This is a genomic window from Snodgrassella sp. ESL0253, from assembly GCF_013344965.1.
GTDB classification, from domain to species: domain Bacteria; phylum Pseudomonadota; class Gammaproteobacteria; order Burkholderiales; family Neisseriaceae; genus Snodgrassella; species Snodgrassella alvi_B.
The window spans coordinates 115,344-230,686 of sequence record NZ_JAAEDQ010000003.1; the positions used below are offsets into that span (position 1 = coordinate 115,344).

103 protein-coding genes, 9 tRNA genes, 1 other RNA gene and 2 pseudogenes (1 of these 115 only partly in view) are annotated in these 115,343 nt (G+C 45.8%); 46 read left to right on the forward strand and 69 right to left on the reverse strand.

Annotation, left to right across the window (positions count from 1 at the left end):
- The 7 genes from GYX26_RS03645 to efeB form a co-directional block, all read left to right on the forward strand.
- On the forward strand, positions 1 to 14 hold the 3' end of the coding sequence (locus tag GYX26_RS03645) for a hypothetical protein (protein ID WP_174828144.1). It extends 124 nt beyond the left edge of the window; the window shows 14 of its 138 coding nt (coding positions 125-138); its start codon lies beyond the left edge, outside the window; its stop codon occupies positions 12 to 14.
- 1,008 nt (positions 15 to 1,022) lie between these two features.
- Complete coding sequence (locus tag GYX26_RS03650) at positions 1,023 to 1,379, forward strand: hypothetical protein (RefSeq protein ID WP_174828146.1); 357 nt, start codon at positions 1,023 to 1,025, stop codon at positions 1,377 to 1,379.
- Positions 1,380 to 1,945: 566 nt separating this feature from the next.
- Positions 1,946 to 2,491 (forward strand): iron transporter, encoded by a 546-nt coding sequence (locus GYX26_RS03655; protein WP_202984277.1) that lies wholly within the window; start codon positions 1,946 to 1,948, stop codon positions 2,489 to 2,491.
- A 101-nt stretch (positions 2,492 to 2,592) separates the two neighbouring features.
- A complete protein-coding gene (locus GYX26_RS03660; protein WP_370520836.1) occupies positions 2,593 to 2,928 on the forward strand; it encodes a cupredoxin domain-containing protein in 336 nt (111 codons plus the stop codon).
- Positions 2,929 to 2,941: 13 nt separating this feature from the next.
- Complete coding sequence (locus tag GYX26_RS03665) at positions 2,942 to 3,772, forward strand: FTR1 family protein (protein ID WP_174828150.1); 831 nt, start codon at positions 2,942 to 2,944, stop codon at positions 3,770 to 3,772.
- Positions 3,769 to 4,659, forward strand: a complete 891-nt coding sequence (locus tag GYX26_RS03670) for an EfeM/EfeO family lipoprotein (protein WP_174828152.1) — start codon at positions 3,769 to 3,771, stop codon at positions 4,657 to 4,659. The genes GYX26_RS03665 and GYX26_RS03670 overlap by 4 nt, the downstream gene beginning before the upstream one ends.
- Positions 4,660 to 4,669: 10 nt before the next feature.
- Entirely contained in the window at positions 4,670 to 5,959 is a 1,290-nt protein-coding gene (gene efeB / locus GYX26_RS03675) for an iron uptake transporter deferrochelatase/peroxidase subunit (RefSeq protein ID WP_174828153.1), read from the forward strand.
- Between the two features lie 138 nt (positions 5,960 to 6,097).
- Here the strand turns inward: efeB and pepN are convergent, their stop codons facing one another.
- Positions 6,098 to 8,743: an aminopeptidase N gene (gene pepN, locus GYX26_RS03680; protein WP_174828155.1), complete on the reverse strand. Its 2,646-nt coding sequence runs from the start codon at positions 8,741 to 8,743 to the stop codon at positions 6,098 to 6,100.
- A gap of 131 nt (positions 8,744 to 8,874) precedes the next feature.
- The gene (locus GYX26_RS03685) at positions 8,875 to 9,066 is read right to left on the reverse strand and encodes a hypothetical protein (RefSeq protein ID WP_100113996.1); all 192 of its coding nucleotides are present in this window, start codon (positions 9,064 to 9,066) and stop codon (positions 8,875 to 8,877) included.
- A gap of 471 nt (positions 9,067 to 9,537) precedes the next feature.
- On the opposite strand from GYX26_RS03685, the gene GYX26_RS03690 reads away from it, so the two are divergent.
- Entirely contained in the window at positions 9,538 to 10,938 is a 1,401-nt protein-coding gene (locus GYX26_RS03690) for an amino acid permease (RefSeq protein ID WP_174828157.1), read from the forward strand.
- A 99-nt stretch (positions 10,939 to 11,037) separates the two neighbouring features.
- Here GYX26_RS03690 and GYX26_RS03695 read toward each other — a convergent pair whose 3' ends face one another.
- The 4 genes from GYX26_RS03695 to GYX26_RS03710 all read right to left on the reverse strand — a co-directional run bounded on the left by GYX26_RS03695 (position 11,038) and on the right by GYX26_RS03710 (position 14,362).
- Positions 11,038 to 11,832: a thiazole synthase gene (locus GYX26_RS03695; protein ID WP_174828159.1), complete on the reverse strand. Its 795-nt coding sequence runs from the start codon at positions 11,830 to 11,832 to the stop codon at positions 11,038 to 11,040.
- 231 nt (positions 11,833 to 12,063) lie between these two features.
- On the reverse strand, positions 12,064 to 12,591 hold the full coding sequence (locus GYX26_RS03700; protein WP_174828161.1) for a DUF1440 domain-containing protein: 528 nt from the start codon (positions 12,589 to 12,591) through the stop codon (positions 12,064 to 12,066).
- A gap of 461 nt (positions 12,592 to 13,052) precedes the next feature.
- On the reverse strand, positions 13,053 to 13,247 hold the full coding sequence (gene thiS, locus GYX26_RS03705) for a sulfur carrier protein ThiS (protein WP_174828163.1): 195 nt from the start codon (positions 13,245 to 13,247) through the stop codon (positions 13,053 to 13,055).
- Positions 13,247 to 14,362: an FAD-dependent oxidoreductase gene (locus GYX26_RS03710; protein ID WP_174828164.1), complete on the reverse strand. Its 1,116-nt coding sequence runs from the start codon at positions 14,360 to 14,362 to the stop codon at positions 13,247 to 13,249. The genes thiS and GYX26_RS03710 overlap by 1 nt, the downstream gene beginning before the upstream one ends.
- 174 nt (positions 14,363 to 14,536) lie before the next feature.
- On the opposite strand from GYX26_RS03710, the gene GYX26_RS03715 reads away from it, so the two are divergent.
- Positions 14,537 to 14,809, forward strand: a complete 273-nt coding sequence (locus GYX26_RS03715; RefSeq protein ID WP_100114002.1) for a DUF3079 domain-containing protein — start codon at positions 14,537 to 14,539, stop codon at positions 14,807 to 14,809.
- 797 nt (positions 14,810 to 15,606) lie between these two features.
- On the opposite strand, the gene pta is transcribed toward GYX26_RS03715, so the two are convergent.
- The 3 genes from pta to GYX26_RS03730 form a co-directional block, all read right to left on the reverse strand.
- On the reverse strand, positions 15,607 to 17,304 hold the full coding sequence (gene pta, locus GYX26_RS03720; RefSeq protein ID WP_174828165.1) for a phosphate acetyltransferase: 1,698 nt from the start codon (positions 17,302 to 17,304) through the stop codon (positions 15,607 to 15,609).
- A gap of 886 nt (positions 17,305 to 18,190) precedes the next feature.
- The gene (locus GYX26_RS03725) at positions 18,191 to 18,520 is read right to left on the reverse strand and encodes a zinc ABC transporter substrate-binding protein (protein WP_174828166.1); all 330 of its coding nucleotides are present in this window, start codon (positions 18,518 to 18,520) and stop codon (positions 18,191 to 18,193) included.
- 728 nt (positions 18,521 to 19,248) lie between these two features.
- Positions 19,249 to 20,616 carry a hypothetical protein gene (locus GYX26_RS03730; protein ID WP_174828167.1) on the reverse strand — a complete coding sequence of 456 codons (1,368 nt, stop codon included), beginning with the start codon at positions 20,614 to 20,616 and terminating at the stop codon, positions 19,249 to 19,251.
- Positions 20,617 to 21,011: 395 nt separating this feature from the next.
- Here GYX26_RS03730 and GYX26_RS03735 point away from each other — a divergent pair, with 395 nt between their 5' ends.
- The gene (locus GYX26_RS03735; protein ID WP_174828168.1) at positions 21,012 to 22,016 is read left to right on the forward strand and encodes an MBL fold metallo-hydrolase; all 1,005 of its coding nucleotides are present in this window, start codon (positions 21,012 to 21,014) and stop codon (positions 22,014 to 22,016) included.
- A 280-nt stretch (positions 22,017 to 22,296) separates the two neighbouring features.
- Here the strand turns inward: GYX26_RS03735 and GYX26_RS03740 are convergent, their stop codons facing one another.
- The 5 genes from GYX26_RS03740 to earP all read right to left on the reverse strand — a co-directional run bounded on the left by GYX26_RS03740 (position 22,297) and on the right by earP (position 27,395).
- Positions 22,297 to 22,950, reverse strand: coding sequence for a TetR/AcrR family transcriptional regulator (locus GYX26_RS03740; protein ID WP_174828257.1), 654 nt, complete (start codon positions 22,948 to 22,950; stop codon positions 22,297 to 22,299).
- Between the two features lie 69 nt (positions 22,951 to 23,019).
- Positions 23,020 to 24,069: a UDP-N-acetylmuramate dehydrogenase gene (murB, locus tag GYX26_RS03745; RefSeq protein ID WP_174828169.1), complete on the reverse strand. Its 1,050-nt coding sequence runs from the start codon at positions 24,067 to 24,069 to the stop codon at positions 23,020 to 23,022.
- Complete coding sequence (locus GYX26_RS03750) at positions 24,066 to 25,451, reverse strand: MATE family efflux transporter (protein ID WP_100114006.1); 1,386 nt, start codon at positions 25,449 to 25,451, stop codon at positions 24,066 to 24,068. Before GYX26_RS03750 ends, murB begins: the two co-directional genes overlap by 4 nt.
- Positions 25,452 to 25,590: 139 nt before the next feature.
- Positions 25,591 to 26,151 (reverse strand): elongation factor P, encoded by a 561-nt coding sequence (efp, locus tag GYX26_RS03755; protein WP_100090392.1) that lies wholly within the window; start codon positions 26,149 to 26,151, stop codon positions 25,591 to 25,593.
- A 44-nt stretch (positions 26,152 to 26,195) separates the two neighbouring features.
- Positions 26,196 to 27,395, reverse strand: a complete 1,200-nt coding sequence (gene earP / locus GYX26_RS03760; RefSeq protein ID WP_174828170.1) for an elongation factor P maturation arginine rhamnosyltransferase EarP — start codon at positions 27,393 to 27,395, stop codon at positions 26,196 to 26,198.
- Positions 27,396 to 27,815: 420 nt separating this feature from the next.
- Between earP and gyrA the strand changes: the two genes are divergently transcribed.
- Both gyrA and GYX26_RS03770 read left to right on the forward strand, forming a co-directional pair.
- Entirely contained in the window at positions 27,816 to 30,419 is a 2,604-nt protein-coding gene (gene gyrA / locus GYX26_RS03765) for a DNA gyrase subunit A (RefSeq protein WP_174828172.1), read from the forward strand.
- A 153-nt stretch (positions 30,420 to 30,572) separates the two neighbouring features.
- Entirely contained in the window at positions 30,573 to 30,770 is a 198-nt protein-coding gene (locus tag GYX26_RS03770; protein WP_100090395.1) for a (2Fe-2S)-binding protein, read from the forward strand.
- Positions 30,771 to 31,094: 324 nt separating this feature from the next.
- Here the strand turns inward: GYX26_RS03770 and trpE are convergent, their stop codons facing one another.
- On the reverse strand, positions 31,095 to 32,570 hold the full coding sequence (gene trpE / locus GYX26_RS03775) for an anthranilate synthase component I (protein WP_174828174.1): 1,476 nt from the start codon (positions 32,568 to 32,570) through the stop codon (positions 31,095 to 31,097).
- A 344-nt stretch (positions 32,571 to 32,914) separates the two neighbouring features.
- Positions 32,915 to 33,964 carry a recombinase RecA gene (gene recA / locus GYX26_RS03780; RefSeq protein WP_100090189.1) on the reverse strand — a complete coding sequence of 350 codons (1,050 nt, stop codon included), beginning with the start codon at positions 33,962 to 33,964 and terminating at the stop codon, positions 32,915 to 32,917.
- Positions 33,965 to 34,395: 431 nt separating this feature from the next.
- Here recA and GYX26_RS03785 point away from each other — a divergent pair.
- The 3 genes and pseudogenes from GYX26_RS03785 to GYX26_RS03795 all read left to right on the forward strand — a co-directional run.
- A pseudogene (locus tag GYX26_RS03785) lies at positions 34,396 to 35,628 on the forward strand (DEAD/DEAH box helicase); the annotation flags it as partial.
- Between the two features lie 287 nt (positions 35,629 to 35,915).
- Positions 35,916 to 36,013, forward strand: an RNA gene (gene ffs, locus GYX26_RS03790) — signal recognition particle sRNA small type.
- Positions 36,014 to 36,141: 128 nt separating this feature from the next.
- Positions 36,142 to 36,858 (forward strand): SIMPL domain-containing protein, encoded by a 717-nt coding sequence (locus tag GYX26_RS03795; RefSeq protein ID WP_174828178.1) that lies wholly within the window; start codon positions 36,142 to 36,144, stop codon positions 36,856 to 36,858.
- 98 nt (positions 36,859 to 36,956) lie between these two features.
- On the opposite strand, the gene GYX26_RS03800 is transcribed toward GYX26_RS03795, so the two are convergent.
- Both GYX26_RS03800 and GYX26_RS03805 read right to left on the reverse strand, forming a co-directional pair.
- A tRNA-Glu gene (locus tag GYX26_RS03800) sits at positions 36,957 to 37,031 on the reverse strand.
- A gap of 7 nt (positions 37,032 to 37,038) precedes the next feature.
- Positions 37,039 to 37,115 (reverse strand) — tRNA-Arg (locus GYX26_RS03805).
- Between the two features lie 225 nt (positions 37,116 to 37,340).
- On the opposite strand from GYX26_RS03805, the gene GYX26_RS03810 reads away from it, so the two are divergent.
- Positions 37,341 to 38,762 (forward strand): PolC-type DNA polymerase III, encoded by a 1,422-nt coding sequence (locus GYX26_RS03810; RefSeq protein ID WP_174828180.1) that lies wholly within the window; start codon positions 37,341 to 37,343, stop codon positions 38,760 to 38,762.
- 77 nt (positions 38,763 to 38,839) lie between these two features.
- Here GYX26_RS03810 and GYX26_RS03815 read toward each other — a convergent pair whose 3' ends face one another.
- The 3 genes from GYX26_RS03815 to thiL form a co-directional block, all read right to left on the reverse strand.
- Positions 38,840 to 39,382 (reverse strand): ZapG family protein, encoded by a 543-nt coding sequence (locus GYX26_RS03815; RefSeq protein ID WP_174828181.1) that lies wholly within the window; start codon positions 39,380 to 39,382, stop codon positions 38,840 to 38,842.
- A 148-nt stretch (positions 39,383 to 39,530) separates the two neighbouring features.
- Complete coding sequence (locus GYX26_RS03820) at positions 39,531 to 40,022, reverse strand: phosphatidylglycerophosphatase A (protein ID WP_174828258.1); 492 nt, start codon at positions 40,020 to 40,022, stop codon at positions 39,531 to 39,533.
- Between the two features lie 13 nt (positions 40,023 to 40,035).
- Positions 40,036 to 41,001 (reverse strand): thiamine-phosphate kinase, encoded by a 966-nt coding sequence (gene thiL, locus GYX26_RS03825; protein WP_174828182.1) that lies wholly within the window; start codon positions 40,999 to 41,001, stop codon positions 40,036 to 40,038.
- Positions 41,002 to 41,196: 195 nt separating this feature from the next.
- Between thiL and GYX26_RS03830 the strand changes: the two genes are divergently transcribed.
- Positions 41,197 to 42,612, forward strand: coding sequence for a pyridoxal-dependent decarboxylase (locus GYX26_RS03830; protein ID WP_174828183.1), 1,416 nt, complete (start codon positions 41,197 to 41,199; stop codon positions 42,610 to 42,612).
- 146 nt (positions 42,613 to 42,758) lie between these two features.
- Positions 42,759 to 43,046, forward strand: coding sequence for a hypothetical protein (locus GYX26_RS03835; RefSeq protein WP_174828184.1), 288 nt, complete (start codon positions 42,759 to 42,761; stop codon positions 43,044 to 43,046).
- A gap of 147 nt (positions 43,047 to 43,193) precedes the next feature.
- Here the strand turns inward: GYX26_RS03835 and GYX26_RS03840 are convergent, their stop codons facing one another.
- Positions 43,194 to 43,478, reverse strand: coding sequence for a hypothetical protein (locus GYX26_RS03840; RefSeq protein ID WP_174828185.1), 285 nt, complete (start codon positions 43,476 to 43,478; stop codon positions 43,194 to 43,196).
- Positions 43,479 to 43,749: 271 nt separating this feature from the next.
- Here GYX26_RS03840 and GYX26_RS03845 point away from each other — a divergent pair, with 271 nt between their 5' ends.
- Positions 43,750 to 44,040, forward strand: coding sequence for a hypothetical protein (locus tag GYX26_RS03845; protein WP_174828186.1), 291 nt, complete (start codon positions 43,750 to 43,752; stop codon positions 44,038 to 44,040).
- Positions 44,041 to 44,171: 131 nt separating this feature from the next.
- Here the strand turns inward: GYX26_RS03845 and GYX26_RS03850 are convergent, their stop codons facing one another.
- Positions 44,172 to 45,071 (reverse strand): LysR family transcriptional regulator, encoded by a 900-nt coding sequence (locus tag GYX26_RS03850; RefSeq protein ID WP_100090179.1) that lies wholly within the window; start codon positions 45,069 to 45,071, stop codon positions 44,172 to 44,174.
- A 19-nt stretch (positions 45,072 to 45,090) separates the two neighbouring features.
- Entirely contained in the window at positions 45,091 to 45,414 is a 324-nt protein-coding gene (cyaY, locus tag GYX26_RS03855; RefSeq protein WP_174828187.1) for an iron donor protein CyaY, read from the reverse strand.
- 131 nt (positions 45,415 to 45,545) lie between these two features.
- Here cyaY and GYX26_RS03860 point away from each other — a divergent pair, with 131 nt between their 5' ends.
- From GYX26_RS03860 to GYX26_RS03870, 3 genes are all read left to right on the forward strand, one after another.
- Positions 45,546 to 45,716 (forward strand): lipoprotein, encoded by a 171-nt coding sequence (locus tag GYX26_RS03860; protein ID WP_100090177.1) that lies wholly within the window; start codon positions 45,546 to 45,548, stop codon positions 45,714 to 45,716.
- On the forward strand, positions 45,709 to 46,935 hold the full coding sequence (lysA, locus tag GYX26_RS03865) for a diaminopimelate decarboxylase (RefSeq protein ID WP_174828188.1): 1,227 nt from the start codon (positions 45,709 to 45,711) through the stop codon (positions 46,933 to 46,935). The genes GYX26_RS03860 and lysA overlap by 8 nt, the downstream gene beginning before the upstream one ends.
- 268 nt (positions 46,936 to 47,203) lie before the next feature.
- Positions 47,204 to 48,406, forward strand: a complete 1,203-nt coding sequence (locus tag GYX26_RS03870; protein WP_174828189.1) for a PLP-dependent aminotransferase family protein — start codon at positions 47,204 to 47,206, stop codon at positions 48,404 to 48,406.
- Between the two features lie 348 nt (positions 48,407 to 48,754).
- On the opposite strand, the gene rpsJ is transcribed toward GYX26_RS03870, so the two are convergent.
- From rpsJ to dprA, 23 genes are all read right to left on the reverse strand, one after another.
- Positions 48,755 to 49,066 carry a 30S ribosomal protein S10 gene (rpsJ, locus tag GYX26_RS03875; protein ID WP_025329903.1) on the reverse strand — a complete coding sequence of 104 codons (312 nt, stop codon included), beginning with the start codon at positions 49,064 to 49,066 and terminating at the stop codon, positions 48,755 to 48,757.
- A 17-nt stretch (positions 49,067 to 49,083) separates the two neighbouring features.
- Entirely contained in the window at positions 49,084 to 50,274 is a 1,191-nt protein-coding gene (tuf, locus tag GYX26_RS03880; RefSeq protein WP_100090166.1) for an elongation factor Tu, read from the reverse strand.
- Between the two features lie 84 nt (positions 50,275 to 50,358).
- Entirely contained in the window at positions 50,359 to 52,461 is a 2,103-nt protein-coding gene (fusA, locus tag GYX26_RS03885) for an elongation factor G (RefSeq protein WP_100113099.1), read from the reverse strand.
- An 18-nt stretch (positions 52,462 to 52,479) separates the two neighbouring features.
- On the reverse strand, positions 52,480 to 52,950 hold the full coding sequence (gene rpsG, locus GYX26_RS03890) for a 30S ribosomal protein S7 (protein ID WP_100090173.1): 471 nt from the start codon (positions 52,948 to 52,950) through the stop codon (positions 52,480 to 52,482).
- 92 nt (positions 52,951 to 53,042) lie between these two features.
- Positions 53,043 to 53,414, reverse strand: a complete 372-nt coding sequence (gene rpsL / locus GYX26_RS03895) for a 30S ribosomal protein S12 (protein ID WP_025329900.1) — start codon at positions 53,412 to 53,414, stop codon at positions 53,043 to 53,045.
- Between the two features lie 211 nt (positions 53,415 to 53,625).
- A complete protein-coding gene (gene rpoC, locus GYX26_RS03900; protein WP_100090172.1) occupies positions 53,626 to 57,801 on the reverse strand; it encodes a DNA-directed RNA polymerase subunit beta' in 4,176 nt (1,391 codons plus the stop codon).
- Positions 57,802 to 57,858: 57 nt separating this feature from the next.
- Positions 57,859 to 62,040: a DNA-directed RNA polymerase subunit beta gene (rpoB, locus tag GYX26_RS03905; protein ID WP_100090171.1), complete on the reverse strand. Its 4,182-nt coding sequence runs from the start codon at positions 62,038 to 62,040 to the stop codon at positions 57,859 to 57,861.
- Positions 62,041 to 62,227: 187 nt separating this feature from the next.
- Positions 62,228 to 62,599 (reverse strand): 50S ribosomal protein L7/L12, encoded by a 372-nt coding sequence (gene rplL, locus GYX26_RS03910; RefSeq protein WP_174828190.1) that lies wholly within the window; start codon positions 62,597 to 62,599, stop codon positions 62,228 to 62,230.
- A 54-nt stretch (positions 62,600 to 62,653) separates the two neighbouring features.
- Positions 62,654 to 63,154 carry a 50S ribosomal protein L10 gene (gene rplJ, locus GYX26_RS03915; protein WP_174828191.1) on the reverse strand — a complete coding sequence of 167 codons (501 nt, stop codon included), beginning with the start codon at positions 63,152 to 63,154 and terminating at the stop codon, positions 62,654 to 62,656.
- A 274-nt stretch (positions 63,155 to 63,428) separates the two neighbouring features.
- Positions 63,429 to 64,124 (reverse strand): 50S ribosomal protein L1, encoded by a 696-nt coding sequence (gene rplA, locus GYX26_RS03920; protein WP_100090168.1) that lies wholly within the window; start codon positions 64,122 to 64,124, stop codon positions 63,429 to 63,431.
- A complete protein-coding gene (rplK, locus tag GYX26_RS03925; RefSeq protein ID WP_037406890.1) occupies positions 64,125 to 64,556 on the reverse strand; it encodes a 50S ribosomal protein L11 in 432 nt (143 codons plus the stop codon).
- 126 nt (positions 64,557 to 64,682) lie between these two features.
- Positions 64,683 to 65,216 (reverse strand): transcription termination/antitermination protein NusG, encoded by a 534-nt coding sequence (gene nusG, locus GYX26_RS03930; protein WP_025329893.1) that lies wholly within the window; start codon positions 65,214 to 65,216, stop codon positions 64,683 to 64,685.
- A 2-nt stretch (positions 65,217 to 65,218) separates the two neighbouring features.
- Positions 65,219 to 65,671: a preprotein translocase subunit SecE gene (secE, locus tag GYX26_RS03935; protein WP_100090167.1), complete on the reverse strand. Its 453-nt coding sequence runs from the start codon at positions 65,669 to 65,671 to the stop codon at positions 65,219 to 65,221.
- 62 nt (positions 65,672 to 65,733) lie between these two features.
- Positions 65,734 to 65,809 (reverse strand) — tRNA-Trp (locus tag GYX26_RS03940).
- 8 nt (positions 65,810 to 65,817) lie between these two features.
- Positions 65,818 to 67,008: an elongation factor Tu gene (gene tuf / locus GYX26_RS03945; RefSeq protein WP_100090166.1), complete on the reverse strand. Its 1,191-nt coding sequence runs from the start codon at positions 67,006 to 67,008 to the stop codon at positions 65,818 to 65,820.
- 38 nt (positions 67,009 to 67,046) lie between these two features.
- Positions 67,047 to 67,121, reverse strand: a tRNA-Thr gene (locus GYX26_RS03950).
- 21 nt (positions 67,122 to 67,142) lie between these two features.
- Positions 67,143 to 67,216 (reverse strand) — tRNA-Gly (locus GYX26_RS03955).
- 39 nt (positions 67,217 to 67,255) lie between these two features.
- Positions 67,256 to 67,339, reverse strand: a tRNA-Tyr gene (locus tag GYX26_RS03960).
- 112 nt (positions 67,340 to 67,451) lie between these two features.
- Positions 67,452 to 67,706 (reverse strand): YfhL family 4Fe-4S dicluster ferredoxin, encoded by a 255-nt coding sequence (locus tag GYX26_RS03965; protein ID WP_100090165.1) that lies wholly within the window; start codon positions 67,704 to 67,706, stop codon positions 67,452 to 67,454.
- 98 nt (positions 67,707 to 67,804) lie between these two features.
- Positions 67,805 to 68,368 carry a 16S rRNA (guanine(966)-N(2))-methyltransferase RsmD gene (gene rsmD / locus GYX26_RS03970; RefSeq protein WP_174828192.1) on the reverse strand — a complete coding sequence of 188 codons (564 nt, stop codon included), beginning with the start codon at positions 68,366 to 68,368 and terminating at the stop codon, positions 67,805 to 67,807.
- Between the two features lie 77 nt (positions 68,369 to 68,445).
- Complete coding sequence (gene topA, locus GYX26_RS03975) at positions 68,446 to 70,740, reverse strand: type I DNA topoisomerase (RefSeq protein ID WP_174828193.1); 2,295 nt, start codon at positions 70,738 to 70,740, stop codon at positions 68,446 to 68,448.
- Between the two features lie 142 nt (positions 70,741 to 70,882).
- Entirely contained in the window at positions 70,883 to 71,341 is a 459-nt protein-coding gene (locus tag GYX26_RS03980) for a DUF494 family protein (RefSeq protein ID WP_100090162.1), read from the reverse strand.
- Positions 71,342 to 71,352: 11 nt separating this feature from the next.
- The gene (gene dprA, locus GYX26_RS03985) at positions 71,353 to 72,534 is read right to left on the reverse strand and encodes a DNA-processing protein DprA (RefSeq protein WP_174828194.1); all 1,182 of its coding nucleotides are present in this window, start codon (positions 72,532 to 72,534) and stop codon (positions 71,353 to 71,355) included.
- A gap of 354 nt (positions 72,535 to 72,888) precedes the next feature.
- Between dprA and GYX26_RS03990 the strand changes: the two genes are divergently transcribed.
- On the forward strand, positions 72,889 to 73,674 hold the full coding sequence (locus GYX26_RS03990; RefSeq protein WP_174828195.1) for a DUF2071 domain-containing protein: 786 nt from the start codon (positions 72,889 to 72,891) through the stop codon (positions 73,672 to 73,674).
- 134 nt (positions 73,675 to 73,808) lie between these two features.
- Here the strand turns inward: GYX26_RS03990 and ruvC are convergent, their stop codons facing one another.
- From ruvC to GYX26_RS04010, 4 genes are all read right to left on the reverse strand, one after another.
- Complete coding sequence (gene ruvC, locus GYX26_RS03995) at positions 73,809 to 74,360, reverse strand: crossover junction endodeoxyribonuclease RuvC (RefSeq protein ID WP_100090159.1); 552 nt, start codon at positions 74,358 to 74,360, stop codon at positions 73,809 to 73,811.
- Positions 74,361 to 74,486: 126 nt separating this feature from the next.
- The gene (murU, locus tag GYX26_RS04000; RefSeq protein WP_174828196.1) at positions 74,487 to 75,191 is read right to left on the reverse strand and encodes an N-acetylmuramate alpha-1-phosphate uridylyltransferase MurU; all 705 of its coding nucleotides are present in this window, start codon (positions 75,189 to 75,191) and stop codon (positions 74,487 to 74,489) included.
- A gap of 131 nt (positions 75,192 to 75,322) precedes the next feature.
- A complete protein-coding gene (locus GYX26_RS04005; RefSeq protein ID WP_238791225.1) occupies positions 75,323 to 76,774 on the reverse strand; it encodes a PilT/PilU family type 4a pilus ATPase in 1,452 nt (483 codons plus the stop codon).
- Positions 76,775 to 76,810: 36 nt separating this feature from the next.
- The gene (locus tag GYX26_RS04010) at positions 76,811 to 77,854 is read right to left on the reverse strand and encodes a type IV pilus twitching motility protein PilT (protein ID WP_174828197.1); all 1,044 of its coding nucleotides are present in this window, start codon (positions 77,852 to 77,854) and stop codon (positions 76,811 to 76,813) included.
- A 162-nt stretch (positions 77,855 to 78,016) separates the two neighbouring features.
- Between GYX26_RS04010 and GYX26_RS04015 the strand changes: the two genes are divergently transcribed.
- On the forward strand, positions 78,017 to 78,733 hold the full coding sequence (locus GYX26_RS04015; RefSeq protein WP_174828198.1) for a YggS family pyridoxal phosphate-dependent enzyme: 717 nt from the start codon (positions 78,017 to 78,019) through the stop codon (positions 78,731 to 78,733).
- A gap of 96 nt (positions 78,734 to 78,829) precedes the next feature.
- Here GYX26_RS04015 and pdxY read toward each other — a convergent pair whose 3' ends face one another.
- From pdxY to GYX26_RS11650, 3 genes and pseudogenes are all read right to left on the reverse strand, one after another.
- The gene (gene pdxY / locus GYX26_RS04020) at positions 78,830 to 79,696 is read right to left on the reverse strand and encodes a pyridoxal kinase PdxY (protein ID WP_174828199.1); all 867 of its coding nucleotides are present in this window, start codon (positions 79,694 to 79,696) and stop codon (positions 78,830 to 78,832) included.
- A 428-nt stretch (positions 79,697 to 80,124) separates the two neighbouring features.
- The gene (locus GYX26_RS04025; RefSeq protein WP_174828200.1) at positions 80,125 to 80,730 is read right to left on the reverse strand and encodes an endonuclease/exonuclease/phosphatase family protein; all 606 of its coding nucleotides are present in this window, start codon (positions 80,728 to 80,730) and stop codon (positions 80,125 to 80,127) included.
- A gap of 570 nt (positions 80,731 to 81,300) precedes the next feature.
- Positions 81,301 to 81,587 (reverse strand): annotated as a pseudogene (locus tag GYX26_RS11650) (von Willebrand factor type A domain-containing protein).
- A gap of 512 nt (positions 81,588 to 82,099) precedes the next feature.
- Between GYX26_RS11650 and proC the strand changes: the two are divergent.
- The 3 genes from proC (at position 82,100) to dksA (ending at position 84,045) form a co-directional block, all read left to right on the forward strand.
- On the forward strand, positions 82,100 to 82,894 hold the full coding sequence (gene proC / locus GYX26_RS04040; RefSeq protein WP_174828202.1) for a pyrroline-5-carboxylate reductase: 795 nt from the start codon (positions 82,100 to 82,102) through the stop codon (positions 82,892 to 82,894).
- Between the two features lie 8 nt (positions 82,895 to 82,902).
- Positions 82,903 to 83,466: a YggT family protein gene (locus GYX26_RS04045; protein ID WP_100090150.1), complete on the forward strand. Its 564-nt coding sequence runs from the start codon at positions 82,903 to 82,905 to the stop codon at positions 83,464 to 83,466.
- 162 nt (positions 83,467 to 83,628) lie between these two features.
- A complete protein-coding gene (dksA, locus tag GYX26_RS04050; RefSeq protein WP_037407116.1) occupies positions 83,629 to 84,045 on the forward strand; it encodes an RNA polymerase-binding protein DksA in 417 nt (138 codons plus the stop codon).
- A 194-nt stretch (positions 84,046 to 84,239) separates the two neighbouring features.
- On the opposite strand, the gene rnhB is transcribed toward dksA, so the two are convergent.
- From rnhB to GYX26_RS04075, 5 genes are all read right to left on the reverse strand, one after another.
- A complete protein-coding gene (gene rnhB / locus GYX26_RS04055) occupies positions 84,240 to 84,845 on the reverse strand; it encodes a ribonuclease HII (protein ID WP_174828203.1) in 606 nt (201 codons plus the stop codon).
- A complete protein-coding gene (gene lpxB, locus GYX26_RS04060) occupies positions 84,842 to 86,014 on the reverse strand; it encodes a lipid-A-disaccharide synthase (RefSeq protein WP_174828204.1) in 1,173 nt (390 codons plus the stop codon). The genes rnhB and lpxB overlap by 4 nt, the downstream gene beginning before the upstream one ends.
- A gap of 133 nt (positions 86,015 to 86,147) precedes the next feature.
- A tRNA-His gene (locus tag GYX26_RS04065) sits at positions 86,148 to 86,223 on the reverse strand.
- 21 nt (positions 86,224 to 86,244) lie between these two features.
- A tRNA-Arg gene (locus tag GYX26_RS04070) sits at positions 86,245 to 86,321 on the reverse strand.
- 38 nt (positions 86,322 to 86,359) lie between these two features.
- A tRNA-Pro gene (locus GYX26_RS04075) sits at positions 86,360 to 86,437 on the reverse strand.
- Positions 86,438 to 86,661: 224 nt separating this feature from the next.
- Between GYX26_RS04075 and folD the strand changes: the two genes are divergently transcribed.
- The 16 genes from folD to murA all read left to right on the forward strand — a co-directional run bounded on the left by folD (position 86,662) and on the right by murA (position 103,107).
- Positions 86,662 to 87,525, forward strand: a complete 864-nt coding sequence (gene folD, locus GYX26_RS04080; protein WP_174828205.1) for a bifunctional methylenetetrahydrofolate dehydrogenase/methenyltetrahydrofolate cyclohydrolase FolD — start codon at positions 86,662 to 86,664, stop codon at positions 87,523 to 87,525.
- A gap of 253 nt (positions 87,526 to 87,778) precedes the next feature.
- Positions 87,779 to 88,357, forward strand: a complete 579-nt coding sequence (locus tag GYX26_RS04085) for a hypothetical protein (RefSeq protein WP_174828206.1) — start codon at positions 87,779 to 87,781, stop codon at positions 88,355 to 88,357.
- Positions 88,358 to 88,483: 126 nt separating this feature from the next.
- Positions 88,484 to 89,512, forward strand: coding sequence for a type I glyceraldehyde-3-phosphate dehydrogenase (gene gap, locus GYX26_RS04090; protein ID WP_174828207.1), 1,029 nt, complete (start codon positions 88,484 to 88,486; stop codon positions 89,510 to 89,512).
- A 210-nt stretch (positions 89,513 to 89,722) separates the two neighbouring features.
- Entirely contained in the window at positions 89,723 to 91,489 is a 1,767-nt protein-coding gene (locus GYX26_RS04095; RefSeq protein ID WP_174828208.1) for a M61 family metallopeptidase, read from the forward strand.
- Positions 91,490 to 91,536: 47 nt separating this feature from the next.
- Positions 91,537 to 92,505: a hypothetical protein gene (locus tag GYX26_RS04100; RefSeq protein ID WP_174828209.1), complete on the forward strand. Its 969-nt coding sequence runs from the start codon at positions 91,537 to 91,539 to the stop codon at positions 92,503 to 92,505.
- Positions 92,502 to 94,199 carry a single-stranded-DNA-specific exonuclease RecJ gene (recJ, locus tag GYX26_RS04105; protein ID WP_174828210.1) on the forward strand — a complete coding sequence of 566 codons (1,698 nt, stop codon included), beginning with the start codon at positions 92,502 to 92,504 and terminating at the stop codon, positions 94,197 to 94,199. Before GYX26_RS04100 ends, recJ begins: the two co-directional genes overlap by 4 nt.
- A gap of 201 nt (positions 94,200 to 94,400) precedes the next feature.
- A complete protein-coding gene (gene pilB / locus GYX26_RS04110) occupies positions 94,401 to 96,080 on the forward strand; it encodes a type IV-A pilus assembly ATPase PilB (RefSeq protein WP_174828211.1) in 1,680 nt (559 codons plus the stop codon).
- A gap of 48 nt (positions 96,081 to 96,128) precedes the next feature.
- Positions 96,129 to 97,361, forward strand: coding sequence for a type II secretion system F family protein (locus GYX26_RS04115; RefSeq protein WP_174828212.1), 1,233 nt, complete (start codon positions 96,129 to 96,131; stop codon positions 97,359 to 97,361).
- A 6-nt stretch (positions 97,362 to 97,367) separates the two neighbouring features.
- Positions 97,368 to 98,219, forward strand: a complete 852-nt coding sequence (locus GYX26_RS04120; protein WP_174828213.1) for an A24 family peptidase — start codon at positions 97,368 to 97,370, stop codon at positions 98,217 to 98,219.
- Positions 98,216 to 98,824, forward strand: a complete 609-nt coding sequence (gene coaE, locus GYX26_RS04125; RefSeq protein WP_174828214.1) for a dephospho-CoA kinase — start codon at positions 98,216 to 98,218, stop codon at positions 98,822 to 98,824. The genes GYX26_RS04120 and coaE overlap by 4 nt, the downstream gene beginning before the upstream one ends.
- An 11-nt stretch (positions 98,825 to 98,835) precedes the next feature.
- Positions 98,836 to 99,588: a cell division protein ZapD gene (gene zapD / locus GYX26_RS04130; RefSeq protein ID WP_174828261.1), complete on the forward strand. Its 753-nt coding sequence runs from the start codon at positions 98,836 to 98,838 to the stop codon at positions 99,586 to 99,588.
- On the forward strand, positions 99,588 to 99,785 hold the full coding sequence (gene yacG, locus GYX26_RS04135; protein ID WP_174828215.1) for a DNA gyrase inhibitor YacG: 198 nt from the start codon (positions 99,588 to 99,590) through the stop codon (positions 99,783 to 99,785). Before zapD ends, yacG begins: the two co-directional genes overlap by 1 nt.
- 48 nt (positions 99,786 to 99,833) lie before the next feature.
- Positions 99,834 to 100,751 carry an ABC transporter ATP-binding protein gene (locus tag GYX26_RS04140; RefSeq protein WP_174828216.1) on the forward strand — a complete coding sequence of 306 codons (918 nt, stop codon included), beginning with the start codon at positions 99,834 to 99,836 and terminating at the stop codon, positions 100,749 to 100,751.
- Positions 100,748 to 101,509, forward strand: coding sequence for an ABC transporter permease (locus GYX26_RS04145; RefSeq protein ID WP_174828217.1), 762 nt, complete (start codon positions 100,748 to 100,750; stop codon positions 101,507 to 101,509). The genes GYX26_RS04140 and GYX26_RS04145 overlap by 4 nt, the downstream gene beginning before the upstream one ends.
- Positions 101,510 to 101,563: 54 nt before the next feature.
- Entirely contained in the window at positions 101,564 to 101,812 is a 249-nt protein-coding gene (locus GYX26_RS04150; protein WP_100090133.1) for a BolA family protein, read from the forward strand.
- 38 nt (positions 101,813 to 101,850) lie between these two features.
- Entirely contained in the window at positions 101,851 to 103,107 is a 1,257-nt protein-coding gene (murA, locus tag GYX26_RS04155) for a UDP-N-acetylglucosamine 1-carboxyvinyltransferase (protein WP_174828218.1), read from the forward strand.
- A 267-nt stretch (positions 103,108 to 103,374) separates the two neighbouring features.
- Here the strand turns inward: murA and GYX26_RS04160 are convergent, their stop codons facing one another.
- Genes GYX26_RS04160 through cysT form a run of 3 tightly spaced genes read right to left on the reverse strand, consistent with a single transcriptional unit; the run spans position 103,375 to position 106,195 of the window.
- Positions 103,375 to 104,457, reverse strand: a complete 1,083-nt coding sequence (locus tag GYX26_RS04160; protein ID WP_174828219.1) for a sulfate/molybdate ABC transporter ATP-binding protein — start codon at positions 104,455 to 104,457, stop codon at positions 103,375 to 103,377.
- A gap of 29 nt (positions 104,458 to 104,486) precedes the next feature.
- The gene (gene cysW / locus GYX26_RS04165; RefSeq protein WP_174828220.1) at positions 104,487 to 105,359 is read right to left on the reverse strand and encodes a sulfate ABC transporter permease subunit CysW; all 873 of its coding nucleotides are present in this window, start codon (positions 105,357 to 105,359) and stop codon (positions 104,487 to 104,489) included.
- Complete coding sequence (gene cysT / locus GYX26_RS04170; protein WP_174828262.1) at positions 105,359 to 106,195, reverse strand: sulfate ABC transporter permease subunit CysT; 837 nt, start codon at positions 106,193 to 106,195, stop codon at positions 105,359 to 105,361. Before cysT ends, cysW begins: the two co-directional genes overlap by 1 nt.
- A gap of 352 nt (positions 106,196 to 106,547) precedes the next feature.
- Between cysT and ppc the strand changes: the two genes are divergently transcribed.
- Both ppc and grpE read left to right on the forward strand, forming a co-directional pair.
- Positions 106,548 to 109,250: a phosphoenolpyruvate carboxylase gene (gene ppc / locus GYX26_RS04175; RefSeq protein WP_174828221.1), complete on the forward strand. Its 2,703-nt coding sequence runs from the start codon at positions 106,548 to 106,550 to the stop codon at positions 109,248 to 109,250.
- 267 nt (positions 109,251 to 109,517) lie between these two features.
- Positions 109,518 to 110,066, forward strand: a complete 549-nt coding sequence (gene grpE, locus GYX26_RS04180) for a nucleotide exchange factor GrpE (RefSeq protein ID WP_174828222.1) — start codon at positions 109,518 to 109,520, stop codon at positions 110,064 to 110,066.
- Positions 110,067 to 110,216: 150 nt separating this feature from the next.
- On the opposite strand, the gene GYX26_RS04185 is transcribed toward grpE, so the two are convergent.
- Entirely contained in the window at positions 110,217 to 110,606 is a 390-nt protein-coding gene (locus GYX26_RS04185) for a cupin domain-containing protein (protein WP_238791231.1), read from the reverse strand.
- A gap of 49 nt (positions 110,607 to 110,655) precedes the next feature.
- A complete protein-coding gene (locus GYX26_RS04190; protein WP_174828224.1) occupies positions 110,656 to 111,246 on the reverse strand; it encodes a hypothetical protein in 591 nt (196 codons plus the stop codon).
- A 362-nt stretch (positions 111,247 to 111,608) separates the two neighbouring features.
- Here GYX26_RS04190 and GYX26_RS04195 point away from each other — a divergent pair, with 362 nt between their 5' ends.
- The gene (locus tag GYX26_RS04195) at positions 111,609 to 112,517 is read left to right on the forward strand and encodes a hypothetical protein (protein WP_174828225.1); all 909 of its coding nucleotides are present in this window, start codon (positions 111,609 to 111,611) and stop codon (positions 112,515 to 112,517) included.
- A gap of 406 nt (positions 112,518 to 112,923) precedes the next feature.
- Here GYX26_RS04195 and GYX26_RS11655 read toward each other — a convergent pair whose 3' ends face one another.
- The 5 genes from GYX26_RS11655 to GYX26_RS04210 form a co-directional block, all read right to left on the reverse strand.
- Entirely contained in the window at positions 112,924 to 113,241 is a 318-nt protein-coding gene (locus tag GYX26_RS11655) for a DUF3800 domain-containing protein (protein WP_370520842.1), read from the reverse strand.
- Positions 113,238 to 113,546 (reverse strand): hypothetical protein, encoded by a 309-nt coding sequence (locus GYX26_RS11265; RefSeq protein ID WP_202984278.1) that lies wholly within the window; start codon positions 113,544 to 113,546, stop codon positions 113,238 to 113,240. Before GYX26_RS11265 ends, GYX26_RS11655 begins: the two co-directional genes overlap by 4 nt.
- Positions 113,537 to 113,728, reverse strand: coding sequence for a hypothetical protein (locus GYX26_RS11270; RefSeq protein WP_202984279.1), 192 nt, complete (start codon positions 113,726 to 113,728; stop codon positions 113,537 to 113,539). The genes GYX26_RS11265 and GYX26_RS11270 overlap by 10 nt, the downstream gene beginning before the upstream one ends.
- A gap of 184 nt (positions 113,729 to 113,912) precedes the next feature.
- Entirely contained in the window at positions 113,913 to 114,668 is a 756-nt protein-coding gene (locus tag GYX26_RS04205; protein ID WP_174828263.1) for an amino acid ABC transporter ATP-binding protein, read from the reverse strand.
- A 4-nt stretch (positions 114,669 to 114,672) separates the two neighbouring features.
- A complete protein-coding gene (locus GYX26_RS04210; protein ID WP_100090123.1) occupies positions 114,673 to 115,317 on the reverse strand; it encodes an amino acid ABC transporter permease in 645 nt (214 codons plus the stop codon).
- Positions 115,318 to 115,343 lie beyond the last annotated feature (26 nt).

Consider the following 115,343-nt stretch of genomic DNA (forward strand, 5'->3'; position numbering starts at 1 on the left):
AAGAATCATGTTAACCGCATGCCACACAGCCTGCCAGAATTACTGACTCCTGATTTCATGCAGATATTCGTGAAATGGGTCAATAAGCAGGGACATGCAAGCTGGCACAACAGTTGATACTCAACTATACGCTTAACATCCTTGCCATTTATAGCCAATAAAACAACACCATAAATGTAAAATAGCTTACCATTACCCACAAAAATTATGCAAGATAATTAAAATTAGATTACTTATTTCTGACTGAATCAGACATACAGCGCAGCCACTATCCAGCGCGTAGTGTGCCGATCAATATTATTGCCGTCATCAATAGCCAGCCAAATTTATATAGCGAAACGCACCGATATTTTGTAGTACACGCTATCATCAATACAAAATCATATGGCCGGAAACTGGCCGTTTCCCGTTACAACCTGTCACCAGAACGGCAACAGACTCATCATGCTATATACATAAAAATTTATCCGAAATTAATTTTTCTGAGATAAAACAAGCACAACAAAATCAGCAGACAGATAGCTTTTACCTAGAATGAAAATACACAGCAAACAACCGATACATCAGGTGTGAGGCAATAATTGACAGTATCAAGCTTTAACGGCAAGATAAAGACGTTGTGTTCAATAGCGCAGCCAGCTTTGACAGGCTGATTAAAGAGGCAGACATCCTGCTACTCATCAATGGAGTAGCTTTTTTGTCTGTGAATGTTCATTGCCTCACCTGACTCATGGTGGACAGTGGCAGGGAGGCTTCGCGCCTGCCGGTTCTCTTTGTCGGTCTGTCAACCCTGCCATTTGTCTGCCGCCTTCTGTGTTTGACAGCACGATTGCGGCTTTATGACCAAAAGAGAAAGGCAATAACATGGATATCTACAAAGCGAACCTCCCCCATCACCTACTGCAATCTAGCCTGTTTGTACAACAAATGTTTACAATCAGGTGCCATCAGTACACACAGATATACTACATGACAAATACAAATAATGTATTTAGCATGAATTGTGCACAGGGGGACAGACAATGAAACGTCTTGCACCTGACAAGAATGCACTGTCCAGTGCACTGCACGACAACTTACAGTTACAGCAACCCTTTGCACTTTATTACCTACAACAAACTACCCCCATCGGCAGCTCATGGCCAAACAATCCAGAGGAAACTACCGAATATACTGCCTATATCCTGTCACCTTATATCATCAGAGTTGACTCAGACTGGCAGGACAGCGGCTTACTGGTTTTCAAACCCTGCAACGACATTATCAGAGCCGAAACTCTGGTGTTTTCATTTTGCAAAAAGCGCAATTGGCAACCCTTGCTGTGGCATGGCATAGAACCCTTAGCGCAACAAATATGGCAGGCGATACATAAGTCCTAGTTACATTTTGCCTATGGTGATATCACCATAGGCAGCAGCCTTATTGCCGCCATCAAAACAGCCTGAACAGTCTCCTGCACCACACACCCAGATACAGGTAATATGTTCAGTCTGTTCCGGCCAGCAACACCTTTAACCAGTATCAATTGCAACCGCAACTATAATTTAACATTACTTAACTTATATATCAATAGCTTGCCCTAACCAAATTATCAATAATTTGAATCTTTGCCAGCCAGAATTCCAGTTTATGACCATCAAAGTGATATCAGCCGTGGCTGAAACCATTGTTAGCCGTAACTTTTAGCTCCATCAATCCAGTTATCAATTAATATTGAATATATTTATTTATCATTATCCATTTTACTCAAGGTATAAGTTATTCAAACAGCCTGAGAAAACAGAATTTCTTACATAGCAATAAATAACATTAAATATTAATAAAAAACATAATTTAATTGTTTTCTAACATTTTCAAAAGGGGTATATTGATAATCCTTATCAATTGTTATCCAGTCATCACCTGATTCATATTGATTTACATGACTAAAATAGGAAAATCAAGCATGCTGTTACAAAAAATTGCCATCGCCAGTGCTGCCCTCGTATCCATGGCAGCCTTTGCTCAGGAATACCCTATGGGTAAACCCATCATCAAAAACGGAATGGAAATTTCTGGCGTATATCTGCCGCCCATCACCATGGATACCGATGGTATGGATCACAGCAACATGCATCTGCCAGCCAGCAAATCCGACGTACACATGGAAGCCGATATCCATGCTACAGAAGGCAATCCAAACGGTTTTGCTGAAGGTGACTGGATTCCCAATCTGAATATTGAGTACACCATCACCAAACTGAACAAAGGCAAATTCGAACACTCCGGTAAATTTATGTCCATGGTTGCCAACGACGGCCCTCACTATGGTGACAACGTCAAGTTGAATGGTCTGGGCAAATACCGCGTTACCTACCGTATTTCTCCACCAACGGCCAATCAAATGGCACGTCATATTGACAAGGAAACTGGTGTAGCCCCGTGGTTCAAACCGTTTGAAGTGAGCTGGGACTTTGATTACACCGGTGTAGGCCGTAAAGGCAGCTACTAACAGCACCGGGCAGTACAGGGATTATTCTGGTTTTAACCGGCCGAATAATCCCTTGATACGTTGTTACTGCCACAATACCTTTTTCTGTGAGTGTATCCATCGTGAAAAAATTTTTTCTTACTGTCTTGAGTTTATGCAGCTTCATGCTTTCATATTCCGCGATTGCTGATGACAAAGTCACTTTGGAGCTGAAAATGAAAGATGGTGACATGATACCGTTAACCCTCAATGCACCGGCCAACAAAATCATTCGCATCAAAGTCACCAATATTGGCAAGGGGCCAGTTGAGTTTGAAAGCACCCAGCTGGTAAAAGAAAAAGTACTGGCACCAGGAGCATCATCAGTAGTGGTGATCGCCCCGAAAAAACCCGGCACCTATATCTTTTTTGATGATTTCCATCTGGATAAGCCCAAAGGGCAGTTAATCGTAAAATAAGAACAGGATATAAATGGGACAAGTCATCTTTGTTGTCTGGCGTGAATGCTTCGAAGCGTTGCTCGTTGTTGGCATTATATATTCATGGATTAAACGCAATCCCGACAACAGTAACGGCATGCGTTACCTGTTTGGCGGTGTAGGACTCGGTATACTGATATCAGTCATACTGGCTCTCCTTATCAACGGCATATTTAAAGAGCTTACCGATGACCATCAAACAATATTTATGATGGGTATGTCTGCAATGGCCTGCGTGCTGATTGTGCAGATGGTGTACTGGATGAACAAACACGCCCGCAGCATGAAATCCACACTAGAGCTGGAAATGGCGCAGCAGGTAGCCCGCAACTCATGGTGGGGAGCACTATTCATTATTGCGATTGCCATTGCCCGCGAAGGCAGTGAAATCGTCGTATTCCTGTCTGGGCAAATCATGCAGCTCAACAGCCATAATTACTTCAGCTTCTGCATCGCCGTACTTATCGGTATCGCCGTATCAGCCCTAACCTTCTATACCTTTATTCAGACCAGCCGCTTCATTCAGTGGAAAAAATTTTTTACCATAACCGGCATCATATTATTATTTCTGGCCATTTCATTGCTTATGAAAGCAATTGAAGATGGCACCAATATATTACTGGAACATGACATATCCATCCCCGATTTCCTGATTAGCCCCGCATGGGATACCTCACCCTTTATTGACGATAGCGGTTTAATTGGCAGCTTCGCGTCTTCACTCTTTGCCTACCGTTCCCAGCCAATGTGGATTAGCGTCATTACCTTTGGCGTATTCTGGCTGTTAATGGGCATACTGTTTTTAAGGAAGAAATCCACATGAAGCTGTACAGGTTCCTCGCCCTATTCCTGTGTTCGCAACTACTGCCGGCAATTTCGGTAGCGCATGGCTTACGGGCGCCAATCATCAACGACACCAATGCAGTCACAGCCAAAGGCGATATTCCCACTCCGGAAAAATACCATTCAGCTATTCAGGCTTATCAGCAGCAGGTTGTCCAGCAACTGAAAACCACCCAGCAATATCTTGAAGCCATCGTCAATGCCAGCCGGAACGGGCAATTATTACCGGCACAGCAAAACTATATCCGCGCGCATCAAAGCTACGAACAGGTAAGAGTTATTGTCAAACTGTTCGGCAATGCCGACCAGAATATCAACTCACGTGCAGATTACTATCTGCAAGGCATTAACGACCCCGGTTTCAGCGGTTTTCACCGGTTGGAATATGAGCTGTTTGTACGCAAAGACCTGCAACAGGCACAGGCAGAAGCCAGTAATCTGCAATATGGAATCATTGATTTACAAAAGCGGGTTGCTGCTGATGAACTGGACATAGCCAAAGTCGTCCAGGCCGCATCCGATTTTCTGGAAATGATTCTGCAAACCAAGCTTGCTGGCAAGGAAAATCAGTACAGCCATAGCGATTTAGCCGATATCCACGCTAATGTCACCGGTTCTGCCCAAATTGTGCAGCAGCTTACTGACTTTATTCCAGCCGAGCAACGCGTAGCGCTCGACAGCGGTTATCAGCAGATTTTTGCTGTTCTCCGGCGCTATCAGTTACCACAAAATCAGTTTCAGAATTTCAACCAACTCAACCAAGCTGACCATGACCAACTGTATTCCCTGCTAAGCATACAGACCAGTCGTCTGGCACAACTGCGGGCACAACTGGGCATTCGCGTTTATTACAAGTACCCTCATTAAGGTTCAAGTTATGCAAAAAAACACCTTCAGACACCAGCCAGACTCAGCGGCCACGCCTGAAGACAATCCCGCCAGCCCCGGCCGCCGCCACGGCATGAAAATGCTGCTGGCCGGAGGACTGGGTATAGCCAGTATCGGCGTCAGCAAATCAGCCAGCGCAGCCAGCAACTGTACTCACGATTACAATCAGGCAGTCGATTACTGGGGCAGTCATCAGGCCGGTGTGATCACACCTGATACCAAAGAAGCCATTTTTGTTGCCTTTAACGTGACCACGCGAGATAAAGCCCAACTACAACAGCTATTACAGCTTATTTCCCAACGCATCGCCCATCTCACCCGGCCAAAGACACTGGCAGCAGGAAAAAATGACCAGCTGCCTCCGGTGGAATCCGGGCTACTCGGTCACAACCTGTCACCTGACTCGCTTACCATTACCGTAGCCGTGGGCGCCAGCCTATTTGACCAGCGCTTCGGTCTGGCCAAACACAAACCAAAAAAACTGATACCCATGCCGCGCTTTCCCAACGACCGGCTGGAAAAAGACTGGTGTGGCGGAGATTTATCTATTCAGTTTTGTGCCAACAGCCGCGAAAGCGTGATTTATGCCCTGCGCGACCTGATTAGCCACTGCAACCAGTTCATGGTACCCGTTTGGAAAATGGACGGGTTCCTGCCGGCACGAGATATCGACCATCACAGCACCGCCATCAACCTGTTTGGCTTTAAAGATGGTACCGGCAATGCCCCCATTACCGATAGCAAACTGATGGATGAGCTGGTATGGGTAACTGCCGATAACCATGAACCTGCATGGTGTCTGGGCGGCAGCTATCAGGCTATCCGCCTGATTCGCTTTAATCTGGAATTCTGGGACAGAACGCCACTGGAAGATCAGGAAAACGATTTTGGCCGTTACAAAACCAGCGGTGCACCCATCGGCATGCAGCACGAAATGGATGACCCGCAGATGAATCGCGACCCACATGGCGACCGCATCCTGTTTGATTCCCACATGCGCCGTGCCGAGCCGCGTATTCCGGAACGGCATGTAGCCAAGCTGCGCCGGCGCAGCTTCAGTTACTCACTGGGCATCTTACCCAGTGGCCAGCTTGATATGGGGCTGATTTTCGTTGCCTACCAGAATGACCTCAAAAAAGGCTTTATCGACACCCAGAACCGCCTCAACGGCGAGCCACTGGAACGCTATATCAAACCATTTGGTGGTGGCTTCTTCTTTGTTTTACCGGGAATGGCCAGAGAAAACGATTATCTGGGCAAGCAGCTTCTTGAAGGATAAACAGCAAGCAATAAGAACATACCGCCTTCCGGCCTAAGCCTGAATAGCCCAAAGCATATCCATATTAAAAGAGCACTTCGGCATAATCCGTAGTGCTCTGTTTTATTTTATTCAGGCTGAAACTCACCAGCCATCATCTCAGTCACGCAAAATCTTATCCACAATCTCACGGCTGTCTTTAGATAAACTTTCATGCTGCTGAATCCGCTGCAACTGTTCAGCCATTAACGCCTTGCGCTGCGGTTCCAGCCGGCCATACAGATTAAATGCCTGTACCAGACGCGACGCCACCTGCGGATTAAATCCATCAATACGCAATATATGCTCAGCAATAAAGCGGTAGCCACTACCATCGGCAGCATGAAAATGCTCAATATTACGGCTAAAGCTGCCCAGTAATGAGCGTACCTTATTTGGATTTTCCAGACTGAAAGCCGGGTGCTGCAAGGCTGCCTGTACCTGTTGCAGGGTATCGGCACGCTGGCTACTGCCAATCAGAATAAAATACTTGTCCATCACCAGATCATCGTGCGCATAACGCTGGGCAAACTGATTTAATAACTCATTGCGTTTGTCATCGGGCAAATGATTAATGGCCGACAGCATTCCAAATTCATGAGTCATATTGGTGGCGCGCTGCGTATATTCACTTGCAATAGTTTGCAGTAATTGCACTCTGGCCTGTACACCCCATTGCAATAAAGTATTGCGCAAGCTGCGAACGCCGGCCAGATCAGGGTGATACTCCTGTGGTGCAGCGTGCTTACTGTTCTGCTCCTGTGTATCAGCCCATGTACGCCAGTGCGTCAGCGTGTCTTCCATGCTGGCAGCCAAATCATGCAACAGCGCCTGCCGTGCACGTACATACAGCTCAGGATTAATGCTTTGCGCATCCTCCCACAATTCCGCTTCAGTTGGCACCTGTAGTAATACTGCTTTATAAGCCGGGTCAATATCGGCATTCAACGCCGCAGTAATTGCCGCAGCTAGCTCAGCATGATGGGGAGCCGGCTGATTTGCGGCCAGCGCCGCCAGATTGGCCGCAACAGCGCGCCGGTACAGAGTTTGTGCAGCTTCCCAGCGGGCAAAGGAATCACTGTCATGTGCCAGCAGCAACATCAGATCAGCATCACCATACGGATAATCCAGTCTTACCGGCGCACTGAAACCGCGCAATAATGATGGCACCACCTCCTGTGCAACATCGTAAAACACGAATGTCTGTTGTGCCTGATTAAATACCAGTACTGTTTCATCTACCGGTGCATCCGTATCGGCCAGTCTGAATGCCACAGGTGTGCCATCGCGGCCAAGCAGCCCAACTTTTACCGGAATCACCATCGGCTGCTTATCCGCCATATCAGGCGTGGGTGGAATGTACTGCTGCAAATGCAGGCTAAACGTATGATTGCCTGCATCATATTCACCATGCGCTTTAATCTGTGGTGTACCAGCCTGACTGTACCATAAAGCAAACTGCTCCAGATTAACACCATTGGCATCAGCCATAGCCGCGCGGAAATCATCACAGGTCACTGCCTGACCATCATGGCGCTGGAAGTAAAGCTGCATACCTTTCTGAAAACCGGCTTCGCCCAGAAGTGTATGGTACATGCGTACCACTTCGGCACCTTTTTCATACACAGTCAACGTATAGAAATTATTCATTTCCTCATATGAAGCAGGCCGTACCGGATGTGCCATCGGGCCAGCATCTTCGGCAAACTGCATACTGCGCAATACCCTAACATTATGAATGCGGCGTACTGCCCTGCTGGCTCGATCGGCTGAAAATTCCTGATCACGGAATACCGTCAGGCCTTCTTTCAGCGACAACTGAAACCAGTCACGACAGGTTACCCGGTTACCCGTCCAGTTATGGAAATACTCATGACCAATCACACCCTCAATTGCTTCAAAATCGGCATCGGTAGCCGTATCACTGCTGGCGAGTACATATTTAGTATTGAAAATATTCAGGCCTTTATTTTCCATGGCGCCCATATTGAAATCGCTCACAGCCACGACCATAAAAATATTCAAATCGTATTCCAGATTAAAACGCTCTTCATCCCACTGCATCGCATGCTTCAGTGACTCCAGCGCAAAACCTGCCTTGGCACGGTCTTCCGGACGGGTATAAAACTTCAGCGCCACCTCTTTACCGCTGCGAGTTGTAAAACTGCCCTCCAGCACCGCCAGTTGTCCCGCCACCAGAGCAAACAGATAGCTTGGCTTGGCAAACGGGTCACGCCAGCATACCCAGTGGCGACCATTGTCCAGTTCACCGCTATCAATCAGATTACCATTAGACAACATAACCGGATAACGCCGCTTATCACCAATAATAGTGGTGGTAAACTGACTCATCACATCTGGTCGGTCAAAATAATAGGTAATCTTGCGAAAACCTTCTGGCTCATTCTGGGTATACAGATTATCACCAGACTCATACAGCCCCATCAGCGTTTTATTTTGCGCCGGATACAATCTGGTGGTGATTTCCAGCACAAATTCACTGTCTGGCACAGCATGAATAAGCAGCTTTTCATCTGTAACTGCATATTCATGCGGACACAAAGACTTACCATTTAAAACAATCTGCAATAGCTCAGCGCTGCCATCCAGTACACAAGGTTTGCCTGTCTGCCGCGGCACCACAGTCATGCGATTGAGGACAGTGGTATAAGCATCCTCCAGAGAAAAAGTCAGATTAATATCAGCTACCGCAAAATCCGGTGCCTGATAATCTTTTAAGTAATGAACGACTTTATTTTCACTCATATCTAACACTCTTAAATATCCAAATCTGTTCTGTCTATTGTACGGCTACCATGCACACAATCAACCCCATCACCGCCGTGTACAGTAGCAACAACATTTCCGCCTTAAAATGCAGCCATTATTACCCAGACTCAATCCCTGCCATACATAATCTGTACCACCTGCATCAAGCGGGTATAGTCATATCTAACCTGATAACCGCCACTCCCACCAATACCACTACCGGTTTTCATAATCGATAACACCATCACAGCAGACTGAACAACCACATCATTAGCAAGCCACTCATCTGATGAATCAGAAAAAAATACCGAAAATAGCATCAGCCACAACCAGCATTCCCAATGCTTACGCCATAATATATCAGATTAGTAAAATAAATCGGATAAACGCCTTTTATCGTCGTGCTGATAAACATTCCAATACAACCATAGCCCATCACTAATCCGGTCTCAGTCCGGCGCAGGAACACATTCTCCCCTCTATAATCATTATTCCTTAACCAGCCCAACCTTGCGTAGAAGTTAGCCGAAAAAATCATCACCTTAATACACACCACCCCACTCACAACATCTGCATTCAGATATTGCCAGCAACAGCAATAAACTGTGATACAGTATTATGACTTCAGGCTGGCTATGCAGCTAATAACATGCACTATATTAAATACATGAATATAGGTCTGCCAGCACCAGAAAGTCATTTAGCATAAACAACCTTATACCCACGTATAATTTCCTAAAAAATAAAACCATGTTTTCGATTCCTGTTTTCCAGTCTCTAAAGGATATATCATGAGCCGGCCGCCCGAGTTAAAACGTACATTGAAAAACCGACATTTACAGCTAATTGCCATCGGCGGTGCAATCGGTACCGGCCTTTTTATGGGTTCAGGCCGCACCATCAGCCTGGCAGGGCCATCCGTACTGTTTACCTACATCATCATCGGCGCATTCCTGTTTTTCGTTATGCGTGCCATGGGTGAACTGCTGTTGCACAATCTGCATTACAAATCCTTTGTCGACTTCACCACCGATATTCTTAATCCTACTGTCGGCTATTATGTTGGCTGGTCATACTGGTTTTGCTGGGTAGTAATTGGCATGGCCGATATCGTAGCCATTACCGGTTATACCCAGTTCTGGTGGCCAGATGTACCACTCTGGCTGCCCGGTATCATATGCATTATTGTCCTGCTGGTACTGAATTTATTATCCGTCAAACTGTTTGGTGAGCTGGAATTCTGGTTTGCGCTAATCAAGATTCTGGCTATTCTGGCGCTGATTGGCTGTGGCAGCTATCTGTTACTCACTGGCTTTGTCAGCTCCAGCGGCATTCAGGCACGAATCAGCAACTTATGGTCTTACGGTGGCTGGATGCCACATGGCTGGTCCGGCTTTTTTGCTGCCTTTCAGATTGCCATCTTTGCTTTTGTTGGTATCGAACTGGTTGGTACAGCATCGGCCGAAACAAACGACCCCAATACCACCCTGCCTGCCGCCATCAATAAAATACCGGTGCGCGTGATTGTCTTTTATGTACTGGCCTTAACTATTATCATGACAGTTACCCCGTGGAGCATGGTTGCGCCAGACCGTAGCCCGTTCGTCAACATGTTCACCCTGATTGGCATTAGCGCCGCAGCCACCATTATTAATTTTGTTGTGCTGACTTCGGCCATGTCCTCTGCCAATAGCGGCATGTATTCCACCGGCCGCATGCTATACGGCCTGTCAAGAAACGGCGTTGGCCCGAAGGCCTTCGCGCGGCTATCAGCTACAGGCGTGCCACAAAACGGCCTGATCTATTCCTGCGCCCTGCTGCTGATTGGTGTTGGCCTGCTCTATGCCGAAGGTGATGTCATGAAAGTATTTACCATCGTCACCACCGTATCCAGTATCTGCTTTATCTTTGTCTGGGCAGTTATCCTGATTGCCTACCTGCGTTATCGCAAGCTCTATCCTGAGGCACACGCACACTCAGTCTACAAAATGCCTTTTGGCATACCGATGTGCTATGTCTGCCTGATATTCTTTGTATTTGTGCTGTATCTGTTCAGTCAGGATAAGGATACCCTTACTGGCCTGCTGGCTACCCCTGTCTGGTTTATTCTGCTGACCATGCTCCTGCCCATGTATCGCCAGCAACTGAAAAAACGCATCACCTATTCAGATACCACCGGCACCAAGCAGTAACATTCAGAAAGGCTGTCCTGTTTAACCATCATCGGTGCAGTTAAATAGGACAAAATAACCGCCAATATTAAATAAAGCGCTTACGCGCTTTATTTTTTACTACTCATAATCAGGATAGTGCCAGAACGGCTGTCCAACCTGCGGCGTAGAAGCCTGCGCATTATGGCGCGGTACCACCGGTTCCGCTTCATAAGCCAGCCGCCCGGCATTAACCGCCAGCGCAAATGCCTCTGCCATCATTACCGGATCGCCACTGCGCGAAACCGCCGTATTAAGCAATACACCATCAAAACCCCACTCCATGACTTTTGCCGCATGCGAAGGTAAACCCAGCCCCGCATCTACAAGCAGCGGGATATCTGGCAAGCGTTCACGCAATACATGCAGCGCGTATTCATGTACCGGCCCCAGACCTGTACCGATTGGCGCAGCCCAAGGCATCAGTGCCTGACAGCCAACATCCAGCAAACGGCGGCAGGCAATCAAATCTTCCGTACAATATGGCAATACTTTGAAACCATCCTTAATCAGTATATCCGCAGCCCGTACCAACTGAAATACATCCGGCTGTAAAGTATCATCATCGCCAATCAGTTCCAGCTTGATCCAGTCAGTGTCAAATACCTCGCGCGCCATCTGAGCCGTAGTCACCGCCTCTTCCACACTCAGGCAACCGGCAGTATTGGGAAGAATAGGCAAAGCCAGCTCCTGTAACAAGCCCCATAAACCCCGACCATGCTCAGCCGAGGTAGCGCCCTGCCGGCGCAAGGCTACAGTAATCATGGCTGGTTGCGCTTTTCTTACTGCTGTACGCAGCACTTCCAGAGTAGGATAAGCAGCAGTGCCCAACAGCAAACGACTATCAAACTGCTCATCATAAAGTTGCAAAGCCATAAGCCATCCCCCTCTTCACATAAAATTAACCAATATTCCCAAATAGCCGCACTAAAAACCATCCGCAGTAAAGAATGTTAGATTTTATAACCAGAACAATAACTTTGCACCTATTTCACCTGACAGAACCACATCAGCTATTGTCACCATGCTTCGGCATACACCGAAACAGCCAGAATACTGCTTATTCCGGATACAAAAGCGTGAGCACAGGCAAGAATCAGACAAAGCTTACTGAAATTCCGCGTCAGATTTCTTGGTCAGGCGGCTACGCAAATCATGGCGGAAAACTTCAATCGTCCACATCCATAGTAGCGTACCCACCAGCTCAGAGAACAGCTCATCAAACGGCAGATTCCATAGTGCCGGTGACAGATTCAGTACCGGCAACATCATACCGTGAAACAGAATAGTTACCCCGATCCCAAACGCCAGCCCCTGCCCTAGCTTAACTTTAGGAAAAATCTCAGCAGCCATACAGTAAATCACCGCCCACACAATTGAAAACAGAATATGCACCGCACTACCGCCCCAGTTCACCACCTGATCAGAATAGGTGTAAACCATATTGTGCATATCAATGCCCATATCCTGAATTATCTGAATCGTAGGAGCCACACGGTCTGGCATACGTGGAGGCATCACCCCTTCCGTACCCGATTTCACAAAAGCTGCAATCAGGCCACCCATAATACCGGCCAAAAAAGCCACCGCATAATTGCGGTTCGCAGGTTGTGTGCGAGTAAACAGATTAAGCATAAATTCAATTCCTCTTAATGTAATAATGATTGTTATAATTTTTTATTAACTAATTAACAAAATAGACTCAAGTGTAAATGTAGACTAGAGACAAATTCAAGCAGATTTACCCTTTAAAGTCGAATATAGCGGCTGAATATAGTACCGGCAAAAATCTGGCTGGCTATCTTACTCATTAGCACATTAATTTTATTTATAAACAAACCAGCATTATTTCAGAAAATATTTTCAGAAGAAAATATCATTTCATTAAAAAATAAACAGATTAAATTGATTTAACAGCAGGTACACTATCGTTCCCTTACCTGTAGACAAAATATATTCCTGTTTTTACCGGAATGACTGCAACAGAAATACCCGCAAAATCCCATTACACAGGCAAAGACTGCCACCAGCCAAACAGCAAAAAACCCTGTATTCAAACAGGGTTTGCAGAAACAAATCAGCACAGCAGCCAAATACTAGCCACCCACTACCGGACTAACAATATCTACCTTGTCCTGCGGTTGCAAATGGTAGCTTGAATAGTGCTTTCTGGCGACAAAAGCCGTATTTACCGCAACAGCAAATGGCGCTTCTAGCATCAGATACTCAACCAGATCAGCGACCGTACTGCCATCAAAAATAATCACATCATCATTAACACAAATATCCATCAATCTGCCTCCCCATTCTGATTTACCGGCAAAACATCAATGTGATAGCACGCCTGAGCATCCGGCAATGACTGCTGTTGCATTAAATTCTGCAATACACGCACCGTAGCAATACTCACCGTAGGCGAAATCATAAAACCATGCCGAAACAAGCCATTAACCGTTACAACACGATTCTGTATATCATAGCGAATTTCCGGGCTTTCATGATTAAGCGTAGGACGCAGCTCAGCCATACTTTCCAGAATCCGAGCCTCTCCAAAAGCCGGATGAACCGTATACAGAGCAGACATCAGCTCCAGACCACTGCGTACACTCAGATTACTGTCATCTTCACTTTCAATCTGTGTCGCCCCGATAACAAACAACTTATCCTGCTTGGGCGCAATATAAATAGGATAGCGCGGATGCAATACCCGCACCGGCCGGTGAAGCTCAATATCCGGTGCATACAGGCGCAACACCTCTCCCCGCACTCCGCGTAAACGGCTTTGACCGTGACTATTCCAGTTACCTTTGCCTCCGTAGCCACGACAATCCAGCGTCCAGTGAGCCAGAGCAGCACATTCCGCCAAATCACTGCTGCGCCCCCAATGGCAGCTTACCTGCTGCCGGTCGAGCACATCCGCCAGTGCCAGCAGAGTTTGCCGGTTATCGAGCTGTCCTTCCGTCGGCAAAAACAGACCCTGCTGAAAACGGCCTGCCAGTTGTGGCTCGTGTTCACTAATTTCCTGATTATGCCATACCTGCCAGACACTACTGTCCTGATGGGCACGTTGCAAATGCTGGGAAAACTGCTTGGCCAAAGCATGATCCTGCGGATGCCACACAATCAGCGAACCATTTTGCTGCATGAATACCGGTGTCGGAAACGAATCCACCCACTGGCGCCAGATGGGCAGACTGGCATAGCCTAGCTGTACCACCAGCGGCGTTGCTTCCACAGCTTCTGCCGTAGGTGCCAGCATCGCGGCAGCCGCAAAAGCAGCAGCATCTTCACCATTACGCTTACCAGCATTGAACAATATCACCTTACAGCCCTGATCTGCCAATAACCATGCAGTCAGGCGACCCAATAAACCACCTCCCAGTACCGCAACATCATATTGTTTCATTGTGCACCTATTTTCCTTGACCTGAATCTGTATTCAGCTCGTATCGGCCTGCATCCTGTAGCGCCAGCAATTAATCCACACAAAACATTACACTGCGCTCAACCATCCATTTCTTGAACAAATCCACCCCAGCAGGTATAACCCCCATATTACTCATAACAGGTATACACCACCATGGCCAAGGTTTTTCCGTTACATCCCAAACATCCCGAACGAATCTGTTGGGGCTGCGACAAATACTGCCGTGCCGATGACCTGCAATGCGGTAATGGCTGTATCCGTATCCCTCACCCCTGTGAGGATTTCGGCGAACAGTGGTATCTGGATGGAGACTGGTCCGGTCTGCTCTCCGACAAACAGCTCGCACAAATTGCCACAACCAGTAAACCATCTGCGCCAGAAATCAAAGCGCAAAAACCCCACATCAAACTGGCATTAAAAAAATAGCTCAGCCCTAATGTAACAGCAAGCACACCTTGCTGTCAGAACCTGTATCGCAAAAAAACAAATTCCTTAATCCAGCTCATAATATTTACACGCAAACAGCAGTCTGCATAGATTTAAAATTAATCGCCTTTAATATAAACCTAATAAGTATTAATTAAAATCAAACAGACAAACAGCAACCAATCAACACAAAAGCACGAAGCAAACAAATAGAGACATCATAAGCAATAACTGCACCGCAGCAGATAACGCCTGTACAACACACAATCAAAATAATTCAGCACACCGGTGCTGCAAATTTAAAAATAACCAACGCAAGCTCAAGCTTATCTCATGATGCATTTATCATAAAATAGACTTGCTTCAGCAGTACAGATACCCGAAACAATATTAATCGCAACAAACAGCAAAATTAGTGGCAATAAATAACACCAGCCGGCACACACTAAAATTACTTTTAACCAAACAGCACAACAGATAAAAATAAATCGCCTGCAAAAATCCGCAGGCGAGTATCAAATGCTATATCCTCTAGTTTTAGATTATGCCTCTGTATTCTTGGCCTTTTCCAGACGAAATGTCTGCGTTACAAACTGTAATTTATGAGCACAGTTTTGGCAATAGCCCGTAAAATTACAACAACAAAAGACAATAATCATCTTATTTTTCTTAAATATTATTATTAATGTTGCACAAAAAATCAGATTAACGAATTTTCTTGCCATATAAGCAACAAAATCGGGCAGATGACATAACCATCACCTGCCCGTACCATACAAAACCGGATGCAATATCCGTTAGCTCATCTGTACCGCCTGAATTGCCGTCAGAGCAATAGTGTAGACAATGTCTTCAATCAGAGCACCACGAGACAAATCGTTCACCGGTTTATTCAGACCCTGCAACATCGGCCCAACACTCAGCACATGCGCACTGCGCTGTACGGCTTTATAAGTTGTATTACCGGTATTTAAATCAGGGAATACAAATACCGTTGCCTGACCGGCCACCTTGCTGTCAGGTGCTTTCTGTCTGCCCACGCTCGGTACACTGGCCGCATCATACTGCAAAGGTCCGTCAATATGCAGATCAGGGCGTTTTTGCTGTGCCAGTTTAGTGGCAGCAGTAACCGTTTCCACATCGGCACCACTGCCTGATGAACCAGTAGAATAAGAAATCATCGCCACTTTTGGTTCAATACCAAATGCTTTGGCAGAATCCGCAGACTGAATAGCAATATCAGCCAGTTGCTCGGCAGTAGGATTCGGATTTACCGCACAGTCACCATATACCAGCACCTGATCCGGCATCAGCATAAAGAATACACTGGATACCAGACTGGCACCCGGAGCAGTTTTAATCAGCTGCAAAGCCGGACGGATGGTGTTGGCTGTAGTGTGTACAGCGCCGGATACCAGACCATCCACATCACCTGTGGCCAGCATCATAGTGCCCAGCACCACCGTATCCTGCAACTGTTCAGCAGCCTGTTCAGCAGTCAACCCTTTGCTCTTTCTCAGCTCTACCATCGGCGCAATATAGCGTTCACGGATACTGTCAGGGTCAATGATTTCCAGCGAGGCTGGTAAAGTAATTCCTTTCGCCTGCGCCACTTCTTCCACTTCGGCTTTTTTTGCCAGCAGCACACAGCGGGCAATACCCTTATTTTCACAAATGGCAGCCGCAGCAATAGTGCGTGGTTCATTACCCTCAGGCAGAACAATGCGTTTATTCGCAGCACGGGCACGCGCCATCATCTGATAGCGGAATGCTGCCGGTGCCAAATGTTCTGCTACCGGTTTAGCCAGCTCCCCGCAAAGCAGCTCGGCGTTTAACTGGGCAGCCACAGCCTTGGCCACATCCTGAGCCTGAGCAGCCTCTACACCAGCCGGTACAGCAGTAACCACACCGATACATTCAAGCTTTTTACCGTGTGCAGCCAGTGCAGCCTGCACTTCTGCGGCAAAACCTTCTGCCGGTGCAGTTTGGGCATCGGCGGTTAAAATAAAGCCACTGATTTCAGTATGGCCATGTGCATAATCATGCAAAGCCAGTTGCAACTGGGCAGCCACCGCAGCCGGCGTCTGGTCAGCTACTGCCGCCACCAGAATCACCCGTGCATTCAGTGCTGCCGCAATCTTCACATTTTGTGCAGGCAGGTAAGTCCGGCCGGCTTCAGGCACAGCACCCTCAACCACCACCACATCGTGCTTGGCCTCAGCCATCTGGTGGAAAGCAGCAACAAACTCTTCTACCACATCATCTGCCTGCCCCTGATACACACGCTCATCCAGACTCGCCAGCGACTGTGAAGCAGGCAAACTCTGCTGTAATACAGCCTGCACCAGCGCAGCATCATCCGCAGCCACATCCGTTGCTACCGGTTTGAAGTACAGCGGTACATGCCCGGCTTGTATAAAAGCCTGTGCCACACCCAAACCAACCACAGTCAGACCTGTCTGAGCTCCAGTCGGTACCAGCAAAAATTGCGACATAACTATCCCTTTCGTTCAAATAACACCAGCAGCAACTGCTGCACTTACTTTATCCCCAACGATTATAATTTACTTCGTTTCACCACATCACAAACTACATCAACTTTTGCATGAAAAAACACAAACCAGCCGGATATCCCAGCCGGCCACAGCCAGTTAAATCATTACTTATCAAACCATCCCCAGTCTGAATATAGCATCAGTACAGGCATAGCAACACAAACCATTATTTATCAAACCATTTTTAACTTGCCACTGCTGTGAATGCTATCTTTAGCTTGAATGATAATAGCACCCGCATCAATCAGACCTTGGTTATTGACGTTATGGCCTAATAAGGCAACTCGGTTTTTACCTAATATCGTCCCGGAGTTTCCTATATCCTTCTTCGCTAGCACCGTGACCTTTTTACCCGATAATAATGCCCCTTCCGACGTTAATTGTGGGCGGTTATTTTGTAAAAATAATTCAGGATTCTATACCGTTTCATTTTATTAGAATTCAATAACGGCTTATCACTTGACAGGGGGGATGGAACAAATAAAGTACAGTATAGTTTTATAATCTTGTAAGATCCTAAATTGAATAACTAATCATTGAATGTCATCTGCGATTATTTGCTGGAAAGTACGCAAGATGAATCGGTTAAAGTGAGATTTCAAGATCGGGCATGTTAAATATAGAATTTGGTGACAGAGTTAACTGTCACCTTTAACTGAAAATACACAAAATTTAGGATAGGGTCGCCAACAAGTTAAGTCCATGCTAAAGAAGCATCATCATTAACCCAAACAGCTTCTGCTGGACAAGTGTCATCAAAAAACCAATAATCATCCATCAATTTTTGTTTATCAAACATTATCTGCCACCAGCAAGAAATAGATTCTTATTTAGGTCCACTCCATATTAATTTATTTCTTAGCTGATAAGGAACCAATTCAAATAATTTCTTTATTCTTTCTATATGCCCTCGATAATTTGGGGATATGTCTTCATTACAATTATCATAATAAAACTTAGCTTGATGATTTAAAAACCATATATCATGTTCTTCAAAATCTTTTTCTAAAATACTAATCATAATATTATGAACTAATTCAGCTTCATAAAAACATGATATATCTTTCGCCTTTCTAAATGCATTTTGAGACTGAACATTTCTAATATACGATAATGCAAATCCTAACATTTCTTTATATATGTCACATTTATTCATATTAATTTTTCCTTTTTGGCAATGGTCTCATATCTGCTGGAGGTTTATCTGTTGGCACCCATCTCCCATTATTTATTAATTTTTTAATATAAGAGGCATCTCCTGTTATCTTATAGATTTTCATTGCTGCTACCATCCTATGATGACCAGCTCCAACATAATAGTTACCTTTATTATCTATATAACCACAAATACAAACAACAAATTAAGCAAGAAAATAGCCATCATCTAAATTTTGCCAAGCAAGCTGACAACAGCCACAGACAGGTGAACAGAAAAAATAGACAGATCAATTTTTCATTAATCAAATTAGCTGCTGGCCTTTAATACTTATTTAATATCACTAATTTAGTATTTCAGTATTGTCCGGTTTCAGTGTACGCTCTTTAACAGCTTCACCCCTAATGAACCCAGAAAAAACTACAGAGAAAATAATGACACAAATAATAAAACAATCATTTTTAATGACATTTAGAAAAAAAGTTAGCGCCCACAATGAGAATTGACCTGCTGGAAAAACTAGCGCACCAGAAATTCCTTGCACCCAGTTAGCGTATACTGACTTAAAAATTCTGTATAAAAAACGGTAACACCTGTCTTCAGCGGCTATCGCTATCAAAGTTATCACCAACCAAAACCCTGTCAGACTCAGACCTCAATACACACCATCATCTGCTAAGCTGTGTGGGCAAACATCCGGCAATTTAAAGGTGGCCGTTATCCCAGTGCTACAGATTGGCCAGCGCTCTGCTCATCTCATAAAAATCGCCCCGCATTTGAGACCACAGATTGTCACGCGCCTGATCAAACTGCTCTTCGCGGCCAAGCAGTTTACCTTCAGTAAAAGCCGTATACTTTCTGGGCACATGGCCGTCAAACCAATAATAAGTCTGCGATGAGGAACTTTTTGCACTGTAGTGGCGGTTTAAGTTATATAGCCCGCTGGAATGCACTTCAGCCTCCATCACCGCCTCATTAACCGTCTTCACACTATATTGTTTGAAATAAAAATCCTCATAAACGGCCTGATCAATCATATTACCATTGTCATCAGCCACCTGTTTCGTACCCACCCGCAGATTTTCATGCTTGTCACTGGTTTCAATATTCTCTTTATACTGCTGAAAATGGCCACGAGTCATACTCACATCAATCACCAGATTAGCCGCGCTGGCACTGTTTACAAAACTCACATAATTCTTTTGCAGCGCAGAGCGAATTTGGTCAGCCAGATAGCTATTGCCGCGGACAAATATCTGTACCTGTCCCTTACGTGCATAAACATCAGCCAGTTTAGTCGCATTTTTATATGAATTACCATAAGGACTGTATACCTCACTGGCCGCACTGAACAAACTGGCTGCCTCACGGTATTCACTCAAATGTTTTGCCTTGCGCACAATAGCCTGTGCCCGCTGATACTGGTTTTCTGCCTCAATAGTGCGCCATTTTTTTTCATAGATATCAGCTAGCTTAGCACTATCCTTATAATTACCTAAAGGCAGATAAACATCATGCGCCTTACGGAAATTTACTGCTGCCTGCTTATAATTACGCTCTCTCACATCTGCCTGCGCCTCAGCATAAAATTCCTGTGCAGCAGTTTTATAATACAGCTTCTGATTATCCTCAGCGCGCTTATAGATATCTTTATAATTAAAATATTCATAGCCCTGACGATATAGCTTGGCCTTGCGCAGATAGTCACTACTATTAGTCGCCACAATGGCACTGGCCTGCTGATAAAACTGTATTGCCAGAGATTCCTTCAGCCCGTCCACCGTATACAGGCCTAAATATTGCTCAATAAAAGCACTGTAGCTTTTTTCTTCCAGCTCAGTTTTCAGCGCCAGCAACAACTGATAGTTCTTAATCCGTGTATCATAATCCACCGCCGCAGCCTGCTGAATATTTTTCTGTGCCATCTGGGTCAGGCTGCCGACTGTAGCCTGCAAATACAGAATATCCTTGTCTTTCCAGGGTTTATTCTGCTGTTTCAGCTTCTGGCTTTTCGCATTGAAATTGGTGGCCAGAATTTTCACGCCGCCGATATAATCGCCGGTTTTAAACTTGTCTTCCGGCTTAACCGGCAACACACAACTTGCCAAAAACAAACATAAAAATACCAGTAAAAGTTTCCTCATTTATATATCCCCTCAGCTATAAAAACAGGCATCTGGCAAAGAATAAACTGCATATTAACATTGACTAAAAAAACCGACAATCAATACAGCTATTAGCCTCACTTCATTTTGCACCGATATAATTTCCCTATCCTAACACAGGAACAAGTCATCTGATGCGGCCAAAATCCCGACACCAGAATCTCCGCTACTGAACAGCAAAAGCCCTGTACGCATTCTAGTGAGATGAAATTAAGCTAAAATACAGACATCAGTGTAGCAAACAGGCTGAAGACCTCCTCAACAATCCACAGCCTGCGATAACAATCCATCGCATCCATAGCTGTATCAGTTAAAGACAACAGATAATGCTATTTAAAACAAAAAATCCATATTACAATCCGGCGAAAACCCACCATACACCCTATGGCTTCCGCAATCTGGAACCCACGGTCATCAAACAACTTGAAGTCTGGCGCTGGAGCTGGGAAAGGCGTGTTCAACACCTGCCCAAACCACCGCAACAGGGCTATGAGTGCTTCGCTCACCACTGGCATCAGACACCAGACTTTACCCTCAGCGGCAACCGCCTGTGGTGGATTAGTCATGCCACATTGCTACTGCGTTTGCAGCAATGCACGATTATCACCGACCCAGTATTCTCCCAGCGGGTATCTCCAGTGACATTTGCCGGCCCGAAACGCCGCACCCAGCCGGCAGCCAGCATTGCCCAGCTTCCACCCATTGATGTTATTGTCTTATCACACAACCATTACGACCATCTGGACAAAGACAGTATCCGCCAGTTGGCTGCCCGTTTTCCGGCCATTACAGCCGTTGTGCCGCTAGGCCTGAAAAACACATTGCAAAAACTGGGCGTTAACAACGTAATTGAACTGGACTGGTGGGAGCAAGTAAGCATTAAAGATATTCAGTTCCATGCCGTACCGGCACATCACTGGAGCCAGCGCGGCATCTTCGATCGCAACCGTAGCCTGTGGTGTGGCTGGATAATGCAAATGCCTCAGGGCAGCAGTACTTATTTCAGTGGTGACACTGGTTTCAGCGAAATAATGTTCCGGCAGATAGCTGAACATTTTGCCCCCATAGATATGGCTGCCATCCAGATAGGTGCCTATGCGCCGCGCTGGTTTATGCACAATCAGCACATCGACCCACAACAGGCAGTAACTATTTTTAAAATATTGCAATGTCGTCAGGCCGTTGGTATCCACTGGGGCGCTTTTGAGCTGGCCGATGAACCACTGGATGAGCCACCACAACTGCTGGCCGCAGCCTGTGTACAGCAGCAACTGGCTGCCTGCCGCTTTGAAAGTATCAAAATGGGAGCCAGCCGCCTCATTCCTGCCTGATCTGACAGGAAACTTTGGCAGCGGAATATGATTTTCAACAGAACTGGCCGGATAGCGAAATCATTCGTACCCAGCATATAGACCTTGCTGAAAGCAAGTATTTCATTTTACTGATAAAACCACAGTAAGAGAAACGCTGAATCGAAAAGTTATCAGCGCGTATTGACCGAATAGACAGGCAAAAGCTAACTGGTCAGACAGATTGCACCCTGATATAAAAATCCCGAATTAAACAACTAAAACCAATCCCATTCAGCCTGAATAAAACTGGCTTTAACCTTCACACCTGATTACGTAAATCAGCCATCATACGATTAAATTCTTCACGAAAAGCAGGAGCAACATAGGGGCGCAACAACGTGAGCGTCTGGTATGTACCGCGAAATTTCGAGGCTTCAGTCAGCTTGCGTTCATACAGAGCATTATCATAGTCACACCAGTATTTGGTAATCAGCCAGATATTAACCGCCAACTCCTTGCGAGCAATTTCATCTGTCTGAATAAACCCGATATCAGTCAACTGCTGCAACAGCTTTTGCAGCAATGGCGACACCTGTATCCGCGTGAAATTATTGTGTTCACCCAGCAGCTCGGCACTGCGCGATAACATCGCATTTAAATCACTAAACAGAAAACGGTATTTCCACATCACATCGTAGACACCAAACATATAATTCTTGATGGCATCCGTGTCCTGTGGCATTTTGGCCTGTTGCAGATAGCACAACAGTTCCTCACTGTAGCGCTTGAACAACTGCATAATAATTTCATCTTTATTACGAAAGTGATAATACAGATTGCCCGGACTGATACCCAGATAAGAAGCAATATGATTGGTACTGGTATTACGCTCACCCTCTTCATTAAACAACTTCAGACTGGCATCAATAATACGATTATAAGTATTGGGGCGTGATTCTTTCACCATATTAATTTCTTTCAGATTATGCAGTGTCTTACCGCGCAAATCATACAGATAACATTTTCAGCAACTTGCCATACATCAACTGGCCACCAGCGGCAGTGCTCGTGGCAGCCACACCGGTTCCGGCTCCAGGTGCACCTGAAAACGCTGTGCCACACATTCCTGAACATATTGAGCCAGCGCAACCACATCAGCGGCACTGGCCTGATTTTTATTCACGAGCACCAGCGCCTGCCGCTCATGCACCGCAGCACCGCCAAGCTGATACCCCTTCAGACCACACTGGTCAATCAGCCAGCCAGCAGCCAGCTTCACCTGTCCGTCAGGCTGCGGATAATGCGGTAAAGCGGGATACTGGCTTAACAGTGTGGTCGCCAGCGCAGCCGGCACAACAGGATTTTTAAAGAAACTGCCGGCACTGCCCAGCACACGCGGATCAGGCAGCTTCTGCTGACGGATACGGCATACTGCCTGTGCTACCATAGTGGCCGTTAGCGTCTGTCCCTGAGCCAGTTCTGCCACCACCTGCGCCAGATCACCATAATGCAACTGCGGCGTAAAACTGCGCGACAGAGCAAACCGCACCGCCACAATCACATAACGTCCCTGTTCACCGTGTTTGAAAATACTGTCACGATAAGCAAAACAGCACTCAGCGCAGCTTAGCCAGCGCAGTTGCTGCGCTTCAAGGTCAAAACACTGCACCGCCTCAATACAGGATCGTACTTCAACGCCATAAGCACCAATATTCTGTACTGGTGCAGCTCCCACCGTACCGGGAATCAGGCTGAGATTTTCCAGCCCGCACCAGCCCTGTGCCAGCGTATACTGCACAAATTCGTGCCAGTTTTCACCCGCAGCAGCTTCCACTACCACCCGCTCACCATCATCCGCCACCAGCCGGATACCACGATTGGCCATGCGTACCACCAGCGCCGGATAATCCTCACAAAACAGGATATTACTCCCGCCGCCCAGCCACAGCACACTTTGCCGGTGAAATTGTGGCAACGCCATAATGTCCGGCAACTGAGCACTATCATCCAGCGTTACCAGCCAGCGTGCGCGCACCGGCAGAGCAAAAGTATTTAATGGCTGTAAATCTGCATGTTCAACCACATCAATCATGATTCTCTTTCCGCATGCGCCAGCGCAATTTTTTCACTTTGCCGGTGCAGATACCACACCAGCGCCACAGCCGCACCCGTTAATGCCAGTACCAGCGCCAGCCAGAAACCATACAGCGCCATACCAAAATACAAACCAAATAAACAGCCAAAGCCCAGTCCCAGCCCCCAGAAACTGAATGCGTGAATCACCATCGGAATCTTGGTCAGCTTGTAGCCACGCAAAGCATACGAAGCAATCGTTTGTGTGGCATCCGATAGCTGGAAAACCGCCGCAAAAATCAGCAGCGTTCCACCCAGCAGAATCACTTCCTGATCAGCAGTATACAGACCCACCCAGAAATGCCGGAACAACAACAGCATCACCCCGGTGAAACAGGCACCCAAAAGCCCCATGCTCAGCCCCACACCCGAAACAAAGCGTGCACGCTGCCATTTACGCGCACCTACAGCCTGCCCGACACATACCGCCAGCGCAATACCCACACTTTGCGGCAACATATAAATCAGAGAAGTAATACTGATTACCACCTGTTGCGCAGCTACCTGAGTTACCCCAAAGCGCGCAATCAGTAGGCTAATAAAGGTAAACAGGCTCACTTCAAGGAAAAACGACATCCCAATCGGAATACCCAGCCGCAACAGAGAACCCTGCAAACGCCAGTGTGGCCAGTCAAAGCGCGCAAACAGCGCAAACGGTGCAAAAAAGCGTTGGCGCACCACATAGATACCCAACACAATCGCATTAAACCAGAAACAGATAGCCGAAGCCAGACCACAGCCCGCCCCGCCCAGCTCCGGCATACCATACTTGCCATAAACAAAAACATAATTCAGCGGAATATTCAGCAACAGCGCAATCAGGCTCACCACCATAATCGGTTTCGGGCGGTTTAAAGACGAAGCAAAGGCATAAAAAGCCCGATGAATCATCGCTGCCGGCATACCCAGCGCAATAAAGAACACAAACTGGCCAAACACACCATTTACATACGTGCCCATATTCAGCCAGCGCTGCATCGGCGCAATCAGCGCCCACAACAGCAGCATACCCAGCACCCCCAGAAACAGCCCGAACCACAGCCCCTGCCGCCCCTGCTCACCAATTTCCGTGGTTTTTCCGGCGCCATACAACTGCGCCAGTATCGGCTGCAACGCCGTCATCACCCCCAGAAAAGTAATATACAGAGTAATAAATACATTCGACCCCAAAGCCACCCCGGCCAGATCATTGGCACTGGCATGACCGGCCATCACCGTATCCACCACACCTACACCCACCTGCGCTGCCTGTGCGACAAGAATCGGCAACGCCAGCCGCAATAACCTGCGGCATTCAGCCAGCAGCTCACCGCGGCCATGCTGATTCAATTCAAACAACATGTTTCACCTACAAACTTAAACAATACAAACAATAAAAGACGGCAAGCCGTCATAAACATCAGGCAGCGTGATGCCGCGTAAATCACAACAAAACAGGCTGCCTGAAATTCTTCAGACAGCCTGTCAGCAAGAAAATCAGTTAAGCGCGTTTGCGGAACTCAAAAGTACGTGAATCAATTTCCACCTTATCGCCATTTTCAACATAAGCAGCCACCTGAATCTCGGCACCACCTACCAGACGGGCATTCTTCATCACTTTACCAGAGGTATCACCTTTTACCGCCGGCTCAGTGTATTCCACTTCACGAACGATAATGGTAGGCAATTCCACAGAAATAGCGCGACCATCATAGAAAGTCACTTCACATTTTTCTTCCATGCCATCCACAATAAACTTGATGGCATCACCAATGTTTTCAGCTTCCACTTCATACTGATTGAATTCATCATCCATGAAAACATACATCGGGTCAGCAAAATAGCTGTAAGTACACTGTTTGCGATCAAGTACTACCACATCAAACTTCTCATCGGCTTTATATACCGTTTCCGTAGCAGCACCAGTCAGCAGATTTTTCAGTTTCATTTTCACCACGGCAGCATTACGACCGGATTTATTGTATTCGGACTTCTGCACCACCATTGGATCATTGCCCACCATAAACACATTACCCGGGCGCAATTCTTGTGCGGTTTTCATCTTTAATCTAACTTCCAAAAATGTTCAGCAAATAGATAAGTACATTATTTTAGCGGAAGATGGCAGAATCTGGCTAGTTTTTCCAGCGCACCATCCTGCGCATGCAGCATTTCAGACCACGCTGCGGCCGCTTTTACCCAATTTTGCCAGTCCGCACACAAATCCTGCCACGCCGCTACACGCCTTAACCCGTCCAGACTGCCTGCCCCATTCAAATCATCCGACAACACCATAAAAGCCGCCCGCAATCCTGCTGGCCAACCTGCCGTAGCCTTGTTCCAGAATGCATGCAGCTTGTGCAGATGAGCATCATCATCCTGCCGGTAAATATGCCAGAAAAACGGCAACCCAGCCCATAAGGCACGCACAAAACTGTCCTCACCGCGCACAATCGCCGCATCAGCCAGCCACAGCAAGCGGTCAAAGGCCGCCTGCGGCACAAACGGAATGCGCACCAGCGTCAGCTTACCCACTACCCAGACATCGCCGTCCTGTTGCAGAGCATCTGGGGGGATTACCTGTTGAGCGCGCAAACTGTCTATCACCTGCCCCCCGGCCAGCCACAGCGTTATCGGCGTATCTGCCTGCTGCCACATTGCCATCCATTGCGGCCAGCATACCGAAGCATAGGCAAACACCAGCCACAACTGGCCGCTATGCTGCAACGGCAAACCATACTGCTGCCTGAATGCCTGCTGTAGCAACGGCTGTTGCAAGAATTCAGCCCGCTCAGCCACATAATCAGCTTCACGCAACAAGCCACCACTGGCCGCATCAATACCCATAAACCAAAAATACTTTTCCAGCCCATTGGCCTGCAACGATGGCATAGCATGTAAATCCACCGCCCAGTCTTCTGCCGTCAGATATTCCCAGTTCAGCCATAATGGCCGGCATTCAGTCATGCGTGCCAGCACCGCTGGCGGCAAATCACAGCCAAATGTCTCAATCACCAGCACCGGATCGGCAGCATCAGCCAGTTGCCGTTGCACCACAGCCTCATCCTGCCACACTTCCACCATAATCTGCGCCTGATAGCCGGCACGTTCCGGTACCAGCCTGTCCAGTGCGTCCACATCATCAATCCACAAGCGTACCCGCAAGCACAAATAATCTGCCAGCAGGCAGCTTAAGCGCCAGCCCACTCCCACATCACCAAAATTATCAATGACCCGCACAAATACCCATGCCTCAGTGGCCAGACCATCCGGCGATGCACACACAGGCAGATTCAGAGAATGCATAAAAATTTCCTTACCAGCAGCATAACTTAACCCATCACCACCACTACCCGTCATTCTGTCAAGAGCAAAACAGACTTGACAGAATGATTTTATCCACATGAATTAAATTTACAGCACCAAAGCGTGTAAAAAGATGAAACAGAGTTACTCCAGTCTTATATATTTTTAAATATATGTTTTTAAAAGATTTAATTTTCAGGCTTATTTTTTAGGCAAGCACATACAAAGCTTGATTTTCAGGCAATTATCCAAGCACAACTTTCATTTTCCACAGATTTATCCACAAATATTGTGGGCATATCTTTAACCCCTTTAACAACAAGGTTTTTTACACCAAATCGTCCTCACAATGAAAAATAATCAGAAACCAATGACTGCTATGGTAAAATAAACAATGCTCTCCAAAGTAGTAAAGCCATTATGTCTGATGCACTTTTTGCCAAAGAAACCATAACAGTATCTCTTGAAGAAGAAATGCGCCGCTCCTACCTCGATTACGCCATGAGCGTTATCGTAGGACGCGCCCTTCCCGATGTGCGTGATGGCCTGAAACCAGTTCATCGCCGTGTACTGTACGCCATGCACGAGCTGAACAACGACTGGAATCGTGCCTACAAAAAATCAGCACGTATTGTCGGCGATGTTATCGGTAAATACCACCCGCACGGCGACACCGCCGTTTACGACACCATCGTACGTATGGCACAGGATTTCTCCATGCGCTACATGCTGGTAGACGGACAGGGTAATTTTGGTTCCGTTGACGGCGACAGCGCCGCAGCCATGCGTTACACCGAAATCCGCATGGCAAAAATTGCGCACGAATTACTGGCCGATATCGATCAGGAAACCGTCGACTTCATTCCCAACTACGACGGCAACGAAAGCGAACCAGCTGTACTGCCCACACGGATTCCGGCACTGCTGGTTAACGGCTCTTCCGGTATCGCCGTCGGCATGGCTACCAATATACCGCCGCACAACATCAACGAAGTGCTTGGCGGCGCCAAAGCCCTGCTGGCCGACGAAAATCTCAGCATTGACGAACTTATCGACCTGATTCCGGCACCGGATTTTCCTACCGGCGGCATCATTTATGGCCTCTCCGGCGTGCGCGAAGGCTACCGCACCGGCCGCGGCCGCGTCGTCATGCGTGGCAAAACCCACATCGAACCAATCGGCAAACACGACGATCGCGAGGCCATCATCATTGATGAAATCCCGTATCAGGTAAACAAAGCCAGACTGGTCGAAAAAATTGGTGAGCTCGTACACAGCAAAGTTATCGAAGGTATTTCCGACCTGCGCGACGAATCAGACAAATCCGGCATGCGTGTAGTTATCGAACTCAAACGCAACGAAAATGCTGAAGTTGTACTCAACCAGCTCTATAAACTAACGCAGCTGCAAGACAGCTTCGGTATCAACATGGTGGCACTGGTAGACGGCCAGCCGCGCCTGCTCAACCTGAAACAGATACTGAATGAATTTTTACGTCATCGCCGCGAAGTCGTTACTCGGCGCACCATGTTTGCCCTGCGCAAAGCACGCGAACGTGGCCACGTACTTGAAGGTTTGGCCGTAGCCCTGTCCAACCTTGACGAAATCATCACCCTCATTAAAGCTTCCGCAACACCGCCAGAAGCCAAAGCCGCCTTAACCTCACGTCCGTGGCGCTCAGGTCTGGTTGCCCAGATGCTTGCCCGCAGCGACATCGACGCCCAACTGGTTAAGCCACAGGATTTACCCGAAAATACCGGGCTGCTTGGCAACGACTATTTCCTTTCCGACGCACAGGCACAGGCCATCCTCGACATGCGTCTGCAACGCCTTACCGGTTTGGAACAGGATAAAATCGTTGATGAATACAAAAGCGTCCTCGATATCATTCTCGACCTGCTCGACATTCTGGCCAATCCAGTGCGCATCAACCAGATTATCCATGACGAACTGACTGCCATTCAGCAACAGTTTGGTGACGAACGCCGCAGCGAAATTAATGCCTTCGGTGGCGATATTGCCGACGAAGACCTGATCCCGCAGCGCGACATGGTTGTTACCCTCACGCATGGCGGCTACATCAAAACCCAGCAGGTAGACGACTATCAGGCACAACGGCGTGGCGGCCGTGGCAAACAGGCCACCGCCACCAAAGACGAAGACTTCATCGAAACCCTGTTTATCGCCAACACCCACGACTACCTGCTGTGCTTCACCAGCTTGGGCAAATGTCACTGGATAAAAGTCTACAAGCTGCCCGAAGGTGGCCGCAACAGCCGTGGCCGGCCGGTTAACAACCTGATTCAGCTCGAAGATGGTGAAAAAATCAACACCATCCTGCCAGTACGCGAATTCAGCGAAAACGAATACGTCTTCATGTGTACCGAACAGGGCATCGTCAAAAAAACCTCCCTGATCGACTTCTCCCGCCCACGTACTGCCGGCATCATCGCCCTCGGACTGGACGAAGGCGACCACCTGATTGGCGCCGTAAAAACTGCCGGCAAACACGACATCATGCTGTTTTCCAATGGCGGTAAAGCCGTACGCTTCAGCGAAGACAACGTCCGTGCAATGGGACGCAGCGCCCGTGGCGTACGCGGCATGAAACTGGCTGAAAACAATCAGGTCATCAGCCTGCTGGCATACGATACCGAAGAAGACGGCAACAAACTGGTGCTTACCGCCACCGCCAACGGCTTTGGCAAACGCACCGTCGTTGACGACTACCGCCGTTCCGGCCGTGGTACTCAGGGCGTTATCGCCATCGATACCGGTGAACGCAATGGCGACCTCGTGGCTGCCACCCTCGTGGCCGACAGTGACGACCTTATGCTGATTACCAGCGGTGGCGTACTGATTCGCACCAAAGTCGACCAAATACGCGCCACCGGCCGCGCCGCTGCCGGCGTAAAACTCATCAATCTAGATGAAGGCGAAAAACTGGTTAGTCTGGAACGAATTGCCGAACCAGAAGAAAACAGCAACACCGAAGTAGATGTACTGGATACCCCGGAAGATTAAATCCAGCAGCGAAATAAATAAAGCCGACTTTGCCAGTCGGCTTTATTCTTATCCAAGCAAATACATCTTTAGCCATACACCACTTGATAACAATAATGAAATCCATTATCATCTTCATTCGCAAAAACAAACCACATCCACAAAGGAAAAATCATGTACGTTTGTCTGTGCAATGCCATCACCGATCGCCAGATAAAAGAAACCGTGGCCGCCGGCGCTTCCAGCCTCACCGACCTGCAGGCGCAGCTTGGCGTAGCCACCTGTTGCGGCTGCTGTGCCGATTTAGCCAGTTCATACCTGTCATCTCGCCACGACAACCTAACCAGTTGCACCAAAGCCGATAACAAATAAACACCAGATAATCAGCCGTCACAAATATACAACCAAATATCAAAAATAAAAAATCGCAAATACTTCCTGTCACAGCGGCTTATTTAAAGCTCAAGCTGATGGATGAGCAGCAAAACCAATATGGGCATAACCATTCACCGTCCACGGTGCTGCTATTAATATTATTTTGGGATCAGAATCAGTATATTTCTGAATTATCCTAATCAACTGTTTATCAATACCCTGCCGCTGAAAGCTGATAACGGTCATCCACTGCAATATTGGCCAGATAAATTACATACACAAAATCCGGCATACAGCAGAGCCTATAAAAATTTATATATATTATTTATCCAGACCTTGTTGCACCATATGTGCTGCTCTGATAACGGCTCTGGCTTTATTCTGGGTTTCCTGCCACTCCAGCTCTTCATCAGAATCAAACACGATCCCACCACCACTTTGTACATATAGGGTGTTATTTCGGATAACACCGGTACGAATGGCAATACATAAATCCATATCACCGGAAAAACTTAGGTAGCCTACGGCTCCGCCATAGAGGCCACGCTTGTTTGGTTCGAGCTCCTCGATAATTTCTAAAGCCCGTACTTTTGGGGCACCTGAAAGCGTACCTGCCGGAAAGGTGGCTGCCAGTACGTCCAGATTAGACATGCCATCCTGTAATTCACCTTCTACATTGGACACCAGATGCATTACGTGGGAATAGCGTTCGATAATCATTTTATCGGTTACTTTTACCTGCCCTATTTTGCTCACACGCCCGACATCATTACGGCCGAGATCGATTAGCATTACGTGCTCGGCCACTTCTTTGGGGTCGTTAATCAGTTCTTGTGCCAATGCCTGATCTTGCTCAGGTGTCTGGCCACGTGGTCGGGTTCCGGCTATCGGACGCACGGTTACGCTGTTTTGTTCACGCCGCACTAGAATTTCTGGAGAGGAACCGACAACATGAAAATCATCGAAGTGATAATAGAATAAATAAGGAGATGGATTCAGGGTGCGCAAAGCGCGGTACAGGCTGAGTGGATTATCATGAAATGGCATGCTCAGGCGCTGGCTGGGTACAACTTGCATGCAGTCGCCATTAAGGATGTATTCACGTACTCGTCTAACATAGTCTTTGTACTGCTCTTCGCCGGTTTCAGCAATGGGCTCAGTTTGTTTGCTGCCAAGTGACAGCGGCAGTTGTACGCTCTGGCGCAGGGCTGTACGCAATTCATCCAGCCGTGCGCGTGCCTGCTGATAACCGTCTTTTTTACTGGTATCGGCATAAACAATCAGATAGATTTTTCCAGACAGATTATCGACCACAGCCAATTCTAATGAAAGCAGCAGAAAGATATCTGGCACGCCGATGGGATTAGGTTTGTCTGCCTGTTTCAGGCGGTGAGCAATCTGCTCAAAATGATAGATGGTTTCATAACCGAAATAGCCAACCAGTCCACCGGTAAACCGGGGTAAGTCTGGGATATCCGGGGTTTTGTATCTGGCCTGAAATGCGTTAATAAATGCTAGCGGATTGCCCTGATGTTTTTCAACCAGCTGCGCGTGCTGATAAACCTCAGTGGTTTTACCAGATATTTTTAAATAGGTATCACAGGGTAGGCCAATAAAGGAGTATCGTCCAAAACGCTCACCGTTGACTACAGACTCAAGCAGGTAGCTGAATGGTTTATTCGCCAGTTTCAGGTAAAGCGATAAGGGCGTGTCCATGTCTGCCAGTACTTCTTGTACTAAGGGGATATGGGTATAGCCGGCAGCAGTTTGCTGCTGGTATTCAGCTAGGGTAATCATGATTTTTACTTGGTCTGTGTATTTATACGCTGTTTTGGATATGGAAATCTCTGAATTGCTGTTTTTCTGATTTATATCATAGCTTAATTCTGGGTTAAAAGCATTTTTGACTGGATAGGACAACTTAATTTATGGCACTAGGCGATATGAATTGTAGTGCTTTAAATGGATATATTTTTATATTCCGAAATCCGATACTGGAGGGTGTTTTGTCGGTGAAATCTCAGGCCAGACAAAAAATTTATTTTTACTAGGATTATTTATGTGTAGTAGCTGGGTCAACTCACAGGTTGCTGTAGCTGGATAGTAAAAAGCTGCCTCTATCTGGGCAGCTTTTTACTAATTTACTCTTCAGCAGGCGCTTCGCCGTCAGTTTCATCCAGTTGCCCTTCGGTGTTCTGGGCGGTGATGCCAACTTTGTTGCGAATTTTAAGGTTAATTTCATTCGCAATTTCGGGATTATCTTTGAGCCATTGGCGCACATTGTCTTTACCCTGACCAATTTTGCTGCCATTGTAGCTATACCAAGCTCCGGCTTTTTCTACAATCCCCAGTTTCACGCCGATATCAATTAGTTCGCCTTCCCAGCTTATACCTTCGCCGTACAGGATATCAAATTCGGCCTGTTTGAACGGTGGGGCGACTTTGTTTTTGATAACCTTGACGCGGGTTTCGTTACCGAGAGCATCATCACCTTTTTTTATCTGACCAATCTTGCGGATGTCCAGACGTACGGATGAGTAGAATTTGAGGGCGTTACCACCGGTAGTGGTCTCGGGATTGCCAAACATCACGCCAATTTTCATGCGAATCTGGTTAATAAAGATAACCAGTGTATTGGTTTTTTTGATGTTGCCGGTCAGTTTGCGCAATGCCTGACTCATCAGACGCGCCTGTAAACCTACATGGCTGTCTCCCATTTCGCCTTCGATTTCAGCTTTGGGTACCAGTGCAGCCACTGAATCAACTACCAGCATATCTACCCCACCACTGCGTACCAGCATGTCGCAGATTTCCAGTGCCTGTTCGCCGGTATCAGGCTGGGACACCAGAAGTTCTTCGACTTTTACACCCAGCTTGCGTGCATAGATGGGGTCGAAGGCATTTTCGGCATCGATAAAGGCACATACGCCACCACCCTTCTGACATTGGGCAATAGCTTCCAGACATAAGGTGGTTTTACCGGAAGATTCCGGGCCATAAATTTCTACGATACGGCCACGGGGTAAACCACCTACGCCCAGAGCCAAGTCCAGCCCGAGTGAACCTGTAGAGATGACTTCAAGGTTTTCGTCGGTATGGCTACCATCCATTTTCATGATGGAACCTTTACCAAAACTTTTTTCTATCTGCGCCAGTGCCGCAGCCAGTGCTTTACTTTTTTCATCTGACATGATGCTGTGCTCGCTTGCTATGTAATTAACTTTAATAAATCAATTATCGCATAAGCCTATGGTCAGGTGTTTAGCAAAAGTTTAGTTATGCTATCTATTTGAATTTTACAATTTTGTTATCTGTTAGTGAGGAGGTAAATGCCCGTCTGTGGCTGGCTATGGATGACTGTAATTATTTCTTTCAGATGGCTATTTTACGAATTTTTATTTATTTTTAGATAGATAGTTGTCAGGTTTATAACAGGTTGATAAAGATGATACACTATTGGTTTACATAAGTGACTATATTGTTGCTATGACCATAACGTGATGGTTTGATATCTATTGTTATGGTGCTCTTCTTAAAAATGTTGACGCTTGAACAGTCATCAATTCTATCGAATTCGTAACAGTTGCATGTCATTGCGGGCAGCAACTGGAGGTTGTCTAATATGAATGCTTTTGCCAATCTGGGTTTATCTCAGGAAATCGTCTCTGCGCTGACAGATCAGGGTTATCAGGAACCGACACCGATTCAACATGCAGCTATTCCGAAAGCTTTGGCGGGTATGGATTTACTTGCTGCGGCGCAAACTGGTACAGGAAAAACTGCTGCCTTTATGTTGCCCAGTCTGGAAAGGCTGAAACGTTATGCTAACAGTAGTACTTCACCGGCCATGCATCCGGTGCGTATGCTGGTGTTGACGCCAACACGTGAGCTGGCTGACCAGATTGACCAGAATGTACAGGGTTATCTGAAAAATCTGTCTTTACGCCAGACGGTATTGTTCGGCGGTATGAATATGGAACTTCAGAAGCAGGATTTGCGTCAGGGCTGCGAGATTGTTATTGCTACGGTAGGACGTCTGCTTGACCATGTACAACAAAAGAATATCCAGCTGAATAAGGTGGAGATTGTGGTTCTGGATGAGGCCGACCGCATGTTGGATATGGGTTTTATTGATGATATCCGCAAAATCATGCAAATGCTGCCGCCACAACGTCAAACGCTGCTGTTTTCAGCAACTTTTGCGCCGGCAATCCAGAGATTGGCTCAGGATTTTATGCGTAATCCGGAAGAAATTCAGGTTACGGCACAAAATACGACTTCTGCCAATGTGGAACAACATATTATTGCTCTGGATAGCGGGCGCAAGCGTTCATTGTTACAGCGACTGATTAGCGACCTGAACATGAATCAGGTAATTGTGTTTTGTAATACCAAGCAAAGTGTCGATCAGGTTAACCGGGAATTAAACCGTCGTGGTATCAGTGCTCAGGCAATTCACGGTGATAAATCACAGCAAACCCGCCTGGAAACGCTGGCACAGTTTAAGGAAGGCAGTCTGCGTGTTCTGGTTGCTACTGATGTGGCTGCACGTGGTCTGGATATTGCCGAACTTCCATTTGTAATTAATTATGAACTGCCGCTGAATGCGGAAGATTATGTACATCGTATTGGTCGTACTGGCCGGGCTGGTGCTGAAGGTGTGGCCATTTCACTGATGGATGAGCAGGAGCAGAAAGTATTTAATGCCATTAAGGATTTAACTGGAAATGAATTGCTGATTGAGCGGATTGAGGGTTTTGAACCACACTGGTGGGAACAGACACCGGCAGAAAATAAAGCCTCACAGGCTTCATCAGTTAAGGTTGAGCGCGATGCACCGCGTCAGCGTGAACGTGCAGCCAAACCTAATCTGAATAACACCAATAAAGTACAGGACAATAAGGAAGTTGTGGTTCCCTGCCAGCAGATTCCGGGACGTGCGCGCCGTTTTAGCCGCCACAATCATCCGCAATGCGCCTTGCTGCAGCCAAATTATGGTGCACGTAAAACTAAAATCCGTATTTAGTTTGAATATATAATCCTTTGAAATAATTATATTTTTAACAGCAGCATTTTTTATTCACCAGTAAATTGCGAAAAAATTTGGGAATTAATACAACTATCGGTATAATACGCTGCTGTGGCGGGTCTCCCCGCATGGTTATTTAGGACAACGGGTCAGGTGCGGAAGCAAGCAGCCCATCTTAAAGCGACCAGTGCCGGGGGTTTGGCTCGCCACCCTCATCTCAGACTTTCTTCTTTTCTGTCTTCTGTTGTTCATATTTTCTCTTGTTTATCAATTAATTGTTGTATTCATTCTAATGCTTTGCTAATCTGTTTTAATCAGATTACGACAAGAGTTTATCCAATGAATATACGTCTTTTCTCGTATGTGATCTCTGTATTGCTGTCTGTCAGTTCTTTTAATTGTCTGGCAGAAGGATTGAATTATGGCATAGTCGAGTTAAGCGCACAGGCTACGCAAACTGTTGCTCGTGATGAAATGGTGCTGATGTTAAAAATTCAGCAGCAGGGAACCAATAGGCAGCAAGTCAGCAATACTGTTACCACACGCCTGAATCAGGTTCTGGCTACGGCACGCCGGCATGATGATTTTAATACAACGCAATTGACACGCACGGTTGAACCGAAATTTGAGTATCAGAAAGATAAACGCATAGATAATGGCTGGCAGGACAGTGCGCTGCTACAAGTTAAAAGCACGAATTTGTCTGCGCTGAACAAGTTTGCTGCTGATGTTCAGAATCTGGCTGTCATTGTCGCTATTAATTATCAGGTAGCGGATACTACGCTGCAAAATTATGAAGCAAAGCTAACGCGGCAGGCTATTGCACGTTTTCAGCAACGTGCGGTACAAATTGCTCACGAACTGGGCGGACATGACTACAAAGTGGTGAGTATGAGTTTGGGTAGCAGTCAGGATGCGCAGAATTATGGTGCTTATGCGGCGCCGGTAATGTTAAGTCGTGCGGCAGACACTGCTCCGGTTCAGGATATTGCTGCGGGTGAAACTCAGTTAACGTTAAGCATTAACGGCAAGATTCAGGTAACAGGATTACCGTGATAAGATTCTGAAATCAGCTTAAATTTTATATTGCGCTGAAACCAATCAGGAGATAAAAGAAAAAGCCAGTTCTGCTGAACTGGCTTTTTCTTATTTACTGGCACGCCCACGGGGAATCGAACCCCGGTTACCGCCGTGAAAGGGCGATGTCCTAACCGCTAGACGATGGGCGCGGAAATCTGGTGCACCCGGAGCGATTCGAACGCCCGACCCTCTGGTTCGTAGCCAGATACTCTATCCAACTGAGCTACGGGTGCGTGAAAGATGTGCAGTATAGGTAACATTGGCATCGCTGTCAATACCAGTCATATCCAAAAATTAGCAATAATAAGCAATATATTGTTTTAGCAATAAATAATTTTGGCATTAATCTGTCTGGCCAGATGCCCAAGGTTTTGCCAATATTACTGGCATGGCAGATTGACTGTGTAGCAAGACATTTTGGTATAAAATGGCAACTCTTTTGCGTTTGTGTTTGCGTCATGAGTATTGTTGCTAATAATGACGCCGCTGCATTTGCCGAGCTGGCAGCGGTTCTGTTTACGCTGCCCTTGCCTGTTGCCATTGTTGATCTTGAAACCACTGGTGGCCACTTTGAGCACGACCGAATTACTGAAATTGCTATTCTGCGCTTTCATCATGGGAATATCAGTCGTCATCAATGGCTGCTGAATCCGCAACAGTCCATTAGCGATTTTATTACTCAGTTAACCGGCATCAGCAATGAAATGGTGCAAAATGCACCTAATTTCGCTGATATTGCCGGAGAACTGTTGCCGTTGTTACGTGGACACCTGCTGGTAGCTCATAATAGCCGCTTTGATTATACTTTTCTGCGCCATGCTTTCGCGCGCTGCCATATTAGCTTTGCTGCACCAACTCTGGATACTGTACCCTTTTCACGCAAATTATATCCACAACACTTTAAACATAATCTGGATAGCATTATTGAGCGTTTTGCGATTAGTATTGCCGCTATCGAACGTCATCGCGCAATGGGAGATGTACTGGCACTGACAGAGTTTCTGCAATGCAGTTTACATGAAAAAACTGCTCCTGTTTGGCTGGCACAATGGCAGGCACTGATTAAACCGGGTTATTTGCCGGCATGGCTCAAACCTGAATTACGCCAGCATTTATATGCTTTACCAGATAGTCCGGGTTTGGTTCTGTGGCAACAAGAGCGACATGAGGCAACAGTAATGATGGTACTGGAACGGGCATTTACTGATACCTGCACGCTATTACAGAATAAAAATGTGCAAAGGCAGTGGCAACAAACCTGTACTATTGATTTTGTTCCGGCTAACAGCATTTTGCATGCCTTATGGCTGCAAGGTCATTATCAACTGCAACAACAGGCACAGCCATATTCTGACGAAACAGTTACACCAGCCAAATGGTATACAGTTTCTTTTGTTGCCAACCATCATGGCCAGCTACAGGCTCGGATTATTACGCTCAAGGAGGGTATTCTGTCACAACCTCCTTATGGGTTATTTATGCATCCACGTGCCGCCAAGCGGGCACTGGCCGACTGGGCACGTCGTTATGGCTTATGTCCGGCAGTTCTGGATATCACTCCGCAGAGTCTTGGCCGCAATGAACCCTGCCCGAATCAGGCAGCGGGAATATGTGATGGCAACTGTCGCCTGGATGCAGCTACACAGAAACAGAATGAGCGGGTATTACAATATGCGCCGTTATTACCTGTTTGTGACTGGGGCAGATGGCATCAGTTGCAGCTTACTGAAATCGAAGCAATAACAGCAACAGAAGTAGTCTTAGAAGCACAGGCCGGCTGTATACGACTGGATGAACAGCACTGGTACTTCCACCCCCTTTTACCAAAGCTACTGAAGCAGCGGCTGAAAAAACCGGCCAATATCGTATTTGTGCGTTGAGGGTGATAAAAATATCAGGCTGTGACAATAATACCGTCACAGCCTGATAGCATGGATAACATTTGAAGAAACGGTGCTCAGGATTTACTCTGCTGTAAATCCTCGCCTTTGGCTTCTATTATATTGTCATGCGCTACATGCTTGGGCTGAGTAAGCTGTTCATGTGCATGTCCAACATTTCGTCCAATGCGGTCAGGCACCTGATCCGGCATACCATTAATCGGTATGACTGCGGCTTCGGTGACATCAGTATAAGGTACAGACGAATCATCGGTTTGTGGATTTTTATTATCAGACTGCGTCATAAATGCCAGAGTAACGCTTTTGTTGCCACGTTTCTGCAACTGCTCCTGCATGGCTGTTTTGTCCATTAACTGCTGTGCATCAACGTTCAGTTGCTGTAATACTTTCAGGTAACTGCGATTCAATTCATCTATAGCACCCGCAGTATCAATAAAATGTTTGTCTACCTGCTGGCGATAGTTATCAAAACTGGCTTTCACTGTCTGATACTGCTGGCGCTGTTTACCGCCACGCAAAAATAACCACATCAAACCAAGTCCAAGCAACAGTCCGATTACTGCAGCAATTGACACATATAACCAAAGCTGACTATTCATGCTGTTTCCTTTTCCCAATCAATATTTCATTTATTATCATCAACGGCTATGACTATAACAGCCGTAGCTAGAGCATAGCATATCTTAATTCTAACTGCTTACTGGCTAAAAATTTAGCTGTTTAACTGTTTTCAACGCTCCTGCCTAATTAAACCAGCAGATATACAGCCAGCAATAACACCAGCAGGCTGAACAGAGCTGCAATCAAATCGTCCAGCATAATACCAAAACCGCCGTGGATACGCGCATCAAACCAGCGGATAGGCCAAGGTTTCACTGCATCAAAGAACCGGAAAACCGCAAAGCCAGCCAGCCACCACATCCAATTCGTTGGTATACAGAATAAAATCAGCATCATGGCAGCAATCTCGTCCCAGACAATGCCGCCATAGTCCTGCCGGTGTAATGCTTTTTCGGTGTAATCACAAATAAAAATACCCACCAGAAACAAGAGCACTGCCAATACAATGTTGTACCAGAAAGGTAAATCCAGCAGCAACCAGCATGCCGCCAGTGGAATGGCCGGCAATGTGCCGAATGTACCGGGTGCTTTTGGTGCCAGCCCCGTACCAAAGCCAAAGCCTAGCCAGCAGATAGGATGCTTACATAGCCAGCCCCATGTGGGCGTAACTGGTGTCATTGTTGTTTCAGTATTAGCCAAAATGATCAAATCCTTGTTGTTGTAGTTGTATCACGTTACCGGCATGATCATGTAAATGTAATTGAGTGCCTGTGGTAATAACGCCGATACGGGTTACAGGCGTACAGGTTCTCTCTGCAGCGGCTATGATTGCCTCACGTTGCGCTGGTGCGGCAGTAAACACCAGCTCATAATCATCACCACCGGCTAACAGCCAATGTCTGAGCTGCGCCTGAATAAGCGCTGGCTGCTGTTGTAACGCTGTCAGTGTAGGAATTAAATCTGCATTAATTTCTGCGCCGACTTTACTGGCTTTAAGAATATGGCCGATATCTTGCGCCAGACCATCAGATATATCCTGTGCTGCATGTGCCAGAGACAATAGTTCCTGTCCCAAAGCTACACGCGGTTCTGGGCGCAGTCGTCTCTCTTCACACTGCGCAAATACCGTTGCAGGTAAGGTAGCTTTATTCCAGTGCATATCCAGAGCAGCCGCAGCCAATCCAAGCAGGCCAGACACCCAGATATCATCACCCACCTGTGCTGCATCACGCCGTAAAGCCTGCTGGCATGGGGTTTCGCCAATAATATTAACATTAAATACCCAGTTGCCTTTGGTGGTATCCCCACCAATCAGTGTTACACCAAAACGTGCGGCAAATGCAAACAAAGCATCACAAAACGCTGCTAACCAGTCTTTATTTAGTTCAGGCAACGCCACACTGAGTAAAGCCCAGCGTGGGCTGGCACCCATGGCTGCCATATCCGACAAATTGACAGCCAATACCTTATGCGCCAGATCTGCTGGTGCAACATTCGGAAAAAAATGTGTTCCGCCTATCAGCATATCAGTACTGAAATGCAAATCATAGCCACTACGAGGCCGTATGATAGCTGCATCATCACCAATACCCAGAATAAGTTGCTTATCCTGCTGCTGACGATGCAGGTATTGACGAATAAAATCAAATTCATTCACGATAGACAGGCTTTAGAATACAAATCAGATTTTAATTTTAAGGTGTCTGCTTGAATCTTTCCAGAAAAGTCTATTACTATGATCAAGCAGATTTATATGGTTTTATCCAAAAATTTTATTGGTTAAGTTTTAAATTACTTCAATAATTAAAAAGTTATCTAATCAATTCACAACAAATTTATATAATTGAGAAATATGAATAAAATATTAAAAAACGACTTAACTACTATCGATGAGCTGCTAGAAAATACTTTTAATCAATCTATCGATTTTCTAAACAACCTCGACAGTATTCCAACATGTTGTCGATTAACTCAGCCACATCAATATAGTTTGCAGCAATTAGACCTACCCAGCCAAGGCCACGGCGGATTAGAGGCCTTAAATCAATTTAATACTCAGTTTAAAGAGCTTATTGTCGCTTCCAGCGGCCCCAGATATTGGGGTTTTGTTACCGGCGGCAGTACCCCAGCAGCCATAATGGGCGATATTCTGGCTACTATTTACGATCAGAATACTCAGGCTATCAATGGCGAGGGTGATGTATCTGCCCGTATTGAAACTCAGACAACTGATTTACTACTGGATTTATTCAATCTACCAAGAACATTTACCGGTGGATTTGTCACCGGTACGACCATGGCAAATTTTTCTGCGCTGGCAGTGGCCAGACAGTGGTTTGGCGCGCAGCTTGAACAGGATATTTCTGCTGATGGTCTGACAAACCTCTCCCTGCCAGTTATCTCGGCTACACCTCATTCATCCGTATTAAAATCATTGGCAATGCTCGGTTTAGGCAGAAATAACCTGATTACCATTCCTACTCTTTCAAATCAGCGCGAAGCCATTGATGTAGCCAAATTAAACCTGTTTATTGAAGATAATTTCAAGCACCAACCATTTATTCTGGTTTTAAATGCGGGCACGGCTAATACCGCTGACTTTGATGCTATTGCGGAAGTTATGGAGTTGAAACACACCTATAATTGCTGGATTCATATTGATGCAGCCTTTGGTGCATTTGCCGCCTGCTCTTCACAATATCAGCATTTACTCAATGGCTGGGAAATGGCCGATAGCATTGCCATAGATTGTCATAAATGGTTAAACGTACCTTACGAAAATGCCTGCTTTTTCACGCGAAAGGAACATTTCAAATTACAGTTTAATCAGTTTAAAAATAGCAACGTTCCTTATCTGGAAAATCAACTGGAAAATTTTAATTTCATGAATATTTTGCCAGAAAATTCCAGAAGACTAAAAGCGTTACCGGTGTTATTCAGCCTGTTAGCCTATGGTAGAGAAGGGTATCGGTATATTGTGGATAACTCTATTGAGCTGGCACACGAATTTGGCAACTATATACGTAAAAGCAGTTATTTTGAATTATTGGCTGAGGTACGTTTAAATATTGTCTGCTTCAAAGTTACCGCAGCATGCGACACTGCTGAATTTCTGCAAAAATTAAATAAAACTGGCCTTGTATTTATGACACCAACCACTTTTAACCATGAAAAAGGCATACGTGCGGCATTTGTGAACTGGCGTACTACCGCAGAGGATATAAAGTTGGTGTGCTCAGTATGTGAAACTCTTGTTAATACTAAATAATATTTAGTCGTAGAATATTGTTTTTTATAGTTTTTATTGGTTCAAATAAACAACTAAACCAACCATAATTGAAGAGGGGTAAAAAGCCAGAATAATTGAATGTTCGTTTCTTCCAATATTTTCTATCTAAAGCATTATACTCAGCTATGCATAATATTCTTATTCTGGGAGCCAGATCACCTGTCAGTCTGCCATGGGCACACCTGCTGGCCAAGGCAGGCTACCGGGTACATATGACTGAAAGCTTAGGCTACGCATTAAGCCGTTTTAGCAGATATACATGCACTTATACCCGTCTGCCCCCACCAAAACAACAGACTAAACAGTGGCTGAAACAATTGATACAATTGCTGGTACGCCAGAAAATTGATACTGTCATTTCAAATTACGAAGCGGTGTTTTATCTGGCTTCTGCCAATGCGCTTATTCAGTAGGTTTACCTCTGCCAGCTCTTTACTAGCCTACTTACTATTAACGCAACTACATCACAAAGGCTTTTTTGCCCTGCTTACGCAAAACTAGGCCGGCTGCTGCTCCCGAAACGATTTTGCTAACTAATCAAACTGAGTTTGCAGCATTTTTTAAATGATAAGCAATGGGTATTTAAAGCAGCGTATTCGCGATTTGCCACGCGTACCCTGATCTGTCCACCAACTATTGAGTACAGCCAAATCCATGCAATCCGACAACAACCTTGGGTGGCACTGCAATATATGCAGGGTAAAGAATATTGTAGCTACAGCATTATCCGGCATAGTCAGCTTGTTGCCCATAGCTGCTAACACCCTAAATACCGCGTCGGCCAAGGTGCCGGCATTTATCTTGATTCGGTACACAAAATAAACATTCGCCAGTTCGTTGAACACTTTGCTGCATAAACCTACTACCATGGTCAGGTAAAATTTGATTTCATCGAAGATTCAGCAGGCAAAATATACGTACTTGCATGTAATCCATCCGCCAGCAGTGGTATTCACTTTCTAAAGCAGCTACCCCAAACAGCACAAACAACCATTGCGCACGCAGCCCTACAGGCAGATACCGATTTACCGAAAAACCAGCTCGAGCAGGAGCATCGGCAACCGATTATGCATAATGTAACCACTGGGTTTTATCAAGTTTTACAGTCTGCGTCCCATGAATTATCAATTAAACAATTTTGCCGCTTATCCGGCTACAGAACACTCCGCCTCCAAACCTCCGTTAAGCGCCTTTGTTGGCATTGTCCGGCATGATAATCTGTTTGGCACTCCGCTATTTGAATATAACCTTGAGCGTCCGCTCAAGAAAAGACTATATCGTCGCCTGACGTTAAAAGTTTCTTTAGAAGCAGAATTGCATCAGGGCAACGTACACTGTAATAGCGGCATTGGTAATTTTAAAGCATTGCGGGAGGCGCAGTCGTACATTGAATATCCAGCTTTGTAGATGCAACATTCACCGGCCTATCATCAGGCGATATTTAAAGCACTAGCCAAAACCATTGATACCTTTATCACTCCTTATGCCGCCAAAAATCAGTTATAGCACTTAACAGCAACGCCTATATTATTTTAGCATTAAGGCAATAGCCCACTGAGTTCACCAAGAAACCAATTTACCCTCGGATCTGGTGTCGGACGGGTTAGCGCAAAATAATTCACAATATTGGTTGCCTGCTGAGTCAGCAAAGGTACCAGTACGCCGCTGCGCACATAAGGCTCGGCAACTTCTTCCGATAACAGGCCAAGATGACTGCCAGCCAGAATAAACAGCAGCGTCGCCTGTTGCTTATGTGCCACTGCGGTTGTATTGCCGTTCAACAAAGCATTTCCTTCTTGTTGACGGGCATAAGTGCGTTTTACCCATTGATAGTCTTCAGCCAGTAAATTCAGGGTTAAATCTTTAACCTTGGCTGCCGGATGCGAAGCATGGCAATAAATATACTCACGTTCCTCAAATACCAGCTGATACTGTAGATTTTTCAGCAAGCTGTAATAATAGCCAATACCAAAATCCATCTGATTATTGGCAATAGCAATTTCAATATCCTGTGGTGCACAGATATCTATCGACAGGCGTAATTCCGGATAATGCTGATAGGCACTGGCAATAACCTGATTGAGAACACGTTGGAAATCCGTTGAGAGATACTCAACCAGTCCAATGCGCAACGTACCAGATAATACCGAACGATGCCATTTAATATTCTGCACTTCACGGTGAAATTCATTAGTGGCCTGTAGCAATAAAGTACAGGCTTCATATAACTGATGTCCCGCCTTAGTCAAGGCAAAACCGGAACGACCACGCCGGCATAAAATCACCCCCAGACTTTCCTCAAGATGAGCCAGATGAGTGCTGATGGCCGATTGCGACATATTCAGCCGCTTCTGCGCCGCAGTCACACCCTGACATTCCACAATAGCCACAAAAGCCTGTAATGCTTTTAAATCATGTTTAATCAAGGTGTGTAACATAATCGCCCCTTAGCAAAAATCAGTTTAATACCAGAATTTGTACCTCATCACCACAGGCGGCAGATAATACCTGACTCAATACCGCAAAAAACTCACTGCCGTCCCGTGCTGAAAGCCATTGCCCATGCTGGCAAGCAAAATGATAGCCGCCACTTTTCGCCGCTATCCATAATTCCTGAGTAGCAGCGTGGCGGTTAACAATAATCTGCTCTCCACTATCAGCCTCTATCGTGAGCACATTACCACTGGCTTCACAATCCAGATTCCAGCCACCGGCATCGATACGCTCTTCAATGTGGCCAAACAGATCATCGCTATACTGTAAAAATTCACTTTCGGTCATTTCGCTTACCGTAACTCTACAATTTATTACATTCAAACTGTTATCTTGCCATATAATATGTCTAAATCCTAGTTTTATCCGCTATGGCAGTCTCACTACACCTGCCATTTACACCATAGAGAGCCAGATTAATGCTTCGTTTTTTATTTTTAGGTGTACTTGCAGCCAGCTTCCTGTCTGCCTGTGGTTATAAAGGTGACCTGTATCTGCCCAAGGAAGGCGATAAAGCCAAATATGGCGTAGTACAAACCGGCCTCACCATCGACCCGATTGACCAGAAAAATCTACCCAAACATGACTGATTCTCTCAAATGTGAACAAGTACCCTATTCTGCTCTAGCCACTGAATATGGCACTCCACTCTACGTTTACAGCCAGCAGGCAATGGCTGCTGCCCTCAACCAGTATCAGCAAGCTTTTGCCTCTTTACAGCCGCTGATATGTTATGCAGTCAAGGCCAACAGCAATTTATCCATTCTGCGTTACTTCGCTCAGCTTGGGTGTGGCTTCGACATTGTTTCCGGTGGTGAACTGCAACGGGTATTACTCGCAGGTGGTGATGCAGGCAAAACCATCTTTTCCGGTGTAGGTAAAAGTAAAGCTGAAATTGAATTTGCTCTGAATAACAATATTCGCTGTTTTAACGTTGAATCGTTAGCTGAACTGGAACGTATTAATACTATTGCTGCCAGTCTAGATAAAATCGCACCGATATCATTACGTATCAATCCAGACGTTAACGCTCATACCCATCCGTATATTTCTACCGGATTAAAGGCAAATAAATTCGGTATTGCCTATCAGGATGCCTTAGCAGCCTATCAACTGGCCACCACACTGCCCCATTTAAAAATTACCGGAATTGACTGCCATATCGGTTCACAGTTAACCGATTTATCCCCCTTAATTGAAGCACTGGAACGCATGTTGCTGCTGGTAGACAAACTGGCCGAACAAAATATTGAGTTAGAACATATTGATTTAGGTGGCGGCGTAGGTATTGTTTATCAGAACGAGAATGTGCCGGATTTAGCTGCCTATGCAACAGCAGTCAGCCAATTGCTATCCGGACGCAAGTTGCAGTTAATGCTGGAGCCCGGACGCAGCCTGATAGGTAATGCCGGTGGATTGCTCACCACAGTTGAATACATCAAGCAAGGTGAAGAAAAGAACTTTGTTATTGTCGATGCAGCCATGAATGATTTGATGCGTCCTTCGTTGTATCAGGCCTATCACAACATTCTTAATACCTGCCCGACAACAGCAGATGAATTTGTTGCTGATGTGGTGGGGCCAATCTGTGAAACCGGTGATTTTCTGGCCAAAGACCGCACCATTTCTGCTCAAGCCGGCGATTTATTGCTGATTCAAAGTGCCGGTGCTTATGCTTCCAGTATGGCCAGCAATTACAATACCCGCTGCCGTGGCGCCGAAGTATTGGTTAATGGTACAGAACATCACCTGATTCGCCAACGCGAAACTGTACCCGATCTGCTGGCTAGCGAAATAGCCTGCCTGTAAATATTGTCTGATTAGCTCAAATGTACAACAATATGTAGCGTATTTGCCTAAATTTCTGCCGATACGCTACTATTTCTCTGTTTAGCTTCATAATCAAATTTCCCACCCATTACAAATATTGCTGCTGATAAGATGACTTACAGCAATGCAGATCATTTGACGCACCCCTCATCCTAACTATTGTTAATATTCACCATTTAAATAATAATAAATAACAGCTAAACTTAAACGCTAAAATAAGCATATCATCATTTAAGAAAGTTAATTTATGCACTGGAAATATTCCCGTCGTGTGCAGATTTCAAAAAGCTCAACCATCCGAGAAATCCTGAAAGTCACCGAACAAGCTGATATGATTTCATTTGCTGGTGGCCTGCCGGCACCAGATGCATTCCCACTTGCAGAAATTCAGACAGCCGTTAATACCGTATTGGAGAGCGATGACATCTACGGCGCTCTGCAATATGGACCAACGGAAGGCTATGGCCCACTACGTCAATGGATTGCCAATTATTTGTCTAACCGCGATCAAGTCTCAATCAGCGCAGATGAAATTCTGATTGTGACCGGTTCACAGCAGGCACTTGATCTGATAGGTAAAGCTTTAATCGATGTCAACGATAAAGTACTGGTCGAAACACCAACTTACCTGGGTGCATTACAATCTTTTAATCAGTACTGTCCAGAGTATGTAGCCATTGCCAGTGATAATGAAGGCTTAATTCCTGAATCTATCCATGATGAAGTGGCAAGCTCGGCGAAGTTCCTATACTGCATTCCCAATTTCCAAAACCCTACCGGACGGCGTTTGCCCGTACAGCGGCGGCAGGCTTTAACTGCAAAAGCAAAACAGAACGGCTTAGTACTGATTGAAGATGATCCTTATGGCGATCTGGATTATCAAGGCCAGCGACTGCCCGGTCTGTATACTTTGGCACCGGAAAACACTGTCTATTTAGGTTCATTCTCAAAAATTTTAACCCCTGGTTTGCGTTTGGGTTATGTAGTTGCTAACAAACAATTTATCGGCAAATTGGTACAACTGAAGCAGGCTTCCGATTTACATACACCTAGCCTGACGCAATACATCGCTTATCAGATTTTGAGCAAAAACAATTTTCTCAGCTATCACATTCCGAAAATCCGTCAACTTTACAGCACACGCTGTCAGTATATGTTGCAGTCATTAGCACAATATATGCCTAAAGAAGTTAGCTGGAATCAACCTGAAGGCGGTATGTTCATCTGGGTTGAATTACCGGAAAACATCAATGCTACTGAGTTGCTAAGCGAGGCCATCAACCAACAAGTAGTATTCGTCCCCGGTGAAACTTTCTTTGCTTATACTGAAAAAAATAATTGCTTGCGGCTGGCTTTTGTTACCGTTCCGGAAGAAAAAATTAACAAGGGAATTAAAATACTGGCAGATATCATTAAGCATCGAATGCATCTTCAGCAAGAAAAATTGTGAAGATTTAAACAGAACGATAGTGAATTTGTTGATACACCAGCCAATACCTGATTAGTATTGGCCTTTTTGTTTATATAAATCCAATTACTTATCACTAATTTAAGCGTTACCAATCGAGCAGAGTCAAACGATTCATCGTTAGAAACATTAGCTTGCAATTAAGACTGATTAAAGCAGGCCGGCCATTCGGTCATGGCGGATGTTCGAAAATTAAATATTTTATTTTAAATCAAAAAAATTGATTCGATTATTAAAAATATTGTCCATAAATTTAGACGATTTCTTGCTGCAATTAAATAAAAAAACGGACTGATTAATATCAAGTCCGTTTTTTTAGCGTTCAATTAATTATTGAACTTTGATTTCTACATCGACACCAGCAGGTAAGTCCAGTTTCATCAATGCATCGGTGGTTTTATCAGTCCAGTCGATAATGTCCATCAGACGCAAATGAGTGCGGATTTCCAACTGTTCACGTGAAGTTTTATTCACGTGTGGAGAACGCAGCAGGTTGAAACGTTCAATTTTAGTCGGCAAAGGAATCGGGCCTTTTACCACAGCGCCAGTACGTTTGGCAGTGTCCACGATTTCCTGAGCAGAACGGTCAATCAAAGCGTAGTCATAAGCTTTCAGGCGAATACGGATTTTCTGGTTTTTCATATCTATATTCTTCCTGATTAAGCGATAACTTTAGCAACCACACCGGCACCAACTGTACGGCCACCTTCACGAATCGCAAAGCGCAAGCCTTCTTCCATCGCAATCGGGTGAATCAATTCTACATCGATGGTTACGTTTTCACCTGGCATTACCATTTCCACGCCTTCTGCCAGACTTACTGCTCCTGTTACGTCAGTAGTACGGAAATAGAATTGTGGGCGGTAGTTTGCGAAGAATGGAGTATGACGACCACCTTCTTCTTTGCTCAATACGTAAACTTCTGCTTTGAATTTGGTGTGCGGAGTGATGCTGCCCGGTTTTGCCAATACCTGACCACGTTCTACTTCTTCACGTTTGGTACCACGCAACAATACACCTACGTTGTCACCTGCCTGACCTTGATCCAGCAGTTTGCGGAACATTTCCACACCGGTACAAGTGGTTTTTTGGGTCTCTTTCAGACCTACGATTTCAATTTCGTCGCCTACATTGATTACACCACGTTCTACACGGCCGGTAACCACGGTACCACGACCTGAAATTGAGAATACGTCTTCAATCGGCAACAGGAATGGTTTGTCTACTGCACGTTCCGGAGTAGGAATGTAGCTGTCTAATGCATCTGCCAAAGCCATGATTGAAGCTTCACCGATGTCAGAAGTATCACCTTCCAGTGCTTTCAGTGCAGAACCTTTAATCAATGGAATGTCATCACCAGGGAATTCGTAGCTAGACAGCAGATCACGGATTTCCATTTCTACCAGTTCCAGCAACTCTTCGTCGTCTACCATGTCGCATTTGTTCATGTAAACGATGATGTAAGGTACGCCTACCTGACGAGCCAGCAGGATGTGCTCACGAGTTTGTGGCATCGGACCGTCAGCAGCAGAAACCACCAGAATGGCGCCGTCCATCTGTGCAGCACCGGTAATCATGTTTTTCACGTAGTCAGCGTGTCCCGGGCAGTCAACGTGTGCATAGTGACGCTCTGCGGTTTCGTATTCTACGTGTGAAGTATTAATGGTAATACCACGGGCTTTTTCTTCCGGGGCATTGTCAATCTGATCGTAGGCTTTCGCTGCACCACCAAATTTTTTGGACAGAATGGTACAAATTGCAGCGGTCAGTGTGGTTTTACCATGGTCAACGTGACCGATGGTGCCAACGTTTACGTGCGGTTTGCTCCGCTCGAATTTTTCTTTAGCCATGAGCTAAGTTTCCTTGAATAAAGATCAATTAAAGAACGATGATAACCTGAAAGCACAGATACTTTCAGGTTATCGGTAAATAAGTTAGCCTTTACGGGCAGCAATAACCTGCTCGGCTACATTATTTGGTGCTTCTGCGTATTTCTTGAATTCCATGGAATAGGTAGCACGACCCTGAGTAGCAGAACGCAGATCGGTTGAATAACCGAACATTTCTGCCAGAGGTACCTCGGCGCGAACTTTCTTGCCACCGATACCATCATCGTCCATACCCAGCACGATGCCACGACGACGGTTCAGGTCGCCCATTACATCGCCCATGTAGTCTTCCGGTGTTTCCACTTCAACCGCCATGATTGGCTCCAGCAATACTGGGGAAGCCTTGCGCATACCGTCTTTGAATGCCATGGAACCGGCCAGTTCAAACGCGATTTGCGAAGAGTCTACATCATGGTAGGAACCAAAAGTCAAACGTACACGAATATCTACTACCGGATAGCCGGCCAGAATACCGTTGGTCATGGTATCGCGGATACCTTTGTCCACAGACGGAATGAATTCGCGTGGAATCACACCACCCTTAATTTCGTCGATGAATTCGTAGTTCACACCACCTGGTTCCAGAGGTTCCATAGTGATAACCACGTGACCATACTGACCTTTACCGCCAGACTGTTTCACGTATTTGGCTTCGGATTCCACTGATTTGCGGATGGTTTCACGATAAGCTACCTGTGGTGCACCCACATTGGCTTCTACGCCAAATTCGCGTTTCATGCGGTCTACAATAATTTCCAGATGCAATTCACCCATACCGGAAATAATGGTTTGACCAGATTCTTCGTCAGTTTTCACACGGAAAGACGGGTCTTCTTTAGCCAGACGGTTCAAAGCCAAGCCCATTTTTTCCTGGTCAGCTTTGGTTTTTGGTTCAACAGCAACGTGAATCACTGGTTCTGGGAATTCCATGCGTTCCAGAATAATTGGCGCATCAGAATCACACAGAGTTTCACCAGTAGTCACATCTTTCAAACCAATCACAGCAGCGATGTCACCGGCACGTACTTCTTCGATTTCATCACGGTCATTGGCTTTCATCTGTACCAGACGACCAATACGTTCTTTGGTGCCTTTAACTGAGTTTACTACGGTGTCACCAGATTTCACCACGCCAGAGTACACGCGGATGAAAGTCAGCTGACCAACGTATTTGTCGTTCATCAGTTTGAACGCCAAAGCGGAGAATTTCTCGTCATCGCTGGCTTTACGGCTGTCTTTTTCACCATCTGCTTTTTCACCAGCTACTGGCGGGATGTCTGTCGGGCTGGGCAGGTACTCAACCACAGCATCCAGCAGGCGCTGTACACCTTTGTTCTTAAAGGCAGAACCACACAATACCGGCTGAATTTCGCCAGCCAGTGTACGGGCACGCAGCGCAGCAACGATTTCTTCCTCGCTCAGCTCTTCGCCGCCAAGGTATTTTTCCATCAGTTCTTCGTTGGCTTCAGCAGCAGCTTCAACCATTTTTTCGCGCCATTCTGCAGCAACGTCTTTCAGATCGGCAGGAATGTCTGCATACTCAAATTTCAGACCCTGAGTTGCATCATCCCATACGATAGCCTGCATTTTCAGCAGATCTACCACGCCCTCGAAACCGTCTTCAGCACCCACAGGAATCACAACCGGTACTGGATTGGCACGCAGACGGGTTTGCATCTGTTCAACCACGCGGAAGAAGTTGGCACCCTGACGGTCCATTTTGTTTACAAAGGCCAGACGTGGCACTTTGTATTTATTGGCCTGACGCCATACAGTTTCAGACTGAGGCTGTACACCACCCACAGCACAGTAAACCATAACTGCACCGTCCAGTACACGCATAGAACGTTCTACCTCAACGGTAAAATCCACGTGTCCCGGGGTATCAATAATATTCAGGCGATGTTCTTTAAACTGGCCTGCCATACCTTTCCAGAAGGTGGTTACGGCAGCAGAAGTAATGGTAATACCGCGTTCCTGTTCCTGCTCCATCCAGTCGGTAGTGGCCGCACCGTCATGAACTTCACCCAATTTGTGGGTCATGCCGGTGTAAAACAGAATACGTTCTGAAGTGGTGGTTTTACCAGCATCAATGTGTGCAGAAATACCGATATTACGGTATTGTTCAATAGGAGTTTTACGAGCCACAATAATTGCCTTTCTGCATTAGAAGCGGAAGTGAGAGAAGGCCTTGTTGGCTTCAGCCATGCGATGTACTTCCTCACGTTTTTTCAATGCACCGCCGCGGCCTTCTGCCGCATCAATTAATTCACCTGCCAGACGCAAATCCATGGATTTCTCACCGCGTTTACGAGCTGCATCGCGTACCCAGCGCATGGCCAGAGCCAGACGACGGGTAGAACGAACCTCAACAGGAACTTGATAGTTTGCACCACCAACACGACGGCTTTTTACTTCTACAACCGGTTTGGCATTGGCAATAGCTTCGTTAAACACTTCAATGGCTTCTTTGCCGGTTTTTTTAGCAATCTGTTCTAAAGCACCATATACAATGCGTTCAGCAACAGATTTTTTACCGTCAATCATCAGCACATTCATGAATTTGGATAATTCGATACTGCCGAATTTCGGATCTGGCAATATGTCACGTTTTGGGACTTCTCTACGTCTTGGCATTTCAATTTCCTTAAACTATTCAGCTGGGCATTGCCCACGAATATTTATGTAAATATTCACTTACTCGACAGTTATTCTGCCGATGCGTCCACTTATTTAGGACGTTTAGCACCGTATTTAGAACGGGACTGTTTGCGGTCTTTCACACCAGCGGTGTCCAAAGAACCACGAACGGTGTGATAACGCACACCTGGCAAGTCTTTTACACGACCGCCGCGAATCAGCACTACGCTGTGTTCCTGCAAGTTGTGGCCTTCACCGCCGATATATGAAATCACTTCATAACCGTTGGTCAGACGCACTTTGCACACTTTACGCAAAGCTGAGTTAGGTTTTTTCGGGGTAGTAGTGTATACACGGGTGCACACACCACGTTTTTGAGGGCAAGCCTCTAAAGCAGGTACTTTGTTGACGTAAACTGGAGCTTGACGTCCTTTGCGTACCAATTGGTTGATAGTAGGCATATTTTCTCTTTTATCCTGTTGAGTCAATACATGCCGACACCATGCCGGCAAAGTGTTCAATTTTAGCATCTCAAAACATTGCTGGTCAAGATAATCAAATTTTAATTCTATTTAATTCATCAGAAAAACAACAATGTAAGGATTCATACACAAAACAAAACCGCTGAAAGACACTCAGCGGTTTTGTTTTGGTTACAACAGTTATTCAAGCTTATTCGCTTTTATCAGCCGCTTCAGCAGCTACCTGTTCCTGCCATTTCTGACGACGGCTGCGATGGTAAGTCAGACCAGTACCGGCCGGAATCAGACGACCTACAATCACATTTTCTTTCAGGCCGCGTAAATCATCGCGTTTGCCCATAATTGCTGCTTCAGTCAGTACACGTGTAGTTTCCTGGAAGGAAGCCGCAGAGATAAAGGAATCAGTAGATAACGATGCTTTGGTAATACCCAGCAATACGTTATCAAAGCGTACCGGTTCCTTACCTTCGGCCAGCAGTTTTTCATTGGCGATCATGACATCACCGCGTTCAACCTGCTCACCGGTAATGAAGTGGCTGTCACCAGCATCAGCGATATTCACTCGACGCAACATCTGGCGAATAATCACTTCGATATGCTTGTCGGAAATCTTCACACCTTGCAGACGATACACTTCCTGTACTTCCTGCACGATGTAACGCGCCAGTGCTTCAATACCCTGCAAGCGCAGAATATCGTGTGGATCCACCGCACCGTCAACAATCACTTCACCACGGTTAACTACCTGACCATCATGTACTAGTACCTGTTTTTCTTTAGAAATCAAGGTCTCATAGGCAACACCATCAGCATCAGTGATGATCAGACGCTGTTTACCCTTGGTTTCTTTACCAAAGGATACAGTACCGGTTACTTCTGCCAGCATGCCCACATCTTTAGGGGTACGTGCTTCAAACAACTCAGCCACGCGTGGCAAACCACCGGTAATATCGCGGGTTTTGGATGAAGCCTGCGGAATACGCGCCAGCACATCGCCCTTACCTACTTCCTGTCCTTCGCGTACGGTAATCACCGCACCTACCGGGAAAGCCATGGAAACAGCGGTTTCACTACCAGCCATGCGAATTTCTTCGCCTTTTTCATCCAAGAGTTTTACAGTTGGACGCAACAGTTTGGACTGGGTAGACGAGCGACGTTTACCATCAATTACCACCAAGGTGGACAAACCGGTTACATCGTCGGTTTGTTTCGCTACAGTCACGCCTTCTTCGATATTCTCAAAGCGAACACGACCTGCAAACTCGGTAATCATCGGACGGGTATGCGGATCCCAGGTAGCCAGAGTCTGGCCAGCTTTCACCACACCGCCATCTTTGGCCTGCAACAAAGCACCGTAAGGTACTTTATGGCGTTCACGCTCACGACCGATATCATCATGTATCACGATTTCAGATGAGCGGCCGATTACTACCAGCTCACCTTTGTTATTGGCTACATAACGCATCTGACTGGAGAAGCGCACAGTACCACCTGATTTTGCTTCTACCTGACTGGCAGCAGCTGCTCGTGAAGCGGCACCACCAATGTGGAAGGTACGCATGGTTAACTGGGTACCCGGTTCACCAATGGATTGCGCTGCAATCACGCCCACGGATTCACCAGCATTCACCAGTTTACCGCGTGCCAGGTCACGTCCGTAACATTTGGCACATAAACCATGGCGGGTTTTACAGGTAATCGGCGTGCGTACTTTAATTTCATCGACGCCGGAATTGTCAATCAAATCCACCAGACTTTCGTTTAGCAGGGTACCGGCGTCCACCAGTGTCTCACCGCTGGTCGGATCCACCACGTCTTCAGCAGTCACTCGGCCCAGTACGCGGTCACGCAGTGATTCGATAATATCACCGCCCTGTACCACAGCTTTCATGACAAAGCCATCATTGGTACCACAATCATCTTCTACCACTACCAAGTCCTGAGTTACGTCTACCAGACGACGGGTCAGATAACCGGAGTTAGCGGTTTTCAATGCGGTATCGGCCAGACCTTTACGCGCACCGTGGGTAGAAATAAAGTACTGCAATACCGTCAAACCCTCACGGAAGTTGGAGGTAATCGGTGTTTCAATAATGGAACCATCAGGTTTTGCCATCAAGCCGCGCATACCTGATAACTGTTTAATCTGTGCCGCAGAACCACGGGCACCGGAATCGGCCATCATGTAGATGGAGTTGAACGATTCCTGATCAACCAGATTACCTTCGCGGTCAACTACTTTCTGGGTAGACAGATTATCCATCATCGCTTTGGCGATCTTGTCACCGGTACGACCCCAGATATCGACTACTTTATTGTAGCGTTCGCCATTGGTTACCAAACCTTGACGATACTGGTCTTCAATCTCTTTCACTTCGGCATTAGCTTCTGCCAGAAACTGTGGTTTGCTTTCCGGTACCAGCATATCGTCAACACAGATTGAGATACCGGCACGGGTTGAGAATGCATAACCGGTATACATCAGATGGTCGGCAAAAATCACTGTATCGCGCAAGCCACAACGGCGGAACGAAGCATTAATCAGCTTGGAAATTTCTTTTTTCTTCAGCGTTTTATTAATATGCTCGAATGACAGACCTTTTGGCAGGATTTCTGACAGCAGCGCACGACCTACTGTAGTTTCGTAGCGGTTTACTACTGGTACAAATTCGTCCTGACCGTTTTTCACCCATTCGCGCAAACGCACAGTAATTTTGGTACCCAGCTCTACCTGACGAGTCTGATAGGCGCGGTGTACTTCCTTCACATCGGCAAACAGGCTGCCTTCGCCCTTACCATTAATTTTGTCGCGGGTCATGTAGTACAGACCCAATACGATATCCTGTGACGGTACGATAATCGGGTCACCATTGGCTGGCGACAACACATTGTTGGAAGCCAGCATCAGGGTACGCGCTTCCATTTGCGCTTCCAGACTCAATGGTACATGTACGGCCATCTGGTCACCGTCAAAGTCGGCATTAAATGCAGTACATACCAATGGGTGCAACTGAATGGCCTTGCCTTCAATCAGAATCGGTTCAAAAGCCTGAATACCCAAACGGTGCAAGGTTGGTGCACGGTTGAGCAAAATCGGATGTTCACGAATAACGTCTTCGAGAATATCCCATACAATCGGCTCTTCCTGTTCCACCATTTTTTTGGCTTTTTTAATGGTGGTTACTGTTGGGTCGAGTTGTTCCAGTTTGTGGAAAATAAACGGTTTGAACAGTTCCAGAGCCATTTTTTTCGGCAAACCGCATTGGTGCAGTCGCAGGTAAGGACCTACGGTAATCACTGAACGGCCAGAATAGTCGACACGTTTACCCAGCAGGTTCTGACGGAAACGGCCGCCTTTACCTTTAATCATGTCAGCCAATGATTTCAGCGGACGTTTGTTGGCACCAGTCATCGCTTTACCACGACGGCCATTGTCCAGCAGGGAGTCAACTGCTTCCTGCAACATGCGTTTTTCATTGCGGACGATGATGTCCGGTGCACGCAACTCCAGCAAACGTTTCAAACGATTATTACGGTTAATGACGCGGCGATACAGGTCATTCAAATCTGAAGTGGCAAAACGGCCACCATCCAGCGGTACCAGCGGACGCAAATCCGGTGGCAATACTGGCAGCACGTCCATAATCATCCACTCCAGTCTCATACCGGAGCGCTGAAATGCTTCCAACACTTTCAAGCGTTTAGCAATTTTCTTAATTTTAGTGTCGGAACTGGTGGACTCAAGCTCCTGACGCAGTACAGTTACTTCATGAGCAATATCCATGGCACGCAACAAATCGCGAATGCCTTCTGCACCCATCTTGGCTTCAAAGTCACCGCCAAATTCTTCATATTTGTTGATGAATTCTTCTTCACTGAGCAATTGACGCGGCTGCAATGAAGTCAGACCAGGATCAGTTACCACATAGGCTTCAAAATACAGAATGCGTTCGATATCCCGCAAAGTCATATCCAATACCATACCCAGACGGGATGGCAGTGACTTCAGAAACCAGATATGTGCAACCGGTGCAGCCAGTTCAATATGCCCCATGCGCTCACGACGCACTTTGGACAAAGTCACCTCTACACCACATTTTTCACAGGTCACACCACGGAATTTCAGGCGTTTGTATTTACCACACAAACATTCATAATCTTTAATCGGGCCAAAAATTTTGGCACAGAACAGGCCGTCACGTTCCGGTTTGAAGGTACGGTAGTTAATCGTTTCCGGCTTTTTCACTTCACCGTACGACCAAGAACGAATGGTATCCGGCGAAGCAATGCCGATTTTGATTGCGTCAAATTCTTCTTCGGCACTGACATTTTGCAGCGGATTAAATAAGTCTGATAAAGCTTTCATATTTGCTCCTGACGATGCCGCATGCAGTATCTACACACTGCATGCGACCGGTGTCGGTTAGTAACGTTCCAAATCCATATCCAAGCCCAAAGAGCGAATCTCTTTCAGTAACACATTGAAAGATTCCGGCATGCCGGCGTCAATCTTGTATTCGCCTTTAACGATGTTTTCATACATTTTGGTACGGCCGGTAACGTCATCTGATTTCACAGTCAACATTTCCTGCAAGGTATAAGCAGCACCATAAGCTTCCAGTGCCCACACCTCCATCTCACCAAAACGCTGACCACCAAACTGAGCTTTACCACCTAGTGGCTGCTGTGTTACCAGACTGTACGGACCAGTTGAACGGGCATGCATTTTCTCATCAACCAAGTGGTGCAGTTTGAGGTAGTGCATTACCCCTACCGTTACCTTACGGTCAAAGGCTTCACCGGTACGGCCATCATACAGTGTCATCTGGGTACGGGTATCGTTGAAACCCAGTTTCTGGATTTCCGGATCGTCTTCCGGATAGGCCAGCGCCAGCATGTTTTTGATTTCGGATTCTTCCGCACCATCAAATACCGGCGTAGCTACAGTCATCCCTTTACGCAGATGTTGTGCCAGATTGATGATTTCTTCGTCATTAAACTGCGACAGATCTTCTTTCTTGCCACTACTGTTGTACACCTTCTCAAGGAAAGCACGAATATCATCAGCAGCACGTTTTTCCGCCAGCATGCGGTCAATCCGTTCACCAATACCTTTGGCTGCCCAGCCCAGATGCACTTCCAGAATCTGACCGATATTCATACGACTTGGTACACCCAGCGGGTTCAGCACAATATCCACTGAACGGCCATCAGCCATGTACGGCATGTCTTCAACTGGCAGAATGCGAGATACCACACCCTTATTACCATGGCGGCCAGCCATCTTGTCACCGGCTTTCAGACGACGTTTGATGGCAATAAATACCTTAACCATCTTCTGTACACCCGGTTGCAATTCATCACCCTGGGTAAGTTTTTTCTTCTTGATTTCATACATGGCATCTGATTCTTCATGTTTGGCCTGCAAACTTTCTTTAATCAGCTCTACCTGTTTGGCGATACTTTCATCGCTCAGACGAATATCAAACCAGTCGTGCCGGCTCGGCAATGATGCCAGATAGTCTTTAGTAACTTCTGCACCTTTAGCCAGTTTTAAGGGGCCGCCATTAACCTTTTGTCCCAGAATCAGGCGTTCAATACGATCAAATGCATCATCATTGAAAATGCGCAACTGATCAGTCAGGTTCTGACGATAGCGTTTCAGCTCAGCATCAATAATCGCTTTGGCACGTTTATCACGTTCAATGCCTTCACGAGTGAATACCTGTACATCAATAACGGTACCACTCATGCCAGTAGGCATACGCAAGGAAGTATCTTTTACATCACTGGCTTTTTCACCAAAAATAGCTCGCAACAGTTTTTCTTCTGGAGTGAGTTGAGTTTCACCTTTAGGTGTTACTTTACCCACCAGTACATCACCGGCTTCTACTTCTGCACCGATGTAAACAATACCAGACTCATCCAGACGATTCTGCATGCGTTCAGACAAGTTCGGGATATCACGGGTAATTTCTTCTGCACCCAGTTTGGTATCACGGGATACCACATTCAATTCTTCGATATGAATGGAAGTATAACGATCGCCAGCAACTACCCGTTCTGAAATCAGAATTGAGTCTTCATAGTTGTAACCATTCCATGGCATGAAAGCAATGGTCATATTCTGACCCAGTGCCAGCTCACCCAAATCAGTAGAAGCACCATCGGCAATCACATCACCGCGAGCAATAACGTCGCCTTTCTGTACAGCCGGACGCTGATTGATGTTGGTAGACTGGTTGGAACGGGTGAACTTCACCAGATTGTAAATATCCACACCTACTTCACCAGCGGTAGCTTCGTCATCATTGACACGTACCACAACACGGTTGGCATCGACATACTCAACCACACCGCCACGGCTGGCCGCAATAGCAGTAGCACTATCAATTGCAACTGAGCGTTCAATACCTGTACCTACCAGTGGTTTTTCTGCACGCAGACAAGGTACTGCCTGACGTTGCATGTTGGCACCCATCAAAGCACGGTTCGCATCATCGTGCTCAAGAAACGGAATCAGAGAAGCCGCCACAGAAACCACCTGACCGGTAGCCACGTCCATATACTGTACGCGGTCTGGTGTCGCCATAATGGTTTCACCTTTTTCACGACAGGTTACCAGATCACCGATAATACGGCCTTCTTCATCCAGATCGGCATTAGCCTGAGCAATGACAAAGCGGCCTTCTTCGATTGCAGACAGATAGTCAATATCATTGGTTACCTTACCATCCACTACACGGCGATAAGGTGTTTCCAGAAAACCATATTTATTGGTACGGGCATAAACAGCCAGTGAATTAATCAAACCAATATTCGGGCCTTCTGGCGTTTCAATCGGACATACGCGACCATAGTGGGTTGGATGTACGTCACGCACCTCAAAACCAGCACGTTCACGGGTCAGACCACCCGGGCCCAAGGCAGATACACGACGCTTATGGGTTACTTCAGACAGCGGGTTAGTCTGGTCCATAAACTGTGATAACTGACTGGATCCGAAAAATTCCTTAATGGCCGCAGAAACCGGTTTGGCATTAATCAGGTCATGTGGCATCAGATTTTCTGATTCAGCCTGATTCAGGCGTTCTTTTACGGCACGTTCCACACGTGACAAGCCACTACGGAACTGGTTTTCAGCCAGCTCACCAACCGAACGCACGCGACGGTTACCCAAATGGTCAATATCATCCACTTCACCATGACCGTTGCGTAATTCTACCAGCGTGGCAATTACAGATACGATATCTGGGATGGTCAGCACATGATTGCCTTCTTTATCGGCATCGACAAAAGTCTGCGTCATCAGGCGGCCATACCAGGATTCTTGCTGTGCTTCCAGCAATTTTTGCTGATAGGTACGTGTGTTGAATTTCATCCGGCCAACGCGTGACAGGTCATAACTGTCTTCGCTGAAAAACAGACGGTTAAACAACGCTTCTACTGCATCTTCGGTTGGTGGTTCACCCGGGCGCATCATGCGATAAATGGCAATACGCGCAGCCTGCTGACCCTCGGTTTCGTCCGTACGCAGGGTATTGGAAACATAACCACCCTGATCCAGATCATTGATATACAGAGTAGAAATCTCCTTAACTCCCTGAATATCAAACTGTGCCAGTAATTCTTCGGTGATTTCATCATTGGTTTTGGCCAGTACTTCACCAGTATCAGGCACAATGACATCAGCAGCCAGCACCTTGCCAATCAGGCTTTCCGGTTCAACTTCCAGCCATTTAATGTCAGCAGCAACAATGTCACGGATATTTTTGGCATTGATGCGTTTACCCTTCTGTACCAATATTTTACCGTCTTTATCGACCAAGTCGAATTTGGCAGTCTCACCTTTCAGGCGTGACGGTATCAGATTAGTGTGCACACCATCTCTAGATAAGAAGTACTGTTCTTTGTCATAGAACATATTCAATATCTGTTCCGGTGTGAAACCTAGGGCTTTCAGCAAAATTGTCACCGGCATTTTACGGCGACGGTCAATACGGAAATAAAGCAGATCTTTCGGATCAAACTCAAAATCAAGCCATGAACCACGGTAAGGAATAATACGAGCAGAAAACAGTAATTTACCTGAAGAGTGTGATTTACCGCGATCATGCTCAAAGAATACGCCTGGTGAACGGTGCAACTGCGACACAATCACACGCTCAGTACCATTGATAATGAATGAACCACTAGGTGTCATCAGCGGAATTTCACCCATGTATACTTCATTTTCACGAACTTCTTTAACCACATTCGGTTTGGATGACTCTTTGTCTAAAATTACCAGACGAATTCGCGCACGCAATGGAGCAGCATAAGTAATGCCGCGTAATTGGCACTCTGGAATATCGAACAGAGGTTCACCTAGCACATAATGGGTAAATTCCAGACGGGCATAACCGTTATGACTAACAATTGGGAAAATAGACTGGAAGGCTGCCTGAAGACCAGTATCAGCACGTTGGTCAAAAGGAGTTTCCATCTGCAAAAACTGCGTATAGGAATCCAACTGTGTAGCTAATAGAAACGGTACTTCCAATACATTGGCACGTTTGGCAAAGCTTTTACGGATACGTTTTTTTTCAGTAAAAGAGTAGGACATGAACAGTCTCCAGTAGGGAGGTTTGGCAAGTAAGGTTTTATAAATACTCAGACAACTATCAAAATAAATATAGTAAAATTAAGTAAATTATAGGTATTTTTGTAAATATTTATAAAACTTCACTTAGGTTAGACAAGCGAAAGCAGGCTGGTAGCCTAAGCTACCAGCCTGTAAAACACAACTGAGATTACTTGATTTCGACAGAAGCGCCAGCTTCTTCCAGTTGTTTTTTGATGTCATCGGCTTCAGCCTGAGAAACACCTTCTTTAAGGGTTTTAGGAGCGCCGTCAACCAGATCTTTAGCTTCTTTCAGACCCAGGCCAGTGATGGCACGAACAACTTTAATCACGCCAACTTTTTGTGCACCGGCAGAAGTCAATACTACGTCAAACTCAGTTTTTTCTTCAGCGGCAGCAACACCATTAGTACCAGGGCCTGAAACAGCCAGAGCAGCTGCAGAAACACCGAATTTTTCTTCAAAAGCTTTAACCAGGTCGTTCAATTCCATAACGGTCAGGTTACCAACTGCTTCCAAGATGTCTTCTTTAGTAATAGCCATGCTATTAAACTCCAATAATTGAGAATGAAAATTTAAATATATAAGGGATGAAAATTATGCAGCTTCTTCGCCAGCTTTTTTCTCGGCCAGAGCAGCAAGTGCACGGGCAAAGCCAGAAACAGGTGCTTGCATAATACCCAGCAATTTCGCCAGCAATTCGTCGCGGCTCGGAATAGAAGCAAGTTCTGTAACCTGAGCAACATCAAGCAACTCACCATTATATGAGCCTGCTTTTAGCACGATTTTTTCATCTTTTTTCGAGAACTGGTGCAGTACTTTTGCAGCAGCAACCGGGTCTTCAGATACCGCATAAACCAAAGGACCAACCATCTGGTCAGCCAGGCCTGCGAATGAAGTACCTTCAACAGCGCGACGGGCTAATGTGTTTTTCAACACATGCAGGTATACACCTGCCTTACGAGCATTGGCACGCAGTTCGGTCATGCTAGCAACACTGATACCACGATACTCGGCAATAACCATAGTTTGTGCATTAGCGATGGCTGATGCAATTTCGGCTACGGCTGCTTGCTTGGTTTCAATATTGAGACTCAAGGTCTACCTCCCACTGTTTTTAAACAGAGCAATACAAGTATTACTCCACCCAGCGCGGCAACCCAAAAAGACATCCATAAGCAGAGCTTACACAAGATTATCTGGGACTACCGTCTGCGTAGGGTAATTTTTAAAATCTGCATTATCAGCACAGATTCCCTACGGTCTTGGACATCTACTTATTTCTAAGTAGCCCGACATATAAATGTGACACACTTATATGAATTTTGATGGCAGTCTAAAATGAAACAGACTGCCAGTAGTAATATGCTTCTTAGCTATTTACAGAGGCACTGTCAATACGCAAGCCTGCACCCATGGTGCTGGATACTGCGATTTTACGCAGATATTGGCCTTTTGCAGCAGCAGGTTTGGCTTTAACAATTGCATCCAGAAGAGCATTGAAGTTTTCACGCAGATCAGCAGCTTCAAAAGAAGCACGGCCAATAGTTGCATGAACAATACCAGCTTTGTCAGTACGATACTGTACCTGACCAGCCTTGGCATTTTTTACAGCTTCAGCAACATTAGGCGTTACAGTACCTACTTTAGGGTTTGGCATCAGACCACGCGGGCCCAGAATGGTACCCAGCTGACCAACCACACGCATGGCATCAGGTGAAGCAATAACCACGTCGAAGTTCAGATTGCCTGCTTTTACTTCAGCAGCCAGATCATCAAAACCAACCACGTCAGCACCAGCTGCTTTGGCAGCTTCGGCATTGGCACCCTGAGTAAATACAGCCACGCGTACAGTTTTACCTGTACCTTTAGGCAGTACTACTGAACCACGGATTACCTGATCAGATTTACGTGCATCCACACCCAAATTGAAAGACACATCAATAGATTCATCAAATTTGGCGGTAGCATTTGCTTTTACCAGATTCAATGCTTCATCAATAGTATACAATTTATTGGTTTCTACAGCAGCGCGAATAGCCTGCATACGTTTAGAAAGTTTTGCCATTTACACACCCTCCACATCTAAACCCATTGAACGGGCACTACCAGCGATGGTGCGCACAGCTGCATCCAGATCCGCAGCAGTTAAATCAGGCTCTTTGGCCTTGGCAATTTCTTCCAGTTGTGCACGGGTCACTTTACCCACTTTTTGTGTCAGCGGATTAGAGCTACCTTTTTGCAAACCAGCTGCTTTTTTCAGCAAAATAGAAGCTGGCGGAGTTTTCATCACAAAGGTAAATGATTTATCTGCAAATGCAGTAATCACTACCGGAACCGGCAAGCCAGGCTCTACATTTTGTGTAGCAGCATTAAATGCTTTACAGAATTCCATGATATTCAAACCGCGTTGACCCAAAGCAGGGCCTACCGGAGGAGATGGATTGGCTTTACCTGCAGGAATCTGCAGTTTGATGTAGCCTACAATTTTTTTTGCCACTTGATTTAGACTCCAAATAAACGGGTATGACGCAGCATTTGCTGCTTCCCAAAAGCAAGACCCGTGATTATAAAGAAAATTTCTTTTCCTTACAAGCACAGGTTAAGTTGTGTTGTATTCTTGCTGTTAAATTTTCTCTACCTGAGAAAATTCCAGCTCCACTGGTGTTTCACGACCAAATATCTGTACTGCAACGCGTAATTTGTTACGCTCGTAATTGACTTCTTCGACAACGCCGTTAAAGTCTTTGAATGGCCCTTCATTCACGCGTACTTGCTGGCCAACATCAAACAGTACTTTGGGTTTTGGTTTTTCCACGCCGCTTTGCACCTGATGCAAAATAGCATCTACTTCACGAGCAGAAATAGGTAATGGTTTATTGGCTGTTCCACCAATAAAGCCGGTTACACGCGGGGTATTTTTTACCAGATGCCATGAAGCATCGGTCATATCCATTTCTACCAGTACATAACCCGGAAAAAATTTGCGTTCGGTAATACTGCGGCGACCATTTTTTATATCCACCACTTCTTCAACCGGCACCAGTATCTGACCAAAATACTCACCCATTCCTTCGCGCTCAATGCGCTCTTTCAAGGTTTTCTGGACATTTTTTTCAAAACCGGAATAAGCGTGTACAACGTACCACTGTTTTGCCATGATTAACTCCTCTTCATAAAGATGTCGAATAACAACCATGAAATCAGGCTGTCAACACCCCAAATAAATATCGACAAGACAGCTACAAATATTAGTACAAACAAGGTCATGCGCAATGCTTCATTGCGCTCGGGCCACACTACTTTCCTGGCTTCCGACACACTGTCACGCACATAGGCAGTCAGCTCACGCCCGCCAGTACTCCAGAAAAATACGATTACGATGGCCGCTACTACTCCTACTAATGGAAATAGATAACGGATGTAAAGTGGTAATTGCGCATTCAAAGCATAGAATGCCATGATACCAGCGGCAATTAGTATGGCTGATAGGATATATTTGAGAAAATCAAAACGCTTGTTGCGTTTGATTTCCAATTGCTGCTGTTGTCTGGCTTCAGCTTTTAATTGCGCTTTGGTTTTGGTTCCCACATCTTTCGATGTTTTGTTGTCCATACAACCACCTTTTGATTAATACAAAAAAGACTAACCGACCTATGGCCGATTAGTCTGATTTTTGGCAGGCCAGGAGGGTCTCGAACCCCCAACCCTCGGTTTTGGAGACCGATACTCTACCAATTGAGCTACTGGCCTACAAAACTTTAAGCGATAACTTTAGCAACCACACCGGCACCAACTGTACGGCCACCTTCACGAATCGCAAAGCGCAAGCCTTCTTCCATCGCAATCGGGTGAATCAATTCTACATCGATGGTTACGTTTTCACCTGGCATTACCATTTCCACGCCTTCTGCCAGACTTACTGCTCCTGTTACGTCAGTAGTACGGAAATAGAATTGTGGGCGGTAGTTTGCGAAGAATGGAGTATGACGACCACCTTCTTCTTTGCTCAATACGTAAACTTCTGCTTTGAATTTGGTGTGCGGAGTGATGCTGCCCGGTTTTGCCAATACCTGACCACGTTCTACTTCTTCACGTTTGGTACCACGCAACAATACACCTACGTTGTCACCTGCCTGACCTTGATCCAGCAGTTTGCGGAACATTTCCACACCGGTACAAGTGGTTTTTTGGGTCTCTTTCAGACCTACGATTTCAATTTCGTCGCCTACATTGATTACACCACGTTCTACACGGCCGGTAACCACGGTACCACGACCTGAAATTGAGAATACGTCTTCAATCGGCAACAGGAATGGTTTGTCTACTGCACGTTCCGGAGTAGGAATGTAGCTGTCTAATGCATCTGCCAAAGCCATGATTGAAGCTTCACCGATGTCAGAAGTATCACCTTCCAGTGCTTTCAGTGCAGAACCTTTAATCAATGGAATGTCATCACCAGGGAATTCGTAGCTAGACAGCAGATCACGGATTTCCATTTCTACCAGTTCCAGCAACTCTTCGTCGTCTACCATGTCGCATTTGTTCATGTAAACGATGATGTAAGGTACGCCTACCTGACGAGCCAGCAGGATGTGCTCACGAGTTTGTGGCATCGGACCGTCAGCAGCAGAAACCACCAGAATGGCGCCGTCCATCTGTGCAGCACCGGTAATCATGTTTTTCACGTAGTCAGCGTGTCCCGGGCAGTCAACGTGTGCATAGTGACGCTCTGCGGTTTCGTATTCTACGTGTGAAGTATTAATGGTAATACCACGGGCTTTTTCTTCCGGGGCATTGTCAATCTGATCGTAGGCTTTCGCTGCACCACCAAATTTTTTGGACAGAATGGTACAAATTGCAGCGGTCAGTGTGGTTTTACCATGGTCAACGTGACCGATGGTGCCAACGTTTACGTGCGGTTTGCTCCGCTCGAATTTTTCTTTAGCCATGGCTACTTCCTATCTAAAGATGATTAGTTTAATTCAGGTGGTGCCCATGGACAGAATTGAACTGTCGGCCTCTCCCTTACCAAGGGAGTGCTCTACCCCTGAGCTACATGGGCATACGGCGGTATTTACTTATCTGGAGCGGGTGAAGGGAATCGAACCCTCACCGTAAGCTTGGAAGGCTTCTGCTCTACCATTGAGCTACACCCGCATACTTACTTAAAAACTACTCCAAGTAAGACTGGAATTTTGGTGGAGGGAGAAGGATTCGAACCTTCGAAGCTTTCGCAACAGATTTACAGTCTGCCCCCTTTGGCCGCTCGGGAATCCCTCCAAAAGAGAACGGCATGATAATGTTCATTTGCATCTTCGTCAAGTCTATTGAGCAATTTTTTTTGCCCAAAATAATAATTAACTGTTTCAAATGCATTTCAGCCGGAATAAATTTACTCCTTTTCTGCCATTAGCTGCTGATATTTCGCTTCCAGCTCTGCTTCGCTTTCAGGGTGCTCTTCATCAATGATGATGCAGTCTACCGGGCAAACCTGCTGGCACTGTGGCTCATCATAATGTCCAACACACTGGGTACAACGCTCCGGGGTGATTTCATAAATCTCATCACCCTGATAAATAGCGTTGTTTGGGCACTCGGGCTCGCACACATCGCAGTTAATGCACTCATCTGTTATCAAGAGTGACATATTTTTCCTTTATCGTTAAATTTAACTCAAAACCATTGGGCGCGGATTATAACATTATTTTGCCTCTACCCCGGTTAGCGGCTATCTGTTTATGCCATCTATTCGTTGCGGTAAGTTAATAATTCAAAACGGCTTATACCTGACTTTCCCTCTCGCAGCAGCTGCCAGCCTGCTGGTAATGTGGGTAATGTACTGCTTTCCAGATAGACACGTGCCTGTGGCTGCAGATGCGGGACAATGGCGTCTAAGAGCTCATGCCATTGCTGCCAGACATAAGGCGGATCAAGAAACACTACGTCAAAATGCTGACGGTTATTCGCGAGAAAACTCTGTGCATCAGTACAGATGAGCTCTACCTGACTAAAATTCAATTGTTGCAGATTGTTTTTTATTGCAGCTGCCACCTGACGATTTTTTTCTATCAGGGTAACTGTTCTGGCTCTTCTGGAAGCAGCTTCCAGCCCCATCACTCCGCTACCGGCAAAAAGATCCAGTACAGCCATACCGGTTAAGTCCTGTCCTAGCCAGTTAAACAGACGTTCACGCACACTATCGGCAGTCGGGCGCAGGCCATCAGCAGTCGGAAAGGTTAATTTACGACCCCGGTGTGTGCCACCAATGATACGCACCTGATTGCGATGCTGTTGCTGTACTTTTGCCACGTGAGTTTACTCCGATAAAAAAGACTTTCAGGCATTCTGAAAGTCTCGATAAATTTAATTACTTTGAGGTGCCTGTTTTATTCTTTTGGTGCAGGCGGTTCAATTTGTTCCGTATAACCACATTCTTTTTGCGGACACACTTTTTCGGTGCCGCGTCGCTTGGTGGTTTTGATGGTTAATATTGGCCAACTACATTGCGGACAGGGCTCATTAATTGGTGGATTCCACACTGCATAGTCACAATCCGGATAGGTATTACAACTATAAAATAGCTTTCCATAGCGGCTTTTACGCTCAATGAGGTTGCCTTTATGGCATTTCGGACATTCAATGCCGGTGTCTTTGGGTTTTTCCAGTGGCTCAATATATTTACATTTGGGATAATTGGCACAACCAATGAATTTGCCATAACGTCCGCGCTTGTAAACCAGCTGTCCTTCACACTTCGGACAGTTGCGCCCTTCTACTACGGTAGGCTCTTCTGCCGCCTTGGCCGCTTCTTCGGCAGTTTCATTAACGTTACGGGTGTAGTCACACTCTGGGTAGCCGCTACATGCTATAAAACGACCCCGTTTACCAAATTTAATCTGTAATTGGTGTGCACTACATTTGGGGCAGATTTCATCCAGATTTTCGGCGGTGAGCTCTGCACGCGGAATATCTTCCTTGGCCTTGATTTCTTTATCAAAGCCTTTCCAGAATTGTTGCATTACTGGCTTCCATTCCCGTTTGCCGCCGGCAATGTCATCCAGCTGGTTTTCCAGTCTGGCAGTAAAATTGTAATCTACATACTGGCCGAAATGCTCAGTCAGGAATTTGTTGACTACTTCACCGGTATCAGTAGGCAGAAAACGCTTCTGTTCCAGAGTAACGTATTCACGTTCTTTCAGTGTGGAAATAATACTGGCATAGGTTGATGGCCGGCCGATACCATATTCTTCCAGTGCTTTAACCAGACTGGCTTCAGAGTAACGTGGTGGTGGCTGGGTAAAATGCTGTTCGCCAAAAATTCTGTCGACCGGCAGATTGTCGCCTTCATGCAGTTCTGGCAATTTTTTGGCATTTTCTTCATCTTCGCTGTCGTCCACGCCTTCTTCGTATACGCTGAGAAAACCGGCAAAAGTCTGTACCTGACCGGTTACTCGGAAGATACCTTTACCAACGACAATATCGACGCTGGTAGTATCAAAACGGGCAGGCGCCATTTGGCAGGCTACTGCACGCTGCCAGATCATCTGATACAGGCGAAACTGGTCAGCAGTCAGAAAAGGTTTTACTTCTTCTGGCGTACGATAGACTGAGGTTGGGCGAATAGCTTCGTGCGCTTCCTGTGCATTTTTGGATTTGGTTTTGTAAATCTTCGGTGCAGACGGCAGATATTCGCTGCCAATTTTATGGTCAATATAATGGCGTATTTCAACTACGGCATCGTCGGACAGGCTAACTGAGTCGGTACGCATGTAGGTAATCAGCCCCACTGCACCCTGTCCGACATCCACACCTTCATATAATTGCTGGGCAGTACGCATAGTACGGTCTGTAGTCATGCTCAGCTTGCGTACTGCTTCCTGTTGCATGGTTGAAGTGGTAAAAGGAGCAGCTGGATTCCGGCTGCGCTTTTTCTTTTCCACTTTGGACACATGTGCCTGCTGTCCGTCCAGTGCATTTACAATTTCCTGCTGCTGGGCTTCATCTGGGATATCAAACTGTTCCAGTTTCTGCCCCTGCCAGTGGGTTAATTTGGCGGTAAATTTGGTACGCGCCTTATGGCTGTCCAGATGTACAGTCCAGTATTCCTGGGCAGTAAATTCGCGGATTTCCTGCTCACGCTCACAAATCATGCGTAACGCCGGACTTTGTACTCTGCCAGCAGACAAACCACGGCGAATTTTTTTCCATAATAGTGGCGACAGATTAAAGCCAACCAGATAATCCAGTGCTCGTCGTGTCTGTTGTGCATCTACCAGTGTTTGTGACAGTTCACGCGGATGAGCAACGGCCTCCAGCACGGCTTTTTTGGTTACTTCATGGAATACTACCCGCTTTGGATGCAGGTTTTTCAACCCACGCTTGGATTTGAGTATCTCCTGTAAATGCCAGGAAATGGCTTCACCTTCCCTATCCGGGTCGGTGGCCAGATACAGTGCATCTGCTTCTTTGGCCGCAGCAACAATGGCATCCAGATGTTTGGCATTGCGGCTGACAAGCTGATATTTCATGGCAAAGTCATTTTCTGGATCCACGGCACCACTTTTGGGCACCAGATCGCGCACATGGCCATAAGAAGCCAGAATTTCAAAATCGCTGCCTAAATATTTTTTCAGCGTCTTGGCTTTAGATGGAGATTCAACAATCAACAGGTTTTTTGCCATTCGTTCAGGCTCACATTCGTAATTTAAGTATTTGTGATATGTTGTTAGTCTGGTTTATTCTAATAAATACGCTTGGACAAAGCAAAAAGCTTTCAGACGTACTGACTGAAAGCTTTCAAATACTGTATCGCTGTCAGTAATTTTACTGCATTATGGCCTCACCATTAAGTGCAGCCATTAATTCATCGCCGATTAATACCGGTAATTCTGAACGATGTGCCCATAATACCAACAAAGCTAACACTTTGGCATGATCTACCGTGATGTCTTCGTAAGGTAAGTTCATCAGGGCGTTGAGTACAAATTCGCGCTGCTCTGGCTTAAGTGCGCCATTCTGCTCCAGAAAATGTATCAGACCACGTACATCCAGAGGCAGTGCATCCAGTTCTTCATTATTGTAAATGCGTGTCCCTGTACTGCTGCGTAATATTTCTGCCGGAATCACTGGTTCAAAACGCAAATAATCCAGACACGATAATGCGTCACCAATTTCTTCATCATTGAAACCTACTTCTTCCAGCAGTGCACCCAGATCTTTACGCGGAGGGAATGCATCAACGTCTTGAAAGTGCTCAATCAAAAACGCTATTACATCAATCATTTGCTTTCCTTTCAAGATTTAATGCGTTGATAACAACCGCCCGGCAGGGCAGTAATCCAGCCACCAAGTTCCAGTGCTACCAGATGAGCATACACATCTGTTGCAGCCATGCCAAGTGTTGTAACCAGTGTGTCCGGATGAACCACACTGTAACCCAGTCCAGCCAGAATCTGCTGTTCCATCGGGCTGAGTGCAGATAAAGGCGCACTGGCCAATGATAAATCTTCAGGATTACCAATGCTTGAGGATGGCGTACTGATTGGGGATACTTGTTGGGTAGATTGGCTGCTATATGATTGCAAATGCGGTTTTTGCAAGAGTAAAGGGCATTCCTGCAGAATATCCTCTAGATTTTCTACCAGTCTGGCCCCCTGTTTAATCAGTGCGTGACAGCCTTTACTTAAAGGATTATCAATCGAGCCCGGTATCGCCATGACTTCCCGACCCATTTCACCTGCCAAACGTGCGGTAATTAATGAACCCGATTCGGTTGCAGCCTCTATTACTAGCGTACCCTGACTCAGTGCCGCAATCAAGCGATTGCGCCGGGGAAAATTACCGGCCAAAGAACGTGTACCTAACGGAAATTCAGAAATAATGCAGCCATGTGCAGCAATCTGTGCAGCCAGAGCTTTGTTGCGTGCCGGATACACACGGTCAATTCCGGTGCCCCAGACAGCAATGGTACTCCCTGTACCCAACAATGCACCCTGATGGGCAGCAGTATCAATACCATCAGCCATTCCGGAGATAACGGTAATTCCCTTTTGTGCTAGTGCTTTGGCAAAATCACGGGCGATGCGCATTGCCTGTGGTGTTGCATGGCGGCTGCCCACTATGGCTAGTGATGGCTGGTGCAGGCATTGGCTGTTGCCACGGATAAATAATAATGGCGGTGGTGTCAGTCCTTCAGTTAGCAGTGCCGGATAATCGGTATCGTTCAACAATAACAGCCGAGCATCGGCATGGGATTGCTCCCATATCAGGGCGGCTTCTGCAGCCTGTCTGGCCTCGTCACTACGCCAGTACCGGCTAGCCTGCGTGCGAAGCAGGAAAGGTTTGATTTCAGCAATATTTGCAGACAGTGTGGCTTGTGCTGAACCAAAATGTTTCAATAGGCGCAGAAATGTTTCGCTGCCTATATATGGAGTTAAAGCCAGCTCAATCCATGCACAGCGCTCTTGCTCATTCATTTACATTATCTTACATTAAATATTTTACTAATTATGACAAAAGTAAGTTTATAGAACAATTGATTATTTAAATATAGCAGCCGAATATTATTTATATTAAATATAATTATCTGCTTATCCAATATAAATTATTAATTTATTTAATTATTATGAATTCTAATTTATATTTCAAATCAAAATTAAAATTTTTTTATTTGAAAAAATTAAAATTTTGCTCCGCCAGTTGCTATCAATCTAAAAATTTTATAAATTTGTGTTTGTTTTTGTAAACATATATATGTATACTTAATCATGTGAGCACTACTGTGATCTGATGCTGTTTAGACTTTCGGGATAAGAATCAAAGGTACATATATGCTAGCGTCACTTAAATTCAAGGACTTTTTGCATCCACGACCGGCACCATCTGGAATTGATGTAGACTGTAAGTTGAAACATTTTGCTATTATTACTTATGCGGTTGATGCACATAAATTTGCCGGATTATTCCCGCCACGTTTCCAGCTAGATAGTGTCATGATTGATGGTCAGGAAAAAGGTTTGCTATCAGTGGTACCCTTTATGGATGTGGATTTTACCTCGGCAGTTTATCCTTTTCCTGTTTTCACCATGGGGCAAACCAATTACCGGATTTACATCATTGATACCACTACTGGAGAACGCTGTGTCTGGTTTTTGGGCACAACCTTGGATTCGTGGACCATTATGGTACCTCGCCATGTGTGGAAGCTACCGTGGCACCCAGGCAAAATGAGTTTTAATTGTGATTTTGACCAGCATTCTGGCTGCTACCGGCACTATGAAATGCATACACAGGCAGATTGGGCACCCGCTCAGGTACAATTAAGCCAGCAACCTGATCAGGAATTTCATTTTCAGGGTTTTCCTGATAGCGAAACCGCACTGATTTATCTGACTCACCCGCTGGCGGGTTTTTATTACCGCCGCAATGGTAAATTAGGTACTTATCGAGTTTGGCATGATCGTCTGGACGTGAAACCAGCCAAACTTGAATCGGCGCGATTTGGTTTGCTAAGCCGAATGAAACTGGTTAATGAAGATGAACAACAGCACCCGTATAGTGTGCTGCTTCAACCGATTAATGAATTTACAATTTATCTGCCACCTACTGCCTTATAGGTTTAAGACACACAGTAATTGGGATTGATTATTATCTTGTCTTTTCGGAGCAAAGGTCAAGCAGGATGATTAATTTTGCTCAATGCGCAGACCAACCACCTTAAAGCGGTGGGATGTTGTGTGGCTCACAGGATTTAACGGAAACGACCGGATTTAATGGTTAGCCCCTGCTGAATTCTGGAGGCGAGGCTGTAATTGCGTAATGCATGAGTTAGTGCAACAGCCAGCGCATCCGCAGCATCAGCCTGCGGTGTACCAGACAGGGACAGCATTTGTACTACCATATGCTGTACCTGTTCTTTGGCCGCTTTACCCTGCCCCACTACTGCCTGCTTTACTTGCAGGGCAGTGTATTCAAATACCGGTAATTCGCCCAGTGTCAGTGCGGCTATTGCCGCGCCCCGCGCCTGTCCCAATACGAGAGTGGCCGCCGGATTAACATTGACAAATACCTGTTCTATAGCAGTTTGCGTAGGTTGATAGGTAGATATAACTTCTTGTAAATTGCGCACAATCACCCGGATACGCTCAGCTAAAGTAGCGCCCGCAGCAGTTTTAATACAGCCAGAGGCAACGTAGATGTGCTGGCGGCCAATGACATCAATAACCCCAAAACCGGTAACACGACTCCCGGGATCGACACCTAAAATACGGATAGTGGTTTGCTCAGACTGCTGTGTTTGCATGCTTATACTACTGCTTAATCGCGGAAAAACAAGGATTAGTACTGGCAGGAAAATCAAATATCCTGTAAAAACGAATATCCGCCAGTTGAATAAATAATGTTACCGTATATTGGACAGACTTGTTAATTATTCGCCACCACTTTCAATAACCCATTGATTGGCCTGATTCAATCTTTCTACCGTTCCCACATCCAGCCAGTAGCCAGCATGATATTCGCCACTAACCTGATCTGTCTGCATGGCAGTACGCAATAAAGGTGCCAGTCTGACCCGAGTGTGTGGCTGAATATTATTAAATAAGGCTGGATGATAAACGCCAACGCCACTAAAGGTTAATGTCGGATTATAAGGTTGTTGTTCGGTTACATCCCCTGTTTGGGTGAGACTAAAATCACCTTCTGGATGATGTTGCGGGTTATCAACCAGCCATAAATGCGCCAGCTTACCCGTTTGTTGTATTCTTTCACCAATCTTTAAGGCCTGTGCAAAATCTATATCGGTTAATACATCGCCATTAATAACCAGAAACGGCTTACAGCCAAGTAGAGGTAAGGCAGTGGCAATCCCGCCGGCAGTTTCCAGACCACCTTCTTTTTCAGCTGAATAACGAATATTCACTCCATAGGCACGTCCTGTACCCAGAGTGGCTTCGATTTGTTGTCCCAGCCACGCATGATTAATCACAATATCGCGAAAACCAGCAGCTTGTAAGCGCTGCAAATGATGGCCGATTAATGGTATTCCACCCACGTTCAGCAAGGGTTTGGGAGTGGTATCGGTAAGCGGCCGCATACGTTCGCCGCGTCCGGCAGCCAGAATCATAGCTTTCATGGTGCTTTACTATTCCGTGATACAGTTCACAGGCTGGATGATTTACAGCCTATAATACAACAGGCAAAGCTGGTTGCTTTGCCTGAATAAAATCGTAAGATTAACAAAAAATTAACTGGATTTATATCGATCTAAATCAGGTTCAGCTCTGCCCCTGTATTGAAGATTGCTGCACCTTTTTCACCCTGCTCATACAGATTAATCCGCAAGCGTAAATCATTAGGTGAATCAGCTTGGCGCAAAGCTTCTTCAAAATCTATGATACCATCAGCATATAGCTGAAACAGACACTGATCAAAAGTTTGCATACCATCATTACCTGATTTGGCCATCAGTTCTTTTATCTGCATTAATTTGCCTTTGTAGATATAGTCCTGAACAGTAGCTGTATTGATTAACAGGTCAATCACGGCACGGCGGCCTCTTCCATCTTTTTTCGTGGCCAAACGCTGGCCGATAATGCATACCAGATTCAGCGCTAAATCCATCAGCACTTGTTTATGCTGTTCTTCGGGATAGAAATTCAGAATACGCTCAATGGCCTGATTGGCACTACTGGCATGCACGGTAAAGAAACACAGGTGACCAGTTTGCGCCAGTTTCAAGGCATACGCCATGCTTTCATCACTGCGCACCTCGCCCACACAGACAACATCAGGTGCTTCACGCAGGGCGCTTTGCATGGCATTGTCCCAGCTTAGCGTATCCACACCTACTTCACGATGAGTAATAATGCTTTTCTTGGGTTTGTGGACGTATTCAATCGGATCTTCAATGGTCAGAATATGGCCAGCGGAATGAGCATTGCGATAGTCCAGCATGGCGGCCATGGTGGTTGATTTACCACTACCGGTGGGGCCGGCCAGGATAATCAGACCACGTTTTTTCATCACCAGTTCATCCAGCACTTTCGGCAGAAAAAGGCTTTCGGTAGTAGGAATATCGGTGGTAATCCGGCGCAACACCAAGCCAACCCGACTCTGTTCATGATAAGCATTAACCCTGAAACGCACGCCATTTTTAGCAATTATGGAGTAGTTCAAATCCAGTTCTGCCATAAACCGCTGACGTTGAGCCGTTGTCATGGTTGACATGGCAATTTTAGCAGTTTCTTCTCCAGTTAAAGGCTTGGTTGGGGCTGGCATGATTTTGCCATCAACTTTCCAGGACGGCGGAAAGCCCGGGCTGATAAAGATATCTGCGGCATTCAGACGTACAGCTTCCACAGCCATTTTTTCCAGTACCGGATGTATATGGATAGTTTCCCGCTCCAGAGTGGCAGGGGCACTTGTACTGACATCTGTCGTGTATGATTTTGGCATTATATTTCTGGATTTTACTGTTTTATCGATCTCAGGAGCTAGTATCTTTTCTGCAACTGGTACTGTTGCCTTTTCTTTATCTGGCGAAGCCTGTGACACTGGTTGCTCCGATACAGCAGTGGGAACAACCGGCGTAACTACTGCGCTGGAAGTCGGGGGAACCGTCGCTGTGGTAGCGGCGGGATGTTGATAATGGTTAACCATATCTGCGAGTAAATCAGATAAACCTGACTCTTTGGCGGAGTCTTTCTGCACACCCATGGCAACATGCTTTCCTGAATAAAAAACGAAAGAGAATTATCCTACCAACTGGTCTGGACTCGCCGCTTTGGAACGGGCAGTCTCCAAACTGATGCGACCTTCGCGCAACAGTTGCTGTAAACACTGATCCAGTGTCTGCATCCCGAATTTCTGTCCGGTCTGCAAAGTAGAATTAATCTGGGCAATTTTATTTTCACGAATCAGATTACGTACTGCTGGTGTACTGATCATGATTTCATGAGCAGCCACACGACCATTGCCATCCTTGGTTTTCAGCAGAGTTTGGGAAATCACTGCCTGCAAGCTTTCTGACAGCATGGAACGAACCATTTCTTTTTCACCTGCGGGGAATACGTCTACAATACGGTCAATTGTTTTGGCTGCACCTGTAGTATGCAAAGTACCAAACACAAGGTGGCCGGTTTCAGCAGCAGTTAAAGCCAAACCAATGGTTTCTGGGTCACGCATTTCCCCCACCAGAATCACATCCGGGTCTTCACGCAGAGCTGAACGCAGAGCATTAGCGAAACTATGTGTATGCTGATGCAATTCACGCTGGTTTACCAACGACTTTTTACTCTGGTGCACAAACTCAATGGGATCTTCAATTGTTAAAATATGGCCAGCATCATTATTGTTGATGTAATCAATCATTGCGGCCAGCGTGGTTGATTTACCGGAACCAGTAGGGCCTGTTACCAGCACCAGTCCACGCGGCTTCTCTGCGATTTTCTGAAAAATTGCTGGTGCCCTAAGTTCCTCCAGTGTGAGGACTTTACTGGGAATGGTACGCATAACGGCAGCGGGGCCACGCTCGGTGTTAAAAGCATTGACACGAAACCGCGATACATTGGGCAATTCGAATGAAAAGTCAGTTTCCAGATTTTGCTGATAATCCTTGCGCTGATAATCGTTCATGATAGAAGCAATCATTTTGCCTACTTCTTCTGCACTCTGTTCAGGCAGATTGATACGGCGAATATCACCATTAACGCGTATCATAGGAGGCAGACCAGCACTCAGATGCAAGTCGGAAGCTTTATTTTTAACGCCGAAGGCCAATAAATCGGTTAGCTGCATATTTACTCCGTTATGCTTGCCTACGTCATGCAGGCATAAAATATTATTCTTATTCTAATCAAGTTATCGTTTCTTTAAAATGAAAATATTTGTCACCCCGATAAAATTTTTACAAAGACAGCCTGATTGAATCAAAAAAACTGAAAAAATTTCACTTAACTTATGAACAATGTAGACCTTTTAATCAAACACTGGCAGCAGGTACTGGCTAACATTACCAGCATGCGCCAGCAAACCGCAGCACCTCAACCTGTACAGCTAATCGCAGTCAGTAAAACATTTCCGGCCAATGATATCGCCACTCTTTATCATGCTGGTCAGCGTGATTTTGGCGAAAACTATATACAGGAATTCAGTGAAAAGACCAACCTGCTGGCCGACTTGGATATTGTCTGGCACATGATTGGCCATATTCAGTCGAATAAAAGCCGCATTGTGGCAGAACGGGCACAATGGGTACACACCATTGACCGTGAAAAAATTGCCCGGCGGCTGCACGAACAACGTCCGGAACATTTACCACCGTTAAATGTTTGTATCGAAGTCAATATTGCGGCCGAAGCCAATAAACATGGTATTAGCACTGATAGTGCCGAATTACTGGCACTGGCTACAACCATCAGCACCCTGCCACGTCTGAAACTGCGCGGTTTGATGTGCGTGGCTAAAGCCAACAGCACAGAAATTGAACTAAGGCAGCAGTTTAACCAGATGCAAATCTTATTGCAACAGCTTTGTGAAGCCGGCTTTGCAGTTGATGTGTTGTCTATGGGAATGAGTGCAGACTTGAATATCGCCATTGCCTGCGGTGCTACCCATGTACGGGTAGGTAGTGCCATTTTTGGCCAGCGCAGTTATGCACACACAGAAAATAATTAATTAAAAACTACAGAATCAGATACCATTATACCGGTAAAATTTTTTTACCGGCAGTAAAACTGCTTTAACCAATACTGGTTAAAGCACACAGGCGGATCAGGCTATTTTTTCGGCTTTAAACTGGTGTGTTGGCTGAGCAATTTCATCCTGTGCGGCTACCACCTGCAACTCATACTGCTGACGTTTTAAAGTTTCCAGCATCACACCATATACAGCTGCGGTAGTATGCTCAAACGATTCTAGCAATGATTTACCAGACAGGTAATCTGCCAGAAAAATTCCGCTCGTCATATCACCCACACCCACAGGCTGGCGTTCACCGAAATCGACCAGCGGCCGGTGAATATGCCAGACTGCTTCATGAGTTACCAGCAACATTTCAAAACGGTCGGTTTGATAACCAGCACGGCTCAAATGTTTCACCAGCACTGCTTTCGGCCCTTTATTACATAAAGTACGACAGGCAGCAACAGCTTCTTCAACATTATGAATGCGTTGTCTGTTGTTTAATTCTTCCAGTTCAAAAAGGTTTGGAGCAATCATATCACTCAGTGGCAATGCTATATCACACAAAAATTCAGCTACACCACCTGCCACAATACAACCTTTGTCTGGATGGCCCATAACCGGATCACAGAAATAAATAGCTTGCGGATTAGCCTGCTTCACTTTTCTGACGATATCAATAATGGCATTGCCCTGCTCGGCTGAACCCATATAGCCACTTAGTACTGCATCACAATTTTTCAGTTCATCTATTGCGGTAATGCCATCGACAATATCCAGCAAATGCGCAGCCGGCATTACCGTACCTTTCCATTGCCGGTATTGGGTATGATTGGAGAACTGTACTGTATTTAATGGCCAGACATTCACTCCTAAACGGCGGATAGGAAACACTGTAGCACTGTTGCCGGCATGGCCAAAAACCACATGAGACTGAATTGAAAGTATATTTTTCATAATAATGCCATTTTATAACCCAGTAAATCAGGGTGCCTGATTTGAAAATAATTGGCTAACTAGCCATACCTGCTAAACCAAGCTGATTATACGCAGATTATACTAGTCGAGATAAATCATTACCTATAACAACAACTCAAACCGGAATTTTAGTTTTCACACCAATGGCGACATATATTTGTCCATACCCTATCTTATGCACCATACAAGCGATACTGTATAGGTTATTTATACAAAGTGCATACGAGCAACCCGCTCCCGACAAACCATATGTTTATAGCGGCTGTTAAATCTGAATAATGCTTAATGACATAATTCATGAAATCATTTTCAGGTTGGACAATTCCTGTTCAGCATTCGAAGACAGAGGTTATAGTACTATGTACCAATTCTGAGATAGGTGTTTATCTTTTCCTATTTGTAAAATGTCATGGCACATAACTAATCCATATCGCTTTATGGTCGGAGCCATACCAACTATAGCTTCCTGTCGCCACTACTTTATCTGATTGCCGTACCAATGCATGGTCAATCGACAGCAAAGCAGGTAGCCAGGTCGGCCGCGCTCGCGGGCTGGTCAAATGCACATCAGCTGCCTGAATAAAATCACGAAAAACCGGTGAAAAAGCACTGATATTCATATCACCCAGCACGATAACATTATTTTTTTCCTGCTTAATCATAGTAGCCAGAGCCTGCAACTGATTATTGCGCTCCTCTACCAGAGTTGCGGTAATCGGCGGGGGCGGATGAATACCATATACCACCAGACCATTTTGCAGTTGGGCGCGGATATAGGGATAAATATCATTATCTGTGGTATAGCGTACTTCACAGCTTTTTAAAGGCAGATGTGAATACAGAGCCATACCAAAGGGAGAGTCATTATACTCAGCACAATGCTGGGTAGTTTCTGCCAAAGGCTGAAGTGCACTGCCCCAGGCCAGAGAAGTTTCCGTCAGAAAAATAACATCACTATTATTTCTCAACAGCCACTTGCTTTCAGTATCAATATGCGCATTGATATTCAACACGTTATAGCTTAAGAAACGTACAGGTTTTGCTTGCGTGGTATCGGCTGAATGAGTAATGAACCACGGGGTTAAACACCAATAACAGCCAGCAACAGCTACAATAGCAAACACTAAACGCTGTTTTTTACTTGGACAACAAAAACATACCAGAAAAAACAACAGCACATAAAACGGGGTGAAGTGCGAAAACAGCTCAAATATCCAATATACAGAGCCCAATTGGCCAATAAATAGAGCAATTAAGGCTAACCAGGCCAAAATGTGTATGCGTTTCTTCAAACCGCCCATCAATTTAGAAATAGGTAAGTGCATTGAATTACATTCAGTTATATTGAAATAATTATTCTTGTTGCGGAAAGTTAGTATATTACACTCGGACTTTATGTTAATGATGCTAACACTTCATTATCCATATTGAAAAGACAAAAATTATTTTAAAGAAATTCAATCTGTCCGAACCATACATCGAACCGGATGTATCTATCAGAAACACCGCATTTCATGTTGGTAATTGATTAAATTGATATTTCTTACTTTAATATTTACCCTTAATAGAGCTTTATCTGCATTCTATGGACTGGGCGTCAATTCATAAGTTGCAGCAAACGGAAAACCGGATAGTGCTATAAATTTTTCATTCGAAGCATCTGGAAAATAATTAATAAATTCTTCTACCCGCACTGCATCCGCATGCGGCATTTTCCCGCAGATATAACCCGTCTGTTATTTGCATAGCTGGCAGTATCCTTATCCAGACTGAAAGGACTAACTGGTTCAGCAATCACCTGTTTTATCGGCTTATCTGAATAATTTTTATATCGTGCAGTATTTGAGTGTATTCTAGTATTTCTTAAAATTCTTCAGAATGAGTGCCCATCAAACCTATAAAAGAACTACGATCCATTGTCTCATCAGCGACTAAAACTGAAGCAAGAACACCCTTCACTACTATTTTTTGTGATTCACTCTCTGAATGCAGTGTATTACAAGCACTCAATATGCCCTGTTATCAATATTATAAGGATACTTGGACTGGTCATGCGGACTGTTGCTTTTTTCGTTAATATAAACCTCCTGAATGGTTTTATTTTTATCAAAATATGGCATATTACTAATACATAATTTACATAAACTCCAGCAGATTTAGTTATTTACAGTAAGATTAAGGTGATTAATCCAGTAAATTTTAACTAAATCAATCTATGCCAGAAGCGGATATCGGCTTTATGCGTTTGCGGGACAATTTATATCGTATGTCTGTAATCAGCAAATAATAGTTATTGTAAAATTAATGTTGATTCTGTTGATTTGACTAGTAGCGGTATTATTGATTGAGCTGTTCAATTTTTAATAAAAAAGAGGAAATTATATGAGTGTTTATTTTCTTGGCGGGGGCAATATGGCGTCTGCTATTGTCGCTGGCATGAATAGACAAGGTGGCTATGATATTACAGTCATTGACCGTAATCAGGAAAAGCGCGAGCATTTGAGCAGCTGTTATCGGGTACACAGCAGTGACAGACTCCCTGAGCTTACTGCTGCCGATGTGTTGGTGCTGGCGGTTAAACCACAGGATATGCAGCAGGCTACCGCAGATATCAAAGTCAATGGTGCATTGGTACTCAGCATTGCCGCGGGATTAACCGTAGACATTCTGCGCCAGTTTCTGGGTAATCACCAGCGTATCATCCGGATTATGCCCAATACCCCGTGTCAAATTGGCCTGGGCATTTCCGGTTTATTTGCACCAGCAAATATAGATGCAGCAGACAGGGCTGTCGCTGAAAATATCATGCGTACCACTGGTGATGTAGTGTGGCTGGAAGAAGAAAGTGGCATTAACCGGATTGCCGGTATCAGCGGCAGTGGCCCAGCTTATGTGTTCTATTTTCTCAATGCCCTACAGCAGGCAGCAATACAACAGGGTTTCAGCGCAGAAGAAGCACACCAGTTAAGCCTGGTCACATTCAAAGGTGCGGTATCTCTGGCACAACAATCCGGTATTGAATTTGTACAGTTACAAAAAAATGTGACTTCTAAAGGTGGCACCACATTTGCGGCTACCTCAGTTTTTGAACAGCATCAGCTAACACAGGTAGTGGTTGATGGGGTGGCCGCCAGTGTTGCGCGGGCAGAAGAAATGCAAAAACAGCTTGCTCCTTAAGGTATCGTGTGATTAGTAAAACATTATTTTTATTAGCCAGTGCTCTGTCCATCATATGCTGGGCACGGCTTTTGTTACAGTGGGGTAATTTACCTTTTCTACATCCGCTAGCCCAGTTTTGTGTGCACAGTACCAATTGGCTGATACGCCCTTTACGCAGAATCACGCCGCCACTGAGACATTGGGACGGTGCCTGTATTCTGGCTACCATCATCATTTATTATCTGGCTACAGCACTCAATCTGTTTATTGCCTTTACATGGATACAGCCGGATGCCCGTGTTATTACCGCCAGTTTGTTATTTTGTATTCTGTTTTCCCTGAAAGCGCTTTGCTATGCCCTGTTTATCGGACTGGTAATACGGATGTTTTTAAGTCTGAGCAAACCTTATTCTGTATTATTGCTTACCTTGCAGCGTATTTATATACCGCTAACCCGCCCGTTTGCCTTTCTGCGAATCGGCAAATATGATTTTTCTGCGACAGTTATTCTGCTGGTGTTATGGCTTTGTCTGGACTGGTGGTTACCACAGGCGGGCAGCAAAATTTCATACTGGCTGATTAGCGGATAATGTTGTCGAATGCAAAATTACGAATAGTATATAAAAACATGCTATCATGCCCGGACTTTTTTAACAGCATGACAGCCAGCATCTGTTGTGTTTACAAACAGATTAAGCTGTCAATTCCTGAGCTAATTGCTTAATCGAGCTACGCAAAAGAAAGACTGTACAATGGCTAAACTCACAGAACAAGATATCCAAGCCTGGAATGGCCCTGAAGAGGAGTACATGAATGAAGAACATCAAACTTTCTTCCGTGATTTGCTGTTGAAACTTCAGGATGAACTGATTCATAACGCCAACAACACCGCCGGCCACTTACAGGAACAGGCTACTACGCCTGACCCAGCAGACCGCGCTACGCTGGAAGAAGAATACGCACTGGAGCTACGTACCCGTGACCGCGAACGTAAGCTATTGAGCAAGATTCAGGCCTCCCTGCGCCAGCTGGATGAAGGTGATTATGGTTTTTGTCAGGATACAGGTGAACCAATCGGTCTGAAACGGCTGCTGGCTCGCCCTACTGCTACTCTGTCAGTTGAAGCACAGGAACGGCGTGAACGGATTAAAAAACAGTTTGTGGACTGATTGTAAATAGATAACAGCTAAAACGCTTTCTGTATGGAAAGCGTTTTTTATTTTATAGCACAAATGTATTACCAGCTTCACTTGCTTATCTACCGTACCAGTGAATCTCTAGAATAATCTGGCTATCAATGTATTAAACCATAAAATTCGTAAAAATCTACAGATTGCTTGAAAAATGTTATCAAGCAATAATCTCAATCAAAGCATTTCCCCTGTGCACGTAATGCTTTTACTGGTGCAAAATCCTGACGATGCTGTGGCAATACGCCAAATTGCTTTAGAGCAGCCAGATGTGCTGCTGTACCATAACCCTTATGTTTGGCAAAACCATACTGGGGATAGCGCTGATCCAGTGCGTACATTTCTGCATCCCGCGCTGTCTTAGCCAGAATCGAAGCAGCAGAAATAGCAGCTATTTTCAGATCACCTTTGACTACTGCTTCTGCTGGCAAAGACAAATCAGTGGGTATGCGGTTACCATCTATCCATACTTTGGCTGGCTTGATATGCAAGCCAGCTACTGCCCGAGCCATGGCGCGCATGGTTGCAAACAGAATATTATATTGATGAATTTCGGCTACATCAGCAGCTGCCACTGACCAAGCAGTTGCCTGTTGCTTAATCATCACCGCTAGCGCATCACGTTTCTTTTCAGATAATTTTTTTGAATCAGTAAGACCGGGTAAATCATAATCTGCCGGCAAGATAACTGCTGCTGCATATACACTGCCTACCAAAGGCCCGCGGCCGGCTTCGTCCACACCGGCATGGCTGGGTAATACGACTAAATCCATACTCATATCTGTCCCGTTGCATGCTGTAAGACTGCCTGTGCGGCCAGTTCATCCGTATTTAAACGTAATTGCTGATGTAATGTTGAAAAATCGGCCTGCAAGCTTTGTACTTCCTGCGGCGATTCATACCAGTGAATTACCGCTTGCGCCAGTTTTTGTGCTGTAGCGTTACTCTGTAGCAGTTCGGGCACCACACCTTTGCCTAACAAGATATTTGGCAAACCAACATACGGAACCTTAATTTTATATTTGACATAAGCATATGTTAAGGGTGAAATTTTATAACTGATGACCATCGGACACTGGCATAAAGCTACTTCCAGCGTAGCCGTGCCACTGGTAACCAGCGCCACATCTGCTGCCTGACAGGCCATTTCAGCATGGGCTGACATTAAACGCACAGGCAATTTTTGCCAGACTGGCTGAGCCAGTATTGCCTGCATTCGCTGCCGCGTTGCCGTCGTTGCCAGTGGCAATAAGAACTGCGCCTGTGGATAACGCTGATGAATAATTTCTGCTGCCTGTAAAAACAGTGGCGCCATAAAATCGATTTCACTGACGCGGCTGCCTGGCATTAAAACAAATACTGGTGCCTGTTCAGGCAATTTCAGTTGCTGCCGTTTTGCCATTCGGTCAACAATCTGTGGCAAAGTCTGGGCAAGGGGATGGCCAACGAAGCGGGCACGACCACCGGCCTGCTGGTATAGCTCTGGTTCCATCGGAAACAGACACAATACCTCGTCTACTTGCTTAACAATTTTTTTTACCCGCTTACGCCGCCATGCCCATACAGATGGGCTGACATAATGTACGGTGGCAATACCGGCACGCTTTAAGCTTTCTGCGACACCCAAATTAAAATCCGGTGCATCAATGCCTACAAATACCTGCGGGCGGATTTTTTTCAGTGCCTGGATCAAACCGCGACGAATGGACAGAATTTCCGGTAATTTTTTTACTACCTCAACAAAACCGCGTACCGCCAGTTTTTCCTGATCATACAGGCTCTGTATCCCCGCAGCCAACATCCGCGGCCCGCCGATACCAACAAACCGTACATGAGGATAACGTGCACGAATGGCATTCATCAGATGAGCACCCAGTAAATCACCAGATGCTTCTCCGGCACACAAGGCTATAGTTAGCATCGGCAGTTCAGTTGCAGTTTTATTCATAGCGGAATAGCAGTTTTATAAGCAACTATTATGATACAGTGTAATAGATAGCAAGTTTAGCAGGCGATACCGGATTATAAAAAGCTGGCGTATAAAAGTTAAAAGCCCAAGCAGAGGGCTTGGGCTTTTATAGTGGGGTGGCTGATGGGGCTCGAACCCACGACAACTGGAATCACAATCCAGGGCTCTACCAACTGAGCTACAGCCACCATAAAAACTTTTTCAAACTTTGGTGCGCCCGACAGGAATCGAACCTGTAACCCCCGGCTTAGAAGGCCGGTGCTCTATCCGGTTGAGCTACGGGCGCGTGCTCTCAAATCTATCCGGATAAGGATTCAGTCGATATGGTCGGGGTGGTGGGATTCGAACTCACGACCCTCTGCTCCCAAAGCAGATGCGCTAACCAGGCTGCGCTACACCCCGACGAGAGAGGCGAACTATACAGCTCTAAAAAACTATCGTCAAGAGGTAAAGCAAATTTTTTTGCCATATTTTTGAATTATTGCCGATTTATGTTGGTGGCAGTAGATAAAAGCAGATGAAACCGCCGAAAAAAAATGCGACAATACTATTTTTCTGAATATTGGCTGCTGACTGCTGACTGCTGGCCAGCAGCATAATCTTTCCTTTCTGTCTGGAATATTCTGATGACCGCACAACTCATTGATGGTAAAAAAATTTCCCAACAAATTCTACAAAATCTGGCTGCGCGCGTACAACAGCGGCTGGACAATCGGCTACACCGTCCCTGTCTGGCTGTGGTGCTGGTAGGCGAAGATCCGGCCAGTGCAGTATATGTACGCAATAAAAAACGTGCCTGTGAAACCATCGGATTTGAATCACGCAGTTACGAGCTGCCGGCACAGACCAGTGAAGCTGAATTACTGGCACTGATCGACGAGATGAATGCTGACAACGGTGTTGACGGTATTCTGGTGCAATTACCTCTGCCTGCGCACATTGACGGTCAGAAGATACTGGAACGAATTGTGCCGCACAAAGATGTAGATGGTTTTCATCCGTATAATGTAGGCCGTTTGGCAGTGAAAATGCCGTTAATGCGCCCATGTACACCTAAAGGGGTGATGACATTACTCGATGCTTATCAGGTTGAAATAACCGGCAAAAAAGCCGTCGTGATTGGTGCTTCGAATATTGTCGGCCGACCGCAGGCATTAGAATTGCTACTGGCACGTGCAACTGTAACAGTTTGTCACAGTGCTACTCAGAATCTGGCGCAGGAAGTTGCTGCCGCCGATATTGTGGTAGCGGGTGTCGGCATTCCAGAGTTTGTCAAAGGTGAATGGATTAAACCGGGTGCAGTGGTTATAGATGTGGGGATTAACCGACTGGAAAACGGGCAGTTATGCGGTGATGTAGAGTTTGAGACTGCCAAAGAACGTGCGGCAATGATTACGCCGGTACCGGGTGGAGTTGGCCCCATGACTATCGCGACCTTAATGGAAAATACACTGCAAGCGGCGGAAATTCACGATACACAGCGGCTCTGACATCACGCAACACAATTAAGAGGCGACGCTGCTCTGTATTGCAATGCATGACACAGAAGGCATGTATCAGCTTTTTAACCGGTGTATTGTTATGATGCAGTAGAATAAAGCAGCTATACTGAATCAAAGATTATTCTATAAGCACTGGCAAAAATCCCGGGCCACTGTATCAACCAGTGGCACACAACAAGCTGGCAGCGTTTCTGAAGCAGTTGTCTTGGTTTATTTAACAAACTATTGTGGTATTAATGTAATGTATCAATTTTTTCTGGACGCATGGGCTGCCCTGCGTCTGCGCTTTTATCCTAAAACGCATTATCGTTACTCTCCGTTAATTATAGTGCCGGTTTTGCTGGCACTTGGCTTGATCAATATGGCCAATATGTCGCAGATTTTGGGACATCAGGCTGGTATAACTGCTTTCATTCTGGCATTAACAGTGTTGCGCTGGGGTATTCTGGGTATGACAATGCAGACTATTTTAGGCTACTACAGCAAGCAGCCTGGGCAATGGTATGGTTATGTACTGGTTACTGAAGCGCTGATACTACCAATGATAGCGATGCTGTACTGGCCACAGGCATTAGCCACCCCTGGATCTTTCTGGCTGATATGGACAATGGTGGTGCAGGTGTCTGGTTTTGTACGCATCAGCCAGCAAAATGTTTTCAAAGTAGCCTTGGCTTATATTATTTATTTTTTAGTTACCAGTCTGGCAGGAGGTATGCTGCTGCTCGTATTCAGTACCATGGGCTGGCTGGATATAAACAGTATGGCGCAGGCTTTCCAACAAATGCTAACGACAATACCCGCTGAAACAGGAATACGCTAATGCTGATGTAGAATCAGGCTGGTTCCGCTATAATAATACATGGTGTTTTTTGTGCGATTTAAACTATTTAGCACTCTTTACCCGAAATTCACCTGACCGTTTTTGTTGATTTGAAAAGGAATAAGCATGACATTAAAAGTTGCCATTAATGGTTATGGCCGTATCGGCCGCCAGGTATTGCGTGCAATTTATGACTATAACCTGCGCAACCAGTTTGAAATTGTCGCGGTAAATGCCAGTGGTTCACTGGAAACCAGTGCGCATCTGACAAAGTTTGATACGGTTCATGGCCGTTTTGCCGCAGATGTTTCATGTGATGATGATGCTTTAATCATTAACGGCGATCGTATCCGCTTTTTCGCTACCCGCAATCCGGCAGAACTGCCTTGGGGTGAATTAGGTGTTGATCTGGTACTGGAATGTACCGGTGCATTTACCAGCAAGGAAAAAGCCAGTGTTCATTTACACAGTGGTGCGAAAAAGGTTCTTATTTCTGCACCCGGCGGCGCCGATGTGGATGCTACTGTGGTATATGGTGTGAACCATCAGGTACTAACACCGGAAATGACGGTGATATCCAACGGTTCCTGCACAACCAACTGTCTGGCACCAGTCGCCAAAGCCATTAATGATGAGCTGGGCATGGTGAAAGGTTTGATGACTACCATTCATGCGTTCACCAATGATCAGGTTCTGACAGATGTTCGGCATAAAGATTTGCGCCGTGCCCGCAGTGCGGTGGAAAACCTGATTCCAACCAAAACCGGTGCGGCCAAGGCTGTGGGACTGGTACTACCTGAATTACAGGGTAAATTTGACGGTTTTTCGGTACGCGTACCCACAATCAATGTTTCACTGGTTGATTTAACCTTTGAAGCAGCACGCGATACCAGTGTAGAAGAAGTGAATGCCATCGTTAAAGCCGCCAGTGAAGGCAGTATGCAGCACATCCTAGGCTACAACACTTTGCCACTGGTTTCCACCGATTTCAATCACATGCCTCAGGCATCGATTTTTGACAGCACTTTAACTAAAGTAACCAATGGCAATATGGTAAAAGTACTGGCATGGTACGATAATGAATGGGGCTTTAGCTGCCAGATGCTGAACACCGCCCGCGCCATGTTTGGCATGGAAGTTACACCGCTCGCCTAAGCTGTTGTCAGCAGGTACAGGCTGTCTGAACCCGCCGGGCTATTCAGGCAGCCTGAACACATTCCGGCTAACCGGAACCAAACCAATAAATCTCAGCCAAACAAACAATAATCGTCGCCAATTGAGCTGATCAAGCCAATAGCCAATAATTTTAATTTCCTAACAGACAAAACGCTGGTACTCCTTTCCCGCTTCATTGAGGCACAGATTATGCTTAAATATCACTTGCAACCCCACTCTCTGACCCAGCATTTGTGGCAAGTACGTCTCAGTTTTACACAGCTGGATAATCAGGATTTCAGTCTGAGTCTGCCCAACTGGCTACCCGGCAGCTATATGATTCGTGATTTTGCCCGCCACATTGTCACATTATCGGCCAGTTGCAACCATACACCAGCATCAGCAGAACAGATAAATAAAAATACCTGGATTTGCAGCGGGCAGGCTGGTAATTGGGAAATCAGCTATCTGGTTTACGCCTTTGATACTTCGGTGCGTGGCGCATTTTTAAATACCGAACGGGGCTTTTTTGATGGTGCCTGCCTGTTTTTACGTCATAACCAGCGTCAGCAGGAAACCTGTCAGTTAGGTATTACCGGTTTGCCGGAAAACTGGGACATCGCCACCACCATGCCGCAAACATCACAGGCACAGGTTTATCAGGCCTGCAATTACCGTGCCCTGATTGATTATCCGGTGGAAATGGGTCATCTGCTGCGTCTGCCATTTACAGCAGGTGGTATCGACCACGAAATTATTATCAGCGGACACTTCTCGCCGTTTGACCAGCAGCGGCTGGTAGATGATGTAGCCAAAATATGTGCCAGCGAAATAGCCATGTTTGCCGCACCGGCACCATTTGAGCGCTACAGCTTTCTATTATTTGTTGGAAACGGCATTTATGGTGGACTGGAACACAGATCATCTTCGGCACTCATGGCAGACCGGCATGACCTGCCACAAACCGATGGCAAAAATAGCGATGCCTATATCACCTTACTGGGATTATTCAGCCATGAATATTTTCACGCATGGAATGTTAAATCTATTATTCCATCCGTGTTTGCCAACGATGATCTGAATACAGAAGCCTATACCCGTTTGTTATGGGCATTTGAAGGCATCACCTCTTATTATGATGATTGGTTTCTGGTACGCAGTGGTGTGATTACCCCGGCTCAATATCTGCAACTACTGGCCAAAACCATTACTCGGGTACAGCAGGGTGCCGGCCGGCTGAAGCAAAGTTTGGCCGATTCCAGCTTCACCGCGTGGACAAAATACTATAAACAGAATGAAAACAGTGCCAATGCTATTGTCAGCTATTACCAGAAAGGTGCACTGGCAGCCATGTGTCTGGATCACTATATACGCCAGCAAACCAGACAACAGAAAAATCTGGACGACATTATGCGTGCTTTGTATCAGGACTGGCGTGAGCGGAGCATGGGTCTGGCTGAAAATGAATGGCTAGAAATCGCTCAACAGGCCACTGGTATAGATTTAACCGAGGTTTATCAGCAATATATTATGGCTACCGCTGATTTACCTCTGGCTGAACAGTTGCAACAAGCTGGGGTGCAGTTACACTGGGCGGCCTTGCCACGCCAGCATGGTGGTGCTTATGTTGAACATATCTCCCTTAACGAACAGGCTTGCGCAGACTTGGGTGCCCGTTTTCAATCAGCAGCATTTGGCATCAGCCTACAGCAGATATTTAATCAGGGCAGTGCCGAGAATGCAGGCATGTGTGCTGGTGATCAGCTTATTGCCCTTAATGATGAAATCATTACTGATTTTGATAAACAGTGGGCACGTATTGATGTGGGCGAAACGGTTCAGCTGCATTTTATCCGCGACGGTCTGCTGCGACAGACTACCTTACTGGCACAGGCAGCGACAACTGATACTGCGCTGTTAAGCATTGATAATGCATTGCTATTACAGCAGTGGTTACAGCCGCAGTTACAGATTTAACCAGATATTATTACCATCACTTTCCTATTTACAAATGTTGTGTATTCATGCCTGCTGACTTACATCTGACTCTTGTCCTGCCGGGCTTATTGTGGCCACATCAGGAAGCTATGGTGCCAAAATTACAGTTACCGGCACTGAATACCCTGCGGCTGTGGAGCAAATATTTCCCACAAACTATTAGCAGAAGCCTGCTTTACCGGCAATATCTGTGGCAAGGTTCATGGTTACAACAGGCAAGCCAGCAAATAAATTCTAACTCAAATGGTTATGGCTTTATTGCTACTCCCATCAGCCAGACAGCCGGCATGCATCAGCTTCAGTATCTGGATGGAAAAGCACTTGGCCTGACTACAAAAGAAGCGCAGGCTTTCTGTGACGTGTTAAACGCATGGTTACAGGCAGACGGCTGGCAATTTTGGCCAGTAAAACCGGATTTATGGCTAGTTACCACCCCGCAGAGCATTGAATTTACCCTGCCACCCTTGCTGGATTTGTCTGGCAGCATTGATGGTACAGCCAAACCGGCTGGAACTGACGCAACCCAGATTCTGCAACAGCAAACCGAACTGCAAATGTTACTGTATCAGCACCCATTGAACCTGCAACGCAGTGCACGCGGTCTGCCCGTAATCAATAGTTTCTGGTTTGAACAAGACAGCACAGGCACAGCTAACAACGAAACGCTACTTTATACCGATAGCTCATGGGCACTTCACGCACACAATCTGCCAGAAAATTACGCCAGATTATCTGATTCCCTGTCCAGTCAACAGGAAGTTGTACTGTTTAACGAGGAATTGTGCTTACCAGTTAATCAGGGCGATGTTTATACCTATACGCAGATACTGCAACAATGGGAGCAAGACTGGTGGCAACCGCTACTGACAGCACTGCAAAACAGACAAATTCATCGTCTAGATATCCGGTGCGAAGCGGGTCTGCTTAAAATTCGCAAACCCTGGCTTCCTCCTTTCTGGCGCAAAACGAAACCTTTTAGCGGATTAAGTTTATGAAACCGGCTCGCATTCTTGCCCGCCCGATTGATACTGTTGCTCAGCAAACCTTACTTGCACAAGGCGTTGATCCTTTATTGGCCAAACTGTATGCAGCCCGAGCCATTAAAAGCAAAAGCGAAACTGAATACAGTCTGTCTGCCCTGCTGCCGTTTCAGAGTCTGAAAAATATTCATACTGCCAGTAAACGCTTAGCACGGGCAATTGAGCAGCAAGAAAAAATCCTGATTGTGGCTGATTATGATGCAGATGGTGCCACGGCCTGCGCACTGGGTATGCGTGGTTTACAGGCAATGGGTGCCAAAACCGATTTTCTCGTACCTAACCGTTTTGACCATGGCTATGGCCTGACACCGCAAATTGCTGAACTGGCTGCTCAGGCCGGTACCGATTTACTGCTTACCGTGGACAATGGTATTGCCAGCGTGGCAGGGGTACAGCGGGCTCAACAGCTGGGCATGGATGTTTTGATTACTGACCATCATTTACCCGGCGAACAACTGCCTGAATGCATTATTGTTAACCCCAACCAGCCCGGAGATCGTTTTCCAAGCAAGGCTCTGGCGGGCGTAGGAGTTATGTTTTACGTACTGATGGCCTTACGCCACCATCTTCGCCAGCATAACTGGTTTAGCCAGCGTCCTGAACCGAATCTGGCTCAATGGCTTGATCTGGTGGCATTAGGCACCATCGCCGATGTCGTCCCCCTTGATCAGAATAACCGTATTCTGGTAACACAGGGACTCAGACGGATACGCGCAGATAAAATGCAGGCCGGCATACGCGCCCTGTTTCATGTCGCAAAACGCAAAGTACAGCAGGCACAGGCATTTGATCTTGGTTTTGCCATTGGCCCCCGGCTGAATGCAGCAGGCCGGCTAGATGACATGAGTCTGGGTATCGCCTGTCTGCTGAGCGACGATATGGAAAACGCTACAAATTTAGCTCTTCAGTTAGATGATTTAAATCGTGAACGCCGTCAGATTCAGCGCAGTATGCAGGATGAGGCCAATCTGCAACTGGCCACTATTGATACAGAAAACAGCTACAGCATTGTTGCCTATCATGATAGCTGGCATCAGGGCGTAACCGGTATTGTTGCTGGCCGCTTACGCGAAACTTTCCATCGCCCCAGTATTGTTTTTGCTCAGGCAGAAGATGGAACGTTACGCGGTTCCGGTCGTTCCATCGCTGGTTTACATCTGCGTGATGCACTGGATCTGGTTAGCAAGCGTCGGCCAGAAATCATTCAGAAATTCGGTGGCCATGCCATGGCAGCCGGATTGAGCATAGCCAGCATACACCTGCCAGCTTTCCAGCGTGAATTTGAGGCAGTCTGCCAGCAACTTATCCAGCCGGCCGACCTCAATCATACTTACCAAACCGATGGTTCATTAGACGATGAGCACCTAAATTTAGACACTGCACAACAACTGGCCGCATTGGTGTGGGGACAAAACTTTCCCGAACCATGTTTTTGCGACGAATTCAGGGTAATCCGGCAACAAAGCGTTGGCACTGGCCATATCAAAGCAGTGTTGCGCAAGAGCAATTGTGAATGTGAAGCCATGTTTTTCCGCTGTGGCACTACCCTGCCAGAACACATACGCGTGGTTTACCGGCTGGTAGCCAACGAATGGCGCCAACAAATGGAACTACAGTTGTATGCAGATTACTGGGAAATTTGTGCCTAAACAGATATACAAGCTGTTTAAATACACAAATTCACTTATAATTAGCACAATTAAACATTAACATGGATTTACTAACAGGCATATTCTGTACCGGCCACAAAACAGCATACTGGACACACCAGACTGTAAAACGAAGCCAGAACAGGTGTAATAGCCGGCAAGTGTAAACTCTAAAAGTTATTAAGACGGGATTTAGTTTGTATGAGTGTAGGATTGATTCGGGTTTTGTATAAACACCAGATTATTGACGCAGAAAAAGCAGAAAAACTGCGTCAGGAGCTGGAACAGAAACGTCCGGTTATACCGGCACTGTTGCAGTCTGGTGCCATTAATGCCGATAAGCTGGCCAGCTTTCTGTCCAGTGTATTCAGTATTCCTTACCTGAATCTGGAACGGTATAACCAAAATCTGGTACCGTCAAATTTAATCAATTTGAAAGTCATGCAGCAATACATGTGTGTACCGATATTCAAGCGCGGTAACCGCCTGTTTCTCGCTGTATCAGACCCTACATCGATACAGCATTACCAGAAAATTGCTACTGATGCAGGCTGCGTACTGAACTTGGTTATTGTTCGTGATAACCAGTTACGCCAGTTACTGGAAAATCTTGATCAGGAATCCACCAGTCTGCTGGAGGGCATGGATTCAGTCGGTGATGGAGAAGCAAGTGGCAGCAATGCCATGTCCGCAGATGAGGAAGATGGCGAAAATGGCCCGGTTGCTAAATTTGTCTTTAAAATACTGGGGGATGCTCTGGCCGGCGGTGCATCAGATATCCACTTCGAATTTTATGAAGAAATCGCACGGGTACGTTTCCGTGTTGATGGACAATTACGTGAAGTGGTACGTATGCCTCTGAATATTCGCAGCCAGATATCCTCACGTATCAAAGTTATGTCCAAAATGGATATTTCAGAAAAGCGTGTTCCTCAGGATGGCCGCATTCAGATTCAGTTCCGCAAAGGTGCCAAGCCAATTGATTTTCGTGTCAGCACCCTGCCTACTCTGTTTGGTGAAAAAATTGTAATGCGTATCCTGAATTCGGATGCCGCTACCTTGAATATCGAACAGCTCGGTTTTGAGCCATTTCAAAAAGAATTACTGCTAGAAGCTATTCATCGCCCCTATGGCATGGTGCTGGTTACCGGTCCAACCGGTTCGGGTAAAACCGTATCACTGTATACCTGTCTGAATATACTTAATACCGACAGCGTTAATATTTCCACTGCAGAAGACCCAGCGGAAATTAACCTGCCCGGTATCAATCAGGTCAACGTTAATGATAAACAGGGGCTGACATTCGCAGCAGCACTAAAATCTTTCCTGCGTCAGGACCCGGACATTATCATGGTGGGGGAAATTCGAGATCTGGAAACAGCAGATATCGCCATCAAGGCTGCGCAAACTGGCCATATGGTTTTCTCCACCCTGCATACCAATAACGCTCCGGCCACATTGTCACGTATGCTGAATATGGGCGTTGCTCCGTTCAACATCGCCAGCTCAGTTAATCTGATTATGGCTCAGCGTCTGGTACGGCGTTTATGTACCTGCAAGGCACCAGCAGAACGTCCTCCTGAAGATGCTCTGAAAAAAGCCGGCTTTTCGGATGAAGATCTGGCTAAAGACTGGACATTTTACCGGCCGGTGGGCTGTGAACGCTGCAAAAGCAAAGGCTACAAGGGACGTGCCGGTGTTTATGAAGTCATGCCTGTCAGTGAAGAAATGCAACGTATCATTATGAACAACGGTAATGAAGTTGATATCAGTACTCAGGCACTCAAGGAAGGACTGGTTGATTTACGTCATGCCGGTTTGCTTAAAGTTATGGAAGGTATCACGTCTCTGGACGAAATTCTGGCAACCACCAATGATTAAAGCTGATTGCCGATTTATTAAATTAAATCCATACTGTGGGAAAAAACTATGAATAAACCAGTAGCAGTGTCCAAAGCCAAACCCGCCGGTACCACTTTCAGTTTTGAAGGTAAAAACATCAAAACTGAACAGATTGTGCGCGGAGAAGTAGTCGCAAAAAATGAAGCAGAAGCTCGTGCCAAGCTGAACCGGCGTCAGATTCGTGTTATTCAGATTACCAAGGTCAAGAAACAGCGTCAGAAGAAAATCAGCCAGGCGGATATCACTGTCTTTACACGACAATTATCTACCATGATGAAATCCGGCTTACCATTAATGCAGGCATTTGATATCGCTGCCAAAGGCCACTCCAATCCAGCCATGACTCAGTTACTGACAGAAATTCGTGCAGATGTAGAGCAAGGTACATCTCTGGCTGATTCTTTTTCCAAGCACCCAAGATACTTTGATAAATTTTACTGCAATCTGGTGCGTGCCGGTGAAGCTGGTGGTGTACTGGAGGGATTATTAGATAAGCTGGCGGTATATAAAGAAAAAACCCAAGGTATCAAGAAAAAAGTTAAAAGTGCCTTAACTTATCCGGTTGTTGTTGTCATTGTTGCTATAGCACTGGTTTTTGTTATGATGATGTTTGTACTACCCTCTTTTGCCAAGGTATATGAAGGAATGGGCGTTCCATTGCCCGGCTTAACTCAGGTTATGATGAACATCTCTGACTTTTTCGTGCATTATGGTATTTTTATACTAATAGCATTAGTTATTGCTGGAATTGGCTTCCATAAATGGTTTCAAAACTCAGCAAACCTGAGAAAACGCTTTGATCATATGTTATTAAAAATGCCTATCTTTGGGCAAATTGTGCGCAAAGCAACCATTGCACGCTGGTCACGTACTATGGCCACTCTGTTTGCGGCTGGTGTACCACTGGTAGAAGTATTGGATTCTGTAGCAGGCGCAGCAGGTAATATCAAGTATGAGGAAGCGACTCAGGAAATCCGCGCCAAAGTAAACCAGGGTATTTCTCTTACCTCTGCCATGCAAGCAACAGAGTTATTTCCCAATATGGTGATACAAATGGCCTCCATTGGGGAAGAATCAGGTTCACTCGATTCCATGCTGAATAAGGCTGCTGAATTTTATGAAGATGACGTAGATACAGCTGTTTCACAATTATCTTCACTAATGGAACCCATTATCATGGTTGTACTTGGTGGTATTGTCGGTGTGATTCTGGTAGCTATGTACTTGCCACTCTTCAATATTGGTAATGCAGTAGGTTAATGCCAAATGTTAACTGATACCCTGTTTTTCGGTGTAGTCGCACTAATATTGGGTTTTGCTGTTGGCAGTTTTCTGAATGTAGTCATCTATCGCTTACCCATCATGATGGAAAGAAGCTGGCAGGCTGAAGCACGGATGGCACTACAATTGCCAGCAGAAAATTCTGCCCGCTTTAATCTGTGTGTCCCACCTTCAGCCTGTCCGCACTGTCAGTGCAAAATCCGCTGGTGGCAGAATGTACCGCTGTTAAGCTATCTGTTACTACGCGGTCGTTGTGCTGCATGTGCTGCACCAATCAGCCCCCGCTACTTTTGTGTAGAGTTATTAACTGGCCTGGCCTTTGCTGCAGTCGTCTGGCGTTATGATATTACGCCTATCGCAGCGGGTGGCCTGGTTCTGACTGCTGCGCTGATTGCACTGACCTTTATTGATGCAGATACCCAGCTCTTGCCTGACCAGATTACCTTGCCACTATTGTGGTTCGGTTTGCTGTTTAACTGGTACTGTGAATTTGTCTCATTATCTGCTGCTGTCTGGGGTGCCGCACTGGGCTATCTGAGCTTATGGTCACTTTTCTGGCTATTCAAACTGCTAACCGGCAAAGATGGCATGGGCTATGGTGATTTCAAATTACTGGCTGCTCTTGGTGCCTGGATGGGAGTCGCAGCATTGCCATTAATTGTATTTATGGCTGCAATTGTCGGCATTATTGCCTCACTTATTCTCAAAGTTGCCCGTAGCCAGCCAATGGCTTTCGGCCCAGCACTGGCCATCGCCGGCTGGATTGTATGGATGGCAAACAGCCAGATTAACCAATTGATTCACTGGTGGCTGCGTATCTCCGGACTCAGTGCATGACACTCTGGATAGGTTTATCCGGTGGGATAGGCAGTGGTAAGTCCACAGCGGCAAGCTGCTTTGCCGCTTTGGGCGTACCAGTACTGAATGCAGATGATATTTCGCGTCAGCTCACTGCCCCGCAAGGTCTGGCTTTGCCTGCAATCCAGAAACAGTGCGGAAAAAATCTGTTTCTGGCTGATGGCAGTCTGGATCGCCAGCAACTGCGGAACTGGGTATTTGCCGATTCTCATAACCGCATATTACTGGAAAATATTCTTCATCCCCTGATCTGGCAAGGTCTACAACAAGCCAAACAGCAAACCAGTTCAAACCAGCATTATGGCATTATAGAAATTCCTCTACTGGCAGAAAAACCGGAATTTCAACAACTGGTACAACGTATACTCATTATCGAAGCACCGGTTGATATATGTATTCAGAGAGTGCAGCAACGCAGTGGTCTGGACGAAACCGCAATCCGTGCTATCATGACACAACAGACTGACAGTAATAGCAGAAAAACCATTGCCGATGACATTATCATCAACGATGGCAGCTGGCAGGAACTTAACCGGAAAGTCATTCAGCAGCACCACTTCTATCAAGCTCTAACACCATCCTAGTTATGACAGATATCATCCATTTCGAACACCCTTTGTCCGAGCGCGTCCGCAATTTCTTACGTATCGCACACCTGTTCAAGCACTTCCATGAAGTCGTCATACGCAGCGAAATCTGGGCACATCATTGTGCACTGTTTTCGCTGTTTGAAATCATGGAAGCTGCCGCACGTGCTGAGCTCAAACTGGATATCCTGCAGGAACTGGAACGTCAAAAAGGTCTGGCACGGCAACGTGGTGAAGAAGGTGGTGCTGCGCTGGAAACTATCCAGACTGCAATTTCAAATCTGCAAAGTGTCCAGCAGAAATTCGGCCAGCATTTGCGTGAAAATGAATGGCTGATGGCAATCAAACAACGCATGTTTGTTCCTGGTGGTACCAGCCCGTATGATTTGCCTTCATATTATTACTGGCAGCAGAAAAGCCCTGCAGAACGCGAAAACCAGTTACGCCAGTGGATCCAAAGCCTGTTACCCACTTATGAAGCCATCAATCTGCTACTGGAAATCCTGCGCCACAACAGTTTATCAGTAGAATGTCTGGCAACAGCTGGCAGTTACCAGCATAATAGTCTGGGACAGAATATCCATCTGCTTGGCATTAATGTTGCCCAGAACGCAGCAGCATTGCCAGAAGTATCGGCCAATAAATATTTTACCCACATTCGCTTTTTACAGGCATCACAACAACAGGCACGCGGACCAGTATTAACGACAGACATTCCGTTTACTCTGGTTATGTGCAGCTTCGATCCGGTAATCAAATAATGACAGAAAAAATCACAACGGTTATTTGCCCCACCTGTGGCCAAAGCGTTGCCTGGATTCCAGCCAACCGTTTCCGGCCATTTTGTTCAGAACGCTGCAAAATGATTGATCTTGGCAGCTGGGCCAGTGAAAGCTATAACCTGCCAGCAGATGAAGATCAGCCCCTGAGCGAAGAAATAAAACCATCAGAGCCTTAATCATCAGCAGAACATTATCACTAACCATTGCAGATATCCATTTAACCTATGACTTCTCCTGCTCTTTGCATCAAACAGGCTGTTAAAACCTATGCCAATGGTTTTATGGCTTTAAAAGGCGTCAGCTTCAGCGTTCAGCCAGGTGAATTTTTTGGGCTGCTCGGCCCCAACGGCGCCGGCAAAACCACACTTATTTCAGCAATGGCCGGCCTGAGCCGTCTAACTTCCGGCCAAATCAGCATTTGCGGCCATGATGTGCAACATGAAGCAAATATCACCCGTCAACTTTTAGGAGTCGTACCACAGGAACTTGTTTTCGACCCTTTTTTCAGCGTACGCGAGGCACTGCGATTTCAGTCCGGTTATTTTGGTTTGCGCAAAAACGACGAATGGATAGATGAAATTATTGTCAATCTGGGTCTGGCAGACAAAGCCAATACCAATACCCGCAATCTCTCCGGCGGCATGAAGCGTCGTGTCATGGTAGCGCTGGCACTGGTACACCGGCCGCCAGTCATCGTACTGGACGAACCGACTGCCGGCGTAGATGTCGAATTAAGACAAAATCTGTGGCGATTCATTACCAAACTGAATACAGCCGGTCATACCATCATTCTGACAACCCATTATCTGGAAGAGGCACAGTCGTTATGTAACCGTATTGCCATGCTTAAACACGGCGAAATTGTGGCACTGGACAGTACCCAAAACCTATTGGATAGCGAAGCAGATTTACAACTGACATTAACGCTAGACCAACCACTACCAGCCAACCTGCATCAGCATCTCATACAGGCAGATGGTAACAATTATCTACTGAAACTTGCTGACTACAGCCAGCTGGCCACCCTGTTACAAAACCTGCAAACCCAGAATATCAGCGTCAGAAACCTGCACATAATGGAAAACGATCTGGAAAACGTCTTCCTGCGCCTGACCAGCGATCATGTGAAAGGCGAAAAATGAATACCATTGGTTGCTATACCCTGTTTAAAAAAGAAGTACTGCGTTTCTGGAAAGTAGGCTTTCAAACCCTATCTGCGCCCATTTTGACTGCCCTGCTGTACCAGCTGATTTTTGCTCACCTCATGCAGGGACGTACCGATATCCTGCCTGGTGTCAGCTATAATGCATTTCTGATACCGGGGCTAGCCATGATGTCCATGCTGCAAAATGCCTTTGCCAACTCTTCCTCAAGCCTGATTCAGTCACGTATAACCGGTAATCTGATATTTATCCTGTTACCGCCATTAGGTACAGCTGCTTTCTTCTGCGCCTATGTGGGTGCTTCCATCCTGCGCGGATTAATGGTGGGGATTGGTGTAATAGCAGTAACAGCTTTCTTCGGCCTACCACTGCCTTATCACATTGGCTGGATAATCACATTCGCCTTACTGGGATGTGCAATTATGAGTATGTTTGGCCTCTTGGCAGGCATTGTTGCAGAAAAATTCGACCAGCTAGCTGCATTCCAGAATTTTCTCATCATGCCCTTGACTTTTCTGTCTGGTGTATTCTATTCCATTAACAGCTTGTCACCATTCTGGCGCTCCCTCAGTCATTTCAATCCGGTTTTTTACATCATTGACGGCTTTCGTTTTGGCTTTTTCGGCCAAAGTGACTCCTCCCCCTGGCTGGCATTAAGCGTAGTCGGCAGCTTTGCCATCGGCTTATGTATTCTTGTCTGCGCCATACTGAAATCTGGCTGGAAATTACGCAATTAGACAAACTAAGACGCTATAATAGCCGCCATTTCAATAGCTATTCTGGAGCCCATCATGTTAACACCCGAAGAGGTTAAAGCCATGATTGCCAACCTTCTGCCCTGCGAATATCTCGAGGTTGAAGGCGACGGTCATCATTTCTTTGCCCGGATTGTATCCAGTGCTTTTACCGGAAAAAGCCGTCTGGCTCGCCATCGCATGATTAAAGATGGCCTAGCACAACAGATTGCCAGCAATGAATTACATGCACTATCCATTACTACCGCAGCCACACCTGCTGAATGGGCAGCAAAACAGCATTAATCGGCAGACAGCCTTTACTGCCATCATTGAGAATTTATATGGAAAAATTAAAAATCCGTGCTAACGGCGCATTAAACGGCGAAATCATTATTTCTGGCGCCAAAAATGCAGCCCTGCCTTTGCTGTGTGCTTCACTACTGACACGGGATACCCTGCATCTGACTAATGTCCCTATGCTGCGGGACGTTAAAACCACCCAAAAACTGTTACAGGGCATGGGCGCACGCGTACTGACAGACAACGTGCATGAATTCGAAATCAACTGTAGCGGTATCAACAATACCTGTGCACCATACGATCTGGTCAAAACCATGCGTGCTTCCATTCTGGTATTAGGACCGACACTGGCGCATTTTGGTGAAGCTCAGGTTAGCCTGCCTGGCGGGTGTGCCATCGGTTCACGACCGGTAGACCAGCATCTGAAAGGCCTTGAAGCCATGGGCGCCGAAATCAGTATCGAGCATGGCTACGTCAAAGCCCGTGCCCGACGTCTGCAAGGCGCACATATCGTCATGGATATGGTTACCGTAACCGGTACAGAAAACCTGTTAATGGCTGCAACACTGGCAGAAGGCACGACCATTCTGGAAAATGCGGCCATGGAACCAGAAGTTACCGATCTTGCCGACTGTCTGGTTAAAATGGGAGCGAATATTCAGGGCATAGGTACTCCTACTCTTACCATTACCGGTGTAGAAAAACTACATGGCTGTACCCACCGCGTAGTCCCCGATCGCATCGAAGCCGGTACTTTCCTGTGCGCAGTAGCCATGACCGGCGGTAAAGTAGTTCTGAAGCATGCCGCCCCTAAAACCATGCTGGCCATTCTGGAAAAACTGAGTGAAGCCGGTGCCATTATTGAAGCAGGTGACGACTGGATCAGCATCGACATGCAGCAGCGTCCGAAAGCCGTAGATATACGTACTCTGCCCTACCCAGCATTTCCCACCGACATGCAGGCACAGTTTATGGTAATGAACACCATCGCCAGCGGTAACAGTAAAGTAGTAGAAACCATCTTTGAAAACCGCTTTATGCACGTACCCGAACTCAATCGCATGGGAGCACGGATATCAGCCGAAGGCAATACCGCTATTGTAGAAGGCGTGGAACAGTTATCCGGTACCACCGTAATGGCCACCGACCTGCGTGCATCGGCCAGTCTTGTACTGGCTGGTCTGGTAGCGAGTGGTGAAACCACCGTTGAACGTATTTATCATCTAGATCGTGGTTACGAAAACATTGAACAAAAACTGAGTGGCGTAGGCGCTATTATTGAACGTGCTAGCAACTAGTAAACATCACAATCAAACAACAGGGCTATCTGGCAAATCCAGATAATCCTGTTTTATATAATATACATATAAATTTAAATACCTAAGAAGTCATAATCTAGTTTCTGAATAGTCATTTTCTATATATACCAACTAAACACATAAATTATTTAAAATATTAAACAAAAATATTAATTAGTACGGATAACTCGAAATAAATTAATAGCCAATACAGGCTGATTAACGTATCAATTAACAGCAAACCTGAAGCTTAATTTTCACATACTATTAAATTATATAATCCACCAGCTCTGGCAAGCTGAACATGGTTAGGCGTTGTGGTTTGAACCACACTGTTTGTGATGGTTGCAGAGCCAGTGTGCGAAATTCTGCTGGTGACAGCCACACCTGTATACGCTGTTTATTATCCTGTCGCCGTAGCCACAACCTGATCTGTGCACCGATAACATGTATTTCTTCCACAATTGCAGCAGCAATCACATTATCCTGAATATGAGTTAATAGCTGTATTTCCTGCGGGCGCACATAGACAGCCACATTCTGGCGCGCGCATTCTCCTGTGGTGACCGGTTCGCAATAGCTGCCCAGACACAGTTGCCCCTGTTCAATACAGGCATCTTCAAAAACATTCACTTCGCCCAGAAACTCGGTAACAAATACATTCCCCGGATTATCATACAAAGATGCAGCCGCACCACTTTGCTCAATTTTGCCCTGATTCATGACCACAATCTGATCAGCCATTTCCAGAGCCTCTTCCTGATCATGTGTAACCAGTACACTGGTAATGTCCAACTGATGGTGAATTTCCACCAGCCACCGGCGTAGCTCCTTGCGTACCTTGGCATCCAGTGCACCAAACGGCTCATCCAGCAACAGCAGTTTTGGTTTGGTTGCCAGCGCCCGTGCCAGTGCAATACGCTGGCGCTGGCCACCAGATAATTGCTGTGGATATACTTTTGCCAGCCACTCCAGCTGCACCAGTTGTAATAATTCTTCTACCCGCGCGGCTATCTCTGCTTTACCCGGGCGCAAGCGGCGTGGCAATACCTGCAAGCCAAAAGCAACATTATCAAACACTGTCATATGGCGAAACAGCGCATAGTGCTGAAACATAAACCCAACCTGCCGCTCACGCACATGCAGCTTGCTGACTTCCTTATCCGCAAAAAACAGTTCACCCGAATCGGCGTGTTCCAGTCCAGCAATAATGCGTAACAAAGTGGTCTTGCCACAGCCTGAAGGGCCAAGCAAAGCTGTCAGCGAACCAGCCGGCACTTGTAAATTAATATCCTGTAAAGCATAATAATCACCATAATATTTGTTCAAATGTTTAATACGAATACCCATAATCGCCACTCAACACAGTACCTTACTGTTTAATCCGTAACTGCAGCCTGCCGACGTTGTGCATCTGTGCACAAACGTGCCTGATGCCAGTCGAGAAACTTCTGCAATATCAAAGTACATAACGCCAGCAAGGCCAGCAAACTGGACACAGCAAACGCACCTACCATGTTGTATTCGTTGTACATCATCTCTACCAGTAACGGCATAGTATTGGTTTCACCACGAATATGACCGGAAACCATGCTAACCGCCCCAAACTCACCCATCGCACGCGCATTAGTCAGAATAATGCCGTAAACCAGTGCCCATTTCAGATTGGGTAAAGTGACACGCCAGAACATTTGCCAGCCACTAGCACCCAGTATCAGTGCTGCCTGCTCTTCACTGCTTCCCTGAGCCTGCATTAATGGAATTAATTCACGTGCTACAAATGGGAATGTTACAAACAGAGTAGCCAGCACCATGCCTGGTACGGCAAAAATAATCTGCATTCCATGCGCATCCAGCCAGCCGCCAAACCAGCTATTACTGCCAAACAACAATACAAACATCAGACCAGCAACAACTGGTGATACAGCAAACGGCAAATCCAGTAATGTTGTCCACAACTGCTTACCACGAAAAGAAAAATGGGTTAACAGCCATGCTATCGCCACTCCCAGAACCACATTAATCGGCACCACAATCAGGGTAATCAGCAATGACAGGCGAATGGCTGCCAGTGCTTCCTCATCGGTCAAGGCAGCCAGATATAATTGCCAGCCCTTTGCCAGCGCAAAGCTGAATACCGACAACAATGGCAGCACTAACAACACGCCCAGAAACAGCAGCGTTATGCTAATCAGCACATAGCGCAGCCAGCGCGGCTCAGAGAGCAACTCATTAGTTTTAACTGTACTCATCAATATCGCCCCTGCATACGCCGGCTCAAACGCCATTGCCATAAATTCAGCGTAAATAAAATAACAAAAGAAATAATCAGCATAAATAGCGCTACCGCTGCTGCGGCCGGTAAATCAAACAGTTCAAACTTACTGACAATAATCAGTGGCAGAATTTCCGATTTAAACGGTACATTCCCTGCTATAAAAATGACTGAACCATACTCGCCAGTGGCACGTGCAAAAGCCATACCGGCCCCCATTACCAGCGCGGGCAAAACCTCCGGTAACAGTACTCTGAATATAATTGTTAATCTGGATGCACCCAATATCGCTGCCGCCTCCTCATATTCTCCCGACAACTCAGCCAATACCGGCTGCACAGCCCGCACCACAAACGGCAAGCTAACCAGTAGTAATGCCAGCCAGATACCTGTCGGCGTAAATGCTATCTGCCAGCCAAACCGGGCAAATATCGCACCTATCCAGCCAGTGGGTGCATATAAAGTAGCCAGAGCTACCCCCGTTACCGCTGTCGGTAATGCAAATGGTAAATCCACCAGAGCATTGACCAAATCTTTGCCGCAGAAATGATAGCGCACCAGCACCCATGCCACTAACGTCCCCAGCAGCACACTGGCCAGCATCGCCAGTAAAGACATTTTCAGCGTCAACCATACCGCAGCAAGCGTCCGCTGCTCGAAAATTACCCGCACAAAACCCTGCCAGCCCAAATCAGTAACCGTCCACACCAGCATCGCAAATGGTAATAACACCAGTAATGACAGCGATAGCACACTCACACCCAGACTAAGCGTAAAACCGGGCAATACAGATGGCTGTTTCAATAACAGCATAACTTTTTCTCCCATAAACCCGACAAGCACCAACAACATCGGCAGCAGCACGGTAAAAAATACCGACACAAATTGGAATCACCTTGTTCAGGCTATGCCCCAACAGCAAAATATGCCAAAAAATTATAAACAGAACGCATAAAACCAAACAGCAACATCATTCTGCTGTGCTACAAGCACCAACAATATAAAAGGCCGTCCGGACAATTGAGAAAGAATATATTTTTGTAACCTAAGAAGCAGTAGTTATAACTCTTTATCAAATCAGCAGTATTGCCGGCAGAATCACCACGTAATATCATAGAGCAAGCTATTGAACATAAACATACCAATCTGCAAAAGCGAGAAAACCATGCCCACACCACTTCTGGACAAACACAAAGACGCTCCCCTATTGGCAGACATCAGCTTTCTGACTCAGGCATTATTTAACGTCCTGCAACACGAAACTACTGCAGCCGTACAAACCGTATTACGCCAGCTACTCAATGGCAACCAGCCACAAACCACCATCCAGCAGGCACTTCCCACCCTCGACTTGCGCCAGCAACAAGACCTGATTCGCGCTTGCAGCCTGTTTGCACAGGTATTAAACATCGCCGAAGATGCTCATCATGAACGGCGGCGACAGGCATACGAAAACAACAGCCAGCACCCCGGACGTACCAGCTTTATTCGCGTTATCACCCAGATTCAGCAACAGCATATCAGCACCGCCGAGCTGGAACAGACCTTACAGCACACCAGCATCAGTGCCGTTCTCACCGCCCACCCCACCGAAGTACAACGCCAATGCATTCTCTGTTTCCAGCGTCATATCCGTACTATCCTTAACGAGCGTAACCATACTGGCAAACATCACAGCGAACAGTTACAACAACAGACCGAAGCCATCCTGCTGGCCTTATGGCAGACTGATGAAACCCGTCATTTCAAAATCAGCGTTAGCGATGAAATCTACAACAGCGTAACCTATTTTCCATTAAGCTTTTTCAAAGCCGTACCTGCGCTGTATCGCAAGCTGCAACAGCAACTTGCCAGCGTCTACCCGCAAGCCAGCCTGCCCAACGTACTCAGCATAGGTGGCTGGGTTGGCGGCGATCGTGACGGCAACCCCTTTGTCAATGCCGACACATTACAGGAGGCCTTCACCTTTCAGGCCACTACCCTGTTGCAGCATTATCACCAGTGTCTGGATGAACTGCATCAACTACTGCCTCTGTCAACCCGCCGCGTGCAAGTTGATCACACCGTTCTCCAGATGGCCGAACAGTCACCGGACACCGCCACTGCACATAAAGAAGAACCCTATCGGCGTGCCCTCACCTATATACAGGCACGCCTCCATGCCACAGCACAACAACTGGGTATCAAACCAGACAGTCCGCCTCATGGCCTGCCCCCCTATCAACAGCCGGCAGAACTCCTGCAGGAACTCAACAATATCGCCAGCTCGCTGCAACAAAATGGCAGTGCCCTGCTCAGCCATGGCAAACTGGCTGATCTGATTCGTTCTGTTTCCCTGTTTGGCTTTCATCTCATGCCGATAGACTTACGCCAGCATGCTGCCAAACATGCTGAAGTTGTGGCCGAACTGTTTACCCATGCCGGTCTTGAAGCTTTCCAGACCTTAAGCGAAGCAGCCAAACAGCGCGTACTGTTACGCGAGCTGAGCACCCAGCGCCCCCTGTATAGCCCTTATATCCAGTATAGCCCCCATACCATGCGCGAACTGGCTATTTTTCAGACCGCTGCCAGCATCAAAAATCACTATGGTGAAACAGCCATCAACCAGTGCATCATCTCTAATACCGAGACCGTTAGCGATATACTGGTAGTTGCATTACTGCTTAAAGAAACCGGCCTGCTGACTATCAGCAACGAAAAACCTACCAGCCGTATCAATATTGTTCCCCTGTTTGAGACCATCGATGCCCTGCACAATTGCCTCGGCATCATGGATAACCTGTTCAACCTGCCGTGGTACCGTGCATTCCTGCACAGCCGCGACAACCTGCAAGAAATCATGCTGGGTTACTCCGACAGCAATAAAGATGGCGGTTACGTCACCAGCCAGTGGTCACTGTATCAGGCAGAATCCAGACTGGTACAACTGTTTGACCGCCATCATATCCGCCTGCGTCTGTTTCATGGCCGTGGTGGCAGCGTTGGTCGTGGCGGAGGACCTTCTTTCGACGCTATCATGGCACAGCCAGCCGGCAGCGTAGCCGGACAGATACGCATTACCGAACAGGGTGAAGTCATCACCGCCAAATACGCCGACCCCACCAATGCCGAACGCAATCTCGAAGCACTGATTGCCGCCACCCTCGAAGCCACTGTATTACCACCCCAGAACAGCGAGCCGGATAGCAAACTGATGGATGTGCTATCTGCCAGTGCATTCAAATACTACCGCCAGCTAATTACCTTTCCCGGGTTTATTGACTACTTCCTGCAAACCAGCCCGATTCAGGAAATTGCCAGTCTCAATATCGGCAGCCGTCCGGCCAGCCGTAAAACACTGGCCAGAATTCAGGATTTACGCGCCATTCCGTGGGTATTTTCCTGGACTCAGAATCGCCTCATGCTCCCAGCATGGTATGGTTTTGGCAGTGCCGTAGCCGACCTCATCGAACAGGACAGCAGCAATCTGCCACGCTTACAGCAACAGGCACAACACAGCCCCTTTTTCCAGACCATGCTCTCCAACATGGATCAGGTAATGGCAAAAGCCGATCTCACCATTGCCAAAGCCTATATCAGCCTTGCCACTGATCAGGAAGCTGCCCAAACCATTTACACCATGTTGGCAAACGAATTTGAGCGCAGCCGACAAGCCTTACTCAACATCCTGCAACGCCAACACTACCTGAGCGACAACCGTACACTGGCGCGTTCACTGGCCTTGCGCATCCCCTATTTGAACACCCTGAACTGGCTTCAGGTTCATTTGCTGCAACAACTGCGCCAGCAACCGGATAACAGCGAAATACTCCAGCTTATCCACCTGACCATTAACGGTATTGCTCAGGGATTGCGTAATACCGGCTAAATATCAGCCAAAACGGCGGACAGCACCATCTGCGCGTCCGCCTATCAACCCTCTGCCTGCCAAACTACACCCAATCCGGTATTTACATTTCTATCCTGAATAAGGTATTTAAATACCCAGATAAAAAACCGTGCATAAATTGCACAATAAAATCAAAACCGTAACCACCCTAAGCAAAAACAACCATAACCCCACGTCAGTCGCTTGAAATAGCGCCACAACGACCCAATTTAATCAAATAATTCACCTTTTTGCCGAGGAAAAAACATGCAACCGGAAAACAACACTGAAAACGAAACTCAGATTAACGATAACACCGAAACCACAGAACCAACTGTTGCCCCCGAAGCCACCATCGAAGACTTACAGGAACGCATTAACGAGCTTGAAGGACAACTCAAAGACGAACAACTGCGTTCGCTCGCAACCGAACAGAATCTGCGCCGCCGTCATCAGGAAGAGCTCGAAAGCGCGCACAAATTTGCCGGCCAGAAATTTGCCAGTGCCATGCTGCCCGTTAAAGACTATCTGGAAATGGCACTGCAAGACCAGAGCGGCAACTTTGATGCCCTGAAAATGGGCGTACAAATGACCCTCACCGAATTACAAAAAGCTTTTGACCAGTCCAACGTTAAAGAAATCGCCCCCAAAGCCGGTGACAAGCTCGACCCACACCGCCATCAGGCTTTGCAAAGCGTAGACAGCGAACAGGAACCCAACACCGTGGTTTCCATTATGAAAAAAGGCTATACCCTTGCCGACCGCGTATTACGCCCAGCCATGGTAACCGTAGCCAAAGCAGCTGACGCAGAATAAATCCGCTTACACAAAAACCGTCAGACACACCATTGTCTGACGGTTTATATATAAACAGCTTTATCCCTGCCCAATTACATTCTTTTCAAAGAGCAAAAAAACAATATGCCGCTCCGGCTATCCATCTGAGCAGTAAAACTACACCTGAAATTATTGCTCAGCAATCACATCAATAAATACCAGCGGCTCCTTACCTATATTGGCCAAAGCATGCGATTGCCCCTTACGCGCAATCGTCACATCACCAGCCGTAACTTGATAAGATTTACCATCAGAATCAGTAAACAGACCTATCCCAGAAACAATAATATAAGTATCCTCATTATGCTCATGCCGATGAAAACCGATTGAATCACCCGGTTGCAACGTCATCCAGCCAATCTCCTTGATCGCTTCATCCCTCTTTGCCGCATCTCGTCTGAATGCAAACTGCCCATACAAAGTGCCCTTACCACCTGCTGCGGCATCGCGATTAAAACCAATCAATTCATCTTTTGAATACACATCAGCCCATACCGTACTGGCCATAGCGGCCAGCATCAATGCAAGCAACCATCTAGCTAACATCATTCCACCCCCATATCAAAAGTCACTTATAATCCGGCCATACTTTTTCAGAAGCAAGCCGGGTAACATTACATACCAGTATTACTTCACACGCTCCCGCTCCCCTGTCAGTGCGTGACAATGACGATACCACATACCTATTTCCCATATCGACCCTAACCAGCCAACCATCCACACGGACATTATCCCCAACCTTAATACCACTAATCTGAGCAGCTATTTTTTTATTTGCCGGAATCAAATGAACATTCGAAGCATTCTGGTACATATCATCATAAGAATATGGCATAGAGCTCCCATCTTTAGTGCCGGCAATACCACCAAAACGGGCTCTCTGTTCAAATTTCAGGCGCTTTACTACCTTTTCATTAGCCATAAACCCCCACCCCACAAACCAGTCAATTGCAGAGATACTAGCGGCTTCATCATAAAGATAAGCAGCGCGATGTAGTACACGTGCGGGCATACTAAATCCGGCCAAAGGAGTCATTTTCACTTTTGGCAACACAAACGGCTGCATTCCTTTTGGTATTTCTGTTTGCAATGGTTCATCACCCGTAGCCATCGGCGGAAACTGCGAACAATCCACACCGTCATTTAAATATGCAGGCATAACAACCCGTGGTGAATAAGGCGAAAATCGCCACCAGCCAACACATAATAATAAAATACCTATCAATAACTTCCGATATTGATAAAAAAAATTCATGGCAAACCTAAGCAAGAATATTCAATCCAGATTTTAGTTCTATACCAAAAATAATATTTTTATCTTAACCACTTACAACATTAATAGTAAATAAATATTAAAAATAAACGTTCTCAGTGTGTAACTCTCTCCTAAAAGAAACAAAAATATAATCAATCTGGCTAGTTATTAACTTTAATTGTTCTTTGTTCTGGTCTATCACCAATTAATCAAGTATAAACACATAACACCGATATTACCTTATACTGTAAAAAAGGATAAAATCCATGCGCTTATCAAGCCTGTTTTTTATTTTTATCTGCATAGCCATAAAAATGGCCATGGCAAAAGAAGTAGTATTACCGGTAACCTTTACCAAAGATACCCATATTGCCAAAGTAGTCTTAAATATCAACGGCAAACCAAGCCAGTTTCAGCTTGATACAGGTTCACAGACAGCCTTGCATTTACCGCTAAATACACTGCAACAACTGCCAGATACGACCAAAAACCAAAATACCAATAAAAGTCTGGATTTAAGCGGAAAAATTAATGAAACACAAAAATTTCTGATAAAACATCTGGATATCAACGGGCTTAACTTTGACAACATCAATGCAGAAGAACTGAAACCATGGGGCTGGAGTTATTCCAGCACTGCGGAACAGGCACCTGCACCAGATGACAACCTGCCGGTTATCGGTTTGCCACTCTTTCAGAATCACATCCTTACTCTGGATTTTGCGCACAAAAAAATCATAATCGATGATGGTCAGGATTCTGCCCAGATAAACCAGCAATGGATTGCTTTCCCCTACAACATTCATCCCAAAGAAGGCATTATCATCAACCTCACCGACCAGAAAAAACCATATAGCCTTGTTCTGGATACCGGAGCATCAATGACCTTTATCAAAGGAAAATTACTGCCAGCATCATTCAACAGCAGCAATAAAATACCCGCAGCCAAATCCGAAGAAGCCACACTGCGCCTGAATAAAAAAGACAATCCCCAGACTGTTAAAATCATACTGACTAATCCATCCATACGTAAAATCCCCATTCGAGCGGCTATTATGGACGGTATGCCTGACCAATTTGAATCAGACGGCTTACTCGGCGTAGATTTCCTGAAAAAATATAGCGTGAAAATAGACCAGAAAAACCAGCAGCTATGGATTAAACCAGCAATATAATATCAAACTATATATTATAAATTTATCTATTTTGAATTAAACTTAGAAGAGCATTCTAGTAATTCTTAATTTATAATATTACTTTATCATTAAACCAGAACAAGTATATTCTTTCTAGAATATAGAAAGAATATACAATACTTAAATAACATAATGTTAAATTAAAGAGTTGGATGAGCAAATCAAGCAATAAAACAACTGACAAGTAAGATATCTTTTTATTAATCCAATATCAAGATAAACCAAACTATCTTTTACATGCCAGTATCATTTTTAGATATTAATACTTTCCTAAATTTTTATTTAATTAAAATTTTACCTTAGGTATACTTTAAACAAATGGATTGGGTAGCCCAGTTGGCGCTGTAGCCTTGAGTATTCTCAAGGCTCTTCTGCTTTTTGGACTTTATTTTTCCGGCAAAATATTTAGTCCATAATTCAGATAATTGTTTCCTACATTAAGCCGGCCACCTTCACAATAAAATTTTAACTTTAATACCTCAAAAGCCCTATTGAGTTTTCTCTCAGAATTATTAAAATCTAAATGATTCCTACCAATAGGTCTAGCACACAAATCAGCAAACTGTAATCCAGTACTATTAGCGTCTTTTTTCTTAATCAAAATCTCAAATGGAAAATTAGTCTTTAATAAATTATGTCCATCACAAATACGCCTAAATGCTAATTCAATGCTTTTATCTTCCTTTGCGCCCCGTGATTCTATGACAACATAAGTTTTTCTAAGGTGACTATTTTTTCCCTCATAAAATTATAAAGATTAACCAGACATACTTCCATAGCTGCATTATATAAATTATCTTCACATTTACCCTTGCGTTTATCGATGATAGTGGAAATTAAAATAAAATTAGTTTCGCACATTACTTTATTCAAATCATTTAAGAATTCATCAGATAAAGCCTTGGAATTAAAATCGAAAGGGTATTCATGTTTTCTTATTTCTTTTTCATGTAGAATAACCATATCATGCCCAAAAAATTTAAATTTCAATGCTTGGATTAAAGGCACCAATTTTTCAGTATAAATACGCTTATTAAAAATGCAAAACGCCAAAACAAAAACTGGATAATTTTTATCATTTTATTATCCATAGTTGGCGTACCGCTCTCATCTGCATAAACAATAAATGGGCTAAAAGAATTATAATAATCTGCTAATGATTTTTCTTTACTATTAGCAGATTCATCCAAATCTAAGGCTAATTGAACCTAATTCTCAATATTATATGTATTGTTAGTAGCTATCAAATTACTTTTAGTCATATTTATTACTACATACTGTTTAGTACGGAATGCATATCTCCGCATTGATATTTAATCAAACATCTAATATAAACAATAACTACAACTTGTATAAACTTTAATATTAATAAATTTACTTCAACATCGAGCTCAAAAACGCCTGTGTCCGTGCATGCTGCGGATTAGCAAAAAAGCTTCTCGATTCACCCGATTCAACAATCACACCCTTATCCATAAACAGCACCTTGTTGGCCACTTCGCGCGCGAAGCCCATCTCATGAGTTACCACCACCATCGTCATCTTGTCTTCAGCCAACTGCTGCATGGTTTTTAATACTTCACCGGTCAACTCCGGATCAAGTGCCGAAGTCGGTTCATCAAACAGCATAATTTGTGGCTGCATGGCCAGTGCACGGGCGATGGCAACACGCTGTTTCTGTCCACCGGATAACTGCGACGGATAACAATCCTGCTTGTTTTCCAAGCCTACTTTACGCAGCAGCTCCTGCGCCAGTGGCACAATTTCGTCACGCTGCATTTTTTTCACCGTGATTGGTGCTTCAATCACGTTCTGCAACACAGTCATATGCGGAAACAGATTAAACTGCTGAAATACCATACCCATGCGCGCACAGATATTCTTAATCGTCCGTTCAGGCACATAATGAGCACGGTTATGGCTGTTATTCTGCACCAGAAAATCGTTTTCAATTGCGATGCTGCCGGCATCTATTTTTTCCAGATAATTCAGACAGCGCAGCAAAGTAGATTTACCGGAGCCGGAAGAGCCGATGATGGCAACCACTTCCGAGCGTGCCACCTGAATATCCACACCTTTAAGCACTTCCACCTGACCAAAGGCCTTGTAAATACCGCGTGCATCTATCATTAAATCAGTCGTCGTAGCGTGCATAGCGTTTCTCCATTTTCTGGAAGCCCCAAGTCAGAATCAGGGTCATAATCAAGTAGAAGGCGGCCGCCACAGAAAACGGCATCAGATTGAATTCACGCTGTACCAACTGATAGGTTACCCGCATCACATCCTGCAACGCCAGTACATACACCAGCGAAGTATCCTTAACCAGCGTAATGGTTTCATTGCTTAATGGTGGCAGGATTTTTTTCCACATTTGCGGCAGAACAATGCGGCGCATGGTTTGACCATAGCTCATACCCAGCGTTTTTGCAGCCTCATACTGCCCCTTACCTACGCCCTGAATACCGGCACGGAAAATTTCAGCAAAATAGGCTGCATAATTGAGTACAAACGCCACCACTGCCGTGGTATAAGCAGGCAGCAGAATATTAACTGCCGGCAAGGCAAAGTAAATAAAGAAAATCTGCAACATCAGCGGCGTGCCACGCATCACCCAGATGTAAAAATTAACGATGTAATCCAGCGCTTTAATGCCAGACAGACGCAATAACGCCAATACCAGCCCCAATGGAATAGACAGCAGCAGGGTAATGGCAAACAGGCTGAGGGTAATTTTTGCCCCCGTCCACAATTCTGGCAGCATATTTAACACATCATTCACGTGTAATCCTTAAAACAACAATAACG

Bases quoted from the DNA above. Each gene is read 5' to 3' on its own strand.
- GYX26_RS03650 (WP_174828146.1), top strand. From the start codon at position 1,023: ATGAAACGTCTTGCACCTGACAAGAATGCACTGTCCAGTGCACTGCAC.
- GYX26_RS03655 (WP_202984277.1), top strand. From the start codon at position 1,946: ATGCTGTTACAAAAAATTGCCATCGCCAGTGCTGCCCTCGTATCCATG.
- GYX26_RS03665 (WP_174828150.1), top strand. From the start codon at position 2,942: ATGGGACAAGTCATCTTTGTTGTCTGGCGTGAATGCTTCGAAGCGTTG.
- GYX26_RS03670 (WP_174828152.1), top strand. From the start codon at position 3,769: ATGAAGCTGTACAGGTTCCTCGCCCTATTCCTGTGTTCGCAACTACTG.
- efeB (WP_174828153.1), top strand. From the start codon at position 4,670: ATGCAAAAAAACACCTTCAGACACCAGCCAGACTCAGCGGCCACGCCT.
- pepN (WP_174828155.1), bottom strand. From the start codon at position 8,743: ATGAGTGAAAATAAAGTCGTTCATTACTTAAAAGATTATCAGGCACCG.
- GYX26_RS03685 (WP_100113996.1), bottom strand. From the start codon at position 9,066: ATGCTATTTTCGGTATTTTTTTCTGATTCATCAGATGAGTGGCTTGCT.
- GYX26_RS03690 (WP_174828157.1), top strand. From the start codon at position 9,538: ATGAGCCGGCCGCCCGAGTTAAAACGTACATTGAAAAACCGACATTTA.
- GYX26_RS03695 (WP_174828159.1), bottom strand. From the start codon at position 11,832: ATGGCTTTGCAACTTTATGATGAGCAGTTTGATAGTCGTTTGCTGTTG.
- GYX26_RS03700 (WP_174828161.1), bottom strand. From the start codon at position 12,591: ATGCTTAATCTGTTTACTCGCACACAACCTGCGAACCGCAATTATGCG.
- thiS (WP_174828163.1), bottom strand. From the start codon at position 13,247: ATGGATATTTGTGTTAATGATGATGTGATTATTTTTGATGGCAGTACG.
- GYX26_RS03710 (WP_174828164.1), bottom strand. From the start codon at position 14,362: ATGAAACAATATGATGTTGCGGTACTGGGAGGTGGTTTATTGGGTCGC.
- GYX26_RS03715 (WP_100114002.1), top strand. From the start codon at position 14,537: ATGGCCAAGGTTTTTCCGTTACATCCCAAACATCCCGAACGAATCTGT.
- pta (WP_174828165.1), bottom strand. From the start codon at position 17,304: ATGTCGCAATTTTTGCTGGTACCGACTGGAGCTCAGACAGGTCTGACT.
- GYX26_RS03725 (WP_174828166.1), bottom strand. From the start codon at position 18,520: ATGAATAAATGTGACATATATAAAGAAATGTTAGGATTTGCATTATCG.
- GYX26_RS03735 (WP_174828168.1), top strand. From the start codon at position 21,012: ATGCTATTTAAAACAAAAAATCCATATTACAATCCGGCGAAAACCCAC.
- murB (WP_174828169.1), bottom strand. From the start codon at position 24,069: ATGATTGATGTGGTTGAACATGCAGATTTACAGCCATTAAATACTTTT.
- GYX26_RS03750 (WP_100114006.1), bottom strand. From the start codon at position 25,451: ATGTTGTTTGAATTGAATCAGCATGGCCGCGGTGAGCTGCTGGCTGAA.
- efp (WP_100090392.1), bottom strand. From the start codon at position 26,151: ATGAAAACCGCACAAGAATTGCGCCCGGGTAATGTGTTTATGGTGGGC.
- earP (WP_174828170.1), bottom strand. From the start codon at position 27,395: ATGCATTCTCTGAATCTGCCTGTGTGTGCATCGCCGGATGGTCTGGCC.
- gyrA (WP_174828172.1), top strand. From the start codon at position 27,816: ATGTCTGATGCACTTTTTGCCAAAGAAACCATAACAGTATCTCTTGAA.
- GYX26_RS03770 (WP_100090395.1), top strand. From the start codon at position 30,573: ATGTACGTTTGTCTGTGCAATGCCATCACCGATCGCCAGATAAAAGAA.
- trpE (WP_174828174.1), bottom strand. From the start codon at position 32,570: ATGATTACCCTAGCTGAATACCAGCAGCAAACTGCTGCCGGCTATACC.
- recA (WP_100090189.1), bottom strand. From the start codon at position 33,964: ATGTCAGATGAAAAAAGTAAAGCACTGGCTGCGGCACTGGCGCAGATA.
- GYX26_RS03795 (WP_174828178.1), top strand. From the start codon at position 36,142: ATGAATATACGTCTTTTCTCGTATGTGATCTCTGTATTGCTGTCTGTC.
- GYX26_RS03810 (WP_174828180.1), top strand. From the start codon at position 37,341: ATGAGTATTGTTGCTAATAATGACGCCGCTGCATTTGCCGAGCTGGCA.
- GYX26_RS03815 (WP_174828181.1), bottom strand. From the start codon at position 39,382: ATGAATAGTCAGCTTTGGTTATATGTGTCAATTGCTGCAGTAATCGGA.
- GYX26_RS03820 (WP_174828258.1), bottom strand. From the start codon at position 40,022: ATGACACCAGTTACGCCCACATGGGGCTGGCTATGTAAGCATCCTATC.
- GYX26_RS03830 (WP_174828183.1), top strand. From the start codon at position 41,197: ATGAATAAAATATTAAAAAACGACTTAACTACTATCGATGAGCTGCTA.
- GYX26_RS03835 (WP_174828184.1), top strand. From the start codon at position 42,759: ATGCATAATATTCTTATTCTGGGAGCCAGATCACCTGTCAGTCTGCCA.
- GYX26_RS03845 (WP_174828186.1), top strand. From the start codon at position 43,750: ATGAATTATCAATTAAACAATTTTGCCGCTTATCCGGCTACAGAACAC.
- GYX26_RS03850 (WP_100090179.1), bottom strand. From the start codon at position 45,071: ATGTTACACACCTTGATTAAACATGATTTAAAAGCATTACAGGCTTTT.
- cyaY (WP_174828187.1), bottom strand. From the start codon at position 45,414: ATGACCGAAAGTGAATTTTTACAGTATAGCGATGATCTGTTTGGCCAC.
- GYX26_RS03860 (WP_100090177.1), top strand. From the start codon at position 45,546: ATGCTTCGTTTTTTATTTTTAGGTGTACTTGCAGCCAGCTTCCTGTCT.
- lysA (WP_174828188.1), top strand. From the start codon at position 45,709: ATGACTGATTCTCTCAAATGTGAACAAGTACCCTATTCTGCTCTAGCC.
- GYX26_RS03870 (WP_174828189.1), top strand. From the start codon at position 47,204: ATGCACTGGAAATATTCCCGTCGTGTGCAGATTTCAAAAAGCTCAACC.
- rpsJ (WP_025329903.1), bottom strand. From the start codon at position 49,066: ATGAAAAACCAGAAAATCCGTATTCGCCTGAAAGCTTATGACTACGCT.
- tuf (WP_100090166.1), bottom strand. From the start codon at position 50,274: ATGGCTAAAGAAAAATTCGAGCGGAGCAAACCGCACGTAAACGTTGGC.
- rpsG (WP_100090173.1), bottom strand. From the start codon at position 52,950: ATGCCAAGACGTAGAGAAGTCCCAAAACGTGACATATTGCCAGATCCG.
- rpsL (WP_025329900.1), bottom strand. From the start codon at position 53,414: ATGCCTACTATCAACCAATTGGTACGCAAAGGACGTCAAGCTCCAGTT.
- rpoC (WP_100090172.1), bottom strand. From the start codon at position 57,801: ATGAAAGCTTTATCAGACTTATTTAATCCGCTGCAAAATGTCAGTGCC.
- rpoB (WP_100090171.1), bottom strand. From the start codon at position 62,040: ATGTCCTACTCTTTTACTGAAAAAAAACGTATCCGTAAAAGCTTTGCC.
- rplL (WP_174828190.1), bottom strand. From the start codon at position 62,599: ATGGCTATTACTAAAGAAGACATCTTGGAAGCAGTTGGTAACCTGACC.
- rplA (WP_100090168.1), bottom strand. From the start codon at position 64,124: ATGGCAAAACTTTCTAAACGTATGCAGGCTATTCGCGCTGCTGTAGAA.
- nusG (WP_025329893.1), bottom strand. From the start codon at position 65,216: ATGGCAAAACAGTGGTACGTTGTACACGCTTATTCCGGTTTTGAAAAA.
- secE (WP_100090167.1), bottom strand. From the start codon at position 65,671: ATGGACAACAAAACATCGAAAGATGTGGGAACCAAAACCAAAGCGCAA.
- tuf (WP_100090166.1), bottom strand. From the start codon at position 67,008: ATGGCTAAAGAAAAATTCGAGCGGAGCAAACCGCACGTAAACGTTGGC.
- GYX26_RS03965 (WP_100090165.1), bottom strand. From the start codon at position 67,706: ATGTCACTCTTGATAACAGATGAGTGCATTAACTGCGATGTGTGCGAG.
- topA (WP_174828193.1), bottom strand. From the start codon at position 70,740: ATGGCAAAAAACCTGTTGATTGTTGAATCTCCATCTAAAGCCAAGACG.
- GYX26_RS03980 (WP_100090162.1), bottom strand. From the start codon at position 71,341: ATGATTGATGTAATAGCGTTTTTGATTGAGCACTTTCAAGACGTTGAT.
- dprA (WP_174828194.1), bottom strand. From the start codon at position 72,534: ATGAATGAGCAAGAGCGCTGTGCATGGATTGAGCTGGCTTTAACTCCA.
- GYX26_RS03990 (WP_174828195.1), top strand. From the start codon at position 72,889: ATGCTAGCGTCACTTAAATTCAAGGACTTTTTGCATCCACGACCGGCA.
- ruvC (WP_100090159.1), bottom strand. From the start codon at position 74,360: ATGCAAACACAGCAGTCTGAGCAAACCACTATCCGTATTTTAGGTGTC.
- murU (WP_174828196.1), bottom strand. From the start codon at position 75,191: ATGAAAGCTATGATTCTGGCTGCCGGACGCGGCGAACGTATGCGGCCG.
- GYX26_RS04005 (WP_238791225.1), bottom strand. From the start codon at position 76,774: ATGGGTGTGCAGAAAGACTCCGCCAAAGAGTCAGGTTTATCTGATTTA.
- GYX26_RS04010 (WP_174828197.1), bottom strand. From the start codon at position 77,854: ATGCAGCTAACCGATTTATTGGCCTTCGGCGTTAAAAATAAAGCTTCC.
- GYX26_RS04015 (WP_174828198.1), top strand. From the start codon at position 78,017: ATGAACAATGTAGACCTTTTAATCAAACACTGGCAGCAGGTACTGGCT.
- pdxY (WP_174828199.1), bottom strand. From the start codon at position 79,696: ATGAAAAATATACTTTCAATTCAGTCTCATGTGGTTTTTGGCCATGCC.
- proC (WP_174828202.1), top strand. From the start codon at position 82,100: ATGAGTGTTTATTTTCTTGGCGGGGGCAATATGGCGTCTGCTATTGTC.
- dksA (WP_037407116.1), top strand. From the start codon at position 83,629: ATGGCTAAACTCACAGAACAAGATATCCAAGCCTGGAATGGCCCTGAA.
- rnhB (WP_174828203.1), bottom strand. From the start codon at position 84,845: ATGAGTATGGATTTAGTCGTATTACCCAGCCATGCCGGTGTGGACGAA.
- lpxB (WP_174828204.1), bottom strand. From the start codon at position 86,014: ATGAATAAAACTGCAACTGAACTGCCGATGCTAACTATAGCCTTGTGT.
- folD (WP_174828205.1), top strand. From the start codon at position 86,662: ATGACCGCACAACTCATTGATGGTAAAAAAATTTCCCAACAAATTCTA.
- GYX26_RS04085 (WP_174828206.1), top strand. From the start codon at position 87,779: ATGTATCAATTTTTTCTGGACGCATGGGCTGCCCTGCGTCTGCGCTTT.
- gap (WP_174828207.1), top strand. From the start codon at position 88,484: ATGACATTAAAAGTTGCCATTAATGGTTATGGCCGTATCGGCCGCCAG.
- GYX26_RS04095 (WP_174828208.1), top strand. From the start codon at position 89,723: ATGCTTAAATATCACTTGCAACCCCACTCTCTGACCCAGCATTTGTGG.
- GYX26_RS04100 (WP_174828209.1), top strand. From the start codon at position 91,537: ATGCCTGCTGACTTACATCTGACTCTTGTCCTGCCGGGCTTATTGTGG.
- recJ (WP_174828210.1), top strand. From the start codon at position 92,502: ATGAAACCGGCTCGCATTCTTGCCCGCCCGATTGATACTGTTGCTCAG.
- pilB (WP_174828211.1), top strand. From the start codon at position 94,401: ATGAGTGTAGGATTGATTCGGGTTTTGTATAAACACCAGATTATTGAC.
- GYX26_RS04115 (WP_174828212.1), top strand. From the start codon at position 96,129: ATGAATAAACCAGTAGCAGTGTCCAAAGCCAAACCCGCCGGTACCACT.
- GYX26_RS04120 (WP_174828213.1), top strand. From the start codon at position 97,368: ATGTTAACTGATACCCTGTTTTTCGGTGTAGTCGCACTAATATTGGGT.
- coaE (WP_174828214.1), top strand. From the start codon at position 98,216: ATGACACTCTGGATAGGTTTATCCGGTGGGATAGGCAGTGGTAAGTCC.
- yacG (WP_174828215.1), top strand. From the start codon at position 99,588: ATGACAGAAAAAATCACAACGGTTATTTGCCCCACCTGTGGCCAAAGC.
- GYX26_RS04140 (WP_174828216.1), top strand. From the start codon at position 99,834: ATGACTTCTCCTGCTCTTTGCATCAAACAGGCTGTTAAAACCTATGCC.
- GYX26_RS04145 (WP_174828217.1), top strand. From the start codon at position 100,748: ATGAATACCATTGGTTGCTATACCCTGTTTAAAAAAGAAGTACTGCGT.
- GYX26_RS04150 (WP_100090133.1), top strand. From the start codon at position 101,564: ATGTTAACACCCGAAGAGGTTAAAGCCATGATTGCCAACCTTCTGCCC.
- murA (WP_174828218.1), top strand. From the start codon at position 101,851: ATGGAAAAATTAAAAATCCGTGCTAACGGCGCATTAAACGGCGAAATC.
- GYX26_RS04160 (WP_174828219.1), bottom strand. From the start codon at position 104,457: ATGGGTATTCGTATTAAACATTTGAACAAATATTATGGTGATTATTAT.
- cysW (WP_174828220.1), bottom strand. From the start codon at position 105,359: ATGAGTACAGTTAAAACTAATGAGTTGCTCTCTGAGCCGCGCTGGCTG.
- cysT (WP_174828262.1), bottom strand. From the start codon at position 106,195: ATGCTGTTATTGAAACAGCCATCTGTATTGCCCGGTTTTACGCTTAGT.
- ppc (WP_174828221.1), top strand. From the start codon at position 106,548: ATGCCCACACCACTTCTGGACAAACACAAAGACGCTCCCCTATTGGCA.
- grpE (WP_174828222.1), top strand. From the start codon at position 109,518: ATGCAACCGGAAAACAACACTGAAAACGAAACTCAGATTAACGATAAC.
- GYX26_RS04185 (WP_238791231.1), bottom strand. From the start codon at position 110,606: ATGCTGGCCGCTATGGCCAGTACGGTATGGGCTGATGTGTATTCAAAA.
- GYX26_RS04190 (WP_174828224.1), bottom strand. From the start codon at position 111,246: ATGCCTGCATATTTAAATGACGGTGTGGATTGTTCGCAGTTTCCGCCG.
- GYX26_RS04195 (WP_174828225.1), top strand. From the start codon at position 111,609: ATGCGCTTATCAAGCCTGTTTTTTATTTTTATCTGCATAGCCATAAAA.
- GYX26_RS04205 (WP_174828263.1), bottom strand. From the start codon at position 114,668: ATGATAGATGCACGCGGTATTTACAAGGCCTTTGGTCAGGTGGAAGTG.